Annotated in this window: 107 protein-coding genes, 1 tRNA gene and 1 riboswitch (1 of these 109 running past the window's edge); of the genes, 45 read left to right on the top strand and 63 right to left on the bottom strand. The window is 64.8% G+C overall.

All coding sequences use genetic code 11. The features are described 5' to 3' along the window. Nucleotides 1-164, top strand: a 164-nt coding sequence (locus J2808_RS10330) for an integrase core domain-containing protein (RefSeq protein WP_309816687.1), incomplete at its 5' end; no start/stop codon positions are given. A gap of 13 nt (nt 165-177) precedes the next feature. Here J2808_RS10330 and J2808_RS10335 read toward each other — a convergent pair. From J2808_RS10335 to J2808_RS10355, 5 genes are all read right to left on the bottom strand, one after another. After that, nucleotides 178-1,347, bottom strand: coding sequence for a TIGR01906 family membrane protein (locus tag J2808_RS10335; protein WP_309815594.1), 1,170 nt, complete (start codon nt 1,345-1,347; stop codon nt 178-180). A gap of 80 nt (nt 1,348-1,427) precedes the next feature. Then, complete coding sequence (locus J2808_RS10340) at nt 1,428-2,666, bottom strand: L,D-transpeptidase (protein ID WP_309815597.1); 1,239 nt, start codon at nt 2,664-2,666, stop codon at nt 1,428-1,430. Nucleotides 2,667-2,729: 63 nt separating this feature from the next. Continuing rightward, nucleotides 2,730-4,217: an adenosylhomocysteinase gene (gene ahcY, locus J2808_RS10345; RefSeq protein ID WP_309815600.1), complete on the bottom strand. Its 1,488-nt coding sequence runs from the start codon at nt 4,215-4,217 to the stop codon at nt 2,730-2,732. Between the two features lie 165 nt (nt 4,218-4,382). Continuing rightward, nucleotides 4,383-4,634 carry a Trm112 family protein gene (locus tag J2808_RS10350; RefSeq protein WP_309815603.1) on the bottom strand — a complete coding sequence of 84 codons (252 nt, stop codon included), beginning with the start codon at nt 4,632-4,634 and terminating at the stop codon, nt 4,383-4,385. A gap of 79 nt (nt 4,635-4,713) precedes the next feature. Further along, nucleotides 4,714-5,103: a DUF3499 domain-containing protein gene (locus J2808_RS10355; protein ID WP_309815606.1), complete on the bottom strand. Its 390-nt coding sequence runs from the start codon at nt 5,101-5,103 to the stop codon at nt 4,714-4,716. A gap of 121 nt (nt 5,104-5,224) precedes the next feature. Here J2808_RS10355 and J2808_RS10360 point away from each other — a divergent pair, with 121 nt between their 5' ends. Beyond that, a complete protein-coding gene (locus J2808_RS10360; protein ID WP_309815609.1) occupies nt 5,225-5,740 on the top strand; it encodes a metallopeptidase family protein in 516 nt (171 codons plus the stop codon). A gap of 17 nt (nt 5,741-5,757) precedes the next feature. Here the strand turns inward: J2808_RS10360 and J2808_RS10365 are convergent, their stop codons facing one another. From J2808_RS10365 to J2808_RS10375, 3 genes are read right to left on the bottom strand one after another with little or no spacing between them, the layout of a single operon-like run. Continuing rightward, on the bottom strand, nt 5,758-7,410 hold the full coding sequence (locus J2808_RS10365) for a DUF5719 family protein (RefSeq protein ID WP_309815613.1): 1,653 nt from the start codon (nt 7,408-7,410) through the stop codon (nt 5,758-5,760). Next, the gene (locus tag J2808_RS10370) at nt 7,403-10,735 is read right to left on the bottom strand and encodes a glycosyltransferase (protein WP_397428032.1); all 3,333 of its coding nucleotides are present in this window, start codon (nt 10,733-10,735) and stop codon (nt 7,403-7,405) included. The genes J2808_RS10365 and J2808_RS10370 overlap by 8 nt, the downstream gene beginning before the upstream one ends. Before the next feature lie 29 nt (nt 10,736-10,764). Further along, complete coding sequence (locus J2808_RS10375; RefSeq protein ID WP_309815617.1) at nt 10,765-11,307, bottom strand: WhiB family transcriptional regulator; 543 nt, start codon at nt 11,305-11,307, stop codon at nt 10,765-10,767. Between the two features lie 413 nt (nt 11,308-11,720). Here J2808_RS10375 and J2808_RS10380 point away from each other — a divergent pair, with 413 nt between their 5' ends. Beyond that, the gene (locus J2808_RS10380; protein ID WP_309815622.1) at nt 11,721-12,419 is read left to right on the top strand and encodes a TIGR03089 family protein; all 699 of its coding nucleotides are present in this window, start codon (nt 11,721-11,723) and stop codon (nt 12,417-12,419) included. Between the two features lie 25 nt (nt 12,420-12,444). Here the strand turns inward: J2808_RS10380 and J2808_RS10385 are convergent, their stop codons facing one another. Continuing rightward, nucleotides 12,445-13,020 carry a GtrA family protein gene (locus J2808_RS10385; protein ID WP_309815626.1) on the bottom strand — a complete coding sequence of 192 codons (576 nt, stop codon included), beginning with the start codon at nt 13,018-13,020 and terminating at the stop codon, nt 12,445-12,447. Between the two features lie 173 nt (nt 13,021-13,193). Here J2808_RS10385 and J2808_RS10390 point away from each other — a divergent pair, with 173 nt between their 5' ends. The 4 genes from J2808_RS10390 (at nt 13,194) to manA (ending at nt 17,963) form a co-directional block, all read left to right on the top strand. After that, on the top strand, nt 13,194-14,390 hold the full coding sequence (locus J2808_RS10390) for a 5-(carboxyamino)imidazole ribonucleotide synthase (protein ID WP_309815629.1): 1,197 nt from the start codon (nt 13,194-13,196) through the stop codon (nt 14,388-14,390). Then, entirely contained in the window at nt 14,387-14,974 is a 588-nt protein-coding gene (gene purE, locus J2808_RS10395; protein WP_309815632.1) for a 5-(carboxyamino)imidazole ribonucleotide mutase, read from the top strand. The genes J2808_RS10390 and purE overlap by 4 nt, the downstream gene beginning before the upstream one ends. Before the next feature lie 11 nt (nt 14,975-14,985). Continuing rightward, nucleotides 14,986-16,629, top strand: coding sequence for an LCP family protein (locus J2808_RS10400; RefSeq protein WP_309815635.1), 1,644 nt, complete (start codon nt 14,986-14,988; stop codon nt 16,627-16,629). A gap of 68 nt (nt 16,630-16,697) precedes the next feature. Beyond that, nucleotides 16,698-17,963, top strand: coding sequence for a mannose-6-phosphate isomerase, class I (gene manA, locus J2808_RS10405; RefSeq protein WP_309815636.1), 1,266 nt, complete (start codon nt 16,698-16,700; stop codon nt 17,961-17,963). Here the strand turns inward: manA and J2808_RS10410 are convergent. Continuing rightward, entirely contained in the window at nt 17,950-18,969 is a 1,020-nt protein-coding gene (locus J2808_RS10410) for a lipid II:glycine glycyltransferase FemX (protein ID WP_309815638.1), read from the bottom strand. The two genes, manA and J2808_RS10410, sit on opposite strands and share 14 nt — an antisense overlap. Nucleotides 18,970-19,102: 133 nt before the next feature. Next, nucleotides 19,103-20,125, bottom strand: a complete 1,023-nt coding sequence (glpX, locus tag J2808_RS10415) for a class II fructose-bisphosphatase (protein WP_309816693.1) — start codon at nt 20,123-20,125, stop codon at nt 19,103-19,105. A gap of 216 nt (nt 20,126-20,341) precedes the next feature. Between glpX and J2808_RS10420 the strand changes: the two genes are divergently transcribed. The 5 genes from J2808_RS10420 to J2808_RS10440 all read left to right on the top strand — a co-directional run bounded on the left by J2808_RS10420 (nt 20,342) and on the right by J2808_RS10440 (nt 25,616). Then, nucleotides 20,342-21,022 carry a DUF4245 domain-containing protein gene (locus J2808_RS10420; RefSeq protein WP_309816695.1) on the top strand — a complete coding sequence of 227 codons (681 nt, stop codon included), beginning with the start codon at nt 20,342-20,344 and terminating at the stop codon, nt 21,020-21,022. 9 nt (nt 21,023-21,031) lie between these two features. Further along, nucleotides 21,032-21,646 (top strand): carbonic anhydrase, encoded by a 615-nt coding sequence (locus J2808_RS10425; protein ID WP_309815641.1) that lies wholly within the window; start codon nt 21,032-21,034, stop codon nt 21,644-21,646. A gap of 77 nt (nt 21,647-21,723) precedes the next feature. Continuing rightward, a complete protein-coding gene (locus tag J2808_RS10430; protein ID WP_309815642.1) occupies nt 21,724-23,145 on the top strand; it encodes a class II fumarate hydratase in 1,422 nt (473 codons plus the stop codon). A gap of 180 nt (nt 23,146-23,325) precedes the next feature. After that, entirely contained in the window at nt 23,326-23,991 is a 666-nt protein-coding gene (locus tag J2808_RS10435; RefSeq protein ID WP_309815645.1) for a TetR family transcriptional regulator, read from the top strand. Next, nucleotides 23,988-25,616: an MDR family MFS transporter gene (locus J2808_RS10440; RefSeq protein WP_309815648.1), complete on the top strand. Its 1,629-nt coding sequence runs from the start codon at nt 23,988-23,990 to the stop codon at nt 25,614-25,616. Before J2808_RS10435 ends, J2808_RS10440 begins: the two co-directional genes overlap by 4 nt. Before the next feature lie 76 nt (nt 25,617-25,692). Here J2808_RS10440 and J2808_RS10445 read toward each other — a convergent pair whose 3' ends face one another. Both J2808_RS10445 and J2808_RS10450 read right to left on the bottom strand, forming a co-directional pair. Then, nucleotides 25,693-26,163: an NUDIX hydrolase gene (locus J2808_RS10445; protein WP_309815651.1), complete on the bottom strand. Its 471-nt coding sequence runs from the start codon at nt 26,161-26,163 to the stop codon at nt 25,693-25,695. A gap of 52 nt (nt 26,164-26,215) precedes the next feature. Next, on the bottom strand, nt 26,216-26,773 hold the full coding sequence (locus J2808_RS10450; RefSeq protein ID WP_309815656.1) for an A24 family peptidase: 558 nt from the start codon (nt 26,771-26,773) through the stop codon (nt 26,216-26,218). Between the two features lie 60 nt (nt 26,774-26,833). Here J2808_RS10450 and J2808_RS10455 point away from each other — a divergent pair, with 60 nt between their 5' ends. Beyond that, entirely contained in the window at nt 26,834-27,628 is a 795-nt protein-coding gene (locus J2808_RS10455; protein ID WP_309815657.1) for a hypothetical protein, read from the top strand. A gap of 49 nt (nt 27,629-27,677) precedes the next feature. Continuing rightward, complete coding sequence (locus J2808_RS10460) at nt 27,678-28,325, top strand: GNAT family N-acetyltransferase (protein ID WP_309815660.1); 648 nt, start codon at nt 27,678-27,680, stop codon at nt 28,323-28,325. 337 nt (nt 28,326-28,662) lie between these two features. On the opposite strand, the gene J2808_RS10465 is transcribed toward J2808_RS10460, so the two are convergent. Further along, nucleotides 28,663-30,087, bottom strand: coding sequence for a PhoH family protein (locus tag J2808_RS10465; protein ID WP_309815663.1), 1,425 nt, complete (start codon nt 30,085-30,087; stop codon nt 28,663-28,665). Between the two features lie 256 nt (nt 30,088-30,343). Continuing rightward, nucleotides 30,344-31,105 (bottom strand): isoprenyl transferase, encoded by a 762-nt coding sequence (locus J2808_RS10470; RefSeq protein ID WP_309816698.1) that lies wholly within the window; start codon nt 31,103-31,105, stop codon nt 30,344-30,346. 235 nt (nt 31,106-31,340) lie between these two features. Between J2808_RS10470 and trhA the strand changes: the two genes are divergently transcribed. Further along, nucleotides 31,341-31,982, top strand: a complete 642-nt coding sequence (gene trhA, locus J2808_RS10475) for a PAQR family membrane homeostasis protein TrhA (protein ID WP_309816701.1) — start codon at nt 31,341-31,343, stop codon at nt 31,980-31,982. A 20-nt stretch (nt 31,983-32,002) separates the two neighbouring features. On the opposite strand, the gene J2808_RS10480 is transcribed toward trhA, so the two are convergent. The 3 genes from J2808_RS10480 to mca form a co-directional block, all read right to left on the bottom strand. Further along, nucleotides 32,003-34,234, bottom strand: a complete 2,232-nt coding sequence (locus J2808_RS10480; RefSeq protein WP_309815666.1) for a thioredoxin domain-containing protein — start codon at nt 34,232-34,234, stop codon at nt 32,003-32,005. 156 nt (nt 34,235-34,390) lie between these two features. Then, complete coding sequence (locus J2808_RS10485) at nt 34,391-34,708, bottom strand: hypothetical protein (protein WP_309815669.1); 318 nt, start codon at nt 34,706-34,708, stop codon at nt 34,391-34,393. Nucleotides 34,709-34,821: 113 nt separating this feature from the next. Then, nucleotides 34,822-35,727, bottom strand: a complete 906-nt coding sequence (gene mca, locus J2808_RS10490; RefSeq protein ID WP_309815671.1) for a mycothiol conjugate amidase Mca — start codon at nt 35,725-35,727, stop codon at nt 34,822-34,824. A gap of 331 nt (nt 35,728-36,058) precedes the next feature. Here mca and J2808_RS10495 point away from each other — a divergent pair, with 331 nt between their 5' ends. Together J2808_RS10495 and greA are read left to right on the top strand one after the other, a co-directional pair. Beyond that, nucleotides 36,059-36,406, top strand: a complete 348-nt coding sequence (locus J2808_RS10495) for a DUF4307 domain-containing protein (protein ID WP_397428033.1) — start codon at nt 36,059-36,061, stop codon at nt 36,404-36,406. A gap of 151 nt (nt 36,407-36,557) precedes the next feature. Beyond that, complete coding sequence (gene greA, locus J2808_RS10500) at nt 36,558-37,052, top strand: transcription elongation factor GreA (RefSeq protein ID WP_309815675.1); 495 nt, start codon at nt 36,558-36,560, stop codon at nt 37,050-37,052. Nucleotides 37,053-37,092: 40 nt separating this feature from the next. Here the strand turns inward: greA and J2808_RS10505 are convergent, their stop codons facing one another. Genes J2808_RS10505 through J2808_RS10520 form a run of 4 tightly spaced genes read right to left on the bottom strand, consistent with a single transcriptional unit; the run spans nt 37,093 to nt 41,319 of the window. Next, on the bottom strand, nt 37,093-37,710 hold the full coding sequence (locus J2808_RS10505) for a rhomboid family intramembrane serine protease (protein WP_309815678.1): 618 nt from the start codon (nt 37,708-37,710) through the stop codon (nt 37,093-37,095). An 8-nt stretch (nt 37,711-37,718) separates the two neighbouring features. Continuing rightward, complete coding sequence (ilvA, locus tag J2808_RS10510) at nt 37,719-38,957, bottom strand: threonine ammonia-lyase (protein ID WP_309815679.1); 1,239 nt, start codon at nt 38,955-38,957, stop codon at nt 37,719-37,721. 48 nt (nt 38,958-39,005) lie between these two features. Further along, nucleotides 39,006-40,319 (bottom strand): AI-2E family transporter, encoded by a 1,314-nt coding sequence (locus J2808_RS10515; protein WP_309815682.1) that lies wholly within the window; start codon nt 40,317-40,319, stop codon nt 39,006-39,008. A 40-nt stretch (nt 40,320-40,359) separates the two neighbouring features. Next, a complete protein-coding gene (locus J2808_RS10520) occupies nt 40,360-41,319 on the bottom strand; it encodes an aldose 1-epimerase family protein (RefSeq protein ID WP_309815684.1) in 960 nt (319 codons plus the stop codon). Nucleotides 41,320-41,453: 134 nt separating this feature from the next. Between J2808_RS10520 and galT the strand changes: the two genes are divergently transcribed. Then, nucleotides 41,454-42,644 (top strand): galactose-1-phosphate uridylyltransferase, encoded by a 1,191-nt coding sequence (gene galT, locus J2808_RS10525; RefSeq protein ID WP_309815687.1) that lies wholly within the window; start codon nt 41,454-41,456, stop codon nt 42,642-42,644. Continuing rightward, nucleotides 42,641-43,828: a galactokinase gene (galK, locus tag J2808_RS10530; RefSeq protein WP_397428035.1), complete on the top strand. Its 1,188-nt coding sequence runs from the start codon at nt 42,641-42,643 to the stop codon at nt 43,826-43,828. The genes galT and galK overlap by 4 nt, the downstream gene beginning before the upstream one ends. A gap of 98 nt (nt 43,829-43,926) precedes the next feature. Here galK and J2808_RS10535 read toward each other — a convergent pair whose 3' ends face one another. Continuing rightward, nucleotides 43,927-44,817 carry a Bax inhibitor-1/YccA family protein gene (locus J2808_RS10535; protein ID WP_309815690.1) on the bottom strand — a complete coding sequence of 297 codons (891 nt, stop codon included), beginning with the start codon at nt 44,815-44,817 and terminating at the stop codon, nt 43,927-43,929. Nucleotides 44,818-45,299: 482 nt separating this feature from the next. Between J2808_RS10535 and J2808_RS10540 the strand changes: the two genes are divergently transcribed. Genes J2808_RS10540 through J2808_RS10555 form a run of 4 tightly spaced genes read left to right on the top strand, consistent with a single transcriptional unit; the run spans nt 45,300 to nt 49,347 of the window. Continuing rightward, complete coding sequence (locus tag J2808_RS10540; protein ID WP_309815691.1) at nt 45,300-46,592, top strand: branched-chain amino acid ABC transporter permease; 1,293 nt, start codon at nt 45,300-45,302, stop codon at nt 46,590-46,592. A gap of 12 nt (nt 46,593-46,604) precedes the next feature. After that, nucleotides 46,605-47,576, top strand: a complete 972-nt coding sequence (locus J2808_RS10545; RefSeq protein WP_309815693.1) for a branched-chain amino acid ABC transporter permease — start codon at nt 46,605-46,607, stop codon at nt 47,574-47,576. Next, nucleotides 47,573-48,577: an ABC transporter ATP-binding protein gene (locus J2808_RS10550; RefSeq protein WP_309815696.1), complete on the top strand. Its 1,005-nt coding sequence runs from the start codon at nt 47,573-47,575 to the stop codon at nt 48,575-48,577. The genes J2808_RS10545 and J2808_RS10550 overlap by 4 nt, the downstream gene beginning before the upstream one ends. Next, complete coding sequence (locus J2808_RS10555; protein WP_309815699.1) at nt 48,574-49,347, top strand: ABC transporter ATP-binding protein; 774 nt, start codon at nt 48,574-48,576, stop codon at nt 49,345-49,347. Before J2808_RS10550 ends, J2808_RS10555 begins: the two co-directional genes overlap by 4 nt. 99 nt (nt 49,348-49,446) lie before the next feature. Here J2808_RS10555 and J2808_RS10560 read toward each other — a convergent pair whose 3' ends face one another. The 24 genes from J2808_RS10560 to J2808_RS10675 all read right to left on the bottom strand — a co-directional run bounded on the left by J2808_RS10560 (nt 49,447) and on the right by J2808_RS10675 (nt 74,400). Beyond that, entirely contained in the window at nt 49,447-50,787 is a 1,341-nt protein-coding gene (locus tag J2808_RS10560) for an ABC transporter substrate-binding protein (RefSeq protein ID WP_309815703.1), read from the bottom strand. Between the two features lie 233 nt (nt 50,788-51,020). Continuing rightward, nucleotides 51,021-51,094 (bottom strand) — tRNA-Leu (locus tag J2808_RS10565). Nucleotides 51,095-51,117: 23 nt separating this feature from the next. Beyond that, nucleotides 51,118-52,059 (bottom strand): N-acetyltransferase, encoded by a 942-nt coding sequence (locus J2808_RS10570; RefSeq protein WP_309815705.1) that lies wholly within the window; start codon nt 52,057-52,059, stop codon nt 51,118-51,120. Nucleotides 52,060-52,174: 115 nt separating this feature from the next. Next, nucleotides 52,175-53,665 (bottom strand): NAD(P)/FAD-dependent oxidoreductase, encoded by a 1,491-nt coding sequence (locus J2808_RS10575; protein ID WP_309815707.1) that lies wholly within the window; start codon nt 53,663-53,665, stop codon nt 52,175-52,177. 34 nt (nt 53,666-53,699) lie between these two features. Beyond that, nucleotides 53,700-55,076 (bottom strand): S8 family serine peptidase, encoded by a 1,377-nt coding sequence (locus J2808_RS10580; RefSeq protein WP_309815709.1) that lies wholly within the window; start codon nt 55,074-55,076, stop codon nt 53,700-53,702. A 35-nt stretch (nt 55,077-55,111) separates the two neighbouring features. After that, nucleotides 55,112-56,059, bottom strand: a complete 948-nt coding sequence (locus tag J2808_RS10585) for a Ppx/GppA phosphatase family protein (RefSeq protein ID WP_309815711.1) — start codon at nt 56,057-56,059, stop codon at nt 55,112-55,114. Beyond that, nucleotides 56,056-56,739, bottom strand: coding sequence for a DUF501 domain-containing protein (locus J2808_RS10590; RefSeq protein ID WP_397428036.1), 684 nt, complete (start codon nt 56,737-56,739; stop codon nt 56,056-56,058). The genes J2808_RS10585 and J2808_RS10590 overlap by 4 nt, the downstream gene beginning before the upstream one ends. 15 nt (nt 56,740-56,754) lie before the next feature. Beyond that, nucleotides 56,755-57,444: an FtsB family cell division protein gene (locus J2808_RS10595; protein ID WP_309815714.1), complete on the bottom strand. Its 690-nt coding sequence runs from the start codon at nt 57,442-57,444 to the stop codon at nt 56,755-56,757. Between the two features lie 141 nt (nt 57,445-57,585). Further along, nucleotides 57,586-58,866: a phosphopyruvate hydratase gene (gene eno, locus J2808_RS10600; protein ID WP_309815717.1), complete on the bottom strand. Its 1,281-nt coding sequence runs from the start codon at nt 58,864-58,866 to the stop codon at nt 57,586-57,588. 132 nt (nt 58,867-58,998) lie between these two features. Beyond that, nucleotides 58,999-59,577 carry a MazG nucleotide pyrophosphohydrolase domain-containing protein gene (locus J2808_RS10605; RefSeq protein ID WP_309816709.1) on the bottom strand — a complete coding sequence of 193 codons (579 nt, stop codon included), beginning with the start codon at nt 59,575-59,577 and terminating at the stop codon, nt 58,999-59,001. A gap of 61 nt (nt 59,578-59,638) precedes the next feature. Then, nucleotides 59,639-60,790 carry an adenosine deaminase gene (locus J2808_RS10610; RefSeq protein ID WP_309815720.1) on the bottom strand — a complete coding sequence of 384 codons (1,152 nt, stop codon included), beginning with the start codon at nt 60,788-60,790 and terminating at the stop codon, nt 59,639-59,641. A 39-nt stretch (nt 60,791-60,829) separates the two neighbouring features. After that, a complete protein-coding gene (locus tag J2808_RS10615; protein ID WP_309815723.1) occupies nt 60,830-61,552 on the bottom strand; it encodes a DedA family protein in 723 nt (240 codons plus the stop codon). Between the two features lie 100 nt (nt 61,553-61,652). Further along, the gene (locus J2808_RS10620) at nt 61,653-62,288 is read right to left on the bottom strand and encodes a DedA family protein (protein ID WP_309815726.1); all 636 of its coding nucleotides are present in this window, start codon (nt 62,286-62,288) and stop codon (nt 61,653-61,655) included. A 5-nt stretch (nt 62,289-62,293) separates the two neighbouring features. Beyond that, nucleotides 62,294-63,607 (bottom strand): thymidine phosphorylase, encoded by a 1,314-nt coding sequence (locus J2808_RS10625; protein WP_309815728.1) that lies wholly within the window; start codon nt 63,605-63,607, stop codon nt 62,294-62,296. Then, nucleotides 63,604-64,023: a cytidine deaminase gene (locus J2808_RS10630; protein WP_309815731.1), complete on the bottom strand. Its 420-nt coding sequence runs from the start codon at nt 64,021-64,023 to the stop codon at nt 63,604-63,606. Before J2808_RS10630 ends, J2808_RS10625 begins: the two co-directional genes overlap by 4 nt. A 5-nt stretch (nt 64,024-64,028) precedes the next feature. Continuing rightward, nucleotides 64,029-65,351, bottom strand: coding sequence for an ABC transporter permease (locus tag J2808_RS10635; protein WP_309815734.1), 1,323 nt, complete (start codon nt 65,349-65,351; stop codon nt 64,029-64,031). Next, nucleotides 65,348-66,733, bottom strand: a complete 1,386-nt coding sequence (locus J2808_RS10640; RefSeq protein ID WP_309815737.1) for an ABC transporter permease — start codon at nt 66,731-66,733, stop codon at nt 65,348-65,350. The genes J2808_RS10635 and J2808_RS10640 overlap by 4 nt, the downstream gene beginning before the upstream one ends. Further along, entirely contained in the window at nt 66,726-68,381 is a 1,656-nt protein-coding gene (locus J2808_RS10645) for an ABC transporter ATP-binding protein (protein WP_309815739.1), read from the bottom strand. The genes J2808_RS10640 and J2808_RS10645 overlap by 8 nt, the downstream gene beginning before the upstream one ends. 176 nt (nt 68,382-68,557) lie before the next feature. Then, nucleotides 68,558-69,667 (bottom strand): BMP family lipoprotein, encoded by a 1,110-nt coding sequence (locus tag J2808_RS10650; RefSeq protein ID WP_463675845.1) that lies wholly within the window; start codon nt 69,665-69,667, stop codon nt 68,558-68,560. Nucleotides 69,668-69,895: 228 nt separating this feature from the next. Further along, nucleotides 69,896-70,918 (bottom strand): NADP-dependent oxidoreductase, encoded by a 1,023-nt coding sequence (locus tag J2808_RS10655; RefSeq protein WP_309815743.1) that lies wholly within the window; start codon nt 70,916-70,918, stop codon nt 69,896-69,898. Beyond that, nucleotides 70,915-71,346 (bottom strand): organic hydroperoxide resistance protein, encoded by a 432-nt coding sequence (locus J2808_RS10660; RefSeq protein WP_309815746.1) that lies wholly within the window; start codon nt 71,344-71,346, stop codon nt 70,915-70,917. The genes J2808_RS10655 and J2808_RS10660 overlap by 4 nt, the downstream gene beginning before the upstream one ends. Before the next feature lie 55 nt (nt 71,347-71,401). Further along, nucleotides 71,402-71,836, bottom strand: coding sequence for a MarR family winged helix-turn-helix transcriptional regulator (locus J2808_RS10665; RefSeq protein ID WP_309815751.1), 435 nt, complete (start codon nt 71,834-71,836; stop codon nt 71,402-71,404). Between the two features lie 143 nt (nt 71,837-71,979). Next, complete coding sequence (locus tag J2808_RS10670; RefSeq protein ID WP_309815755.1) at nt 71,980-73,179, bottom strand: amidohydrolase; 1,200 nt, start codon at nt 73,177-73,179, stop codon at nt 71,980-71,982. Nucleotides 73,180-73,266: 87 nt separating this feature from the next. Beyond that, nucleotides 73,267-74,400 (bottom strand): mannose-1-phosphate guanylyltransferase, encoded by a 1,134-nt coding sequence (locus J2808_RS10675; RefSeq protein WP_309815759.1) that lies wholly within the window; start codon nt 74,398-74,400, stop codon nt 73,267-73,269. 256 nt (nt 74,401-74,656) lie between these two features. On the opposite strand from J2808_RS10675, the gene sdhC reads away from it, so the two are divergent. From sdhC to J2808_RS10700, 5 genes are all read left to right on the top strand, one after another. Next, complete coding sequence (gene sdhC, locus J2808_RS10680; RefSeq protein WP_082576094.1) at nt 74,657-75,037, top strand: succinate dehydrogenase, cytochrome b556 subunit; 381 nt, start codon at nt 74,657-74,659, stop codon at nt 75,035-75,037. A 3-nt stretch (nt 75,038-75,040) separates the two neighbouring features. Next, complete coding sequence (locus J2808_RS10685; protein WP_309815771.1) at nt 75,041-75,502, top strand: succinate dehydrogenase hydrophobic membrane anchor subunit; 462 nt, start codon at nt 75,041-75,043, stop codon at nt 75,500-75,502. Nucleotides 75,503-75,606: 104 nt separating this feature from the next. Then, nucleotides 75,607-77,406, top strand: coding sequence for a succinate dehydrogenase flavoprotein subunit (gene sdhA / locus J2808_RS10690; RefSeq protein WP_309815772.1), 1,800 nt, complete (start codon nt 75,607-75,609; stop codon nt 77,404-77,406). 1 nt (nt 77,407) lies between these two features. Continuing rightward, nucleotides 77,408-78,190 (top strand): succinate dehydrogenase iron-sulfur subunit, encoded by a 783-nt coding sequence (locus J2808_RS10695; protein ID WP_309815775.1) that lies wholly within the window; start codon nt 77,408-77,410, stop codon nt 78,188-78,190. A 93-nt stretch (nt 78,191-78,283) separates the two neighbouring features. Next, nucleotides 78,284-79,054 carry an alpha/beta hydrolase family protein gene (locus J2808_RS10700; RefSeq protein WP_309815778.1) on the top strand — a complete coding sequence of 257 codons (771 nt, stop codon included), beginning with the start codon at nt 78,284-78,286 and terminating at the stop codon, nt 79,052-79,054. On the opposite strand, the gene J2808_RS10705 is transcribed toward J2808_RS10700, so the two are convergent. From J2808_RS10705 to glyA, 10 genes are all read right to left on the bottom strand, one after another. Further along, nucleotides 79,011-80,069: a YihY/virulence factor BrkB family protein gene (locus tag J2808_RS10705; RefSeq protein WP_309816712.1), complete on the bottom strand. Its 1,059-nt coding sequence runs from the start codon at nt 80,067-80,069 to the stop codon at nt 79,011-79,013. The two genes, J2808_RS10700 and J2808_RS10705, sit on opposite strands and share 44 nt — an antisense overlap. A 37-nt stretch (nt 80,070-80,106) precedes the next feature. Further along, nucleotides 80,107-80,718, bottom strand: coding sequence for a 2'-5' RNA ligase family protein (locus J2808_RS10710; protein ID WP_309815781.1), 612 nt, complete (start codon nt 80,716-80,718; stop codon nt 80,107-80,109). Nucleotides 80,719-80,722: 4 nt separating this feature from the next. Beyond that, the gene (trpS, locus tag J2808_RS10715) at nt 80,723-81,763 is read right to left on the bottom strand and encodes a tryptophan--tRNA ligase (protein ID WP_309815784.1); all 1,041 of its coding nucleotides are present in this window, start codon (nt 81,761-81,763) and stop codon (nt 80,723-80,725) included. Between the two features lie 18 nt (nt 81,764-81,781). Then, nucleotides 81,782-82,615: an exodeoxyribonuclease III gene (locus J2808_RS10720; RefSeq protein ID WP_309815787.1), complete on the bottom strand. Its 834-nt coding sequence runs from the start codon at nt 82,613-82,615 to the stop codon at nt 81,782-81,784. Nucleotides 82,616-82,625: 10 nt separating this feature from the next. Further along, nucleotides 82,626-83,189, bottom strand: a complete 564-nt coding sequence (locus J2808_RS10725; protein ID WP_309815790.1) for a hypothetical protein — start codon at nt 83,187-83,189, stop codon at nt 82,626-82,628. Between the two features lie 80 nt (nt 83,190-83,269). Continuing rightward, nucleotides 83,270-84,100 carry an ABC transporter permease gene (locus J2808_RS10730; protein ID WP_309815793.1) on the bottom strand — a complete coding sequence of 277 codons (831 nt, stop codon included), beginning with the start codon at nt 84,098-84,100 and terminating at the stop codon, nt 83,270-83,272. Then, a complete protein-coding gene (locus J2808_RS10735) occupies nt 84,097-84,957 on the bottom strand; it encodes an ABC transporter permease (RefSeq protein WP_309815796.1) in 861 nt (286 codons plus the stop codon). The genes J2808_RS10730 and J2808_RS10735 overlap by 4 nt, the downstream gene beginning before the upstream one ends. 27 nt (nt 84,958-84,984) lie before the next feature. Continuing rightward, a complete protein-coding gene (locus J2808_RS10740) occupies nt 84,985-85,944 on the bottom strand; it encodes an ABC transporter ATP-binding protein (RefSeq protein ID WP_309815798.1) in 960 nt (319 codons plus the stop codon). 150 nt (nt 85,945-86,094) lie between these two features. After that, nucleotides 86,095-87,006, bottom strand: a complete 912-nt coding sequence (locus J2808_RS10745) for a bifunctional methylenetetrahydrofolate dehydrogenase/methenyltetrahydrofolate cyclohydrolase (protein WP_309815800.1) — start codon at nt 87,004-87,006, stop codon at nt 86,095-86,097. An 8-nt stretch (nt 87,007-87,014) separates the two neighbouring features. After that, on the bottom strand, nt 87,015-88,313 hold the full coding sequence (glyA, locus tag J2808_RS10750) for a serine hydroxymethyltransferase (RefSeq protein WP_309815803.1): 1,299 nt from the start codon (nt 88,311-88,313) through the stop codon (nt 87,015-87,017). A 145-nt stretch (nt 88,314-88,458) separates the two neighbouring features. Continuing rightward, nucleotides 88,459-88,545: riboswitch (ZMP/ZTP riboswitch) on the bottom strand. 42 nt (nt 88,546-88,587) lie between these two features. Here glyA and purU point away from each other — a divergent pair. The 3 genes from purU to J2808_RS10765 are packed head-to-tail and all read left to right on the top strand — an operon-like array spanning nt 88,588 to nt 90,565. Further along, on the top strand, nt 88,588-89,448 hold the full coding sequence (purU, locus tag J2808_RS10755; protein WP_309815805.1) for a formyltetrahydrofolate deformylase: 861 nt from the start codon (nt 88,588-88,590) through the stop codon (nt 89,446-89,448). A gap of 23 nt (nt 89,449-89,471) precedes the next feature. Next, nucleotides 89,472-90,023 (top strand): class I SAM-dependent methyltransferase, encoded by a 552-nt coding sequence (locus J2808_RS10760; protein ID WP_309815808.1) that lies wholly within the window; start codon nt 89,472-89,474, stop codon nt 90,021-90,023. A gap of 23 nt (nt 90,024-90,046) precedes the next feature. Beyond that, a complete protein-coding gene (locus J2808_RS10765) occupies nt 90,047-90,565 on the top strand; it encodes a gamma carbonic anhydrase family protein (protein WP_309815811.1) in 519 nt (172 codons plus the stop codon). A gap of 11 nt (nt 90,566-90,576) precedes the next feature. Here J2808_RS10765 and J2808_RS10770 read toward each other — a convergent pair whose 3' ends face one another. Both J2808_RS10770 and J2808_RS10775 read right to left on the bottom strand, forming a co-directional pair. Beyond that, entirely contained in the window at nt 90,577-92,271 is a 1,695-nt protein-coding gene (locus J2808_RS10770) for a flavin monoamine oxidase family protein (RefSeq protein ID WP_309815814.1), read from the bottom strand. Beyond that, nucleotides 92,268-93,806, bottom strand: a complete 1,539-nt coding sequence (locus tag J2808_RS10775; protein ID WP_309815818.1) for an amino acid permease — start codon at nt 93,804-93,806, stop codon at nt 92,268-92,270. Before J2808_RS10775 ends, J2808_RS10770 begins: the two co-directional genes overlap by 4 nt. Before the next feature lie 159 nt (nt 93,807-93,965). Here J2808_RS10775 and J2808_RS10780 point away from each other — a divergent pair, with 159 nt between their 5' ends. Then, on the top strand, nt 93,966-95,600 hold the full coding sequence (locus J2808_RS10780) for a PucR family transcriptional regulator (RefSeq protein WP_309815821.1): 1,635 nt from the start codon (nt 93,966-93,968) through the stop codon (nt 95,598-95,600). On the opposite strand, the gene J2808_RS10785 is transcribed toward J2808_RS10780, so the two are convergent. Then, nucleotides 95,579-96,373 carry a carbon-nitrogen hydrolase family protein gene (locus tag J2808_RS10785; RefSeq protein WP_309815825.1) on the bottom strand — a complete coding sequence of 265 codons (795 nt, stop codon included), beginning with the start codon at nt 96,371-96,373 and terminating at the stop codon, nt 95,579-95,581. The genes J2808_RS10780 and J2808_RS10785 overlap by 22 nt on opposite strands. A gap of 208 nt (nt 96,374-96,581) precedes the next feature. Here J2808_RS10785 and J2808_RS10790 point away from each other — a divergent pair, with 208 nt between their 5' ends. The 11 genes from J2808_RS10790 (at nt 96,582) to J2808_RS10840 (ending at nt 109,869) form a co-directional block, all read left to right on the top strand. Next, nucleotides 96,582-97,772, top strand: coding sequence for an ROK family transcriptional regulator (locus J2808_RS10790; RefSeq protein ID WP_309815827.1), 1,191 nt, complete (start codon nt 96,582-96,584; stop codon nt 97,770-97,772). Nucleotides 97,773-97,904: 132 nt separating this feature from the next. Then, the gene (gene mmsA / locus J2808_RS10795) at nt 97,905-99,461 is read left to right on the top strand and encodes a multiple monosaccharide ABC transporter ATP-binding protein (protein WP_309815830.1); all 1,557 of its coding nucleotides are present in this window, start codon (nt 97,905-97,907) and stop codon (nt 99,459-99,461) included. Between the two features lie 45 nt (nt 99,462-99,506). Further along, nucleotides 99,507-100,790, top strand: coding sequence for a multiple monosaccharide ABC transporter permease (mmsB, locus tag J2808_RS10800; RefSeq protein ID WP_309815833.1), 1,284 nt, complete (start codon nt 99,507-99,509; stop codon nt 100,788-100,790). 48 nt (nt 100,791-100,838) lie between these two features. Further along, a complete protein-coding gene (locus tag J2808_RS10805; RefSeq protein ID WP_309815835.1) occupies nt 100,839-101,939 on the top strand; it encodes a substrate-binding domain-containing protein in 1,101 nt (366 codons plus the stop codon). Between the two features lie 204 nt (nt 101,940-102,143). Then, nucleotides 102,144-103,634, top strand: a complete 1,491-nt coding sequence (locus J2808_RS10810) for an ABC transporter permease (RefSeq protein WP_309815836.1) — start codon at nt 102,144-102,146, stop codon at nt 103,632-103,634. Nucleotides 103,635-103,636: 2 nt separating this feature from the next. Further along, entirely contained in the window at nt 103,637-104,338 is a 702-nt protein-coding gene (locus tag J2808_RS10815; protein ID WP_309815838.1) for an ABC transporter ATP-binding protein, read from the top strand. Nucleotides 104,339-104,454: 116 nt separating this feature from the next. After that, on the top strand, nt 104,455-105,525 hold the full coding sequence (locus J2808_RS10820; protein WP_309815840.1) for a Gfo/Idh/MocA family protein: 1,071 nt from the start codon (nt 104,455-104,457) through the stop codon (nt 105,523-105,525). 196 nt (nt 105,526-105,721) lie between these two features. Continuing rightward, nucleotides 105,722-106,672 (top strand): hypothetical protein, encoded by a 951-nt coding sequence (locus tag J2808_RS10825; protein ID WP_309815844.1) that lies wholly within the window; start codon nt 105,722-105,724, stop codon nt 106,670-106,672. 89 nt (nt 106,673-106,761) lie between these two features. Beyond that, nucleotides 106,762-107,964 (top strand): hypothetical protein, encoded by a 1,203-nt coding sequence (locus J2808_RS10830; RefSeq protein ID WP_309815847.1) that lies wholly within the window; start codon nt 106,762-106,764, stop codon nt 107,962-107,964. Nucleotides 107,965-108,232: 268 nt separating this feature from the next. After that, nucleotides 108,233-109,372 carry a serine/threonine-protein kinase gene (locus J2808_RS10835; RefSeq protein WP_309815850.1) on the top strand — a complete coding sequence of 380 codons (1,140 nt, stop codon included), beginning with the start codon at nt 108,233-108,235 and terminating at the stop codon, nt 109,370-109,372. Beyond that, entirely contained in the window at nt 109,369-109,869 is a 501-nt protein-coding gene (locus J2808_RS10840) for a hypothetical protein (protein ID WP_309815853.1), read from the top strand. Before J2808_RS10835 ends, J2808_RS10840 begins: the two co-directional genes overlap by 4 nt. A gap of 105 nt (nt 109,870-109,974) precedes the next feature. Here the strand turns inward: J2808_RS10840 and J2808_RS10845 are convergent, their stop codons facing one another. Continuing rightward, nucleotides 109,975-112,194 (bottom strand): NADP-dependent isocitrate dehydrogenase, encoded by a 2,220-nt coding sequence (locus J2808_RS10845; protein WP_309815858.1) that lies wholly within the window; start codon nt 112,192-112,194, stop codon nt 109,975-109,977. A gap of 229 nt (nt 112,195-112,423) precedes the next feature. After that, a complete protein-coding gene (locus J2808_RS10850; protein ID WP_309815860.1) occupies nt 112,424-112,651 on the bottom strand; it encodes a hypothetical protein in 228 nt (75 codons plus the stop codon). A gap of 209 nt (nt 112,652-112,860) precedes the next feature. Between J2808_RS10850 and J2808_RS10855 the strand changes: the two genes are divergently transcribed. Beyond that, the gene (locus J2808_RS10855; protein ID WP_309815863.1) at nt 112,861-113,826 is read left to right on the top strand and encodes a trypsin-like serine peptidase; all 966 of its coding nucleotides are present in this window, start codon (nt 112,861-112,863) and stop codon (nt 113,824-113,826) included. Further along, the gene (locus tag J2808_RS10860) at nt 113,810-114,031 is read left to right on the top strand and encodes a hypothetical protein (RefSeq protein ID WP_309815865.1); all 222 of its coding nucleotides are present in this window, start codon (nt 113,810-113,812) and stop codon (nt 114,029-114,031) included. Before J2808_RS10855 ends, J2808_RS10860 begins: the two co-directional genes overlap by 17 nt. Before the next feature lie 188 nt (nt 114,032-114,219). Here the strand turns inward: J2808_RS10860 and purH are convergent, their stop codons facing one another. After that, nucleotides 114,220-115,343: the 3' portion of a bifunctional phosphoribosylaminoimidazolecarboxamide formyltransferase/IMP cyclohydrolase gene (gene purH / locus J2808_RS10865; protein ID WP_309815869.1), read on the bottom strand. Its footprint extends 562 nt past the window's final position; 1,124 of the gene's 1,686 nt are visible here — the last part of the coding sequence; its start codon lies beyond the right edge, outside the window — the gene reads right to left on this strand; it ends in the stop codon at nt 114,220-114,222.

The raw sequence follows: 115,343 nt of genomic DNA on the forward strand, positions 1-115,343 counted from the left end.
AGCGTTTCAACCGGACCCTGGCAGCCGAATGGGCCTACGCCAAGCCATTTACCAGCAACATCGAACGAGCTGCGGCACTTGACCCGTGGCTGAACAACTACAACACTGAACGCATCCACGCCGCCATCAAAGGCACCCCGATCACGCGAGTGTCACTAACCTAATGGCCGGGTACAGCTAGGCCGTAACGTCAGTGGCCTTTTGGTCATCCTTGACGAGGCCGCGGCGGCGGCGCGTGGGCCAGGTGAGGATCAGTGTCACCACAGAGGCCAGGAACACCAGCCCGGCGATGACGATGCCGGCATCAATCCAGAACTGGCCGGGGAACAGGCGGATGAGGGTGTCTTCCAGGGCGAAGGTCCACGAACCGCTCGCGAAGAAGATCCGGTGGAACTCGGTGAAGAACTGCTGCCAGCCCAGCACCGCCAGGACCCCGAGGCCCAGGATAATTGCCAGCGAAACGATCGATCCTGCGAACAGGCCCCGGCGCACTCCCCCGGTGCTTCGACGGCGCAGGTAGGCAATGGCCACGATGCTGAGCACAATCAGGAGCGCCCCAGCCCCAAAGGCGGACAGGATAACCAGTTTCACATCCGCCATGTGGCTGACTTCGCCATCCTTGAACAGACTGTCGCCGCTGCGGTTGACCAGGTCACCGAGGTACCGCGGACCCGCCCAGTTACTGAGGTAGTCGACGGTGTAGGAGCCGTAGGTCATTCTGTCGTCAGTGCTAAAGCCGTACCCGTCGCCGGGAAAACCGGGCCTGTTGTACTCGACCCAGAGAAACAGCGGACTGGTGACCGCCCGGACGGCGAGTACCAGCAGGATCACGGGGTAAAAAAGGGCCAGGAGGACTTGCCAGATACGAGGGGCCACTGGCTTGGCGTTGGCCGCGCTTTCACGCTCCGCGTTGCGGCGTTCCACATCCTCCTTCGGCGGGCGGACCTGGAGCGCGGAAGTGGGCAGGGGTTCGCTGAAGGGGGCGGACTGATGACGGGCCGCGCCGGCGAGGGGCCGTTCCTGCTTGCCCGTCACCGTGGGCGCAACGGCGGCACGCTGGGCTCCAGGGCGCCCGGCTGCGGACGGCCCGGCAGCCGAACGTTCAGTGGCTGAAGGCTCGGCAGCTGAAGGGCCTGTCACGGACGGTTCGGCGGCGGAAGGCTCCGTCACGGAAGGCTCCACCGAGGAAGGCTCGACGGCAGCCTCTGCGGCCTTGCGGTCCGCGCGGCTTTCAGGTTGCCCTGTCATCCAGGCGAAGGCCGGCTCATCCGAGTCCGACGAAGTATCAAGGACCGGATCCGGCTGCGGCTCCGAGCGTTTGGCAGGGGTCGGCGAATTGTCGTTCACAGCAGCGTCACTTCCGTTGGGGTCCGCGCCGCCGGCTCTGGTCCGGGCAGCGCCATGTGTCTGGTCTCGAGCCTACCGGCCTAGTTGTCATACTCGGCCCAAGGGATGTTCCAGTCCCCGTAGCCGTCGTCGAGGGCGGCGTAGTCACCCTCGGTGTTGATGATCTGCACAACATCGCCGGTGGTCATATTGTCGAAGACCCAGGCGGCACCGTCGGGTGCGAAACCGATGCAGCCGTGGGAGACGTTCGTGTTACCGATAAAGGGGTAAGCGGACTCCAGTGCCTGGTGGATGTAGGCCCCGCTCAGCGTCAGGCGGATGGCGTACTCCACATCCACGTTGCCGTAGTAGGCGGGGTCGCCGGGCTTGAGTCCGATACTGGCGGCCCGGAAGTGGTCATGGCGGTTCTTTTCCATCAGCACGGCGTAGCCCCGGGCTGACGGGAAGCGTTTGTCCCCCATGCTGACCGGGAGGGTTTTGACTACTTTGTCATTCACGCTGAGGGTGAATGTGTGTGCGGCGGCGTCAGCGATGGCCACTTTTTTGTCGCCGAAGTGGATGTTCACTTTCTTGTTGAAGTTGGCGATCTGGCCCTTGCCGAGGTCAACTCCAAAGAGCTTCATGTCCATGGTGACCGTGGAGTTGGCGGCCCAGAAGGCTTTGGGGCGGTAGCGGACCATGGTGTCACTGAACCAGTGGAAGGCGCCGGCCTGGCCGGCGCTGGAGGTGATCTTGATGGCCTTCTCCACAGCCTTCCGGTTGACCACCGGCTCACTGAAAACGACCTGCAGGGGCTGGCCCACGCCCACCTTCATGCCGTCCAACGGGTAGATGGCCGCGTCGGCCTCGTGGGTGCTGGATACGGTATTGAATGACTGCGTGGCGGTGGTTTCGCGTCCTGCCTCGTCGGTGACCACATACGTGTAGCTGTATTCGGTGTTGAACTTCAGCGGGGCGGTGGCAGACCAGCTGCTGCCATCGGCCGCGAAAGCACCCTCTACGGCTTCACCGGAGGTGCTGGTGAGGGTGACGCTTTCGATCCTGCCATTGCCCACCTTGACTGAAGCCGGCGTTGCCGGGTTCACCTGTTTGGCGGCATCGGCAGGCGTGATGTCCACTTTGACCGGAGCCACCACGGGCAAGGCCAGGCCCGGTGCAGAACGGACGGCGGAGGCTGCTTCGGATTCAAGGGCCCCACGGGCGAAGCCCGGCGCGACGGCGGCGAAGACACCACCCGCAGCGGCGAGGACGCAGACGGCTGCCACGACGAGAATCTTCTTGGCGGTCGACATGCGGCGCGGCTTTACTTCAGGCTCCATAGTCCGATCTTATTGGTTGAAGGTCACAACCCCGGGCGCGGTCCGCGCCCGGGGAGTCACACCTCAGTAACGATAATGCTCGGGCTTGTACGGGCCGGCGACGTCGAGGTCCAGGTATTCGGCCTGTTCCTTGGACAGTTCCGTAAGCTCGACGTCGAGTGCGTCCAGGTGGAGCCTGGCGACTTTTTCGTCGAGGATCTTGGGCAGGACGTAAACCTGGTTGCCGTATTCCTGTTCGCCTTCGGGCTGGTCCCGCTTGGTCCACAGCTCGATCTGGGCGATCGTCTGGTTGGCGAACGAGTTGCTCATCACGAAGGAGGGGTGGCCGGTGGCGTTGCCAAGGTTGAGGAGGCGCCCCTCGGAGAGCACGATGATGGAGCGGCTGTCCTGGCCCGTGGCCGGGTCCGCGGCAAAGACCCATTCATGCACCTGGGGCTTGATCTCCACCTTGCGGATCCCGGGGATCCTGGCGAGGCCGGCCATGTCGATTTCGTTGTCGAAGTGGCCGATGTTGCCCACGATCGCCTTGTCACGCATACCGGCCATGTGCTCGGCCAGGATGACGTCCTTGTTGCCCGTGGTGGTGATGAAGATGTGGCCTTCGCCGAGCACGGATTCGAGCTTGGCCACCTGGTAGCCGTCCATGGCAGCCTGGAGGGCGCAGATGGGGTCGATCTCGGTGACGATGACCCGCGAACCCTGGCCGCGGAAAGCCTCTGCGGCTCCCTTGCCGACGTCTCCGTAGCCACAGACAACTGCCACTTTGCCGCCCATCAGAACGTCGGTGGCGCGATTGATGCCGTCCGGCAGTGAATGGCGGATGCCGTACTTGTTGTCGAACTTGCTCTTGGTGACGGAGTCGTTGACATTGATGGCGGGGAACAGCAGCTTGCCCTGTTCGGCCAACTGGTAGAGGCGGTGCACACCGGTGGTGGTTTCCTCGGTGACGCCGCGCAGGCGGGAGCCGATCCGGGTCCACCGCTGCGGATCTTCCTGCAGGGACGCGCGGAGCACGTCGAGGAAGATGAGGCCCTCTTCGGACTCGTCGTCGGCTGCTGCCGGGACGGTGCCGGCCGCTTCGAATTCAACACCCTTGTGGACCAGCATGGTGGCGTCACCGCCGTCGTCCAGGATCATGTTCGGACCGAGCTCAGGGTCAGCATCCGCGCCGGGCCACGTGAGGATCTGCTGGGCGGTCCACCAGTATTCTTCGAGGGTTTCGCCCTTCCAGGCGAACACCGGAACGCCCTGCGGGTCCTCAACGGTGCCGCTGCCCACCACAACGGCCGCGGCGGCTTCGTCCTGGGTGGAGAAGATGTTGCAGGAGGCCCAGCGGACCTCGGCTCCCAGCGCGGTGAGGGTCTCGATCAGGACGGCGGTCTGCACGGTCATGTGGAGGGAACCGGCGATCCGGGCGCCCTTCAGAGGCTGGCTGGAGCCAAACTCCTGCCGGAGGGACATCAGGCCGGGCATCTCATGTTCGGCCAGGCGGATCTGGTGGCGGCCGGCTTCAGCCAGCGAAATGTCGGCAACCTTATAGTCAAATGTCATGGGATTCCTTTGCTCTGTCCGATGGCGGCGACGGCATTGAAGCGTCTGCGTAAAAGTCGTTTGGATGGAAGTCGTCTGTGATGGGTGTGCCGGGACCCGGAACTCGCCGGGAGATACTGTCCGGGCTTTGGTGCCTGGCTGGGCTCCTGCGGCCGTTGCCGGGCCCTAGTCTGTGGCCGGGCTCTTGCCGTTGGCCACGGAAGCAGCGGAATCGTGCTGGTCTGAGCTTGCCGCGTTGGCTGCCTGCAGCAGTTCCGGCGGCAGCAGCAGCGGGATACCGTCCTGGATCGGATAGCGCAGCTTGACGCCGGATTCTCCCGCCGTCGTCGACACAAGCTCGTCACCGTCCTGGACCAGCGGCGAGCCGGTCACGGGACAGCGCAGGACGGACAACAGGTCAGGACTGATCTTTGCCATGGTTGATGCTCCCGAAAAGGCGCGTGATCGCGCCGTTGGCTGACTGATTAGCAGGTTCCAGCCTACCGCCAGATCAGTATCAGGAAGGTTCGCGGAGGACACGCAGGTGACCCCGGCGGGTGCCTTCTGCCGCGGCAGGCGCCTCCAGCGCTGAATGCGAAGCGCGCTGGTTCTGCGTTGTCTGGAGCTTGGGTGGCAGCGATGCCGCCTCCCGGACCGCGTTGGCTAATGCCAGGAGGTCGTCGGGGCCAGGCTGCTGCGGGCTGGTGGGCATCGCCAGGCGAAGTACTTCCCAACCTCGGGGAACCGTCAGCGAGCCGGCATGCTGCTCGCACAAATCGTAACAATGCGGCTCGGCGTAGGTGGCGAGCGGACCCAGAACGGCGGTGGAGTCAGCATAGACGTACGTCAAAGTAGCCACCGCTGATTGACGGCAGGCTGATCTTGAACATTCACGGATAGCTCCCACGACATCACAGACTACTCCGTCTGACCGTCCTTTCCTGGTATTTACCGCCCCTGTCGCCGCGTCCTGGCGCGTTTCCCCGGCTAGTGTCGCGTAAATCTGCGGCCGGGTTTACAGTCAATGTATGCAGTCATCGAACCATGATTCAGCTTTTTCGGTCCGTTTGGCTGACCCTGACGCCCGCAGCGGAGAAACGGGACCGGATTCGTCGGGCCGAAGCTTTGCGGCGCGCCGCAGGAACCGCCATGGCCGTGGCCTGCGAGGCGAACTTGTGCTGCCCACACATCCCGGGTACCGGACGCGGTCCGACCGTTTTGATGACATGGTGCTGGACTCCGCGCAGCGGCTGCACGACATCTGGGGCAAGACGCTGGACGGCGTACGCTTTGCCGTCGATGAAATACCCCCGGAGCTGGAGCAGCTGGTGGCCAACGCCGCTCCCCCGCCCATGGGTTCCTACACTCCGGCTACGGACGAGGAAGGCCCTGTCATCACCCTGTACCGCCGGGTTGTTGAGCAGGGCTGCGGCAGCCGGGAGGAACTCCAGGACCTGGTCCACGACGTTGTCGTGGAACACACCGCGGAAATGCTCGGAGTGGCACCCGAAACGCTCGATCCGGTCTACCGCCGCAGGTACTGAGCCCCCCGGACCACCGGTCAGTAGCCCAGGGTGACGGCTACCTTTTCCTGTCCGGACGCGGCCGGCATAAAGGCCAATGTTGAGATGTCTTCCCGGCCTGCCTGCTGGAGGAGGAGCGCGCCGTAGGCGGCGTCACCGGATGCCGAAACCACATAGGCCACCACGTCTGACGCCCCGACCTTTGCGGGAAGCTTGATGGAGGTTGTGGTGCCGCCAGCGACGTCGGCAGTTGCCGCCGCCCGGATCCTTCCGTCAGCTGTGACGGGAGCGTATGAAATCGTGGCCCGGTTTTCCAGCACACCGAAGACGAGGACCCGGTCGCCGCCCCGCGGCACCGGCACCACATGCTGGCTTCCCAGCCTGACGCCTGAGGCCGCCCACGCAACATCCGATGCCTGTCCGCTGTTGACGCCGCGGGTGACGCGTGCCGCGGCAACAAACGACACATCCGAACTAGTGGATACCGTGTACTGGCCGGCCGGAACGCCTGCCAGTGAAACCTCGGTCACGGCGCCGCCCTTGGCCGTGACAACACCGCCCTTGGGCAGGGCCTTCTGCCCATCCCGGCCGAAGAGTTTGACCTCCACTACGGCGTCCGAAGGACCAGGGACGGTGATGGCGAGAGCCGGGCCGGCGTCATCGAAGCCGCCCTTTCCCGTGACCGCGGCAATCCCGTCAGCGCTCTGGATGTCCAGGCCTGTCATGACCTGCCGGGCGGCAGGAGCAGCCCCCGGCACAATGAAGTCCACACCGCCAGGCGTCAGTCCCCTCAGCACGCTCTGCTGGATGGCGGCGGTCACGGGGCCTCCGGCGCTGCGGACGTGGACGCTCAGCTGCGCCTCCCCCGGAGCCAGGCCGGCGAGGACAATTGAGCGTGTGGATCCCGGCGCAACGAGGAGCCCCCGGCTGCCGGGGGCCTGAATCTGCCCCTTGCTGCCAAACAGCTCCAGGCTGACAGTGGCTGGAGTGCTGGAGGCATTGCTGAGGATCAGGACGGACGTGCGGCCCACAGTGGTGCTGGCACCGGCGAGCCAGAGGTCGTTGGCAGGCGGCTGGCAATTGGCTGCCGCAGAACCTTGAAGGTCACCATCCGTGGCCGCGTATTTCAGCACACCAGCTGCTGACGGCTTCTGGCCCGCCAGGGCCTCGGCACTCAGGACGGTAGCGCTATCCACTCTGCGCCCCTTGAGCACACCGGCCTTCAGATCCTGGGGACCGGCCTCCTTGCCGGGTTGGCCACCACCCTTGGCAATCTCGATGGCAGGCTTCCCGTTGAGGGCCGACAGCAGGCTGCCGGGCAGGACACCGCCCGGGGCGCTCAGGACGGCACCGCTGACAACACTCGTGGCCGTTGCTGATTCCGGACTGAACTGGGGGTCGGTGCCTGCTTCCGTTCCTTCCAGCAGGCGAGCCGGTCCGGGACATATCCCGACGCTTGCACCGGCCGGAACGGAGGCCAATGTCGCAGGGATGCTCCGGCTGCCAGCCGGTTGGGGCGTGAGGGACGCCGCAGCCACTATGCCGCCTGCCGCCGCGACGATCGCCACCGCCGAAACCAGTCCGGCCAGGACCTCCTTGGGCGCGGCCCTGCGGACCGAACCCTTCGCCGTAGTGTTCGCCGGAGCCGTTTCCTGCCCAGCCGTTTCGGCGTGTGGGGCGTCCTTATGCATTCTGGTGTTCCTTACGCAAAGATCCCTCGTCCCGTGACAGGCCCGTGTTGGGCCGGCGTGCGGGCATGGGAATGGCGAGCATCACCGTGAGTCCGAACACTGTGGCCTGCGCGATTCCGGACCACAACGCCCACGGGGCGTCGTAGCGGATGGTCAGCTGGCCCGCCGAGGCGGGCAAAGTGAAGGCCTGGGCCGAGCCTGAGGTGGTGGCGGTGAGTTTCCGGCCGTCGAACCAGGCGCTCCATCCCGGATCCGCCCGCTCGGCGAGCACCACCAGCCTGCCTTCCGGCCCTTCGGCAACGCTGGTATCGACGTCGTCGTATTTGGAGGGCACCAGTGCCACCGTGGCTCCGGCGGTGTCCACAATCCGCACGCGGTGGGCTACATCGGCCGCCTCCAGCGCAGGTTGGTTGAGCGGGGTAATACGCCAAAGCCAGCCAACATCCGTCTGTCCTACGGCGACCAGGCCGGGTACGGCATCCATCTTGCTGGCCGTGAGCTGGGCTGCGGTGTCTGCCGAGCGCAACACCACGAATCCAACACCCAGGCGTTCGAGCTCGGGCCTGGGGTCCACGCCCTGACCGGCCACGAGGGTGGCCACCACACTGCGGATTGAGGCCGTGACGTCGTCGTCATCACGGATAGTTTCCTGGCCGGGTGCGCCCATGATGTTCCGGGCTGCGGCGATGGTGGAAAGGCTGTCGAGCGTGGTCCCGGCACCGCGCATCAGAGCCGCGTCAAAGGTGCCATTCTCCTTGGTGGTGATCAGCAGTGTGCGCGTTTGCTCAGGCCCGGTGCCGCGGTCGATTGCCGTGGCGGGAAGGGTCCGGACGTTGCCGGCTTCCACGAGCCGGGGCGTGCCGAGTGCCGGCCCGGCCGGGCTCTCCGCGGGTTGTGCCGAAGCAGCCGGGCGGAGGACATTCTGAGCCGACCACACCGCCATACCGGCCAGAGGACCGGCCAGCAGTATCACCATGCCAACGGCTGTGGCGGAGCGAAGCACCATATTGCGCCTGACGCTGCGTGCGGTGGGACGGTCTGCGGCATCCAGCAGGCGCCCGGCACCGATAAGCGCTGCCGCCAGGAGTGAGAATCCGGCGGCCGAGACAGCCGGGCCGGTGAATGGCGTAACCATGGTGTCGGCAGTGGCGCCCGTGACGACGTGTCCGGCCAGCCAGCCACCCATCAGGAGGATCAGCGCACCCACCCACAGTGCACGCGCCGTCCGGCTGTGTTTACCAGGAAGGAACAGTGCCGCCACAGCAAGCACCAGGACCGGGACGGCCACCAGCAGCGCAAGCGCAAGTGCCCACGGAATGACCTGTCCGGTGAAAAATGGAAGGCCCGACAGGCCACCCCCGGGCGCGAACAGCAGCGGCTGCCCAAGGAGTTGCTGCCATAGCGGAGCGGCCTCGAATCCCAGCGGGACGCCGGGATCTGCAAGGAGTGCCCGTGGCCTGTCGATGACAGACAGTCCAAACGGAAGGAAGAGCGCAGCGCTGGGCAACAGTGCCCACCACACAGTGCGGCCTCGACGTCCCAGCGTCAGCCCACAGAGCACGATGAGCACCGCAGCGGGGATCAGCAGCGAGGGTGCAGCTGCGCAAACCACAGCCAGTGCCAGGCCCGCGGCGGCGGCCGCAGTCCAGGACGGCATGCCGTTGATGCCTGGCCGCGCGGGCGGCTTGTCTGTGAACCGACGATCGTCCGGAGAGGGGACCATAAACCGCCCATGGCCAACGGCGGAGCCCGTGGCGCGCAAGAGTGCCAGGACCACGAGCGGGATCATGATGTGGGCAACCAATGCACCGGCGCGGCCTTGGTTGAGGGCAACCTGCAAGGCCGGAGCCGCTGCCCAGAACAGCGCCCCGACAAAGCGGAAACGGCGCCTGGTTGTCACGCCGCCGGCTGCGAACCACGCCGTCAGGCCGGACAGTGGAGCACCAAGCAGGAGCAGCCAGGACATGGCCGCGTTGGCATCGCCGCCGCCGAACAAACCAAGGACCCACACCACGTAGCCGAAGGGGTCTCCCTTGCCGGGGAGCCCTGCCCCCAGGCTGATCCACCAACTGGAGGCGTGATGCCAGATTTCCCCAAGGCTGGCGGACACCGGGATAAGGCCGCCGCCGGAAACGGCCTCGGCACGGAACAACCCGCTCAGGGCAGTAAGGGACGCGGCCGCCGCGATGATGGTGGCAGCGAGTGCACCGGCACCCACCCAGCCCCGTTCGGTTGTGGTCAGCGCCGCAAAGTCATCGGAGGAGTCGCCTGTGGGCTGGTCCGCCAAAGGATCGTGCAGGAGGCCATCGCCCGTGGACTTGTCTGCACCGAGGGCTTCCATCAGGGAACGGCGGTGGTTCCAGACGTCACGCCGGGGAGTCTGCAGCTTCTTGATGACCGAACGCCTGATTCGGCGGGTGCTGGCCGCCGTCCGCCGGGACTTTGCGACAGCAGCGGGCCTGGCCAGGGCAGCGAACGTCGCCACAAGTTGCGAGAACCCGTGCCCCGGGTCCTTGACCGCAATGCTGAGCACGAGTTTGAAAATACTGCCCAGCAGGGCGCCCACAGCGTGGATGGGCACTTTCCAGAGCGGCGCGTGCTTGAGCCGGAGGTGGACCTGCGCCTTGCGGGCCGCGGAGGGATTGCCTTGGGCATGGGGCCGGTGGGCCACATGGAACATCCGCGCTGTGGGCACCACAACTACACGGTGCCCCGCCAGGCGGTTGCGCCAACAGAAGTCGACGTCATCGCCGGTACCCGGGAGGGCGGGGTCGAAGCCCTTCAAGTGCTCCCAGACGTCACGGCGGACCAGCATGCCCGCCGAGTTCACCGCGAAGGTGTCCGTTCGGCCGTTGTACTGGCCCTGGTCGAGTTCGTCAGCATCGATCATGGTGAGGCGCTCGGCCCACCGGCTGGTGGACAGGCCGACGTCGATCAAGCGGCGCCCGGAGTGCCAGTCCAGTTGCTTACAGCCAGCGACTGTCACCGATGGTGCGCGTTCCACGGCACCCAGGAGTTCCGCCAGTGCCTCCGGTGCGGGGGCTGCGTCGTCATGAAGGAGCCAGACCCACTCCGTGGCGGCGCGGCGGGACTGGCCTTCCCACGACGAGCGCGCGTTAAGCCCGGCGCGGACGGCGCCACCCAATCCGGCCTTGCCGTGCGGAAGGCTGATGACGTTCTCTGCGCCCAAGGCCCGCTCCAGCTGGAGTGCCGAGTCATCGCGCGATCCGGTATCCACCCCGATGACGGAGTCTGCAGGCCGGGTCTGGTCCGCGAGGGCGGCCAGGGTTCTGGGGAGATAGGCACTGCCGTTGTGGGACACCACAACGGCAGTGACATGTACTTCCTGAAGAATTAGATTGCTCGCTTCCTTAGCCGCCGGCGTTCACGCTCGGAAAGGCCACCCCATATGCCAAACCGTTCGTCGTTCGCCAGCGCGTATTCCAGGCACTGTGAGCGCACATTGCATGCACCGCACACCTTCTTGGCGTCACGCGTGGATCCGCCTTTTTCCGGGAAGAAGGCTTCCGGATCGGTCTGCGCACACAACGCATCAGTCTGCCAGCCGAGCTCACCTTCGTCGTCAAAGTCCTGCCTGAACGGCAACCCGATCCACACCGGCTGGGTAGTTTCCGGCCCGGAAGTCCGCAGCTCCATGGGGGGATCCAGGTCGTCATCGTCCTGGTCGTGCCCACCGTCAAGGAGTGCTTCGTGCGCCGCCAGGAACGCTGTGGCCTGGTCCTGGAGGGGGTCCTTCGTGGCTCGGTTGTAACGGTCCGCGGCGTCAGGATCGGCGGGATCCACATACCAGTCGCTCGGTACGCCCCGTGCGCGGTATTTAGCCGTTGCCTGGCCGGCGACGACGGCATCTTCATGGATACGCTCTGCTTGCCCCACGGCGACCCTCCTGAAAGTTTGCAGCCACTGCCTGATTCCTTTGACACTCGGTTGTGTGCCGGTATTTATGCAGTCGCTTTCTATATCTAATTACACGTGTGTAACTAGCAGGGAGTCAAGCCGCCGACGGGATAATAATCAACATTCCCAGCGAAACGCCGTCACGCCACGCCCGGGAATTTTCCCAAGGTTCGGCGCGCCGAACGAAGGGATGCGCAAATGCAGCGCCGGGAGCCCCCGCTTCCCATGAATACCGGCCAAAACTACAGGTGCCGCCCCAATAAGACAAATGAGATGACAAACCAATGTGAGTAACATCACAGCAGGTCGACGGTAGATAGCCGGATGCCCCTGATGTCAGTTGCTCCCCCTAAACCGAGATGCTCCCAAGGGGGCCGTGGCAAGATAGTGCCATGAGCATCCCGGCGATCGAACTGATGACCACCCTGCGTTCCGGCCACTCCACATCGCCCCGCCTCACCTGGTACGGTCCTGATTCCGAACGGGTGGAACTTTCCGGACGCGTCCTGGATAACTGGGTGGCAAAAACCGGCAACCTGCTGCAGGACGAACTCGACGCCGAGCCGGAGATGCGGCTGGGCCTTGACCTCCCCGCGCACTGGAAATCACTGATCTGGGCCCTGGCCGCTTGGCAGCTTGGCATGGAGACTGTCCTGGACGGGAGCGAGGCAGAGTTACTCGTCACGGACAAGCCCGGAAGCGTGACAGGAAAGTACGACGCCGTGATTGCCGTCGCGCTGCCGGCGCTTGCCATGCGGTGGCCGGGGGACCTCCCTGCCGGAGTCATCGACTATGCCGCGGAGGTGCGTTCCCATGGGGACATCCTCATGGCGCACGCAGATCCTTCGGCGTCCGGCTGCGCCATCGCGGGCAGTGACGGCCAGCGCCACCTCCATGAAGGCCTGCTCACCGGTTTCTCAGCCCCGCACGATGAAGGCGTGCGGCTCCTAATCACGGCAGCGGATGGCCTGGAAGCCGCCCTGGCTAACTCACTCGGCGCCTGGCAGAACGGCGGCTCCGTGGTGCTGGCCCACCCGGATGTGCAGCTGACAGACCATCTCCTCGCCGCAGAACGCATCCAAGGAAAGTAGCCGCACCGGCCAGCAGAGCCAATCGCTAGGGCTGCCGGGGGCTGCCGGGCACTTCCTGGTCCGGGCGGTCCGCACCCGGGGCCGACGCAGCGGCGGCCTTCTCGTGATGGTGCAGTTCGATGAGTTCGTGGTCGTGGGAGAACTCCGGCTCCTGGTCCAGTTCCTCGTTGAAGACCCAGAACCGGTAGGCGAAGAACCTGAAGATCGTACCCAGGACCAGCCCTACAACGCTGCCTGCAATAAAGAGGGACGGCTTGTCGTTCAGCTCGAGGATGTACTTAGCGAACCAGACACAGCCGGAGGCGATCAGGAGTCCCACCAGGTTCATGACAGCGAACAGGGCCGCTTCGCGGACCACGTTGGCCTGTTTGCGGTGGCGGAACGTCCAGAAGCGGTTCGCGACCCAGGAGAAAATACTGGCAACGATGGTGGCCACAGCCTTGGCCCATACTTCGCTGCCGTGCATAGGGCCGGTGAAGAGCCAGATAAAGACTGCCGAGTCAATGACGAAAGCCACACCGCCAACTGCTCCGAATTTGGCTACCTCGCGCCAAAACAGCGAGGCGAGCCCCCGGATACGATCTGCGAGTGAATTAATCATGACCCTCCATGGCCGTCCGTTCTCTGGGCCACACGGCCAAAGGCCTATTTTAGCCCCCAAATCTGGGAACCACCCTGCGCACCAGGCCACTCGGCGGCAGGATTACCTGGTTTCCTGGCCTCGTGGCGCCCCGAAAGCCGGGAACCGGCGAGCTTTTCTGTAGGCTGGCACATGTGACTTTTCCTGTAATCGGCGTGGTTGGCGGCGGCCAGCTCGCGCGCATGATGGCCCCAGCCGCCACTGCCCTTGGTTTTGAACTCCGTGTGCTGGTTGAAGCTGAGGACGTTTCAGCCGTTTCAGCTGTCTCCACTTCACCGGTGGGTGACTACAAAGACCTCCAAACCCTCCTCGATTTCGCGGACGGCCTGGACGTGATGACGTTCGACCACGAGCATGTCCCCACGGACCACCTCCGCGCGCTTCTGGCCGCCGGCGTTAACGTCCAGCCCGGCCCGGACGCACTGGTCAACGCGCAGGACAAACTCGTGATGCGCGCCGCCATTGACAGGCTCGGGCTCCCGAATCCCGTTTGGGCTGCGGTCTCCGACGTCGCCGCGCTTGTAACCTTCGGCGATGAGATCGGCTGGCCGGTGGTTCTCAAAATGCCCCGTGGCGGCTACGACGGCAAGGGCGTGCAGATCATCGACTCCGCCGAGGACGCGGCCGGGGCTGCTCCGTGGTTTGAGGCCATGAGCCCGCTGCTCGCCGAAGCCAAGGTTGATTTCAGCCGTGAGCTGTCCACGCTGGTGGCGCGGACCCCCGACGGCGAGGCCAGGGCTTGGCCTGTGGTGCACACCATCCAGGTGGACGGTGTCTGCGATGAAGTCATTGCGCCAGCGCTGGGCATTCCCCTTGAGGTGGCAGCGGCGGCCGAAGAGGCTGCCCTGCGGATCGCCCACGAACTGGGCGTGACGGGCGTAATGGCGGCGGAGCTTTTTGAAACGCCCGGGACCGGAGTCGGCTTCCTGATCAACGAACTCGCCATGCGGCCCCACAACACCGGCCACTGGACACAGGACGGGTCGGTTACCAGCCAGTTCGAACAGCACTTGCGGGCAGTCCTGAACCTCCCGCTGGGCGCCACCGACGTTCTGGGTCCCGTGGTGGTGATGAAGAACTTCCTGGGCGGCGATAACCAGGACCTGTTCTCCGCCTACCCGGCCGCCCTCGCGAGCGACCCAGCGGCCAAGGTCCACTGCTACGGCAAGTCCGTGCGTCCGGGGCGCAAGATTGGCCACATCAACCTGGTGGGCGACTCCACCGATGACGTGGACTCGGTCCGGCAACGCGCCACCCGGGTGGCAGCCATCATTCGCGACGGCCGGGTGCCGGCCGACGAACCAGCACGGATTTCCGAGGAGAACGCATGAGCACCGAAACCACCCCCGGCACCGGCGTCACCGGGACCGGCCCCATCGTGGGGCTGGTCATGGGTTCAGATTCGGATTGGCCGGTCATGGAGGCCGCAGCCGATGCGCTGGCCGAGTTCGGCATACCTTTTGAAGCGGATGTGGTCTCCGCGCACCGGATGCCCACGGAAATGATCCGGTACGGGCAAACCGCCCATGAACGCGGGCTGCGCGTGATCATCGCCGGCGCCGGCGGCGCGGCCCACCTTCCCGGCATGCTCGCGAGTGTGACTCCCCTGCCTGTTATTGGTGTTCCGGTCCCCTTGAAGACCCTCGATGGCATGGATTCCCTCCTGTCCATCGTGCAGATGCCCGCCGGTGTACCCGTGGCCACCGTGTCCATCGCAGGTGCCCGCAACGCTGGCCTCCTGGCTGTCCGGATCCTGGCTTCCGGCACAGACGAACTGGCGGCTTCGCTCCGTGCGGACCTTGTGGACTTCGCCCAGGAACTCAACGACGTCGCCACGCGCAAGGGAGCCAGCCTCAGGCAGAAAGTGAGCGAAGTCTTCGCTGACGGCAATGGCGTCCTCCGGGGCAGCCGCTAGGGTACCGGAACATGTCCAGGAGCGTTCAGCACCCCGACACGGGGCCGGTCATGACCGACCCCATGCGGCATCCGTCCGGCGCCTCATCACCGGTCCGGACCAAACGGGCCTTTGTCCTGCTCCTGATGACCCTTCTGGTGCCGGGCAGCGCACAGATTGTGGCTGGCAACCGCAAACTCGGGCGCAACGTGCTGCGTGTGACCCTCGTCGTCTGGGCGGTGCTGGTGGCCACCGTGCTGCTGCTTGTCATCAACCGGGCGCTCCTGATAAACGTCATCACTGATCCTTTCGCTTCGCTGGCCATCATCGTGGTCCTGGTGGCCCTGGCACTTGGCTGGGCGTTCCTCTTCATCAACACCCTGCGGCTCATCCGCCCGGTCCTGCTGGCACCCCGGGCGCGTCCCGCCGTCGTCATTTCCCTGGTCCTTGCACTAGTGCTGAGCAGCGGCACACTGGGTTACGCCGCCTACCTGCTGAACGTGGGGCGCAACGCCATTGGCAGCATCTTTTCCTCCGGACCGTCGATCGATCCCGTGGAGGGACGCTACAACTTCCTGATGATGGGCGGCGACGCCGGCGACGACCGCACCGGCAGGCGCCCCGATAGCCTGTCCGTACTCAGCGTGGACGCCAAGTCCGGCCGGACTGCCATCATCTCCGTGCCCCGCAACCTGCAGAATGCCCAGTTCAGCGAAGGCTCCCCGATGAGGGAGATCTACCCGGATGGCTACAACTGCGGCGACGCGTGCCTCATCAACGCCATCAACACCGAAGTAACGAATGAGCACGCCGACCTCTACCCGGGCGTAGCCGACCCCGGTGCGCAGGCGACGCTTGAAGCCGTCTCCGGGACGCTGGGCCTCACTGTTCAGGCCTATGTGCTGGTGGACATGGAGGGCTTCGCCAAACTCATTGACGCCATGGGCGGGATCAGGATCAAGGCCGGCGGCTGGGTTCCCATGAGCGGCTTCTTCGACGAGGTCACCCGCACCCATGGCATGCCCTTGGGCTGGATTCCCGCCGGTGAACAAACACTCGACGGCGACCACGCCCTCTGGTACGGACGGTCCCGTGAATACGTGGATGACTACGCGAGGATCCAGCGCCAGCAGTGCGTCCAGCAAGCCATGCTGAAGCAGCTGGACCCGGCGAAGCTGCTGTCCAAATTCGAGGACATCGCCAGCGCAGGCACCAAAGTGGTCGATTCCAACATCTCCTCATCCCAGCTGGGCAGTTTTGTGGATCTCGCCATAAAGGCCAAGGGACAGGAGGTCAAGCGGCTCACCATCGGGCCACCCGACTTCGACGCGTCCTTCTCCACAGTGCCTGACTTCGACATCATTCACGACAAGGTGGACCAGCTCCTGGCCTCAGCCACGGCCCCCGAGGCGGCAGCACCCGATGATGGCATGGTGCAGGCGTCCTATGTCGGCGGACCCCTGCAGGCATCCGGGCCGCCGCGGCCGGCTGCCGGCCTGGCAGCCGGTTGGGCTGCGCAGCAAACTCCCCCGCCGTCGTCGGATTTCGTTCCGGTGACTACAACGCCCGACGGCGAACCGATCACCGAAGCGCTGCTGAACCGGCTCAAGCGCGAGGGCAACGAGCAGGCCATCGGTGAACTCGTGGCCACCAATGGGCTCTGCGCGCCGCTGTAGGCGTGCTGTCCACCCTGCCCCACATAGACACCCACTGAAGACCTGAATACTAAGGAATGGACCCGGCTGTGTACGAACTTGAAAACGCCCTTCGCGACTATGCCTGGGGATCCAGGACAGCCATCGCCGGGCTTCTGGGACGCCCCGAATCCGGCGGCCCGGAAGCCGAACTGTGGATCGGCGCCCACCCCGGCGCCCCGTCAATCGCCCGCCAGTCTGACGGCTCGGAAACACCACTGGATAAGTTGATTGCCTCAGACCCCGAGCATTTCCTGGGCAGCGAATCGGTCGAGGAATTTGGGCCTCGGCTACCGTTCCTGGCAAAGATCCTTGCGGCCGCCCAGCCCTTGTCGCTTCAGGTTCATCCAAGCATCGAGCAGGCGAAGGCAGGCTTTGCACGGGAAAATGCTGAGGGCATCGCCCCGGATGCGGCCAACCGGAACTATCGTGATGACAACCACAAGCCGGAGATGATCTTTGCGCTGACGCCCTTCGAATCGCTGTGCGGATTCCGGGATCCGGCCGCCACGCGGAAGATCCTGGTGCACATTGGCTCTTGTTTCGACCTGATCGAAACCGAGGTGCCGCCCCTGCTGACCGAACTGCTGCACTTCCTGGAAAATCCGGACGAGGGTGCCGGATTGCGGGCTGCCTTTGAACGCCTGATTCAGGGCGGTGAAGATGTCTCGGACGCCACGGCGACGGTGGCGGCTGCCCTAATCTCCGGCGCTTCGCTGGCACCGTACCAGAATGAACTGTCCACGGTCATCGACCTCAATGAGCAGTACCCCGGTGATCCGGGCGTACTGGTCTCGCTGCTGCTCAACCGCATCTCGCTGGCCCCGGGTGAGGCTGTCTACCTGCCCGAGGGCAAGGTCCATGCCTACCTCTCCGGCTTGGGCGTTGAGGTCATGGCCTCTTCCGATAACGTGCTCCGGGGCGGACTGACGCCCAAGTTCATTGACGTGCCCGAACTCCTGCGCACCGTGGACTTCACGTCGGTGGCAGTCCCGATGCTCAACCCGGAAATATCCGCACTGGGCCAGGAACTCTACCGGCCGCCGTTCCGCGAATTCCAGCTTCAGCGGATCGAACTGGCCCCCGGCAGTGCGCCGGTTCCGCTCGCCCAGTCAGGCGCCGCCGTCGTGATTGTGGTGGACGGCGCCGTGTACCTCGACTCGCCCAAGGGCGATCTGCAACTGGCCCGCGGCGGCAGCGCATTCCTGGCCGCGTCGGAGGCCCCGGTCAACGTCCACGCTGTGGCTGGTGCTTCGGCAACAGCGGTTGCGTTCGCCGTCACCACCGCTTCAGGCACCGGCCTTAGCGCCGCGTAACCCGCTTCATGAGCCGCCGTGCTGCCTGCAGACCCTTGCGGGCAGCCGGCATGGCCCGGGCGTACACGGGGTACAACGGTGACAGTGGCTTCTCCCAGGTCCCCATGAGCAGGTTCTCGTGCTTGGCGAACTGCTTCTTGAAGTCGGAGATGCCGTCGTTGAGCAGGCCGTTGAAGTCGTAGCGTCCGCAGCCGTCCTCCCGCATGGCGAGCAGGGCGGCCCACTTCACTCCGTAGTTCACCCGCTGCTTCTGACCCTCGGCAGAGACACCACCATAGAGCTCGAACGCCGTTGCCCCGCTCCGGGACAGCCAGACGAAGGCAAGCAACTGCTCGCCGTCGAAGGCTCCGATGATGGGTGAGCCCTCTCCCAGGTTGGCGAAGATGTCACGGTAATACTTGTCCTCGTGGATCCCGAACCCGGCACGGTCCGCCGTCTCGTGGTAGATGCCCAGTACCTGCTCAAGCTCGGCCTCGGTCTGCACCTTCCGGAAGTCCACCTCGCTGCGCATCGCCTTGCGGATGTTCGCGCGTGTGGACTTGGACATGTCAGCCATGAGCTCATCGTCGCTCCTGGCCAGGTCAAGGATGAGTGTCCGCGGGATGAGCACGGTGTTGGCGGACGGCCTGAAGCCTGCGGCTGCCACCGCGGGAGCGAAGGGGGACTCAGCATCCCAGTCAGGCTCGATGCTCAAGGCCACTCCGTGGTGGCGGGAGGAAGCATAGCCGGCCAGCTGTGCCAGGACGGCGGTGGTGTCCCCGGCGGAGCACATCGGGCCGCGGGGCACGTAGACCAGCGCCCGGAACGGGAACGGCAGCTTCCGCACCAGCAACTGGGCGCAGCCGAGGATGTTCTCATCGTCGGTGACCAGGACGCGGTCCACGGACCAGCCGTGCATCCCTTTGGTCTCACCCCAGCCCCACAGTTGCTGCGGATGCCCTTGGAACCGGTCAACATATCCGTCCCAGACGGCGCGGTCAGTACAGGGCACAACGGCAAGACTCATGAATTCAACCCTATACCAACGCCTTGGCACGGCCGGCCGTGCCGCAGCCAGCGGCCGGCATGAGCCACGCTGCCGGCACGAAAAAGCGCCACACCGCAGCAGCGGTGTGGCGCTTGTCGCACTAAGCCCTGGACTAGTTCTTGCGGGCGTAGCCTTCCCACTTGCTGGCCTGGTGCTCACCGTCGACGAAGCGGATGGTGCCGGACTTGGAGCGCATCACGATGGACTGGGTCAGGACCTTGTCCTTGGAGTAGCGGACACCCCTGAGGAGGTCGCCGTCAGTGATGCCAGTGGCTGCGAAGTAGCAGTTGTCGCTGGAGACGAGATCGTTAGTGGACAGCACGCGGTCCAAATCGTGGCCGGCGTCGATGGCCTTCTGCTTCTCTTCGTCGCTTGTGGGCCACAGCCGGCCCTGGATGACGCCGCCGAGGGACTTGATGGCGCAAGCTGCCACGATGCCTTCCGGAGTGCCGCCGATGCCCATGAGGGCGTCTACACCGGTGCCGGAACGGGCTGCGGCAATGGCGCCGGCAACGTCGCCGTCCATGATGAATTTGGTGCGCGCACCGGCTTCGCGGATCTCCTCGACCAGCGGGCGGTGGCGGTCGCGGTCCAGGATCATGACGTTGAGCTGGTTGACCTTCACGCCCTTCGCCTTGGCGATCAGGTGCAGGTTCTGCTTCACCGGGAGGCGCAGGTCAACCATGTCGGCCGCTTCCGGGCCGGTGACGAGCTTCTCCATGTAGAACACGGCGGAGGGGTCGAACATGGAACCGCGTTCTGCCACTGCAAGGACCGCAAGGGCGTTGTTGATGCCAAGCGCGGTCAGCCGGGTGCCGTCGATCGGGTCGACGGCGACGTCGCACTCGGGGCCGGTGCCGTCGCCAACGTGCTCGCCGTTGAACAGCATGGGGGCTTCGTCTTTTTCGCCTTCGCCGATGACCACAACGCCGTTGAAGTGGACCGTGTGGAGGAAGGAGCGCATGGCGTCGACGGCGGCGCCGTCAGCCTTGTTCTTGTCGCCGAAACCAACCCAGTGGCCGCCGGCGATGGCCGCGGCTTCGGTGACGCGGACGAGCTCAAGGGCAAGGTTGCGGTCCGGCTCGTCGATACCCACAGCCAGTGAGGGGGAAATCGTGGAGTACTGCTGGGTCATAGGCGCTGGTGTCACGTGAACCTCTTCTTCGAGTGGCGATCATTGGACCCGCTCAGCCGGGTTCAGCCGACGCGGTGATTCCTCTGATACTGATCATAGTCGCGGCGCCAGTCCCCGGCGCTGGCATGACGTCCCGACGCAATATGCCAATGGCCCGGACCTCAACCCGAATGTGAGTTGGGCCCGTGCATGGGCGACTATAGAGGGGTGAGTGAAATGCAGGAAAAGACCAGCCCCGGGCAAGATCCCTCGGATTCCGGACCCACCGGACAGGACGCGCCGAACGGTGAACAGCCTCCTGTGAAGCCCGTTATTCCGGCTGCAGCCGCCAAACGCGCCAATGCGTCGGTGATCGGCATGATCGTTGCGCTGCTGGTCAGCATTGCCGCCTTCCTGCCCATCGTGCTGATGAACCCGCTTCCCAAGAGCGACGGATTCCGCCCCGACATCGACGTCCCTGCCGTGGCCCGGAACGCTTCGGATGTGGCGGGATTCACACCGGCCGCGCCGGACACGGCCAAAACTTTCAGGCCCAATTACGCTCGCTGGGAGTCCGGGAGCGGCAGCGGCGTGCCCACTTGGGAGGTGGGCTACATCACGCCGAAGGACTCCTTCATCGGACTTGTTCAGACCCGGCAGTCCAATCCCACCTGGCTTCTGCAGCAGACCAAGAGCGCCCCCGTCACCGGAACCCGCGACGCCGGCGGCCAGGCTTGGGAACTCCGTGACGCAGGCAAGGGCGAGAAGAGCATGATCCTGGACTACCGCGGAACCACCGTTGTCCTCACCGGCACTGCGCAACTGGACGAGTTCGCTGTCCTGGCCGACGCCGTCGTGAAATCCTTGGACAGCAATCCTGCCGTAACGGTTTCACCCTCAGCCAGTCCCGCGCCGTAAGGTAGGCCAGTGGCTACCTACCTGACTCCTGCCCTTGCCTGGCGCCGCATGCGCGAAGGCAACGAACGCTTTGTTGCCGGCGAATCGTCGCACCCGAACCAGGACGCGTCCCGCCGTTCTTCGCTGGTGGAGAACCAGCATCCGTTTGCGGTGATCTTCGGCTGCTCGGACTCCCGGCTCGCCGCGGAAATCATCTTCGACCTTGGGCTCGGTGACGCATTCGTGGTGCGCACCGCCGGCCAGGTGATTGACGACGCCGTCCTCGGCTCCCTTGAGTACAGCGTCAGCGTGCTCGGCGTACCGCTGATCGCCATCCTCGGGCACGACAGCTGCGGCGCCGTCAGCGCCACCAAGACCGCCGTCGAAACCGGGCAGATGCCGGCGGGCTTCATCCGGGACCTCGTTGAACGCATCACCCCCTCAGTCCTGACGTCCCTGCGCAATGACGAGCATGAGGTCAACGACATGGTGGTGGAGCACGTCAAGCAGACGTCCCAGCGCCTCGTGGACAGCTCACGTGTGATTTCCGCCGCAATCGAGGAAGGCCGGGCCGCTGTGATCGGCTTGTCCTACAGCCTCGCCGAGGGCCGGGCGAACGTGGTTTCCGGGATCGGCGAGATCTAATCGACGCCCTGGCTGACCCCCGTAGCAATGCGGTTCACGGTTTTAGCCCCGGGCGCACATCGTCCTAAGCTAGCCCCATGACTTCCACTGAAGAATTCCGCATTGAACACGACACGATGGGCGAAGTCCGCGTCCCCGTGAACGCCCTGTACCGTGCACAGACGCAGCGTGCAGTTGAAAACTTCCCCATCTCCGGCAAGACGCTGGAACGTGCGCACATCGAAGCCCTTGCCCGGGTCAAGAAGGCGGCTGCCCAGGCCAACGCAGAACTTGGGGTGCTCGACGGCGAGCTGGCCAAGGCAATTGCAGAGGCCGCCGATGAGGTAGCAGCCGGCAAGTATGACGGCGACTTCCCCATTGACGTCTTCCAGACCGGTTCCGGCACGTCCTCGAACATGAACACCAACGAGGTCATCGCCGAACTGGCCACGCGCGCCCTCAAGGCTGCCGGCAGCGACAAGGTTGTCCACCCGAACGACCACGTCAACGCCTCCCAGTCCTCCAATGACGTTTTCCCCACGTCAGTCCACGTTGCCGCCACCTCGGCCCTGATCAACGACCTCATCCCGGCCCTGGGCTACCTGGCCGAGTCGCTGGAGCGCAAGGCCGTTGAGTTCAAGGACGTCGTCAAGTCCGGCCGTACCCACCTGATGGACGCCACCCCGGTGACGCTCGGCCAGGAATTCGGCGGCTACGCAGCGCAGGTCCGCTACGGCATCGAGCGCATCAACGCCTCACTCCCCCGCGTTGCCGAAGTACCGCTCGGCGGCACGGCCGTGGGCACCGGCATCAACACCCCTGCCGGCTTCCCGGAGCGCGTCATCGAACTGCTCGCCACCGACACGGGCCTGCCGCTGACCGAAGCCCGCGACCACTTCGAGGCCCAGGCCAACCGCGACGGCCTGATCGAGGCTTCCAGCCAGCTGCGGAACATCGCGATCTCCTTCATGAAGATCAACAACGACCTCCGCTGGATGGGCTCCGGCCCCAACACCGGCCTCGGCGAAATCGCCATCCCGGACCTGCAGCCGGGCTCCTCGATCATGCCGGGCAAGGTCAACCCCGTCATCTGCGAGGCGTCCATCATGGTCTGCGCCCAGGTCATCGGCAACGACACCGCCATCGCCTGGTCCGGCACCAACGGCGCCTTCGAACTCAACGTCGGCATCCCCGTCATGGCCGCCAACCTGCTTGAGTCCGTGCGCCTGCTGGCCAACACCAGCCGCGTTATGGCCGACAAGATGATCGACGGCATCACCGCGAACGTGGAGCGCGCCCGCTTCCTCGCGGAGGCCTCACCGTCCATCGTCACGCCGCTGAACAAGTACATCGGCTACGAAAACGCCGCGAAGATCGCCAAGAAGGCCGTGGCCGAGGGCCTCACCATCCGTGAAACCGTCATCGCCATGGGCTTCCTGGAGCGCGGCGAGGTCACCGAGGAGCAGCTGGACACCGCCCTGGACGTTATGTCCATGACGCGCCCGCCGCACAAGGCATAGGTCCCCACCGCCTCCCTAACTTCGCTTCGCTCAGCCAGGGAACCCTAGGCGGCGGAGTCCCCTTCAAGACACGACGGCGGCCGCTCACCTTCAATGCGAAGGTGGGCGGCCGCCGTCGTTCTTTAAGCGGGCAGAGGCCTAAGTTTGCACTATTATGAAACTAGTGCAAAAATTTACTTTGTGAATGATAGTGCAGAAATTGAGGGCGGTCTCCGTGAGCGCAAGCGAGCCGCCACCCGCGCCACGATCACCGGCGTTGCCCGGAGACTGACGGCCGAGCGGGGCCTGAACGGCTACACCGTCGAGGAAGTCTGCGAGCTGGCCGACATTTCCCGCCGCACGTTCTTCAACTACTTCCCCACCAAGGAAGACGCCATCCTCGGCCACGTGGACGATGAAATCCCGCAGGACGTCATCGCAGGGTTCATCGCCGGCGGCGCGTCGTCCCCGTCCGGCGAGATCTCCCCCACCCTGTTCCAGGACCTGATCGGCCTCTCACTGAAACTGTCCGAAAATATGGCCGCCTCGGAAGAGGAAACCCGCCAGCTGATCGGGGTCATCAAAAAGGAACCGCAGCTGATGCTCCGCATCATCGGTGCCACTGAGGAACGGGAAGCGCAGTTCGCCCGCGACGTGGCGCGCCGTGAGGGCGTGTCCCCTGACCACCCTGTAGTGCAGATGGCTGTTGCCTTGCTGGGCACCATCGCCCGGAAGAGCAGCATGGCCTACTTCTCCGACGGCAACACACGCGCCTACTCCGAACTGCTGATGGAAAATATCTCCGCCGCCAGCCAACTCTTCTCCCAGAACTTTGAAAATCCAGCACCCCTGGAAGGACACCTATGAGCACCGCCGTCAGTCCCAAAGCCGCGGCCGGTCCACTGCTGCTGACCCAGAAACGGATCTGGATCATCTTCTCGGCGCTGATCGCCGGCATGCTGCTCTCCAGCCTGGACCAGACCATCGTCTCCACCGCCATGCCCACCATCGTGGGAAAGCTGGGCGGCGTGGAGCACCAGGCCTGGATCACCACCGCCTACCTTTTGGCCACCACCATCGTTATGCCTATCTACGGCAAGTTCGGCGATGTCCTGGGCAGGCGGAATCTCTTCCTCGTCGCCATCGCTCTCTTCACCCTCGCATCCGTGGGCTGCGCCCTGGCCACCGATTTCTGGGGCTTCGTCGTTTTCCGCGCCATCCAGGGCCTGGGCGGCGGCGGCCTGATGATCCTGTCGCAGGCCATCATCGCGGACATCGTTCCCGCCAAGGATCGCGGCAAGTACATGGGTCCGCTCGGAGCCATCTTCGGCCTCTCCGCCGTGGCGGGCCCGCTGCTTGGCGGCTTCTTTGTGGACCACATGACCTGGGAATGGGCGTTCTATATCAACATCCCCATCGGCATCGCTGCGTTTGCCATTGCCTGGTTCACGCTGACGCTGCCGAACAAGAAGGCTGAGAAGCGGATCGACATCCTGGGCGTTGTGCTCCTGTCCGCAGCCACAACCTGCCTGATCTTCTTCACCGACTTCGGCGGCAAGAAGGACGAGGGCTGGGATTCACCGCTCACCTGGGCGTTCGGCGCCGGGCTCATCGTCACCGCCGCGGCCTTCGTTATGGTGGAACGGCGGGCCGAGGATCCCATCATTCCCCTGAGCCTTTTCAAGAACCGGATCTTCGTCAATGCCACGGCCATCGGCTTCACGTTGGGCCTGGGCATGTTCTCCGCCATCGCCTTTGTCCCCACGTTCCTGCAAATGTCTTCCGGCACGTCCGCGGCGGAGTCCGGGCTGCTGATGCTGCCCATGATGGTGGGCCTGATGGGTACGTCCATCTACTCGGGAATCCGGATCTCCAAGACCGGCAAGTACAAGATGTTCCCTATCCTCGGTGCGGCCTTCACCATGGCCGCCATGCTGTGGATGACCACGCTCACGGCCTCCACCCCAATCTGGGTCATCTGCGTCCAGCTGTTCATCTTCGGTGCAGGGCTGGGCCTGATCATGCAGGTAGTGGTCCTCGTGGTGCAGAACTCGGTCCCGGCCGATCAGATCGGCACCGCCACCAGCACCAACAACTACTTCCGCGAAGTCGGCGCGGCCATGGGTGTGGCAGTCTTTGGTGCCATTTTCACCAACAGGCTCTCGGCGTCCCTGACCAACGCTTTCACGGGTGCCGGGGCGTCGTCTGAGCAGGCCGCACAGTCCACCAGCACCCTGGATCCGCAGGCCCTGGGCCAGCTGCCGGAACAGCTGCGGGACGCCGTGGTCAATGCCTACGCCGAATCCTTGGCGCCGGTGTTCTGGTACCTCATCCCGTTCATCGCAGCCGCCCTGTTGCTTGCCATCACCCTCAAGCAGATACCCCTGTCGGACACCGCCGGCATGGTGGCCCGCGGCGAAGCCGTGGGCGGCGAAGAGGCGGACCGGCTCGAAGCCCTGCGGCAGGGCGAGCTGGTCTCCCAGGACCGCTGACCGCCGCCGCCGGACCAACCGGAAGCCTGCACGGGCGCTGCAATCTTGGGGGTTGCGGCGCCCGTGCTGTTTCCGTTCACGGTTCGAAGTGGGCAGCCTCCGCGGGGGCCACTGCACGGCGGATGCTGGTCAGGTGTCCCGGCATCAGCTCCGGGAGGTCGTCAATGCTGAACCAGCCGACGTCCAGCGACTCGTCATCGTTGACGCGCGCAGTTCCTGACACATATCGGCACCGGAACACCACGTCGAGGAATTCGCAGACGTCCCCGTTCGGGTACGTGAACGGCCCCACCGTTCCCACCGAGACCACACGTTCCGGCTCGGCAACAACCGCTGTTTCTTCAAAGATTTCCCGCACCAGTCCGCGCGCGGGCGGCTCCCCGGGATCCAGCATGCCGCTGATCAGCGCCCAGTGTCCGTTGTCGGCTCGCTTGGCCAGCAGGACACGGCCGGAGTCGTCCAGGACCACGCCCCGGACGCCGGGTACCCACAGCGGATCGTGGCCGATCTTCTGGCGGAGCTTGAGAATGTAGTCGGGTGCAGGCATTCTGCCAGCCTAGCGGCCGCCGAAGGTGCAGCGCCCAGGCATCGCCCTGCTGTCAGGCCGGCAGCAGCATGGCGGCGGCCGCGCCCGCGAGCATAAACGGACCGAACGGGATGGCGGACTTCAGCGTGCCACGGCGCGCCGCCAGCAGTGCGAGGGACCAGAGCCCGCCCAGCAGGAACGCCGCGAACGTCCCCGCAAAAACGTGCGCCCAGCCAAGATATCCCAGGTACATCCCCAGGACGCCAGCGAGTTTGACGTCGCCGAAGCCCATGCCTGGCGGGTAGACCAGCCGCAGGACGAAGTAGAACACCCAGAGGACGGCTCCCCCGGCCAGGATCCTCAGCGCAGGAACTCCCCAAAGTTGAGCACCGCCGTCGGGCGTTCCCTCCAAGGCGCCTGAACCGGCAGCAACGTTTACGATGGCCGCGGCCAGCAGGAGCACCCCGGCCACCGCGTAGGACGGGAAAACAATCCGGTTGGGCAGCAGATGGTGGCGGACGTCAATAACCGTCAGCCGGACTGCCATCACCAGGAAATAGGCACACGCGGCCAGCACCAGCCAGAACGCCAGCGGGGTGGCGTCCCACAGTCCATCGAGTCGTCGGATCACCCCTCGGATGCTACTGGATTCCGGCGCCGCCCCGCAGGGCCCCACGCGTAAACTGTGCATATGTCGACATGGGACACCAGGCGCCGGCCGGATCCGGAAGGCAGTGCTGCGGCTACGGACCTGACCGCAATGCTCCGGAACCTTTGCCGGTCCTCCCCGTGGAAATGGCAGTCACTGCGCTTTGAATACTGGGATGAGCCGTTTGATGAGGATCCCGATCCTGCGGCACCGCTGGTCCGGGCCTGGCTTCGGCGGCCCGGCGCCCTCCGCCTGGAAACCGCCGACCGTCTAGTCCTCCACAGCACAACAGGCATCAACGATTCCAGGGACGGGCTGTACATCAGCTCGACGCGGAAGTCCTGGCTGCTGCCGCCTCACCTCGTGGCGCCCGTTTACGACGACGGAGGCCTGGTCAGGCGCCGGCCCGAGGCAGCATACGGCGAACCAGGCTTCGGGAACGGCCGTTTCTCGGCCGCCCTCGATCCCGTGGAGCTCGCCGGAAACGCACCGGCGCCCCTCGAGTTCCCGGGGACCAATCCGGTTCAGGTGGAGGATGTCCGCCGGGTGGACCACCATGGCCGGCCAGCACTGGGAGCAACCGTGACGCCCACAGCCTCCTACCGTGCCGCGGATCCCGCCGCGCCGCTGTGCCTGCCGGGCCCCAACCGCGTGCGGATCGACCTGGAGACCGGAGTCTGTGTCGCCAGCCAATCACTGGAGGCCGCCACACTGGACTACGGCCACTGGATCCGGATCATCGGGGTTGACGAATACATGCTGGACGATCTGTTCCTCGCCGAGTCCATGAACCTCACGGACGTCCGCCGCCATATCAGCTGGGACATCCGCGCCTGAGCCGCGCTCCTGGCGGTCCGGGTGCAGCGCCGTCGGCTAGGCTTCCCTGATGACCGCGCTGACTTCCATCTGGCCCCTCTTCGGACTCACCTTGACCACACCGCGGCTGGTATTGCGCCCCATCACCGACGACGACATTCCTGCCGCTGTTGCAGCAGCAGAGAGCGGCGTCCACGATCCGGGCCGGAACCCCTTCAGCAACCCGTGGACGGAACTTCCTGCCGACACGCTGGGCACCAACATGGCGCAGTGGTACTGGCGCTGCCGCGGCCAGGCCACCCCCGAGGACTGGACCCTGCTCCTGGGCATCTGGCACGAGGACCAGTTCATCGGCTGCCAGGATATCGGCGCGAAGGACTTCGCCACCCTCAAGACCGTCAGCACCGGCTCCTGGCTCAGGCAGTCCGTCCACGGCCGGGGCCTGGGCAAGGAGATGCGCGCCGCCGTCGCGCTTTACGCCTTCGACTGGCTCGGCGCCGAAGTCGCCGAGTCCGAAGCCGCAGCCTGGAATGACGCGTCCCTGGGCGTATCCCGCTCCCTGGGCTATGAACTCAACGGCACCAACAGGCAGTCCTGGGGTGCCAAGGCCGTGGATGTCCAAAAGGTGCGCCTAACCCCCGCAACCTTCACACGCCCCGACTGGACCCTCAACGTAGAAGGCCACGAAGCCGCAGCCAAGTTTCTCGGCGTCGGCTAGCGTGCCTTGCCGTGGTTGGGTTCGTCCGCCCCGTGCCCTTCGCCGTCGCTTAGACACCTCCCGACGCGCCGCTACGGTCGCGGGGCGACCTGCGCAACGCTTTGGTCGGCGATGCGCTCCTACGCGAAGGACTCGGTCCGGACGTGTGCGTGGTGCGGTTATCAAGACGAACGGCGCGCTCCAGTCGGGTTGCGGGCCTTCTCGTAGGAGCGCATCGCGGCGCATCGGGACACGAAGGTCGCTCAGCGACCGGAGGGTCCCCTATGCGTTGTGTCTAAGCGACGGAGAAGGGCCGTGGCCCGACGAACGGAACCACGGCCCTTCGCGAACCGTAGGGCTAGATCTCAGCCCCTTCGAGCAGTTCCGTGACCAGGGCTGCGATGGGCGAGCGCTCGGAGCGCGTCAGGGTGATGTGGCCGAAGAGCGGGTGTCCTTTCAGGGTTTCGACGACGGCGGCAATACCGTCGTGCCGGCCGACGCGCAGGTTGTCGCGCTGGGCGACATCGTGGGTGAGGACGATCTTTGAGTTCTGGCCAATGCGGCTCATCACGGTGAGGAGGACGTTCTTCTCCAGTGACTGTGCCTCATCAACGATCACGAAGGCGTCGTGGAGCGAGCGCCCGCGGATGTGGGTGAGCGGCATGACTTCGAGCATGCCGCGGTCCATGACCTCTTCCACGACCTCCTGGCTGACCAGGGCGCCCAGGGTATCGAAGACCGCCTGCGCCCAGGGGTTCATCTTTTCCGACTCGGAGCCGGGCAGGTAGCCGAGTTCCTGGCCGCCCACGGCGTAGAGCGGCCGGAATACGATCACCTTGCGGTGTTCGCGGCGTTCCAGCACTGCTTCCAGCCCGGCGCACAGGGCAAGCGCGGACTTTCCGGTGCCCGCCCGTCCGCCGATGGAGACAATGCCGACGGCGGGATCCATCAGCAGGTCGATGGCGAGCCGCTGTTCGGCTGAGCGTCCGTGCAGGCCGAACACGTCACGGTCGCCCTTGACCAGCCGGACCTGTTTGTCGGCCCCCACCCTGCCCAGGGCAGAACCCCGGTTGGAGAGGAGAACCAGGCCCGTGTTGACCGGCATTTCCGCGGCCGCCGGGATGAAGACCGGTTCATGGCCGTAAAGGGTGTTGACTTCGTCCTCGCTGGCTTCCACCTCGGCGATGCCAGTCCAGCCAGAATCCTGCACCAACTCATTGCGGTATTCGTCGGCAGTGAGGCCCATGGCTGAGGCCTTGACCCGCATGGGCAGGTCCTTCGACACCACAGTGACGTTCCGGCCCTCGTTGGCCAGGTTCTTGGCTACTGCCAGGATTCGGCTGTCGTTGTCGCCGCTGCGGAACCCGAGTGGGAGCACCTCGGCGGAAATGTGGTTCAGCTCCACCATCAGGGTGCCGCCGTCGTTGCCGATGGGAATGGGTTGGCTGAGGCCGCCGTGCTTCACCCGGAGGTCATCGAGCAGCCGGAGGGCCTTGCGGGCAAAGTAGCCCAACTCGGGGTCGTGCCGTTTCCCCTCAAGTTCAGTGATGACAACGATGGGAACAATAACCTCGTGTTCGGCGAAGCGCAGGAGCGCCCGCGGATCCGAGAGCAGGACGGAGGTGTCAATGACAAAGCTGCTGATGGTGGCTTCCCTTTCGGAGACAGCAAAACCGGCCGCAGAATGGTGATCTGCACCGGTTTTTGAGGTAGCTCGCTTGGTGCGAGAGGTAGCTTTCTGTCCCTCGGAAACGACCTCGGGCAGTTTTTCAGAAGTAGCCACATCGACTCCAGCCCCGGGCACATGCCCGGAATTGTTATTGGTGAGGCGGTTCGGCCTGAAGGCCGGACTCGGCCTCCCGTACAACCGGTGCGAAAGTTCGCTCCATGTACTGGCCTCCCCGAACAGCCGGCGGTTTGCCTGCTGATGGTTACAACGTAATTCCACCGCCAGTAATTTCCGGAATCATCCGTCGGCGATTCTTGTTGCCGGTTTGTGAATTCCAGATGAACTGGGCAGCATGCCCCGCTGCCCAGGCTCAGGTACCGAAGCGCCGCTGCCTGCCGGCGTAGTCACGCAGGGCGCGCAGAAAGTCGACCTTGCGGAACGCCGGCCACAGGGCCTCACAGAAATAGAACTCGCTGTACGCGCTCTGCCACATCAGGAACCCCGACAGCCGCTGCTCGCCGGAGGTCCGGATCACCAGGTCCGGGTCCGGCTGGCCGCGGGTGTACAGGAATCGGGAAATGTCGTCCACCGAGAGGTTGTCCGCGAGCGCGGAGATGTCCGAGCCCTTGGCGACGGCGTCGTGCAGCAGCTCCCGCACGGCGTCGACGATCTCGCGGCGCCCGCCATACCCCACCGCAACGTTGACGTGGATCTTTTCCTGCACGGGCGTCCGTGCCGTCAGTTTGTTGAGCCGGTCTGCCAGGTAGTCGGGGAGGAGCTCGGGGGCGCCCATGGCGTTCACCGAAATGTTGGCGTCCTCGTCGAGCCGGTCCAGGGTGTTGGCGATGATCCCCATCAAAAGATCGAGCTCCTCGCTGGAGCGGCTCATGTTGTCCGTGGACAGCATGTACAGCGTGACAACCTTGACGCCGAGTTCCTGGCACCAGCCGAGGAACTCGTGGATCTTGTCCGCGCCGGCCTGGTGGCCCTGGCTGGTGGGAGCGTTGAACTGCTTGGCCCAGCGGCGGTTGCCGTCCACCATCACGCCGATATGTTTGGGGATGCGGCCGCCAGCCAACTCCCGGAACAGCCGCCTCTCGTAGAAGCCATAAAGGAACCCGCCCAATTCCACGAGGAGACTCACCTGACTTCCGCTGCTGTTCGACGGCATTGCACATCCTAGGCTACCGTCCGCGGGCGGGACGGATGCGCCGAGGCGGGCCATCGAGGCCGTCACATCTTGTTACCTGCGAGTAACTTTGTGCTCCCGAGGATATTCTGGAGGCATGAAAAGCCAGACTCCCGGCGGCGGCCGCGCACCCGGATCGGACAGCGGCCAGGGTCATGTTGACGATGCCGTAGTCCGGCTGGCCGAACTCCTGATGATCAAGCCCAGATGGCGGGGCTGGATCCACACCGTGGCAGCACCGCTCGCCCTGGCAGCAGGCGTCGTCCTCGTTGTCCTGGCACCCACCACCGACCGCAAAATCACCTCGGCCGTCTACGCCGCCACCGGGGTACTCCTTTTCGGCATCAGCGCCATCTATCACCGCGGAAACTGGTCCCCCGGCGTGAAGATCGTCCTCAAACGCCTGGACCACACCAACATCATGCTGGTTATCGCCGGCAGCTACACACCCCTGGCCTGGTCCCTGCTGGAGCGGCCCAAGGCCGTCCTGCTGCTCTGGGTCATCTGGTCCGGGGCGATTCTGGGCGTCCTCTTCCGGCTCCTGTGGACGGACGCCCCCCGGTGGCTGTACGTGCCCATCTACATCGCACTGGGCTGCGGATCGCTTTTCTACCTGCCGGAATTCTTTGCCGCCAGTGCGCCTGCGGCCGTCCTCATTTGCGCGGGCGGCGTCCTATACATCACCGGCGCTGTGTTCTACGCGCTCAAGAAGCCTAACTTCAGCTACCAACATTTCGGCTTCCACGAACTCTTCCATGCCCTGACCGTCCTCGCGTTCGGCACGCATTTCGCGGCGATCCTCATCGCCGTCCTCAGCTGACAGGCACCAGCTGACGGGCACTAGCTGACAGGCCCCTCCCCCGCCATCAGCAGGAGCCTGGCCCTCAGGTCCGCCAGCGTGTCCACGGGACGTTCACACACCATGCTCCGGCACAAATAGGCCACCGGAGATCCTCCCGGACCGGCTGGCCTCCCTGCCAGCAGCGGGACGGGCTCCCCGCCAAAACGGGTGTCCGACGGCGGAACTTCCGTGCCGTCGTCGTCCTCCACTGCTATCACCAGGCCGGGACTGGCAGAGTTGAGCAGTTCGCGGTGCAGCGCTGTCCTTTCAGGACTGCGCGGCCCCACGACGGCGGCCTCCACCGGCCCCGCGAGGGCCGCCTGGGCGGTGGCCAGGAGCCAGCCGGCCACCCGCGGCGCCCGCTCCGCCAACGGCGGCAGGAGTGCGAGGACCTGGGCGGCGAGCGCCCGGTGCTCCGCAGAGCCGGAGAGCGCTGCGTAGCTGAGCAGGGCGCCCGCAAAGGCCGCCGCACCGCTGGGGGTGGCATTGTCGAACGGGTCCAGACCCGCCTGGCCGCCCTGCGCCGCCCGGACCTGGCCGTCTCCCCCTGCGGTGTCCACCAGGCGTCCGGCCACCACAAAATGGTTACCGGCCGCCTGCACCAGCTGCTCGGCGAAGCGGTACCAGCGCGACCGGCCGGTGGCGGCGTAGAGCGCAAACAGGCCGTCAGCGCAGAAGGCGTAATCCTCCAGCAGACCCTCGATCCCCCTGGCGGTTCCAGCATGCGAAACCCTGACCAGCGCTGAAGTACCCGGCTGCCAGTGGACACGTTCAAGATAGGCGGCGATTGACCCAGCCGCGGCGATGAAGTCCTCCCGGCCCAGCACCGCTCCGGCTTCTGCCAGGGCCCCGACGGCGAGCCCGTTCCAACCCGCCACAACTTTTTCGTCACGGGCTGGCTGGGGACGCTGGTTCCGTGCGGCCAGCAGGGCGGGCCGGGCTTTCCTCCACAAGCCAGCCCCGGCATCGTCCAGGCGCTGCCCGGGGTGCAGCGGCGAACCATGTGCGGACACGGTACCTTGTTGGCCCACGTTCATCAGCCAGGCAACAGCTGCCCCGTCGGCAGCGCCCAGCACTTCCTGCAGGCCATCAACGGTCCACAGGTAGCTGGCGCCTTCATGGTGTTCGCCGTCCACTACCGAATCGGCGTCGAGGGATGACGCCAGCGCCTCCGGTTGAGGCACGGCGTTGCTGGTGTTGTTGCTCTGGCTGTCACTCGTGCCGAGGCCGAGGGATGCCAGCAGCCATGCCCCGGTACGTTCGGCCACGTCCGCAGCTTCCCCCACCGAGAACACCTCGTTGCCGCCCAGGCGTATCCAGTGCACGTACGTGCGAAGCAGTTGGGCGTTGTCGTACAGCATTTTTTCAAAATGCGGGACCGACCAGTCCCGGGTCACTGAGTACCGGGCAAATCCGCCATCCAGCTGGTCAAACAGTGCCGAGCGCGCCATGGCTGCCAGCGTCCGGCCCGCCATGTCACGGGCGGCGTCAGCGGTGTCCGAGGGGACCGCGGCGTGCCTGATGAGGAACTCGAGCACTGCCGACGGCGGGAATTTCGGGGCGGCGCCAAAGCCGCCGTCGGCCACGTCCTCAGAGCGGGCCAGCGACGCCACGGCGGCTGGCAGCAGTTCGGGGTCAAGGAGGGGCGGCGGACCGGCAACAGTCACCGCCGCCGCGAGCTGGGCCTCGCCCAGGTTTTGGGCCAGTGCGGTGGCATTCTGTTCCACAGCCTCACGCCGCTCCTGCCACGCCTCCTGGACTGCCTCGAGTACCTGCCGGAAGGAGGGCCGCCCCGGCATGGGACGGGGCGGGAAGTAGGTGCCGGCATGAAAGGCCCGGCCTTCAGGGGTGAGGAAGACCGACATCGGCCACCCGCCCTCGCCGCTGATCGCCTGGGTGGCCGCCATGTACACGGCGTCCACGTCAGGACGCTCTTCCCGGTCCACCTTGATGGCCACAAAATGCGTATTCAGGTAGTCAGCGGTTTCCTGGTTCTCAAACGACTCATGCGCCATCACGTGGCACCAGTGGCAGGCTGCGTAGCCGATCGACAGGAACACGGGGACATCCCGGGCAGCGGCAGCGGCGAAGGCCGCATCACCGAACGGCTGCCAGTGCACGGGGTTGCCCGCGTGCTGGCGGAGGTACGCGGAAGGTTCAGCACCCAGGATGTTGGCGGCACCGACGGCCGCGCTCTCCTCGGCGGACGGGCTCTGGCGCTCACTGTTCATCCGTGCACCTCTGGTGACTCACTGCAGGAAAATATTGCCGGCAAGGCCAGTTTACGGAAAGAGTCCGGGTTTGATGTGTGAGGAGATGGCGCGTGGACCTGGGCAACCGCCCGATCACTTCAGGGGACTTGCAGGTACGCGGGAGGTCGGGCCCCTCTAGTCCTTCGCGCCGGGCTGGTTGCTGTCGGAGCCGCCCTGGATGTCGTTCTCCACCGGATGCCGGACATCTTCGGCCTCAATGTCCGCAGCCGCGGCGGCTGCCTGACGTTCCTCTTCCACCTGGGCCCGGTAACGGACCCGCCGGATGCGTCGGACCATGTCCACGATGAGCAATGTGGTGGCCAGGACGAAAAAGGCCGTCATGATAAAGCCCCACAGGCCTGGTGTTATCTGGTCCTCGGAGATGCCCTCACGCAGACCGGGCGTGGGCAGGGGCGAGGGTGTGGCGGACAGGGCGAGGAGCAAGTGATGCACGGTTTAACCTTCTGTGGAAACTGGTGGGCAGCCGGTGACGGTTTCCGCACCGGGTCCGCTGGACCCGGATCATCCCACTGCTTTTCTACACGGCATAGAACAATCTGCCGCATCTATCTTAGCCCGGCGAAAAGGTCCTTCTCCGGGAAAGTGGCGGGAACCCGCGACTCGATCAGCGAGTAGTCTTCCCACGGCCACACGCGGCGTTGCATCTCGGCGGACACAGCGAAGAAGAATCCCAGGGGATCCACCTGGGTGCAGTGTGCGCGGAGGGCGTCGTCGCGGGCCTCGAAATAGTCACCGCAGTCGATCTGTGTGGTGGTGGGATGAACGCCCGGCGGCGGCGTATGGCCCTCGGCATCCGTTTCGAGCCAGGCAGCAAGCCGCTGGGCATACGGGGACTGCAAGCCAGCTTCCTCAAGCGCGAAATGCAGTGCGCGGAACCGCGCCGGGCTGAAGGCGCGGTCGTAGTAGAGCTTGCTGGGTTCCCAGGCTGGGCCTGTGTCCGGGTAGCGGTCCGGATCACCTGCGGCCGCAAAGGCTTCAACGGCCACCCGGTGGGCCATGATGTGGTCCGGGTGCGGGTATCCCCCGTTTTCGTCATAACTGATGATCACGTGCGGCTTGAAATCCCGGACCAGCCGCACCAGGGGCGCTGCGGCGCGCTCCAGCGGCTGGACAGCAAAGGAACCGGCCGGCAGGGGCGGCAGTGGGTCACCCTCGGGCAACCCCGAATCCACGAACCCCAGCCAGCGCTGCTTGATGCCCAGGATCCTGGCCGCCTGGTTCATTTCCAGCCGCCGTGCCCCGGCCATGTCCCGCTTGGGGTGGGCTTCACCTTCCACGGCGGGATTCTGGATGTCGCCGCGGGATCCGTCGGTGCAGGTAGCCACCATGACGTCGACGCCGGCCGCGGCGTACATGGCCATGGTCGCCGCGCCTTTGCTGGACTCATCGTCCGGGTGCGCATGAACGGCGAGCAGCCGGAGCGGAGCCGGGGTGTGAGTGGACGCTGTCATCAGGGGACGGCTCCTTATTCTTCTGGGGCTGCCGTGGCGGCAACAAGGCTGAACGGGCTGCGGGGCTTACGTCTTCTGGACATTACTGGCTGCTGATATTGAACGACTGCCAGCTGCCTGGAACGGATCCTGGCACCGAACCAGGCTGCACAGCGGTGCCCGGACCGGCTGCTTGATCCGCTCGGACAGGCACGGTCCGGATCCGAACTAAACTGGATTGGTGACTACCCAGGATCAGCCCGCCGTGTCCCCGCCTGCCGACACTAGCCTAGCCAATCGTTATGGCAGTCAAAAGCGGCCCCTCCCGCGAGGGGCGAAGCGCGGCATCGCAGTGGCAGCCCTTGCTGCCGGTGTAGGTTTCATGGCTTGGGTTTCCACGTCTTCCGCTGTCTCGGATGTGACGTTTAAGGACTTCGGCTTCAGCACTACCGACGCCACTCAGGCCGAGATTGATTTCCAGGTCACCAGGGAACCTGGTTCGGCCGTTAAATGTGCCGTGAAAGCCCTGGATTCCAAGTTCGCGGTGGTGGGTTGGAAAGTGGTGGACATCCCGCCCGGCGAGCCGGACACCACTGCCGACGGCGGCCGGACGGTTTCGCAGCGCGTGGCAGTGCGGACGGAGTCGCTGTCCGTTTCCGGAGTGGTGGACAGTTGCTGGGTCCCGGGTAGCAGTAAGTAACACCATGTGATCTGCGCCGCTTCCCCGTTGGGTTATCTCCACAGTATTGACTACAATGAATCAATACCTTTACCCCGCTGAGCTGGTTACTGAGTTCCACAAGTGGCCACGTGGCGGGGTCTTTTGCATGTATGACCATTAGGAGAAGTCCGTGTCTACCACCAACAGCGCGCCTGCAGCCTGGCTCACCCAGGAAGCTTTTGACCGCCTGAAGGCAGAGCTGGACCACCTTTCCGGCGCTGGCCGCGCGGAGATTGTCCAGAAGATTGAATCTGCCCGGCAGGAGGGCGACCTCAAGGAAAACGGCGGCTACCATGCAGCCAAAGAAGAGCAGGGAAAAATTGAAGCCCGGATCCGCCAGCTGACGGCGCTTCTGCGCGATGCCCACGTAGGGGAAGCCCCCGCCGATGATGGCATCGTCGAAGCCGGCATGCTTGTTGTTGCCAAGATCGCTGGCGACGAAGAGACGTTCCTGCTGGGGTCCCGCGAAATCGCAGGCGACTCGGATCTGGACGTTTTCAGCGAGAAGTCACCCCTCGGCGCCGCAATCGTCGGCCACAAGGAGGGCGAGACGCTCAGCTACACCGCTCCGAACGGCAAGGACATCACGGTGGAGATTCTCTCCGCCAAGCCGTACGTCGGCTGACACTCGGATCCCATTGCCTCGGCCTCAACGTCGGCCCCCGTCAGGGGGCCGGCGTTTTGGTGTATTTGGGGCGCAGCAACAGGGCAGCAGCTACGCCGCCGGCCGCCCCGCCCAGGTGCGCCTGCCAGGAGACAAACCCGCCCATGATGGGCAGCACACCAAGCAGGATGCTCCCGTAGATCATAAAGAGCACCACGGCAAGGAGGATCTGCCGCCAGCTGTGGTTGAAGAAACCACGGACCAGGAGGAAGGCGAACAATCCGAAAACCAGGCCGGAGGCGCCCACGGTGATCCCGCCGTCGCCGATCAGCCACACGGTCAGCCCGGAGCCCAGCCAGCTGAACGCGATGGCCGTCAGGAACACCCGCAGGCCGGAAAGGAACACCAGGAAGCCGAAAATAACCAATGGCAGGGCATTGGAGAGCAGATGGTTCAGGTTGGCGTGAAGCAGCGGGAATGTGAAGATGTCCAGGAGCCCGTCCGCGGACCTCGGCCGAAGCCCGAACGTCCTGTTCAGGGCGTGCAGGGTCAGCATGTTGACCACCTCGATCACAAAGAGCAGGGCGACAAATCCGCCCGACACCAGCAGCCCGCCTTTGGCGCGCGAAGCTGTGGTTTCCCGGCTCCTTGGCTTACCGTCCCCCATCGCATCCAGCATGCCTGCTCCTAATGCACCACAATCGGCTGAAAACCCTCGGCGCGGAGCGCGCCCAGGACCTGTTCGCAATGTTCATGGCCCTTGGTTTCGAGGTTCACAGTAATGGAAACGTCACCCATGCTAATGGACCCGCCAACACGCGTATGGTCGAGCCCCGTCACGTTGGCGTCGTTCTCGGCGATGATCCGGGCAATGGTGGCCAGTGAACCTGGCCGGTCATCGAGCATCATCCGTACTGTCATGTAGCGGCCGGCGGCCGACAGTCCGCGCTGGATGACCTTGAGCATCAGCATCGGATCGATGTTGCCACCGGAAAGGATCACCGCCGTTGTACCGGGATTTTCGATCTTTCCGTCCATCAGCGCGGCAACCCCTACGGCCCCCGCCGGTTCAACGACCAGCTTGGCCCGTTCCAGCAGGAAAATCAGCGCACGCGCCAGGGAATCCTCGCTGACAGTGACCACGTCATCCACGAGTTCACGGATGATACTGAACGGCAGCTGGCCGGGACGGCCCACGGCGATGCCATCCGCCATGGTGGACACTTTTTTCAGCGGAACCAGTGCGTCAGCGGCTAGCGACGGCGGGTAGGCCGCCGCGTTTTCGGCCTGGACACCGATAATGCGGATCTCCCGCCCAAGTTCCCTGGCCCGGGCCTTGACGGCCACGGCGACACCCGCCAGCAGCCCGCCACCTCCCACGCCCATCAGGATAGTGTCCACGTTGGGGATCTGTTCGAGGATCTCCAGTCCTACCGTTCCCTGGCCGGACACCACATCCACGTTGTCGAAGGGGTGCACAAACACCGTCCCGGACTCGTTGGCATAGCGTTGCGCCTCAGCGAGGGCCTCATCCACGTTGTGTCCGTGCAGGATCACCTCAGCGCCGTGACTGCGGGTGGCGGCAAGTTTGGGGAGCGCTACGCCCAAGGGCATGTAAATGCGGGCTTTGATGCCCAGGCTTTTCGCAGCTACTGCCACGCCCTGGGCATGGTTTCCGGCTGACGCGGCAACCACGCCGCGTTTTTTCTCCTCAGGTGAGAGCCTTGCCATCCGCACGTAGGCGCCGCGGACTTTGAATGAGCCGGCCCGCTGCAGGTTTTCGCACTTGAAAAATACATCGCCGCCCACCATGCCGCCAAGGGCCCGCGACGATTCCACCGGTGTCCGCGTAATAATCCCCTCGAGCAACTTCTGCGCCTCCAGGACATCGTCCAGCGTGACGGGAAGGGTTTCGAGGGTGTTCACGGACAGTTCTCCTTGGGGTGGATTCGGCTCCGGTGCCGAGGCCTGTGGTCAGGCCTTGTGGTCCGGATTGGATGCATCTGTGCTGGCTGCGGCGTCCTTGCCACGGGCGGACCTGGCACCCGGCAACCGGACTTCCTTGATGGTGTCATCAGGCTCCGGGCCAAGCGTCACTGGCCCTCCGGGGGTTACCAGCACTTGTTCATGTTCCCACGTTCTGGCGGCGATGTAGCGAATCGCGGAGTTTGCTACGGCGAGAATGGGCACCGAGAACAGCGCCCCGGGGATGCCGGCAAGGTACGACCCCGCCGCCACGCTGAGGATGACCGCCACCGGATGCAGGGCCACCGCCTTGCCCATTACCAGGGGTTGCAGGATGTGGCTCTCCAGCTGCTGGACCAGCAGGACGATGGCCAGCATGATGAGCGCATTAATCGGGCCGTTGGCCACCAGGGCCAGCAGGACAGCGATGGCACCGGTTACCAGGGCACCAACAACCGGGATGAAGGAACCGATAAACACCAGCACGCTCAGGGGAAGGGCCAAGGGAACACCGATAATCGCCGCACCGACGCCGATGCCCACCGCGTCAACAAACGCGACAAACATTTGGATCCTGGCGTAGCTGACCATCGAAGCCCAACCCCGCCGGCCGGCACCGAACGTTGCGGCGCGTGCTTTCTTCGGGAGGAGGCGGACCAGGAAGGCCCAGATCCTGTCGCCTTCGAGCAGGAAGAAGATCAGGATGAAGAGGGCGAGCACCATTCCCGCGGCGAAGTGGCCCGCGGTGCTGCCGAAGGACAACGCACCGCTGAGAATGCTGCTGCTGTTGTCCTGTAGGGCAGCGGAGGCTTCCTTGAGATACTGATCGATCTGGTCCGCGGTCAGGTGCAGCGGCCCGTCAGCAAGCCAGTCCTGGACCTGCTTCACGCCCGCCAGCGCCTGGGACCAGAGTTCCCCAAAGCCTGAGGCCAACTGGCGGCCTACAAGGGCGAGGGCGCCACCGATCAGGGCAATGAAGCCCAGCACAGTGACGGCTACCGCGGCGCCGTTGGGCACGCGCCTGCTCCGCAGCCAGCGCACCACCGGACTTAGCAGCCCGGCCAGGAGCGCGGCCACCATAACGGGGATGATCAGGAAGCTGATCCGGCTGAGCAGCCAGACCAGGGCGCCGGCAACCAGCAGGATCAGGCCGATCCGCCAGGCCCACGACGCCGCGATGCGGACACCATAGGGGATGTCCTGGTCAAGCTCCCGGTCTGCCCGCACCCTGGGCGGACGGGGTTTTTCAGCAGGCCGGACCGCGTCCGATGCCTGCAGGCCTGGCGTTGAAGCGGATGGGGTGGCGTCCTCGGCTGGCGTCATAGCCTAATACTTGTACAGCCACGGCCCTTATGCGAAACGACTACCCGGCGTTGCCCAGAACAGCATCGATCCCCCAGGCCATGGTGAATGACTCGCCGGGCGGGAGCCACCGCAGTCCGTCACCTGAGTTGAAGGCGTTGGCCGGACCGGTCATGGGCTCAATGGCCACCGCTTTGGGCCTGCCCGGCAGCTGCGTGGTCACAAAGACGTGGACGTAACCGCAGGACTCGTCCTGCCACAGAGTGACGCTGCGGCCGTCGGATGCGCTGAGCGTGTGGCGGGCCGAGCCGCCGTCGAACGCGAGGTCTGTCAGGGCGACGTCGACATCCAGGTCCCCCACACGCTTGCCGGCGCGGAAGTCGCTGTCCCCGCTGACGGGCTCCGAGCTGCGCGGGATCAGCCGCGCGTCCGCCACGAGTCGGGTGTCGGCGGCGACAGTGAGCGTCAGGTCGTCCATGTCCACTTCACCCAGCCGGAGGTAAGGGTGGGCGCCGAGGACGAACGGCGCCGGTGTGTTGGAATCGTTGATCAGCGTCTGGCGGACTTCCAGGCCCAGGTCCTCTGCCAGAAGGTACTGCACGCGGTGCCGCACCAGGAAGGGATAGCCGTGCTGGGGGAACACCGTCGCTTCAAGGGTCACCGAATACTGTGACTCGTCAACGAGGCTGTAGGCGGAGTTACGGAGCAACCCGTGGCTGGCGTTGTTCCGCGAGGCCTCCGTGATGTCGAGCTGCTGCTTCTTCCCGTCGAGGTACCAAACCCCGTCCTCCACCCTGTTTGCCCAGGGGGCGAGGGTGATTCCGGCGGCGCCGGGGGAAATCTCGGCATCGCCGTAGGTCTCGGTCAGCTGCACGCCGGCGCGGCTGTAGAGTCGCAGGCCCGCCGCGAGCTCAGTCACTACCGCCAGCGCATCACCCCTTCGGATTTCATACTGCCGGCCGGTGGCATAGGTCTGGAATCCGGACGGGACACTGGCGTCCGGGGTTGTGCTCGAAGTCATGAGCACCACCGTACAGGGGGCCGGGCGGTCCTGCCATCACGACCCCATTTGTTAGTTTTTGTTTGAATCTATTCTTTTTTGAGCGAAATGTGACATGATCGATGGAACACCACTCACGTCAAAGGACCCCAGCCATGACAGGTATCACCAGCACGCAGCTCGCCGATGGCCGGGAGCTCATTTATTTCGACGACGCCGGGCCGCTGGCCGGTTCGTCCCGCACCGTGGCAGTGACCACCGATCACCGGGATCTTCCTGAGCGTGCGGCGCCGGGAGAAATCCGTTTCGATGCACTCACGGACGAGTGGGTGGCGGTTGCCGCGCACCGGCAGACGCGCACGCACCTGCCGCCCGCAGACCAGTGCCCCATCTGCCCCACCACCGCAGCCAATCCCTCCGAGATCCCCGCTCCCGATTACGACGTTGTGGTATTCGAAAACCGTTTCCCGTCACTGGGCCCCGCCGTTGGCCAGATCCCCCCGGCTCCGGCCTGGGGAACCACCGGACCCGCTTACGGACGCTGCGAGGTTGTGTCCTTCACCCCCGAGCACACGGGATCATTCAGCGGACTGAGTGAGACGCGGGCCCGCACCGTCATGGAAGCCTGGGCGCACCGCACGGAAGCCCTCAGCAAATTGCCGGGGATCCGCCAGGTGTTCCCGTTCGAGAACCGGGGAGCCGACATCGGCGTCACCCTGCACCACCCGCATGGCCAGATCTACGCGTACCCCTACGTCACCCCAAGGGCCGGGACCCTCGGTGTTGCGGCACGGAAATTCTATGATGGGTCCGACGGCCGGCAGACCCTGACAGGTTCACTGCTGCGGGCGGAACGCGAAGACGGGAGCCGGATGGTGATGGAGGGAGAGAACTTCAGCGCCTACGTGCCGTTCGCCGCCCGGTGGCCGTTGGAGATCCACCTTGTGCCGCACCGTCAGGTACCCGATCTCGCGGCGCTCAGCGGCGAGGAAAAGGATGAACTGGCGCACGTTTACCTGGATTTGCTGAAGCGGCTTGATGCTCTTTACCCCACGCCGACGCCCTACATTTCAGCGTGGCACCAGGCACCGCTGGACGATCTGCTGCGCCCCGCCAGTTACCTGCACCTCCAGCTAACCTCCCCCCGCCGGGCAGCTGACAAGCTCAAGTACCTGGCTGGCTCCGAGGCCGCGATGGGTGCCTTCATCAACGACACAACGCCCGAAAGTGTGGCTGAAAGGCTCCGGGCCGTGACAGTTCCGGCGTCCGCCCCCTCCCCCGCCGCCGTTTTCGCCGCTACTGTCCCCACCACCCTGGGCACCCAGCCCGAAGGAGCACACGCGTGAGCGCCGCACCCGACCCGTCAACCATCCAGGGCCCGCCCAGCGTGGCGGAACTCACCGCACGGTTCGAGCGGGAGTTCGGCACGCTTCCCGACGGCGTCTGGCAGGCACCGGGACGCGTTAACCTGATCGGCGAACACACTGACTACAACGAGGGCTTTGTGCTCCCGTTCGCCATCGATAAGACCGCACGCGTCGCCGTCGCAGTCCGGCAGGACTCCACGGTCAGGCTCATGTCCACCTACGGTGACCAGGGAATTTTCGCCACCGATCTAACCTCCTTGGAGCCGGCCTCCGCGAAAGGCTGGACGAAGTATCCGCTCGGCGTCATCTGGGCGCTGCAGGAGCGCGGCATCACAATTCCCGGACTGGATTTGCTGCTCGATTCCAATGTGCCGCTGGGCGCCGGGCTCTCGTCCTCGCACGCCATCGAATGCGCGGTAATCTCCGCCCTCAACGAACTGACCGGTGCCGGGCTGGAGCCCGAGGAGATGGTCCTCGCCACCCAGAGGGCTGAAAACGGCTTCGTGGGCGCCCCTACGGGCATCATGGACCAGTCCGCTTCCCTCCGCGGCTCGAAAGGGCATGCAGTGTTCCTGGATTGCCGGGACCAGAGCGTTGAGCTGGTTCCCTTCGACGCCGAGTCCGCCGGGCTGGTCATGCTGGTGATCGACACGAAGGTCTCCCACTCCCATGCCGACGGCGGTTACGCGTCCCGCCGCGCCTCCTGTGAGTTGGGCGCCGAACTTCTTGGCGCCAAGGCACTCAGGGACGTCCAGGTGGGAGGCCTGGACAGGGCCAAGGGCCTGCTGGACGAGGTCACCTTCCGCCGCGTCCGCCACGTGGTGACAGAGAATGACAGGGTCCTGCAGACGGTGGAGCTGCTCACCAGCGATGGTCCCGGCGCCATCGGAGAACTGCTGGATGCCAGCCACCTTTCCATGCGGGACGATTTCGAGATCTCCTGCCCGGAACTGGACCTCGCCGTGGCCATCTCGCGCGCCAGCGGCGCAATAGGCGCCCGGATGACGGGCGGCGGTTTCGGCGGGGCGGCCATCGCCCTGACACCGGCAACGGCGGAGCAGCAGGTGCGCACCGCCGTCGAGCGCGCCTTTTCCGAAGCGGGCTACAGGGCTCCGGAGATTTTCACGGTGGCCCCGGCCGCGGGAGCCATGCGCGTCTCATAGCGTCAGCATCAGAAAGGGCTCCCGGCTGTGCGTGATGCACAGCCGGGAGCCCTTCCGTGTATGGAGCAGTGCGACGGCGGCGCCGTCGTCTCTAAGTGCTAGTCGTCGCCGCGCAAGATAGCGAGCAGCCGGATGATCTCCACGTAGAGCCACACCAGGGTGACCGTCAGGCCAAAGGCCGCCGTCCAGGAGAAGCGCTGCGGGGCACCGGCATTCACGCCTTCTTCGATGCTGGTGAAGTCCATGATCAGGGAGAAAGCCGCCAGACCGATGGCCAGGAGACCGATGAAGACGCCCAGCGGGATGCCGAAGATCTCTACGCTGGTGCGCAGGCCGAACGGTTCCTGCACAGCACCGGTCATCATCATGACCATGTTAATCAGCGCGAAGACTGCGTAGCCGATGATCGCGATCATGAAGAAGCGCATGGCCTTGGGCGTAGCCCGTACCTTGCCGCTCTTGAACAGCACCAATGTCACCGCAAAGACCGACAGCGTACCGATGACGGCCTGCAGGCCTACGCCCGGGAACTGGGCGTCCAGGATGCGGGTCAGTCCCCCGAGGAAGAGACCCTCCAGGCCCGCATAGGCGAGGATCAGTGCCGGCGACGGCTGCTTCTTAAAGGTGTTCACCAGTGCCAGGACAAAACCGCCTATTGCACCGACGATCATCAGGACGCTTGCGAGGCCCATGCTGACAAACAGAGTGACTGCAGCACCCGCCACCACAACGGCGATGCAGGCAGTGGTTTTGACAATGACGTCGTCATAGGTCATCCGGCCAGTGTCTGCGGGACCCGCGGCGGGCTGGTCGTAGATGTACTGAAGCTGCTCGCTGGTCTGCTGGGAATAGCCGGCCTGACCGTCCAGGTCCATTGCGGGCGCGCGTCCGTAGGGAGCCTGTCCATAGGGCCCCTGCGGGACAGGCGGCGCCTGCGTTGCTCCACGGAAATTCTTTCCGTTGAAGATCGGGTTTCCGCCAAGTGCCATTGCTGGTGTCCTCCAAGTAAGGGTTGAGTCGTGAATTACAAACCACGCTACCAATATCTACGCCCATGCGCTCCAATAAGTTCCCCCATGCAGGGCGCCGAAATGGAACCGTGATGCATCCGGGCAGGCCGCCGCCGGCACGGCAGAACGGGGCGTCGGCCATATGACCCATGAGGAATACTGCTGAACACCAGAAGTTTCTTGGCGAACACTTTAGCGAAGGGCAATGGCCGCGGACCAGTTGTTATGCGATCGCGACCGTACCAGCTTCCCGTCACCGTAAATTTGGCCCTGACGAGCTGTAACATAGGCCACACACGGTGACGGATATCACAATCAGGTCCCAAACCTGCAGAAAGCGGTGCCATCCGTCCCGTGACGTTTGCAGCGGTTGCAAGGGCGCACCCTGGCCACCCCCCAAGTGGAGGTTTTTCAATTTGAGAAGTACACCCAAAGGCCTGCCGAACCGACGGCAGCTGGGATTGCTGACAGCGATTGGAGCCATCCTTGGCTCAGTCCTGGCAATCCTGCTTATCGTCGCTCCGGCTTCACAGGCCACTTCCCCGTCTCCGGCACCATCCCCGTCGGCGACCACATCCCCTTTCAGCATCAGCGGGTTCCTGCGTAACGCGGGGGCTCCACTCGCTGAGGTCAAGATCAGTGTTTCCGGTGAAGGCTTCGAGGGTTCCACCACTTCGAGCGCCAACGGGTCCTGGACCATCGGCGTGCCGAAGTCGGGCACGTATGAGGTGGAACTGGATGAATCCACGCTTCCGGAAGGGGTGGCACTGGCCGAGGGCCAGGAGAATCCGCGGCAGCTGGCGTTCGGCCAGACCTCCAACCAGACCACCATCTTCACCTTCGGCGCGGGCATTGTGCAGCAGGAAGGCAATTTCGCCCAGGACCTCACTAATCGTCTGGTCGCCGGCCTGAGTTTCGGGCTGCTTCTCGCCCTGGCCGCAGTGGGCCTCTCGCTGATCTTCGGAACCACGGGCCTGACCAACTTTGCCCACGGCGAAATGGTCACCCTCGGGGCCGTCCTGGTTTTCGCCTTCAACGCCATGGGGCTGCCGTTCTGGCTGACGCTCATTCTCGCCCTGCTCGGCGGAGGGCTGGTGGGCTACGTCCAGGACGCAGGGCTGTGGAAGCCGCTGCGGGGCCGCGGGACCGGGCTGGTCCCCATGATGATCGTCAGCATCGGCCTGGCCCTCGCCGCCCGGTATGTGATCCTGTTCTACTTCGGCGGAGCTACCGAACAGCTTCCCGGTGCGCAAAGTGCCGAGATCCAGCTGGGCCCGATCTCCGTTTCCCCGAACAACCTGTGGTCGCTGGTCATCAGTGCCGTCGTCATCCTGGTGGTGGGGCTGGTGCTGATGAAGACACGCCTCGGCAAGGCCACCCGGGCCGTTGCCGACAACCCGGCGCTGGCTGCTGCCTCCGGCATCGACGTGGACGCGGTCATCCGCATCGTCTGGATCGTGGGCGGTGTGCTCGCCTCCCTGGGCGGCATTCTCTGGGCGTACTACCGGCCCGGTGTGTCCTTCAACATGGGCTCACAGATTCTGCTCCTGATCTTCGCCGGCGTCACGCTGGGCGGCCTCGGGACCGTCTTTGGCGCCCTCATCGGCTCAGTCGTCGTCGGTATTTTCACCGAATTGACCACAGTCTTCGGTGCGCCGGCAGACCTCAAATACGTCATCCCGCTGGGCGTGATGATCCTCGTCCTCCTGATCCGGCCGCAAGGCATCCTGGGTCGCCGCGAGCGCGTGGGATAGGAAGGACCAATCATGGATTTTGCAGCTATTCTGTCCAACGCCTTTGGCGAACTCATCAGCCCCACGACGGCCGCGTATGCTCTGGCCGCCTTGGGCCTCGCAGTCCACTTCGGCTACTCCGGCCTCCTGAACTTCGGCCAGGCGGGATTCATGGCCGTCGGAGCCTATGGCTTTGCCATCTCGACGCTCACCTTCAAGGCACCGTTTTTCCTGGCCCTCCTGATCGCCGTTGTGGCCGCAGCCATCTTCGCGCTCATCCTGGGCATCCCGACCCTCCGCCTGCGGGCCGACTATTTGGCGATCGTAACCATCGCGGCGGCGGAAATTGTCCGCTATCTGGTCACCACCAACGGCTGGACGGCAGTGACCGGCTCGGCCAACGGTCTGGCGGCCTTTGAGGGCGGGTTCTTCGAGATGAATCCGTTCCCTCCGGGTTCGTATCCCCTGGGCATGAACAACCGCGATTTCTTCATCCGCATCGTGGCGTGGGTCCTGGTGATCGTTGCCGGAATTCTGATCTGGCTCCTGATGCGCAGCCCTTGGGGCCGTGTCCTGAAGGGTATCCGGGAAGACGAAAACGCCGTCCGGTCGCTGGGCAAGAATGTCTACGCCTACAAGATGCAGGCGCTGATCATCGGCGGCGTCCTCGGCGCCCTGGCCGGGATGATCTTTACATTGCCCCGCGGCGCCATCCAACCAGCCAACTACGGCACCGAACTGACATTCTTCCTGTGGACCTGCCTCCTGCTCGGCGGCATGGCCACGGTGCTGGGACCAGTCATCGGCGCCATGATCTTCTGGGTGGTGCTGTCACTGACCCAGGGCATCCTCAGCGGCCTGATCGAGTCCGGGATCATCACCTTTCTCTCCACCACCCAGGCGGGCCAGCTCCGGTTCATCCTGGTGGGCGTGGCCCTGATGCTGCTGATGATCTTCCGGCCGCAGGGCGTCTTCGGCAACAAGAAGGAGCTTGCATTCGCATGAGCGAGCAGAACGCAGTACCAAAGCATGAGGGCGTCGACTTTATGACCGACACCCGTCCCATCGCGGCGGACGAAACAGGCCCTGGCTGCAAAAAGCGCGATCCGATCGTGGTGGCCGAGAACATCAGCCGCAGCTTCGGCGGCATCAACGCCGTGGACGTGGAGTACCTCGAGATTCCGCGGCACAAAATCACCGCCCTCATCGGCCCGAACGGGGCCGGAAAAACCACACTGTTTAACCTGCTCACGGGTTTTGATAACCCCAACTCAGGCAAATGGCAGTTCGAAGGCCACAACATCGCCGGCGTGTCGTCCTACAAGCTTGCCCGGCTGGGCATGGTGCGGACGTTCCAGCTGACCAAGGTCATGGGCAAGCTCACCGTGATGGAGAACATGCGGCTCGGTGCCGCAGACCAGCCAGGCGAGAGACTGTCCAAGGCTTTGTTCAAGGGCATATGGGGCGGCCGGGAGAAGGAAATCACGGCGCAGGCCGACGTCCTGCTGGAGAAATTCAAGCTCGATGCCAAGAAGAACGACTACGCCGCGTCCCTGTCCGGAGGCCAGCGGAAGCTGCTGGAAATGGCGCGTTCCCTGATGGTCCGGCCAAAGCTCGTCATGCTGGATGAGCCCATGGCCGGCGTGAATCCTGCCCTCACCCAGTCCCTGCTGGACCACATCAAGAACCTCAAATCCGAAGGCATGACGGTCTTGTTCGTTGAACACGACATGAACATGGTCCGGCACATCGCCGACTGGGTGGTGGTGATGGCGGAAGGCAAGATTGTCGCCGAGGGCCCGCCAGCCGACGTTATGAAGAATCCTGCCGTGATCGACGCCTATCTGGGCGCCCATCACGACGTCGATCTCGGCGACGCCGAAGGAATCAAGGAACTCGAAGCCGAGCTCGAAGCGGATGAAGAGTCGATTGTCGGCACCGAAAACGCCGGCATTATTGCCCCGGAAATTGTGGTCTCCGGACTGGAAGAGAAGGACGGAAAATGAGCGCAACCAGCGCAGCCCCCGCCGCGAATCCGGCACAGTCCGACGACGCCGTGGTCACCGTGAAGAACCTGGTGGCCGGCTACCTCCCCGGCGTCAACATCCTCAACGGCTGCAGCATCGAGGCCCGTAAGGGCGAACTGATCGGTATCATCGGCCCCAACGGAGCCGGTAAGTCCACGCTCCTCAAGGCTATGTTCGGGCTGGTCAAGGTGCACTCAGGCACGGTGGTTGTCCGTGGCAAGGACATCACCGGGCTCAAGGCCAACAAACTGGTCACCCAGGGCGTTGGCTTTGTGCCGCAGAACAATAACGTGTTCGCGGCCCTGAGCATCGAGGAAAACCTGCAGATGGGCATGTACCAGCGGCCGAAAGCCTTCGCCGAGAGGTTCGACTTCGTGACCAGCCTCTTCCCTGAACTGGGCAAACGCCGGGCCCAGCGGGCGGGATCGCTGTCCGGCGGCGAACGGCAGATGGTGGCCATGGGACGGGCCCTCATGATGGACCCGGCGGTGCTCCTCCTGGACGAGCCGTCCGCGGGGTTGTCCCCCGTTAAGCAGGACGAAACGTTCCTCCGAGTCCATGAGATCAACCGGGCAGGCGTATCCGTCATCATGGTGGAACAGAACGCCCGCCGCTGCCTGCAGATCTGCGACCGTGGGTACGTCCTGGATCAGGGCAAGGACGCCTACACAGGCACAGGCCGCGAACTCATGAAGGACCCGAAAGTCATCCAGCTGTACCTAGGTACGCTCGCCGACGAAGTCAGCTAGCCAGAGCTCGAACCTGGCCACGGCCAGCAGCCAAGGCACACACAAAGAACCCCGCCCGGTGAAATCCGGGCGGGGTTCTTGTTCTCGGCTGGAGTGGTTCTAGAGCTTGCCGAACTCTTCCTTCACGAGGGCGATGGTGTTGTCTTCCTTGTACTCGTAGACGCCGATCGTTGCTTCCGAGGGATCGCCGCTGTCCGCAAATGACACCGGGCCGGACTGGCCATCGTAATCAATGTCCTTGCCCTCCCGCAGCAGCGTCACGCAGCTGGCGAAGCTGAAGCACTTCTCGCCGTCCTTGGAGACGGCCTGAAGCTGCTTGGCAATGTCCACACCCTTGGTGCTCTTGGCAGCTTCTGCAGCAAGTGCGATGAGGTTGGCAGCGTCCCAGCTCTCACCGGCGTAGATGAAGTCCTTCAGAGCCGGGTCAACTTTCAGCAGCTCCTTTTTGAAGTCTTCACCGGCCGTGGTGCCCGGAATGGTGCCGTGGGCCTTGGTGAGCGTGCCGGGATCGAAATCCTTGCTGTAGTCGACAGTGTTGCCGTCAACCAGGAAGATCTGCTCTGCCTTGATGCCCTTGCCGGTCAGGAGCGGGATGATGCTCTTGCCCTGGACAAAGGAGATAACGGCGATGGCATCCGGCTTGGCGGCGATGACCTTGTCCACCTGGGTGCTGAACTGGGAGTCGCCTTCATTGAACAGCTCTTCGGCCACAACCTTGCCGCCGGCCTTCTCAAAGGATTCCTTGAGCTTGTTGCCGAGCCCGGTGCCGTAGGAGTCGTTCAGCACCAGCATGCCCATCGTCTGGGCGCCACAGGAGGCTGCATAGTTGCCCAGCACTGATCCCTGCAGGACATCGGATGGTGCCGTCCGCCAGTAGAGGCCCTTGTCATCCCATTCGGTGAAGTCCACCGAGGTGTTGGCCGGGGAGAACTGAACCACGCCGGCACCGGTGATCTGGTTGATGACAGTCTTGGAAACACCTGAGGAGGCAGCACCGATGATGGCGCTGACGCCCGAACCCAGGAGGTTGTTAACGGACTGCGTGGCAACGTCCGTAGTGGTGTCACCGGAGTCGCGGTTGATGACCTGGATGGGCTTGCCCAGCACGCCGCCCGCGTCGTTGATCTGCTTGGCAGCCAGGCTGACGCCGGCAATCTCGGGCGGGCCGAGGTAGGACAGTGCGCCAGTCGTCGGCAACAGCGTGCCGAGCTTGAGTGGCGTGTCAGTGGTGGTTGACGATGGCCGCACGGTGCCCGACGCTGGGATCACCGGCGCCTTCAGTCCTTCCGAAGGAGCCGGGCAGGAGAGGCCTGCCGGCTTGGTCGTTGTGGTCGCCGTCGGGGTGGAGGTACCACCACAGGCAGTGGCCAGCAGGGCGACGCCTACGCTGAGAGCGGTTAGCTTGGCAACGCGGGGTGCCGCCGGGGGGAGTGAAATCATTGACAATCTCCTGGATCGAAAGGTGCGAACGGCCTTTGACGCGGATGATCAGGTGTTCCTGATTTAACTTCAAGCTAGTGCATATCTGCTGCGGATATAAGTGACTGAGGTCACATCCTCATAACAGTCGTTGCATATGCGGAATCAACGGACGCGGCGGTCCAGTCTGATTTTGGAGGGGTCCTGCAGGGCCCCGGGCGGGGCACCGGAAGGCGCGCCCGAGGGAAGATGTGTACCCCAGGTGGGACTCGAACCCACAACACGCGGATTTTAAGTCCGCTGCCTCTGCCAATTGGGCTACTGGGGCGCCCGGTCAATGGTATCCCGTCATCAGCCTGACAGCGGTGCGGCATACCGGAAAGTGCCGTGGATCCCGCCAGGCCAGAGTGCCAGCGGAAGCAGCTGGAAGTGATCGCCCCAGGCTTCCTCAGGCGGCAGCACGCCGAAAGAGGCAGCCGGGACAAAGCCGAACCGCGGGTAATATTCCGGGCTGCCCAACAGCGCAATGCCGCCCTCCCCCGCCGCATTGGCCCTGGCGATCGTGTCGTTCATCAGGGCAGTGCCGATCCCGTGCCGCTGCAGCCGGGGCGTGACACCGATCGGTCCCAGTCCCAGCAGCCCGTAGTCTCCCACCCAGCCCCGGGTGCTGATCACATGGCCCACTATTTCGTCAGCCAGCTCTGCCACCACGCTGAATTCGGGCAGGTATTCCTCGCAATCGAAGAGCTGGCGGAGCACCTCAACCTCGATGGGCTCCCCTTCCACGGGCAGGCCGGTGACAGGCGAGATGGCGAACGCTTCTGCGGTCAGCGCGAGGATTTGGTCCCGGTCCGCGGCCGTTTCGTTCCGAAGGACCAGCTCGGGCCGCGGCTGGTCCCGGCTGGCGGCTGACAGCTCGTTGAGGACTTCGAGGGCACGCGGCGCGTCGGCAACAGGCACCAGCAAGTGGTCGTGGTGGAAGCCCGCCAGCACGTTGCAGCTGATCCTGGCATCAGTGAGGACCTTTCCGACGGCGGCCGTCAGGCCCACAGCCTCCAGCGCAGAATGCACTTCAAGAGTGATCCAGGCCGCCACAAAGTCATAAGCCAGGCCCAGGCTGTCCGCCGTTTCCCGTGGCAGCACCACCGTGAGCCCCTCGGCCTCACGGACGGCAGCCTGGATGCCTGGTTCAAGCGGCCTGCCATGCGGCCACAGGACGTAGACATACTCACCGTCCCTGAGCACCGGATGCAGGGCTGCGAGCAGGGCCGGGAGGTTCACTTCGCCAGTCATGGTGCCAGTCTAGAAGGCGCAACCCGAGGAGACGCAAACGGCGGCCATCTCCCTTAGGGGACAGCCGCCGTCGTGCGTTACTGCAGGCGCGTGTCAGACCGGTGCCAGGGCGGACCTATTTGGCGTCTGCGGTGACTGACTGCTTGGGGTCCACGCTGGTGGCAGCCGCGGAACCCGGCTGCGCTGCGGCCGCTGAGACCTCAGGTGCCGCCGGGGCAGCAGCTGCTGCCGGCTTGGGAGCCGGGGTGGCGGCCGCGACGAAGGCACCGCGCGGGTTGTCCAGGTCGATGAGCTGGGTGGTGTCGCGGCCCATAAAGAACGCCAGGACCCAACCCATGATGACGCGGATCTTCCGCTCCACTGTGGGCATCGCCATGCCGTGGTAGCCACGGTGTGCCAGCCAGGCCAGCGGGCCCTTGAGGCCGATGCGGCCGATGAGGTTGATGTTGGCAACGCCCTTCCACTCACCGAAGCCGGCCACAGCACCAAGGTTCTTGTGCTTGTACTCCTTCAGCGGCTTTTCCCACCGGGAGGCCCACAGGTTCTTGGCGAGGTGCTTGGCCTGGCGCAGGGCGTGCTGGGCGTTGGGAACGCAGGTCCCATCCGGCAGGCCGCTGCCCGTGAGGTCCGGCACTGCGGCGATGTCGCCGGCGGCCCAGGCGTTGTCGACGATGCCTTCATCACCGGCGATGCGGAGGTCCGGAAGGACGCGGACTCGGCCGCGGGGTTCCAGCGGGAAGTCGGACGAACGGATCATCGGGTTGGCCTGCACACCGGCAGTCCAGACGAGCGTGTCGGCTTCGAATTCCTGGGCAAGGGTCTTGTCCGGGAGGTTGATGAGCTTGAGGGTACCTTCAGCACTGTCCAGCGAGGTGTTCAGCAGGACCTCAATGCCGCGGCTGCGGAGGTGCTCCACAACCCATTCAGCCTGGGGCCCGGTGACCTCGGGCATGATGCGGCCCATGGCTTCAACCAGGACGAAGCGGACTTCCTCCTGGCTGATGCGCGGGTTGTTCCGGACCGCTGCGCGGGCCAGGTCTTCCATTTCAGTGATGCACTCGATGCCGGCAAAGCCGCCACCGACCACAACGAAGGTCAGGGCCTTGGCGCGGGCTGCGGGATCCGTGATGGTGGAAGCAGCTTCGATCCGCTCCAGCACCTTGTTGCGGAGGGCTACGGCCTCTTCGATGGTCTTCAGGCCGATGCCCTTGTCCGCGAGCCCCTTGATGGGGAACGTGCGGGTGATGGCGCCTGCGGCCACCACGATGTCAAAGTAGGGAACCTCGATGTGCTCTCCACCATCCGCGGGTGCCACAACAGCAGTGCGGTTGGCGTGGTCGATCGAGGTGACGCTGCCCTGGATGAGTTCAGTCTGCTTCAGGTGCTGGCGGTGGGAGACCACTGCGTGGCGGGCTTCGATATTGCCGCCGGCAACTTCGGGCAGGAAGGGCTGGTAGGTCATGTAGGGCAGTGGATCCACGAGGGTGACGATGCCACCGGCATTCGCGATCTTCTTCTGCAGTTTGAGTGCTACGTACAGGCCGACGTACCCGCCGCCGACGACGAGTACCCTGGGACGGTCCTGGAGCTCTGGGGTGGTTGCCATGATTTAAGAGTACAGCACTTTGTGAAAATCTTCACTAACTGCGTTTACCGCCGGAATCCACGGAGTCGAAGACGCCGGTATCCGGGTCTTCGCGCCCCATGCGGGGGTCGCGGGCAGCCCTCCGCAGCTGGAACGCGGCCGCGGCGATGATCGCCAGGAACAGGACGGCCGAACCTATGACCACGGCGCCGCCAATGGCGCTGTCCCGCTGTGACGGAGCCTTCGCAGCAGGCACCGTGGGATCCGGCAGAGTGGGAACGGCGCTGGCTACGTCCGAGGTGGGCAGGGGCGCAGGAGTAGCCAGGTTGCCGCGGCGGTGAACGCGGATCCAGTCAGAAATGGAGCCCAAGGGGTTGACGGCCGCTTCGGTGACGGAAGCCTTCAGGGCAGCCTCGGCATTAAGCACGCCAAAGCCGTACAGCGGGTCTTTTCCGGAGGGACCGGCGTCCTTGGCCGTGCTGACGATCCGGTTGATGACCTGTTTGGCGCTCATCTCCGGCCACTTGGACCGGATGAGGGCCGCGACGCCGGCCACGATGGGAGCCGCGCCTGAGGTACCGGCCCACTCGGCATAGCCTCCGCCGGGCAGTCCGCCGAGGAGCTTCTCGGCCGGCGCCGCCACGCCGATGCTGATCCCCTGGGAGGACGAGTCGACGCTCGCAACCCCCTTGCGGTCCAGCCCTGCCACGGTCAGGACGCCGGGAATGGTGGCCGGCGCCCCAACCTGGAGGTTGCCGCCGATCCTGTTGCCGGCCGCGGCAACGATCACCACGTCTTTTTGCTCGGCATAGAGGAAGGCTGCGTCCCAGCTTTGGGGCCACTGCGGAGTGGTGCTGCCCAGCGAGATATTGATGACCCGGGCGCCGTTGTCCACGGCCCAGCGGACGGCCTCGGGGATCTGGTCCTGATCGCTCTTGCCTGCGGGGTTTTCCGAACCCAGCCATGTGGAGACCGACAGGATTTCCGCCTCCGGAGCTACGCCCACCATGCCGTCCGGTCCGGCTGTGGACGGCGAGGGGCTGGGCGAGGCTGAAGACTTTGCGGGTTGGTGGCCGCGTCCTGCCAGCATCGTGGCTACCAGTGTCCCGTGTTCGGGTTTGATGCCGAGCGTTTTCTGGCCGTTGGGTTTGCCGGCGCCGGATGCGTCGTAGCCTCCGGTGACCACACCTTTAAGGTCGGGGTGTCCGGCATCCACGCCGCTGTCGATCACCGCAACCTTCACGCCGGCACCCTTGGAGACCTCCCAGGCCTTGGTGATCCCGGACCCGGCCAGCCAGTGCTCCTTGTCCCGCACGGCGTCGGCCTGTGCGGCGGGTGCCACTGCCAGTCCGGCGGCCAGGCTGACGCCCGCCAGGGTCATCGCCAGGAGCGCTGAGGCGGTCCGGCGGAACCGGGCTGTTGCTCTGGTCATCTGGTTTCCCCTGCTTGGTGCGCTGATGCCTGGCGTCAGTTGAGGCTCAGGGCAATTCCATCAAGAATATCGTGTTCGCTGGCAGTGGCTGTGACGATCCGGCCCCCACTGAGTTCCTGCAGCCGCTCCAGGATCCGGCGCCACACCAACCCACCGGCGCCCATGACGTCCACCCGGCCCGGGTGCATGTAGGGCAGTTCTGCACGTCCGGCCCTGGTCATCGCCAAGAGGTCGGCGGCGGCTGCGGTGATGGTCGCAACCGGCAGTTCCGCCCCATGGATAGCCCCCGGGGAGTATTCCGGCAGGCGAAGCGCATGGGCCGTGATGGTGGTGATCGAGCCGGCAACGCCGACGACGGCGGTGGCGCGTTCCAGCGGCACGTCAAGTCCCGCACGCGTAATGGCGGCGTCGACGTCGGCTTCCGCGGCGGCGATCTGTTCCGCCGTGGGCGGGTCGTCCCGAAGGTGCCGTTCGGTCAGGCGGACGCAGCCGATGTCCACGGACTTGGCGGCGGTAACGCCGTTGGGGGTGCCGAGAACGAATTCAGTGCTTCCGCCGCCGAGGTCAACCACCAGCACCTGGTCGCCGTCGCTGATGGGCAGCACGCTGCTGGCCCCTGCGAAGGACAGCGCTGCCTCCTCGTCGCCCGAGATGACTTCCGGCTCGACGCCCAGCAGCTCGCGGATTCCGTCGACAAAAACGTGGCGGTTGCGGGCATCCCGGCTGGCCGACGTGGCCACAAAGCGCACCGACACGGCGCCGTGTTCACGGATGAGCGCTGCATAATCCGCGGTGGCGGCGAAGGTGCGCTCCAGCGCCTCGGGGGCAAGCTCACCGGTGGCATCCACGCCCTGGCCCAAGCGGACCACGCGCATTTCCCGAACGACGTCCGTAAGTTTGGCAGTGCCGTTGCTGCGGTCCACGTCCGCGATCAGCAAGCGGATGGAGTTGGTGCCGCAGTCGATGGCGGCGACGCGGGTCATTGACCTGCCTCCGGTGCGCCGGCGGTTTTGCGGACCGGGGCGGGACGGCCCACGATCTCCGGCAGGCCCTGCGGTCCGTGCCGGCTCAGGTCCCGCGACGGTGCTTCCCCGTCGGTGTCCCAGGCGCCGGCGCAGTAGCAGCGGTCCGCGGTCCACCATTCGCTGATGCCGGCGATTGCCTCATCGCCAAGCGGGTTCACGCCTGGCCCGGCGGCCAGGGAATGCCCCACCAGGACGTGCAGGCATTTGACGCGGGTGGGCATGCCGCCGGCGGAGATACCGTCAATTTCGGGGACGGCGCCGATGCCCGCCCGCTCGCCTATCCCTGCCCGGGCAGCGAGGTAGTCCTCGTGGGCGGCCCGGTACGCTGCCGCCAGCGGTTCATCCGTGGTGAGGCGCTCATTCATCTCGTTCATCAGCCCGGCAGCCTCCAGCCGCGAGACGGCGGAGGTGATGACCGGGTGGGTCAGATAGAACGTGGTGGGGAACGGTGTGCCGTTGCCCAGGCGGGGTGCCGTGGCAGCCACCAAGGGGTTCCCGCAGACGCAACGCGCCGGGATTTCGACGACGTCCCGCACCGGCCGTCCGAGTTGTCTGCTGAGTACTTCAAGATCATGTGCTGATGGCTGGCGGGATTTCTCCGGCTCAGTTGCCGTGTGTGCTTCCACTGGCGCGGCCATCCTTCCTCTGGTGGTTCAGTCTGTGGCCGCGCGCCTGACGGACTCCCACAGGGAATCCACCCAGGGCAGATCGGCGGGGTCTTGCGCTGTTGCGGCGTTCTGGCTACTGCTTGTTCCGGCGGGCAAGTCGCTGCCGAAGACCCAGTAGCCGGTTTCGCCCGGCATAACCATGTTAATGCGGTCGCGGGCCTGCTGCTTCACATAGTTGGGATCCTGCCAGCGCGAGATCTGCTGACGCAGCCTGTCCCCCTCCGCCTGCCGGGCGGCGATATCGTCGCTCAGGGCGGCGAGCTCGGCACGTTTGTCGAAAAAAATCTTGACGGTTGGCGCGAGCATGATGGTGATGGCAATCATGACTACGGCAAGAGCCAGCATCCGCCCGGAAAAGGCTTTGGCAGGTACTGGCTGGGTGTCATCCGGCGCGTCGTCGCTCCGGAAGGGTCCGCCCGACGCCTGGCTGCCCCGCATTTTTGCGGCAGGCAAGTGTTTCGCCGGGGTGCCCTTCGTGGCCCCGGTGCCCTTCTCAGGGGCACCCTCGGCCGGAGCGCCGTTCGACGGGGTGGTTTTGTTTTGTGCGCTGCCGTCTTTTGCACCGCTGAAATCGGGGCGAATGACGTCCGCGGTGTCGGCTGCTTCCTGGGCGCGGTCCGTTGTGGCCTGGCGCGTGGCAGCAGCCTTGGGAACTTTGGGACGGCGGGTAGCCATGACACTCCTGAAACGTGCGGCCTGCCTCGGGCCACAACTCTGCGCTGAAACAAATGCTTGCCGGTCCTGCAGCGGACCGAAACAAAAACCGGTGGCTATGGTCTTTCAACCATAGCCACCGGTCAGTGGTTTACGCGGCTACTAGCCCTTGAAACGCGGGAACGCGCTGCGGCCGGCGTAGCGTGCGGCGTCGTCGAGTTCCTCTTCGATGCGCAGCAGCTGGTTGTACTTGGCAACGCGCTCGGAGCGGGCCGGGGCACCAGTCTTGATCTGTCCCGCGTTGGTGGCAACGGAGATGTCGGCGATGGTGGTGTCCTCGGTTTCGCCTGAGCGGTGCGAGGTGATGGTGGTGAAACCGGCACGCTGGGCCAGGCTGACGGCATCCAGCGTTTCGGTCAGGGAACCGATCTGGTTGACCTTCACCAGCAGCGAGTTGGCAGTCTTGGTGTCGATGCCGCGCTGCAGGATGGCGGGGTTGGTGACGAAGAGGTCATCGCCCACCAACTGGACCTTGTCGCCGATGGTGTCGGTGAGGGTCTTCCAGCCGTCCCAGTCGTTTTCGTCCAGGGGATCCTCGATGGACACCAGCGGGTAGTCCGCAACGAGCTCGGCGTAGTAGGCGCTCATCTCGGTGGCGGACAGTGCCTTGCCTTCGAACTGGTAGGCGCCATCCTTGAAGAACTCGGAGGAGGCAACGTCCAGGGCCAGGGCGATGTCCTTGCCCGGGGTGTAGCCGGCGTTCTTGATGGCTTCCTGGATCAGGTCCAGGGCGGCGCGGTTGGACGGCAGGTTCGGCGCGAAGCCACCCTCGTCGCCCAGGCCGGTGGAGAGACCCTTGGCCTGCAGCACGGACTTGAGGTTGTGGTAGACCTCGACGCCCCAGCGCAGGCCCTCGGAGAAGGTCTCCGCGCCGATCGGGACGATCATGAATTCCTGGATGTCGACGTCGGAGTCCGCGTGGGAGCCGCCGTTGAGGATGTTCATCAGCGGAACGGGCAGGACGTGCGCGTTGGGGCCGCCGAGGTACTTGTACAGCGGCAGGTCCGCGGAGGCGGCGGCAGCGTTGGCCACGGCCAGGGAGACACCCAGGATGGCGTTGGCGCCGAGCTTGGCCTTGTTGGCGGTGCCGTCCAGGTCGATCATGGCCTGGTCGATGCTGCGCTGGTCTGTGGCGTCAAAGCCGATCAGGGCCGGTGCGATCTGGTCGATGACAGCGTCGACTGCCTTCTGGACACCCTTGCCGAGGTAACGGCCTTTGTCCCCGTCACGCAGCTCAACAGCTTCGTGCTCGCCGGTGGATGCACCAGAGGGAACTGCTGCGCGGCCGATCTGGCCGTCGGAAAGCAGTACTTCAACTTCTACGGTCGGGTTACCGCGGGAATCGAGGATCTCGCGGGCGTGGATGGCATCGATAAGCGCCATGGATGTGCTCCTTGTGGGCGATTTTTGGTGGATCTAACACTGAAAACTGGCGGAAACTCTGGGACGTCATCGTCAGGAACTAGCGTAGTCGAGAGTGGCGGACGTTACGGAACCCTATCCGTCACCCGGACGTCATGATGGTGCGTCGAACCGCCGCCGGATGGCGTCCCGCAGGGCCCGTTCGGCGTCGAACCCCTGGGTCCGGGCAGAGCCGACGACGGCGAGCAGCAGCTCACCGAGGTCTTCCTCGGAAGTGACCGCCGAGGTTTCTGCCAGCTCACCCACCTGAACCGCTGATCCGGCGCGAGCGGCCCGGTCGAGGAATTTTTGCGCCTTGGCCAGGGCGGGCAGGGCATCCGGGATCCCTTCAAAGGGGCCCCGGCGTTCCGGCCGTTCCGAACTCTTGACCGCGTCCCATTTCCGGACGATCTCGGCCACCGTTGCCGGGAAACTGTCCTGGAGCGTGCCGTCAGGCCGGAACACGTGTGGATTGCGGCGGACCATCTTGGCACTCAGCCCGCGCGCGACGTCGTCGAACGTAAACGAGCCGCGCTCCTCAGCGAGCCGGGCGTGCAGCACCACCTGGAGCAGCACATCGCCCAGCTCGCCCCGGAGTTCGGTGTCATCCGCGCCGGTCTCGATGGTCTCGGCAACCTCGTAGGCTTCCTCCAGGAGGTACTCCACCAGCGAGGCATGGGTCAGCGCGCCCATCCAGGGGCAGTGCTCCCTCAGCCTGGCTATAACCTCCAGGAGCCGCTCAACGGGAGCTTCGTCAGCCAAGGTTGGCGTAGGTGTCGTTGATGTACTCCACCAGCGCTTCCTTCTCCTCCAGGGGCAGGAACGAGGCTTCGGCGGCGTTGAGCGTGAGCTCGAGCAGGTCATCGAGGTCGTAGTCGAACGTTTCGACGAGGAGCTCGAATTCGTCAGTCAGGGTGACGCCGCTCATCAGCCGGTTGTCCGTGTTAATGGTGACGTTGAAGCCGAGCTGGTACAGCATGTCCAGCGGGTGGCTTTCGATGCCCTCGCCGAACCCTGCAATGGCCCCGGTCTGGAGGTTGGAGGAGGGGCAGATTTCCAGGGCGATGCCGCGGTCGCGGATCCAGCTGGAGAGGTCACCCAGGGTGACCAGGCCGATGCTGTCCTCCCCGCCGTCGGCGGTGTCGTCTTCGTCGTCGTCGAACTCCACCAGGATGTCTTCGGCGATGCGGACGCCGTGGCCCAGGCGCAGGGCGCGGCCGTCAACCAGGGCGGACTGGATGCTTTCGAGTCCGGCGGCTTCGCCGGCGTGGACGGTTGCAGGGAAGTTGTGCTGGGCCAGGTAGGTGAAGGCGTCCTTGAACCGGGCAGGCAGGAAGCCATCTTCCGCGCCGGCGATGTCAAAACCGACGGCGCCCCTGTTGCGGTGGCGGACGGCCAGTTCGGCGATCTCCTGGCCGCGGTCGGCATGGCGCATGGCGGTGATCAGCTGGCCCACCTGGATTTCCCGGCCGCTTTCGGCCACGGCATCGACGCCGGCTTCAAGGCCTTCCTGCACTGCCTCGACGGCCTCGTCAAGGGAGAGGCCTTTCTGGAGGTGCTGCTCCGGTGCCCAGCGCACTTCGCCGTACACCACGCCGTCGTCCGCAAGGTCCTCCACGAATTCCTTAGCCACGCGGACCAGGCCTTCCTTGGTCTGCATGACGGCAACGGTGTGGTCGAAGGTCTCCAGGTAGCGGACCAGCGAGCCGGAGTCGGCGGATTCACGGAACCATTGGCCGAGGGCCACAGGATCGGTGGAAGGGAGCGTGTGGCCAACGGCCTCGGCCAGTTCGATGATGGTGGACGGGCGGAGACCACCGTCCAGGTGGTCGTGCAGCGAAACCTTGGGCAGGCTCTTCAGGTCGAAATCGATGGCAGGGGCGGCGTCAACAATAGGCTCAGTCACCTACCAACCTTAGGGTCGGCAGGCAGCTTATGCCAGCCGCTACTTGCCGTGTTCCTCAGCCGGCGCGGGGGTGAGCAGCGGGGAAGCTGCGGTACGGACGGGCAGGGAACCTTCCGGGCCGCCGTCGAGCCATTCATCCACGGTTTCTGCGTCCTTGCGGGCCAGATGTCTGTGCCACATCCGCAGGAGGTGGTCGATCAGGATGCCCAGCACAATGGCGAATACCACGGCGATGCCCGCGCTCAGCAGGGGGTTGTGGTGGAGCCACGGGAAGGAGCTGGCCAGCAGGCCGATGCCAATGGAGTACCCCACCCAGGTCAGGCAGGCAAAGGCGTCCAGCAGGAAGAAGCGGCGGTGGCCAAAACCTGTGCTGCCGGCCACGTAGTTGACCGCCACCCGTCCCCACGGGATGTAGCGGGCCGTGAAGATCAGGACGGCACCCCGCTTGTCCAGCTCATACCGGGCCCAGCCGAAGGCTTTTTGAATTTTGGGCCGGCGCATCCATTTCCACCGCTCGAGGCCGATCTTCCTCCCCAACATAAAAGCCATGTTGTCACCGGCGATAGCGCCGACCAGTGCCGTTGCGCCCAGGATCCAGAGGTTGGGTTCGCCGCTGTGCCGGGAGAACGCCGCAAGCGCCACGATGAGGGTTTCGCTGGGCACCACCATGGCGAAGCCGTCGATGAAGAAAAACACAAGCAGGACGGGGTAGATCCACCATTGGCCCGCTGCATGGAGCACGGCCTCATTAATAAACTCCACGCGGGTGTTGCTCCTAGACGAAAATGCTGCTGCCGAAAGTGACGTTAATCGCCCTTCAGTGTCGCATGCGCGGGACACGGCCCGCTACGCCCGTGGACCCTCAGCTCTGGGCGTCAGGATCCTTCAGACGCTCCACCACCGGAACCTTACCCCTGATGCGGTTAATGACCAGGTCCACAACGATTCCCAGGCCTACTGCACAGACGATGGCAATGACCGCGCCGAGGAAATGGTTGTTCTCAAACCACTGGCCAAAAAACAGTCCGATCCCCACGGAATACGAGGCCCAGAGGGTGGCGGAGAGGACCGTCAGGCCAACGAAGCGGAGGTGCGGATAGTGGGTCACACCGGCAGTGAGATTCACTGCAACCCGGCCGATGGGAATGAAGCGCGCCACAAGGATCAGCGACGCCGGCCGCTTCCGCAGTTCATGCCCGGCCCAACGGAACGCGCTCTGCATCCGCGGGCCCCGCATCCAGTGCCAGCGGGTGGTCCCCACCCGCCGTCCGATGAGGTACGCAATGTTGTCACCCGAGAACGCCCCGAGACCCGCCACGGCCATCAGCAGCCATGGATTGGGGACGTCCGCGGTGGCGGCCACTGCGGCCAGGCCCACCACCACGGATTCGCTGGGGATCGGCGGGAAAAAGCCGTCGATCAGGCAGCAGGCCAGTACAAGGAGGAGCACCCACGGCTGTCCGGCGGCAGCGAGGATGAAATCATTGATGGCCTGCATTCTCCCTATGCTATTCGGTCGATGATCAGCTGCTGTGCCGGGCGTGCCCCTTCCGGAGCAATGGTCACCGCGTGTTCCAAGGATTCCTTGGCACGTGCGAACTTCTCCGGCGTGTCAGTGAGCAGCGTCATCAGCGGTTCACCGGCGCGGACCACGGCGCCCGGCTTCGCGTGCATGCGGACGCCCGCACCCGCCTGCACGGCGTCTTCCTTCCGGGCCCGGCCTGCCCCGAGGCGCCACGCGGCGACGCCGACGGCCAGTGCATCAAGTTCCACGAGGACGCCGTCGGCCGGCGCGAAGATAACTTCGGATTCCCTGGCCACGGGCAGCTTTGCCCGCGGATCGCCGCCCTGCGCCTCGATCATCCGGTTCCACACATCCATGGCCCGGCCGTCCCTCAACGCGGCGCGGGGATCGGCGTCGTGAACGCCGGCGCACGCCAGCATCTCCTCGGCGAGGCGGACCGTCAGCTCGACCACGTCTTCCGGGCCGCCGCCGGCCAAGACCTCCACGGATTCCTCGACTTCGATCGCGTTTCCAGCCGTCAGGCCAAGAGGCGTGCTCATGTTGGTCAGCAGTGCCACGGTATTGACTCCCGCGTCTTTGCCCAGCGCCACCATGGTTTCCGCCAGTTCCCGCGCCCGGGCCTCGTCCTTCATGAACGCTCCGCTTCCCACCTTGACGTCCAGGACCAGTGAGCCCGTGCCTTCGGCAATTTTTTTGCTCATGATGGAGGAGGCGATAAGCGGGATGGCCTCCACGGTGCCGGTAACGTCCCTGAGGGCGTAGAGCTTTTTATCTGCCGGCGCCAGCCCCGCGCCGGCAGCGCAGATCACCGCCCCCACATCCTGGAGCTGAGCCATCATGTCCGCATTGCTCAGGTCCGCGCGCCAGCCGGGGATCGCTTCCAGCTTGTCCAGGGTGCCGCCGGTGTGGCCCAGCCCGCGGCCGGACAGCTGCGGCACGGCCACGCCGAACGCTGCCACGAGCGGGGCCAGGGGAAGGGTGATCTTGTCCCCCACTCCCCCGGTGGAATGCTTGTCGCTGGTGGCCTTCGTGCCGCCGTCGGGCCGCCGGAGGCCGCTGAAATCCATCCGTTCGCCCGAGGCGATCATGGCGGCCGTCCAGCGGGAAATCTCCGCCCGGTCCATGCCGTTGAGCAGGATGGCCATGTTCAGCGCAGCCATCTGCTCATCCGCGATGGCACCGCGGGTGTACGCATCGATGGTCCAGTCGATCTGCGCGGGGCTGAGGACTCCCCGGTCCCGCTTGGTACGGATGATGTCGACGGCGTCGAACGCCTCCGGTGCGTGTGTCACCGCTGGTCCTCCAGGTTCTGGGGACCAAATGCGTCAGGCAGCACCTGGTCCATTGTCTTAATTCCTTGGGTGGTCATCAGCTCCATGTCCGGAGCCCTGAATTCGTACAGCAATTGACGGCAGCGTCCGCAGGGCATCAGCACCTTGCCGGCAGCATCCACGCAGTAGAAAGCACGCAGCAGCCCGCCACCGGTCATGTGCAGGTTCCCCACCAGTGCACATTCGGCACAAAGGGTCAGCCCGTAGCTGGCGTTCTCCACATTGCAGCCACTCACCAGCCGTCCGTCCGCCGTGAAGGCCGCGGCCCCCACCGGGAACTTCGAATACGGGACATAGGCCTTCTTCATGGCCTCGACGGCGGCAGCCTCAAGGGCCGGCCAGTCAACGGAAGTGGAGCCTGGCGAAACTTCTTCCATGGCCGTCAACCCTTGACGTACGGAATGCCGCTGGCGGCGGGTGGCCGGGACCGGCCCACGAGCCCGGCGACGGCGAGCACTGTCACCAGGTACGGCAGCATGGCCATGAACTGGCTGGGCACCGGAGTTCCGATGATGGTCACGATGCTCTGCAGGTTATCCGCGAAACCGAACAGCAGGGCAGCGAAGAACGCCCCGATGGGGTTCCACCGGCCGAAGATCAGGGCGGCCAGGGCGATGAAGCCCCGTCCACCGGAGATCTCTTTCGTAAAGCTGTCGATGGCCACGAGCGTGAAGAACGATCCGCCGATGCCGGCGATTACACCGCCCAGTGTCACGTTCCAGAAGCGGGTGGCGTTGACCTTGATGCCCATGGTGTCGGCAGCCTGCGGGTGTTCACCCACGGCACGCACCCGCAGGCCCCACTTGGTCTTGAACAGCCCAACCCACACCACAATGACGGCAATATACATCAGGTAGCCCACCACGGACTGCTTGAACAGGATGGGCCCCAGGATCGGGATACCGGACAGGACGGGGATCTCCACGATGTCCAGGCCGGGCGGTGAGTTGAACCTGGCCTTGTTCTCCTGCATCACGGTGCTGAACAGGAAGCCGGTGACGCCGGAAACCAGGACGTTGAGGACCACGCCGACGATGATCTGGTTGACCAGGTACCTAATGCTGAACGCGGCCAGCACCATGGAAACCGCTGCGCCGGCCACTGCGGCCGCGAGCAGGCCGACGAAAGGGTTCTGGGTAATGCTGGCTACGATCGCCGCCGTGAAGGCGCCGCCCAGGAGCTGGCCCTCGATGGCGATATTGACCACCCCGACGCGCTCACACAGCACTCCGGACAGTGAGCCGAATACCAGCGGAACGGCCAGCGTGACCGAACCCGCGATGAGCCCGGCCAGCGAAATGCTGGGCGTCCTGGCTCCGCCCACCACCCAGATCAGGAAGGCGGCAACAAACAGCACGGTGAAGGTGATGGTCAGCCAGGCCGGGGCCGGACGATCCTTGGTCTTCAAATACACGGCATAGGCCGCCAGCCCAAGCATCAGGACCGAGAGCACAATGCCGCCCGCCATGGCAGGAACTTCCACTGCAGGGAGCTGGAAGAAATCTCCGCCGGTGGAAATTCCAAACCTTGCAGTCTGGTCGGAGGCCATCAGCCCGAAGAATATGAACGCGACGATTCCCAGTGCGGAGAGCATCACGGGGGTCTTCCAGACCACAGGTTTACCAGACGTTGACTGGACCTCGGCCTCGTGCGCTGTTCCGGGTGTTCCCCGTCCCGGCAGGGGCGAAGTTGCTGTTGCGCTCATGCTGCACCTCCGGTGGTTGCTGCCTGCGGGGACTTGCCGGCCTTGGCCGGCTTCTTACGGCGGGGGTTCAGCCCGAAGATTGCCCTCACCAGCGGCGGAGCCGCGATAAAGAGGACAATCAGCGACTGGACCACCAGCACAATGTCGATCGGGGTTCCGGTCTGGATCTGCATCTGCACGGCACCGGCGCGGAAGGCGCCGAACAGCAGGCCGGCAGCGAACGTGCCCCACGGCGTCGAACGTCCCAGGAGGGCAACCGTAATGGCGTCAAAACCGTACGTTGCCGCAACACCGTCGGTTAGGACTTTTTCGGTGCCTGCCACCTGGGCGACGCCGGACATGCCCGCCAGCGCACCCGCGATTGCCATGACCAGGATGGTGGACCGGGAGACGTTGATTCCGGCGGTCAGGGCAGCCTTCGGATTGGCTCCCACGGCCCGGAATTCAAAGCCGACGGTGGAGCGGTTCAGCAGCCACCACACCAGGACAGTGGCCGCGATGGCAAGGACAAAGCCCAAGTGGAGGCGGTACTGCGAGCCGAAAATCTGGGGATACACGGCGGTTGGATCAAGGATGGGCGAGATCGGGTTGGCCTCCCCCGGACGCTGGAACGCCGGAGTGTTCAGCAGGTATCCCAGGAAGTACAGCGCGATGTAGTTGAACATGATGGTCAGGATGACTTCGTGGGCACCTGTCCTGGCCTTCAGGAGACCTACCAAGCCGCCCCAGAGGGCGCCGCCTACAATGCCTGCCACGAGGACCAGCAGCAGGTGCAGGCCAAGGGGAAGGTGCAGGGCGAAACCCACCCAGGCTGCCAGGATGCCGGCCATGATGATCTGGCCCTGGGCGCCAATGTTGAACAGGCCGGCCCGGAACGCCAGCGCCACACCAAGGCCTGCTGTGATGAGCGGTGTGGCGATGGTGAGGGTTTCCGTCAGCGGCGCGAACTGGACGGCGAGGCTGGAACCGCGGGGGTTGAAGACGGAACCCTGGAACAAGGCAATGTAGGACCGTGTGGCCGCCGCCCAGACCGCGGAGAGGAAGTCTGTGGGCCGCGCGAACAGATAGCCCGAGGTGGTTGCCACGCGCTCATCGGTGGCCGCGATCAGTAAGCCGCCGAGGATGAGCGCCAGCAGCACCGCCAGGACCGAGACCATGCCGCTGCCGGTGAAGATCCTCCGGACCAGGGTGTCCGGGCCGCCGGGCAGCTTGCCGCTTTGGGCGGTGGCCGGCACCGCTGAAGGGCTGATGGCGCCGCCGGCCGTATCCACGGCCACTACGGCAGCAGTTTCTTCCGCCGCCACGCTCCGTTCGTGCGGTTTCGCTGGCCGGCCGGCGTGTTCCGGCTGGTCGGCATGCTTGGGGTCACGCTCTTCAGGCATGGTCGCCTCCTTCGGGGCGGGAGGCTGCGCGGTGTTTTCCGGCAGAGGCATCGTTCGTGTCGGCCGGAGGCACAGCAGCGGGGGTGGGGGCGGCTGGCGAATCGGAATTCACTGTGACGGGACCTGAGTGGTCCGCGCCGGCAGCGTCCTCCGGCGAAATACCCGCCATCATCAGGCCCAGGACATCGCGCCCGGTTCCGGCAGGCACGATGCCCACCAGTTTCCCCTTGTACAGCACGGCGATCCGGTCAGCGAGTTCCATCACTTCGTCCAGCTCGGTGGAGATGATCATGACAGGTGTGCCCTGGTCCCGCTCAGCCACGATCCGTTTATGAAGGAACTCGATGGATCCGACGTCCACACCACGGGTGGGTTGCGAGGCGATGAAGAGGCGCAACGGCCGGGACAGCTCCCGTGCCATGACCACTTTCTGCTGGTTGCCGCCCGAGAGGGTGCCGGCCGCCAGCAGGCCCGAAGGGGTCCGGACATCGAACTCGTCGATCCGTGATTTGGCGTTCTCCAGTACCTTGGCCGGGCTCATGCTGATGCCCTTGGCGAAAGGCGGCTGATCGTACCGGTCAAGCACCAGGTTTTCGGCGATCGAGAACGTGCCAATGAGGCCGTCAACAGACCGGTCTTCAGGGACGAAGCCCACACCTGCGTTAAGAACCTCCTTCACGCTGCGGCCAACGAGTTCCACATCGTCCAGGAGGATGGAGCCGTGAACTCGGTCCTGCAGCCCGAGGATGGCCTCGGTGAGTTCAGTCTGGCCGTTACCCTGGACTCCTGCGACGGCCAGGATCTCCCCGCGGGCAATGTCGAAGCTAAGGCCGTCAACGGTGTGCTGCCCGTTCGGGGCGATGACGGTCAGGTCCTTGACCTGGAATGTCTTCTCCAGGGGCTTCGCGGGGGCCTTGTCGAGCGTCAGGCTGACGGCCCGGCCCACCATCATGGAGGCCAGCTCGGTGGTGGAGTCACTTGGTTTGGCGGACCCCACAACCTTGCCGCGCCGGATCACGGTGATGGTGTCCGAGACGGCCTTTACTTCGCGCAGCTTGTGCGAGATGAAAACAATGGAGGTGCCGTTGGACTTCAGCTGGCGCATGATGTCCAGCAGTTCGTCGGTTTCCTGGGGTGTCAGCACGGCGGTGGGCTCATCCAGGATGAGGACCTTGGCGTCGCGGACCAGGGCCTTGATGATTTCCACCCGCTGCTGCACACCTACCGGGAGGTCCTCCACAAGGGCGTCCGGATCGACGTCGAACCCGTAGCGGTCGGAGATTTCCTTGATTTTGCGGCGGGTGTCATCCAGGTTGAGGAAGCCACCGGCCTTGGTGGACTCGGCGCCCAGTGCCACGTTCTCGGCAACGGTGAAGACAGGCACCAGCATGAAGTGCTGGTGCACCATGCCGATGCCTGCCGCCATGGCGTCGCCGGGACCGCGGAAGGAAACGGGCTTGTCGTCAACGAGGATTTCTCCCTCGGTAGGCTCATACAGCCCATACAGCACATTCATCAGCGTGGATTTGCCGGCCCCGTTCTCACCCAGCAGACAGTGGATCTGTCCGGGTTCAACAACCACGTCAATGTGATCGTTGGCAAGCAGGGTGCCGAAGCGTTTGGTGATCCCTCTGAGTTCAAGTTTCAAAACTCTGACCAATCTCGAAGCGTCCGTATCCGTACCGGACGGGATATGAGGCTGCAGCACCAGCCTAGTGCCTGCAGTCCCGGGTGGGCGGGAGCGGGAAGGCATGCATTCCAACGAAAAGCGCCACCGCCCGGCCAGTCGATAACCAGCCGGGGGTGGCGCTTAGCCGGGGAAAGCTACGCCTTGGGGCTTGCGGCCGACTCGACCTTCAGCTTGCCGTCCACGATGTCCTTCTTGAGCTGCTCGAGCTCGGACTTCAGTTCGGACGGGACCTGCGCATCGAAATTGTGGAAGGGCGCCAGCTGAACGCCCTCATTGGCCAGCGTGCCGACGTAAGGCGTGTTGGTGAACTTGCCTTCCTTGTCCTCCTTCACCACGGTCTCCACGGCCTCGCCCATCAGCTTCATGACCGAGGACAGCATGATGTCCTTATATTCGGGGGCGGTCAGGAAGCCGTCAGAGTCAACCCAGATCATCTTGACGTCCTTGCCGGCTCCCTTCGCCTCCATCAGGGCTGCGCCGGCGCCCTTGCCTACCGGACCGGCCACGGGCATCACGATGTCCGCGCCCTGGTCCAGGAAGTTCTGGGTGAGTTGCTTGCCCTTGTCCTGCTTTTCAAAGTCGCCCGTGAAGCTGCCGTCCTTGGCCGCTTTGTCCCAGCCGAGGACCTTGACCTTGGTGCCCTTTTTCTCGTTGTAGTACTTCACGCCGTCCGCGTAGCCGTCCATGAAGATGGTGACGCTGGGGATCTTGACGCCGCCGAAGGTGGCAACGGTCCCTGTCTTGGTAGTGCCTGCCGCCAAGTATCCGGCCAGGAAGGCTGCCTGGGCGGTGTCGTAGATGATGGGTTTTACGTTGCTGATGGGCGGGTCGTAGCCGGCGTCGATAATGGCGAAATGGCTCTCCGGGTTGGCCTCGGCCTGTGCCTTGGTGGCGTCCTTCAGGAGGAAGCCGATGGTGAGCGTGAGGTCGCAGTTGGCGGCGACCATGGCCCGCAGGTTCGGCTCGAAGTCGTTGTTGGTCTTGGATTCGACCTGGTTGACCTTGATCCCCAGGTCCGCCTCGGCCTTCTTGAGGCCCTCGTAGGAGGACTGGTTGAACGACTGATCATCGAACCCGCCGGAGTCGGACACGATGCAGCCGGTGTAGTCAGTGGCGGCGTCGGTGGCGGTGCCTCCGGTTTCAGGTGGAGCGCCGCAACCCGTCAGCAGGAGTGCCGTGGCACCTACTGACGCCATACCAACCATCGAACCGCGCTTGAGGTGAGCGCGCAGTGTGTTCTTCAAATTTCCTCCAGGAGAGAGTGGCGCTACGACTCGAATTCAATGAGTGTCCGTTTCTGCACTGAAATTCTGTTTTCACTGAGGGTTTCGCAGCACTGCGCCGAAGCGCACTGATAGCACCCACATTAGTGGCCCACAGCACATCCGCTACCACATCGGCGCCGGATCCTGAAGATTGTTGAGAATTTGTTACCAACGAGTAGCTGCCTCTCCCGTCAGGCGCGGGTCCGGCTAGAGGCGGACCAACATCTTGCCGGTGTTGGCGCCGTCGAGCAGATCCATGAAGGCCCGGGGTGCATTCTCGAGGCCGTCCACCACTGTCTCGTCATACCGCACCGAGCCGTCCGCAAGCCACACCGACATCGCTTCAAAGAATTCAGGGCGGTGCTGGCGTTGCCCGCCCACCAGGAACCCGCGGAGCGTCAGTTGCTTGCCGATGGCAAGCATGAGGTTCCGGGGACCGGGCGTCGGTTCGGTGGCGTTGTACTGCGCGATGGCCCCGCACATGGCCACGCGGCCGCCCACGTTGAGCTCAGCCAAAGCCGCCTCCAGATGGTCGCCGCCCACGTTGTCGAAGTAGACATCAATCCCGTTGCCATCCGCGGCCGCTTTGAGCTGGTCACGGACAGGCGCATCGCGGTAGTTGAACGCGGCATCAAAGCCTAGCTCCAGCAGCCGCGCCACCTTCTCAGGCGTTCCGGCGCTGCCGATGACGCGTGAAGCGCCCATGGCCTTGGCAATCTGGCCAACCAGGGAGCCCACGGCGCCGGCTGCACCCGACACGAACACAACATCCCCGGGCTTGAAGTCGGCAACCTTGAGCAATCCGGCGTAGGCCGTCAGGCCTGTCATGCCCAACGCGCCCAGGAACGCCGACGCCGGGGCGAGGTCCGTGCGGGCAACCGCCGTTGCGTCTGCGTCCAGCACCGCATGTTCCCGCCAGCCCAGCTGATGGACGACGACGTCACCCACCTTCCGCCCTTCGGCCCTGGACGCGATGACCTCACCGACCGCGCCGCCGTCGAGCGCTGCATCCAGCGCAAACGGCGCCGAGTACGATTTGGTGTCATTCATGCGTCCGCGCATATAGGGGTCCACGGAGATGTAAAGGTTGCGGACCAGGATCTGCCCGTCCTGCAGCTCCGGCAGCGGCGACTCCGACAGGCGGAAGTTCTCCGGGACCGGACGCCCTGCCGGACGCGAGGCCAACCTGATTTCCCGGGTTGATGTGGGCAGTGCTGTGGTTGTGCTCATGCGGCGAACTCCAGGATCTTGATGTTTACAGTCATATTTCCGCGGGTGGCGTTGGAGTACGGGCAGATTTGATGCGCCTTAGCCACCAGGGACTCTGCCGTGGCGAGATCCAGGGCCGGAACGGCGATCTCCAGTTCGGCCGCGAGGCCGTAGCCCACACCGTCGTCCATGGCGCCAAAGTGGATCTTTGCCGCCACCGCCGAGTCGGTAAGGTCCGCGCGCTCCTTGCGCCCCACGAGCCGGAGCGCTGAGTGGAAGCAGGCCGCGTAGCCGGCGGCGAAAAGCTGCTCCGGGTTGGTGCCCTGGCCGTCGCCGCCGAGTTCAACCGGACTTGCCAGGCTGACGTCCAGCTTTCCGTCCTTGGTGCGTGCGTTGCCGTCGCGGCCTTCGCCGGAAGCCAGTGCCTCGGCAGTGTAAAGAGTCTTCATGTGGTCCGTCCTGTTGGAGGTGGTTAACGGAAAATCGTGGGTACCTGGGCGATGCTCAGTGCGCGCGGTGAAGGGCCTGCGTGAGCCGTTCCAGGGTGGTGCGAAGCTGCTCCAGCTCCTCGGCTGACAGCCCGGCCGCGTCGGCAAGGTGCCGGGGAATCCCGCTGGCCTTGCTGCTGAGGGAGCGCCCGGCCGGCGTCAGGTGCACTGCAACACGGCGCTCGTCTTCCCCGGACCGGCGGCGCTCCACGAACCCCATGGATTCGAGGCGCTTGAGCAGCGGCGACAGCGTGCCGGAGTCCAGGCCCAGTTCCTCGCCGAGCTCCCTGACTCCCTTCGGCTCCGACTCCCAAAGGACCAGCATCACCAGATACTGCGGGTAGGTGAGGCCCAGATCCTCGAGCACGGGGCGGTAGACCGCTGTGGCCGCGCGGGAGGCCGAGTACAGGGCAAAGCACACTTGGCGGTCGAGGCGGGGGGCTTCAGTCATAATTAAGACAGTAGTGCACAATTAGATTGCACACAACTTACCGCTGAACGGGTGTGCTTGTTCACCGCTTTGCATGCTTAAGAACGAACGGACACTCGAGGCCCTTTGACTGGGCCAGAAGTGTCCGCTCGTGCCGTGCGTGGCTAGAGGTCGCGGATCGTCCGGAGGGCCGCGGCCGTGAGGACCTGGATACCGAGGCCCAGGGCTCGCTCGTCCAGGATGTAGTCACCGCGGTGGAGATCGTATTCTTCGCCGCCGGGGGTCTTGGTGCCCAGGCGCATCATGGCACCCGGCCGCTCCGCCAGGAACCAGGCGAAGTCCTCACCGCCCATGGACTGCGGCGTGAGCGTGACAGCACTCTCGCCGATTTCGGCGCGGGCCGCAGCCTCGATGAGGGCCGTCTCGTGCTCGGAGTTGACCACCGGCGGTACTCCCCTGGTGTGCTCCAGGTGCACGTCCACGCCATAGGGCGCGGCCACCTGCTGCACTACCTCATCCAGGAGCTCGCCGGCGTCGTGCCAGGCATCGCGGTCCAGGCAGCGCATGGTGCCGGCCATGTAACCGGTGCCGGGGATGGCGTTGGGAGCGGAACCGGCGTTGATCTGGCCCCACACCACGGACACCCCGCTGCGGACATCCACCCGGCGCGACAGCACGGCCGGAACGTTCACGGCGATCTGCGCCAGGGCGAACACCAGGTCCTCGGTGAGGTGCGGGCGGGACGTGTGGCCGCCGCGGCCGGTGAGCTCGATTTTAATGGTGTCCGAAGCGGACGTAATGGCGCCGATGCGCGTTCCGATGCGTCCGACGTCGATCCTGGGGTCACAGTGCAGCGCAAAGATGCGCGGCACGCCATCCAGGACGCCCTGCTCGATGCAGGACAGCGCGCCGCCGGGCATGGTCTCCTCGGCGGGCTGGAAGATGATGCGGACGGTGCCGCCGAGGGGGGACTCCTGGTGCATGCTCTGCAGGATCAGGGCGACGCCGAGCATCGTGGCGGTGTGGACATCGTGGCCGCAGGCGTGGGTCACGCCATGGTTCTTCGAGGCAAACGGCAGCCCGGTTTCCTCGATGATCGGCAAGGCATCGATGTCGCCCCGCAGTGCCGTGGCGATCGGTCCTTCGCCGATGTCCACGGTCAGGCCGGTGCCTTCAAGCCGCCGCGGCGCCAGGCCGGCAGCTTCGAGGCGTTCCACGAGCTTGTCCGTCGTCCGGAATTCCTTGAAGGAAAGTTCGGGGTGTGCATGAAGATCCCTGCGGAAATCGATTAGTTCCGGTAAGAGCGGCTCCAGCCACGGCCGCACTAATGCAGTGGGCTCGGCTTCAGTAGTGTAATTACGCACTCATTTACTCTAGCGAGCGTCCACGGAATAGCGTCATCGCGGCGTGAGAGTTACACCCCGCGGCGCGACAAGGCACGCCCCACCGGGTTAGAGAACGTCGGTGTCACCACTGGCCTTGAGCGCGTCAACGGCGCCCTTGACCCGCTGGGCGTGTTCCTTGGTGGTCACCAAAAGGGCATCTCCCGTGTCCACAATGACCACGTCCTTGATACCGATCAGCGCAATGACGCGCTTTGTGTCGGAAACCACCACGCCGCTGGCGTTTTCGGTGAACACGCGCGCACCCTCACCGATGACCGTGACGTCGTCAACTTCCCGCGCACTGTTGAGCCTGCCTACAGAAGCGAAATCCCCGACGTCGTCCCATCCGAATGTGCCCGGCACAACGGCAACGTCTCCGGCGGCCGCAGCAGGTTCGGCCACTGCATAGTCAATGGCGATTTTGGGCAGCGTGGGCCAGACGCGGGCCGTGACGGCATCACGTTCAGGAGTGTCCCAGGCCCGGGCGATCTCCAGCAGCCCCGTGTACAGCTCGGGCTGGTTGGCTTCAAGGTGCTTAAGCATCAGTGCCACCGGGGCGACGAACATACCGGCATTCCAGACGTACTCGCCGCTGTCCACGTACTGCTGGGCAACTTCTTCGTCCGGCTTCTCCACGAACTCCACCACGGCCTGCGCACTGGGGGCACCCTCAATATGGAGTTCCTGGCCGGCCCGGATGTAGCCGAAGCCGGTTGACGGGTGGGTCGGCTTGATGCCGATGGTCACAATCTTGCCGGCGGCCGCCGTGTGGATGGCTTCGCGGACTGCGTCGTGGAACAGGTGGTCAGGGCTGATCACCTGGTCCGCGGCGAAGGAACCCATGATGGTGTCCGGATCGCGCTCGTGCAGGATGGCGGCCGCCAGGCCGATCGCGGCGCCGGAATCCTTCGGCTCGCTCTCCAGGACCAGGTCCGAGTCCTGGACCTCAGGCAGCTGGCGGCACACCGCGGCACGGTGGGCACTGCCGGTGACCACCAGGACGCGACGGCCGGCGAGGGGCTCAAGACGGTCATAGGTGGCGCGCAGCAACGTGCTGCCGGACCCGGTGAGGTCATGGAGGAACTTGGGAGCTGCTGCACGTGACAGGGGCCAGAGGCGGGTCCCCACTCCGCCTGCCGGAATCACCGCTATAAAGCGGTCAAGGGGTGATGCCGGGCTTGTCACTTTGTCTGTACTCATCAAGGCCTACTTTAGCCGACGGGCCGTGGACTCCCACTTTGGGAGCCTCCCTGAACCCCTCCGCGGGCGGCACCATGTGGCGTTCGTCTCAATTAAAGGCAAAATGCGGTCATTGCGGGGTCACCAAGGAGTTCCTAAATTGAATAAGCTGTGAGCGAAGCCTAGATTTAGGCTCGAGCTACGAGTGCTCTCGCAGCAGGCGTTCCCCCCGCGTGGATCTCATGCCAGCGCCGCTGTGTTGCAGGGAGGTTTATCAGTGCCGACAAAACCAGCTGGCACCTTGTACCGCGGCCGTGAAGGCATGTGGTCCTGGGTAGGACACCGAATTACCGGTGTAGTGATCTTTTTCTTCTTGTTGGTCCATGTACTGGACACCTCATTGGTGCGTGTGTCCCCTGAGGCCTACACCGCAGTCATTGGTGCATACAAGAACCCCCTCATGGCCCTGGGTGAAACGGGCCTGGTTGCCGCGATTGTTTTCCACGCCTTTAACGGCCTGCGGATCATCGCCGTCGACTTCTGGAAGAAGGGCGCCAAGTACCAGCGCCAAATGCTGTGGACTGTCCTGGCCCTGTGGGTAGTTGTGATGGTCGGCTTCTCCATCCGCCACCTTTCCCTTGCCCTTGGAGGTCACTAAGCCATGACTGCAACGATTGACAGCCCACGCAGTGGGAAGATTTCACCCCAGTACCGTCGCACCGGCAGCAGCAGGGGCAACTTCGAGATGCTGGCCTGGCTGTTCATGCGCCTGTCCGGCGTTGTGCTGGTAGTCCTCATCTTCGGCCACCTCTTTGTGAACCTCCTGGTGGGTGAGGGCATCCACGCCATCGATTTCGGTTTCGTCGCCGGCAAGTGGGCCGACCCGTTCTGGCAGATCTGGGACCTGGCCATGCTGTGGCTGGCAATGCTGCACGGCACCAACGGCGTGCGCACCATCATCAATGACTACGCCGAGAAGGATTCCACCCGTCTCTGGCTCAAGATCGTGCTGTATGCGGCCACCACCGTGATCATCGTCCTGGGCACCCTGGTGATATTCACCTTCAACCCGTGCCCCGTCGTTGACGGTGTTCCGCTGCCCGGCGGCTTCTGCCCCGCCTAAAGCCACCCGCCGTTGCCCACGGTGAGCCGCGGGCTGTGTTTTGCGGTGCAGGTAACGCCTGTCCGTTGTTTTATTGCGAATTTTGAGAGAAAGAGCGCCAAAGTATGCAGGTCCATAAGTACGACGTCGTCATCGTCGGTGCCGGTGGCGCTGGCATGCGCGCCGCGATCGAGTCCGGTCAGCGCGCGCGCACAGCAGTACTGACCAAGCTCTACCCCACCCGCTCGCACACTGGTGCGGCGCAGGGTGGCATGTGTGCGGCCCTTGCCAATGTCGAGGAAGACAACTGGGAATGGCACACCTTCGACACCGTCAAGGGCGGCGACTACCTGGTTGACCAGGACGCAGCGGAGGTCATGGCCAAGGAAGCCATCGACGCCGTGCTGGACCTTGAGAAAATGGGCCTGCCGTTCAACCGCACGCCTGAAGGCCGTATTGACCAGCGCCGCTTTGGTGGCCACACCCGCGACCACGGCAAGGCTCCGGTCCGCCGCGCCTGCTACGCCGCTGACCGCACCGGCCACATGATCCTGCAGACGCTGTACCAAAACTGCGTTAAGCACAACGTGGAGTTCTACAACGAGTACTACGTCCTGGACCTCCTGACGGTCGAAGAAGACGCCGTCCGCGAAGACGGTACGTCATACAAGCAGAAGCGTGTTGCCGGCGTTGTGTCCTACGACCTCGCGTCCGGTGAGCTGCACGTCTTCCAGGCCAAGTCCGTGGTCTTCGCCTCCGGCGGTGCGGGCAAGGTCTTCAAGACCACCTCCAACGCGCACACCCTGACCGGCGACGGCATGGGGATCGCTTTCCGCCGCGGCATCCCGCTGGAGGACATGGAGTTCTTCCAGTTCCACCCGACAGGCCTTGCCGGTCTGGGCATCCTGCTCTCCGAGGCAGCCCGCGGAGAGGGCGCCATCTTGCGTAACTCCGAGGGTGAGCGCTTTATGGAGCGCTACGCCCCCACCATCAAGGACCTCGCACCCCGTGACATCGTGGCCCGCTCCATGGCCAACGAAGTCCGCGAAGGCCGCGGCTGCGGCCCTAACAAGGACTACGTCCTCCTGGACCTGACCCACCTGGAGCCGGCGCACATCGACGCCAAGCTTCCGGACATCACCGAGTTCGCCCGCACCTACCTTGGTGTGGAGCCCTACACGGAGCCGGTACCGGTGTTCCCCACGGCGCACTACGCCATGGGCGGCATCCCCACGAACATCACCACCGAGGTTCTGCAGGACAACGACACTGTGGTTCCCGGCCTCTACGCCGCAGGTGAAGTTGCCTGCGTTTCCGTCCACGGCTCCAACCGCCTGGGCACCAACTCGCTGCTGGACATCAACGTGTTCGGCAAGCGCGCCGGCATCGCCGCGGCGGAATACGCCAAAACGGCGGACTTCGTGGAACTCCCCGAGGACCCCGAGGCGTACACCATCGAGCTGCTGAACATTGCCCGCAACGGCACCGGCAACGAGAAGGTGGCCGTGATCCGCAAGGATCTGCAGGACACCATGGATGCCAACATGCAGGTATTCCGCACGGCGGACACGCTCAACCAGGTCCTCCGGGACATCGAGTCCTTCGAAGCGCGCTACAAGAACATCAATGTCCAGGACAAGGGCAAGCGGTTCAACCTGGACCTACTCGAAGCTGTGGAGCTGGGCTTCCTGCTGGAACTGGCCAAGGTCATGACCGTGGCGGCCCTGCACCGGGAGGAGTCCCGCGGCGGACACTTCCGCGAGGACTTCCCGGACCGGAACGACGAAAAATTCATGAAGCACTCCATGGCGTACAAGGATGACCACGCCCCGGCTGACGGCTCTGCAGAGGCAATCGCCGGCATCCGTCTGGCCACCAAACCGGTTGTCTTTACCCGCTACGAGCCGATGGTGAGGAAGTACTAAGATGTCCGCCGAACTTGCTGAGCCAGCCTCAAAGATCGAATTGCCCGCTCACGTCGGAGGCGGCGGAGAGATCCCCACATTCGACGTCACCCTCCGCGTGCGCCGTTACAACCCGGAGGTGTCCGAGGACGCCACCTGGGATGACTTCAAGGTAACCATGTACGGCACCGACCGCGTGCTGGATGCCCTGCACAAGGTCAAGTGGGAAATCGACGGCAGCGTCTCCTTCCGCCGTTCCTGCGCCCACGGCGTCTGCGGTTCCGATGCCATGCGCATCAACGGCCGCAACCGCCTCGCCTGCAAGACCCTCCTGAAGGACTTGGACACCACCAAGCCCATCACCGTTGAGCCCATCAAGGGCCTGCCGGTGGAGAAGGACCTGATTGTGGACATGGAGCCGTTCTTCCAGTCCTTCCGCGAGGTCATGCCGTTCCTTATCAACAAGGGCCACGAGCCCACCAAGGAACGCCTGCAGTCCGCCGAGGACCGTGAGCGGTTCGATGACACCACCAAGTGCATCCTGTGCGCCGCGTGCACGTCCTCCTGCCCCGTGTTCTGGACCGACGGCCAGTACTTCGGCCCGGCCGCGATCGTCAACGCACACCGCTTCATCTTCGATTCCCGTGATGATGCCGGTGACATGCGCCTGGAGATCCTGAACGACAAGGAAGGTGTGTGGCGCTGCCGCACCACCTTCAACTGCTCCGAAGCGTGCCCCCGTGGCATCCAGGTGACCCAGGCCATCGCCGAGGTCAAGCAGGCAATCCTCTCCCGTAAGATCTAGTTCAGAGATTACGTACGACGGCGTCAGTCACCCCAGGTGATTTTGGCGCCGTCGTTGTTTAACACCTGACAGCACCCACGAAAGCAGCACACGATGTCCCGTTCCGAAAAAGTCAGCTTTGAAGGCTCCACCGGCGAACTCCTGTCCGGGATCATCGACGTGCCGGAGGGCCCGGTGCGCGGCTGGGGTGTGTTCTCTCACGGCTTCACGCTGGGCAAGGACAGTCCCTCCGCCTCGCGGATCTGCAAGGCCCTGGCTGACACCGGAATCGGCATGCTGCGCTTCGACAACCTGGGCCTGGGAGAATCAGCGGGCCACTGGTCCGAGGGATCGTTCAGCCACAAGGTGGCTGACACGGTGAAGGCAGCCGAGTTCATGCGCTCACAGGGGAAGGAAATTTCCTTGCTGGTGGGCCATTCCTTCGGCGGCGCCGCCGTGCTGTCCGCGGCCCGGCAGATCCCGGAGCTCGACGCCGTCGCCACCGTGGGTGCCCCGTTCTCCCCGAAGCACGTGGCGCACGTATTCGACGCCGCGTTGGACAAAATCCTCAGTGAAGGCAGCGCCGAATTTGACCTGGGCGGAAAGCGCGTGGAAATCCGAAGGCACTTTGTGGAGGACCTGGAGAACGCGGACCTCACGGACTGCATCCGCCAGCTGCACAAGCCGCTGATGGTGATGCACTCCCCCACCGACAACACCGTGGGAATCGAAAACGCAAGCACCATCTTCCAGACGGCCCGCCACCCGCGGAATTTCGTGTCCCTTGAAGGCAGCGACCACCTGCTGACCGGCAAGGGCCAGGCAGCCCGCGCCGCCCGCATTATTTCAGCCTGGGCCGACCAGTACCTCGACGCCGGGCAGTAGCGGCACCAGGGCTGGCGCCGCCGTCGCGCTCTACGGGGGTCTTGCCGGGCTGGATCTGGCGGGAGCCCCACGTCGCCTTCTCATGGCCGGCAGGAGCGCTCCTGAGGTCCTCTTCGCGGATGGCTGACCAGGCCGCAGAGACCAGGTAGACCTGGCTGACCAGGTTGAACCAGATCAGCAGCCCGATGATGATGGCGAAGGGCGCCAGAATGGGGTTCCTGCCCGCGCCGGCGAGCAGTTCGGTGCTGAACACCTGCAGGACGGTGGTACCGGCTGCGGCCAGGATGGTTCCTTCCAGCAAGGCCCGCCGCGACAACTTGAGGCCACCGGCCAGCCGGAACATCACCACGGCGGTAACCCAGCTCAGGACCAGCGGCACACCGATCTTGATGAGCGTGGTCAGCGGACCAGCGACAGCAGGGTCCAGCCGCAGGAAATCACTGACCCAGCCTGCAGCCGTGCCGAACACCAGGGACGCGCCGGCACTGATGACCAGCGCGACGCCCAGGAGCAGCAGCGTGCCGGCGTCCCGCAGCTTCATCAGGATGACGTTGATCTTCAGCGGCGGCAGTTCCACCACCCCGCGGAGACCATCACGGAGGCCGGCGATCCAGCCCAGGGACGTGACCACGGTGACCACGGCCGCAATCACGGCTGTCCAGCCAAGGCCGTCCGGGTTCAGCAGGTCCTTGGGATCAACCAGGCCCGTCCCGCCGTTGACCTTCAGCAGGCCGGGCGCGCTTTGTGCCACACTGCTGATGATGTTGTCCAGCAGGGCGGGCTGGCCCCGCAGCACCAGGCCGGCAATGGAGAATCCCGTGGCCAGCAGGCCCGTAATGGAGAAGAACATGTTGAAGCCGATGCCGGCGCTCATGAGCGGGCCGTGCTGGAGTGTGTAGTGCTGCCACGCGCGCATCGGCCGGAAGGCATTAAGCCGGGCGAGCAGCCACTGGACCATTGCCAGCAGGCTGGCCACCGGGCCGCCGTCGGACCTTCTGGCCTTGCCCCAATCCATCCGCTTTTGGATGACGGCGAGCTTCAGGCGGGCCTGCTCAGTGGGGAGCGGTGGCTCCGTTTGCGTCGGCGTCCGCTGCTGTCTTGGTGCCACTGGTCCCGCCGTCGTCGTCAGTTTCGGTCCCAAAGTCCAACTCTTCCCGTAGCTGCCAAATGCCGTCAGCATCGTGCTCGTAGAGTCCCATGCTAACCACAGGGAAGGTTGCTTTGTAACTTTCGAGCACGGTTTCGGCCTCGTCGAGGCTCTCCGGCGCAACATCGTGGGCGATGGTGACGTGGGGGTGGTAGGAGAACGGCAGTTCCCGTTCAAGCGGACCAGTCTGGAGTTTCTCGTGCAGGTCAACGCAGGCGTCGAAGCCCTCTTCGACATTGATGTAGACCACCGGTGAGACCGGCCGGAACGAGCCTGTGCCGGAGATGGTCACCATAAACGGGGTCTGGTTGCGCGCCACCTCGCGGACGTGCGCGCGGGTGGCTTCCCAGTCATCTGTCGGGGTGGTGGTGACCAGCGTGATGTGGGCAGGCACCACCCCCGCCATCGGATCCCCGAACGAGGCCCGCCACCGCTGCAGTTCCTTGGCGATGGCAGGGGGGAACCCCAGAATGACGCCTACGCTCATTCCTTCGCTGGCAGTGCTGGCGGCAGGCATTGCTCTAGCGGACTCCGGCCAGGCTCAGCGACGGCAGGAAACCCATCCGCTCGTAGACCTGGCTGAGGGTCACCGAGGCGATTTCGCGGGCGCGCTCAGCGCCCTGGGCCAGGAGCCGGTCCAGCTCGGCGGGGTCAGCCATCAGCTCGTTGGTTCGGTTCCGCAGCGGCGTGATGAAATCCACCATGACCTCCGCGAGGTCCACCTTCAGGTGGCCGTACATCTTGCCCTGGTACTCGGCCTCAAGCTCCGCCACCGACTTGCCGGTCAGCGAGGAATAGATAGTCAGGAGGTTGGAGACACCCGGCTTTTCTTCCAGATCAAAACGGATCTCGGTGCCGGCGTCGGTGACGGCCGACTTGATGCGCTTGGCCGCGATCTTCGGGTCTTCCAGGAGCTGGATGGAGCCGTTGGGAGATTCTCCCGTTTTCGACATCTTGGCGCTCGGGTTCTGCAGATCGTAAATCTTGGCGCTGGCCTTGAGGATGGTGGCCTCGGGCACCGTGAAGGTCTCGCCGAACCGGGTGTTGAAACGCTGCGCGAGGTTCCGGGTCAGCTCCAGGTGCTGGCGCTGGTCCTCCCCCACCGGCACCAGGTCGGTCTGGTACAGGAGGATATCGGCGGCCATCAGGGTGGGGTAGGCAAAGAGGCCCAGCGTGGCGGCGTCGGCGCCGGCCTTCTGGGTCTTGTCCTTGAACTGGGTCATGCGGGAGGCTTCGCCGAACCCCGTGATGCAGTTCAGGGCCCACGCCAGCTGCGCATGCTCGGGCACGTGGGACTGGACAAAGAAAATGCTCTTGTCCGGGTCGATGCCCGCAGCGATGTACTGGGCAGCCACCACGCGGGTGCGGTTGGTGAGCTCAGCCGGATCGAAGTCCACGGTAATGGCGTGGAGATCCGGGATGAAGAACACCGCGTCGTAGGCGGACTGCATGTCCACCCAGTTGCGGACTGCGCCGATGTAGTTGCCCAGATGCAGGGAGTCGGCAGTTGGCTTGGCGCCGGAAAGGATCCGCTTGCGGCCGTGTGTGGGTGAGCTGGTCATTCGTTGGAACCTTAGGATCTAGAGCCGGTAGTCCACTACCAGCGGGGCATGGTCAGAGAAGCGTGTGTCCCACGAGGGCGCCCGGTCCACCACCGCAGAGAACGCGGCTGCGGCGAGGCCCGGGGTGGCCATGTGGTAATCAATACGCCAACCGGTGTCGTTATCGAACGCCTGGCCACGCTGTGACCACCAGGTGTACGGACCGTCGATGTCCCCCGCCAGGCCGCGGTGGACATCCTTCCAACCAATTTCCTCACCGAAGAAACGGTCAAAGTAGGCACGTTCGTCGGGCAGGAAACCGGCCTTCTTGACGTTGCCCTTCCAGTTCCTGATGTCACGTTCGGTGTGGCCAACGTTGAGGTCGCCCACCACCAGGGCGTGATCGCTGTGCTTGGTGAGCTCCGGCAGGCGGGTGCTCATGACGTCAAGGAACCGGTACTTGTCCACCTGCTTGGGGGTTCCTACTTCACCGGAGTGCACGTAGGCACTCGCCACTGTCAGCTGTACCGGATTTCCGCCGGCGTCGGTCAGCCTGAAATCGGCTTCGACCCAGCGGCCGGCGGTGGCGAAGTAGTCGTCGCCGATGCCGTTGCGGGTCTCCAGCGGTTCTTCGCGGGACGCAATGGCGACGCCGGCGCGGCCCTTGGCCTCGGCTTCGGCGTGCAGGATGTGCCAGCCGTCGCCCAGCAACTGGCGGACGATTGCGTCAGGCGCACGGACCTCCTGGAGGCAGAGAATGTCCACCTCGCGTGGCTCCAGCCAGGCCGCCATCCCGTTCTTGAAGGCAGCCCGGAGGCCGTTGACGTTGACTGATGCGATGCGAAGGTGATCCTTCTTCAATGCCGAACTCACCCGCACTACTCTAGTCGATGATGGTTCCGCTGACCGGGTCCCCGGTGCCGCCGGAGGAGCGGATCATGTCCCGGGCATTGGTCGCGGTGATCTCGATGGTCTCCAGAGCCCGGCGGATCGTGTCCTGGTCCGCTGCATCACCCTTGGCCCGTTCCTGCTCCACCACCCGGATCTGCACCTGCACGATCTTGAAGGAGTGGTCCAGCTTGAGGTCGCGGACTTCGTCCGCTTCGGTCCGCTCTGAGACAAGCCGGGTGCCGCCGTGGTTGGCCGAGGCCGACGACGGCGCGCGGCCGGCAGCGCTGTTGAAGGCGTTCTGGGCTTCCGTCAGCTTGGCGCCGGCTTTCTTGGCAGCCTTCTGGATGCTGAACACCACGAAGGACGCCAGCGCGAGCCAGAAGGCTGCGATGACCGCCACGACCCAGCCCACGACGTCGTTCTGGTTGGCGGCGAAGATCACGGCAACCAGGAAGGCGATGATAAAAACCATCATCCCCGGGCCGCTGATCCGCAGCATGGAGAAGCCGCCCTTGGACCGGCCGGACGGAGACTGTGGGTTACCCAGAGATTGCATGGGTCCATTGTCTCAAACGCTGCACAACCCTTTTGCACCTTCCACCCCCGGCGAACAGCTCCCCCAACGTCCGTGCACGCTCACTTCAGGAAAAGCTTCCGCAGCCGCACGGTGGTGAGCAGCATGCCCAGTGCGGTCATCACCACGTAGTACCCAATGTGGACCGCGGTGGCGGGGGTAAACGCTCCCACGCTGATCTGGCGCAGCAGCTCCACGCCGTGCCAGAGCGGCATGGCCTGGATGAGCCACTGGATGTACTGCGGGTAAACGCTTAGCGGATAGAACGTGGCGCTGAACAGGAACATGGGCAGCATGATGAAGTTGATCCAGTCCATCTGCTGGAAGGTCTTCAGGAAGCTGGTGATCCCCATCCCCAGGCTGGCGAAGCCGAAGGCGATAAGGACGGATGCCGGAATCATCAGGATGGCCCACGGCGTGGTGATCAGGCCCATCAGACCCATCACCGCCGTGAACCCCGTGGCGTACAGCAGGCCGCGCAGGAGCGCCAGGAAGATCTCGCCAAGCGCCACGTCCAGCGGGCCCAGGGAGGTGTACAGCATGCCCTGGTAAAGCTTGGCGAAGTTCATCTTGAAGAACACGTTCCAGGTGGAGTCGTACACTGCACCGTTCATGGCCGAGACCGCGAGCAGGGCCGGCGCGATATAGGCGGCGTAGCTGATTTCCGTTCCGTCGGGCCCCTGCACGGCTCCCACAATGGCTCCGAGGCCCACGCCCATGGAGATCAGGAACAGCACGGGCTCAAAGAAGCCGGACAGCATGACCAGCCAGTTAGTGCTCCTGGTGGCCATCAGCCCCCGCGAGATCACGGCTTTGGCGTTGCGGGAATACAGGGGGCCGAACGTCCTGTTTCGCGCCTCTTCTGTGACGCTGTGGCCGGTGAGGATGCTCATTGCCCCATCCTCCGGATGAACTGGCGTTTTGTGAGGACCCAGCCGAACCCTGCGAGGGCCACGAGCACCACAATGTGCACCATAGTGAGGACCGGCGGTTCCTGGAACCCGTAGCTGAAGACCCGGCCCAGTTCGGTGCCGTGCCAGATGGGTGAGATCCAGCCGATCCAGCGGACGGCCAGTGGGAGGGTGTCCAGCGGGAAGAACGTTCCGGAGAACAGGAAGAGCGGCATCACGATGAAGCGCATCACCAGCGCGAACTGGCCCTTGTCGTCCCTGATCGACGCAGCGTAGGCCATCAGCGGCAGGCCGAAGGACAGTCCGGCGAGGGTTGCCACCGCGATGCCCGCCCAGCCCCAGCCGGACGGCGAGGCCCCGAAGAGTGCCACGGCCGCGAAGTAGATGGCGGACTGCAGCAGCAAGCGCAGCGTCACAGCCATGATCTGCCCGGCGGCGATCTGTTGCGGGGTCAGCGGTGAGGCATGCGGGCCGTAGTAGATCCGGCGCCATTTGAAACCGTCCATGACGGGGAACGTGAACTCGTTGGCGGCCGTCATGACCGCGGCCGAAACCAGCAGCGCCGGCGCAATAAAGGCCAGGTAGCTGACCCCGCCGAAGGCTCCGGAGTCCACCAGCGTGGCCAGTCCCACACCCATGGCGAACAGGTAGGCTACGGGCTGCCCCACGCTGTACATCAGGATCGACCAGCCGTAGCCCTTCATGACCCGGAGGACCTGTTCGGCATAGTAGAACGCACCCCACCGGCGCGCCCTGGCCGCGGAAACCTGCGGCGGGTGGGCGCGGGCCGTCGTCCCCTGCGGACCGGCTGTCCCCGTCAACCCGGCCTCCTCAGTCAACCCAGCCTCCTCAGTCAACCCGGCCTCTTAGTCAACGAGGCTCCGGCCGGTCAGCCGGAGGAACACGTCCTCCAATGAGGACCGGCGCACCAGTGATGTCAGTGGCCGCAGGCCACGGGAAGAGACCTCTTCAAGGGCTGCTTCGCCGTCGTGCGCGTAAATCAGCACCCGGTCCGGGAGCGCCTCGAGGCGTTCGCCGATTCCTTGGAGCTCGGGTCCGATCGTCGCGTTGCGTTCGGAGCCGAAGCGCAGCTCGAGCACTTCCCTGGTGGAGTGCTTGCGGATGAGCTGGGCCGGCGATCCTTCGGCCATGATCCTGCCCTTGTCCACCACGATCAGCCGATCGCACAGCTGCTCGGCCTCATCCATGTAGTGCGTGGTCAGGATCAGCGTGACACCCTGCTCCTTGAGGCGGAAGAGGCGGTCCCACAGGATGTGCCGGGCCTGCGGGTCCAGCCCGGTTGTGGGCTCGTCCAGCAGCAGGATGCGGGGCTCGTTGATGAGCGAACGCGCAATGGTGAGGCGCCGTTTCATGCCGCCGGAGAGGGCATCGACCTTGGATTTGGCCTTATCCGTGAGCTGTGCAAACTCCAGCAGTTCGTCGGCTTTCGGCTTCAGGTAGCTCATGGGCAGCCCAAAGTAGCGGCCATAGACAAGGAGGTTGTCCCGGACCCGCAGCTCCTCGTCCAGGTTGTCCTGCTGGGGCACCACACCCAGGTGCGCGCGGACCTCCGGCCCGTGGCTGTCCGGATCCAGGCCCATGATGCTGAGTTTCCCTGACGTGCGCTGGGTGACGGCGCCGATCATCTTCATGGTGGTGGATTTGCCTGCCCCGTTCGGGCCGAGCAGGCCAAAGGACTCCCCTGCCGGAACGCTGAACGAGATCCCGTCTACGGCGGCCACGTCGCCATAGGTCTTGCGGAGGTCCTCCGCAGCGATGACCGTTGCCTGCCGGGCGGGAAGTCCGTGGGAAGGGGTGGAAGACACGATGGCTTTGTTGTGCACCCTCCGCAGACTAGTGGAGCGCTTCTGAATGTGAAAGAGGACTCGCAGTTGGTCGCTTAAAGCCCGACGGCGGCCCGCACCTTGCGCGAAAAAGGTGCGGGCCGCCGTCGGGCGTTAATTATTGCGGCGGAACTAGGCGATTCCGGCGCCGCTTTTCTGTGCCAATTGGCGTTCCGCGGCCTCGACCACGTTGGTCATGAGCAACGCCACGGTCATGGGACCGACGCCGCCGGGGTTCGGCGAAATCCAGCCGGCAACCTCCGCAGCGGCAGGATCGATATCGCCGTGGACCTTGCTCTTGCCCGTCTCGGCATCGGTCTCGCGGGTGACACCAACGTCCAGCAGGGCTGCACCCGGCTTGACGTCCGCGGCCTTGACGATGTGCTTGGCACCCGCCGCGCCCACAATGACGTCCGCCTGCCGCAGCAGTTCCGAGAGGTTCTCGGTGCCGGTGTGCGTCAGCGTTACGGTGGCGTTCACGGACCGGCGGGTGAGCAGCAAACCGATGGTGCGGCCGATGGTGACACCGCGGCCCACCACCACCACGTGCTTGCCCGCGAGGCTGTAGCCGTTGCGCTCCAGGAGTTCGATGACGCCGCGGGGCGTGCACGGCAGCGGCGAGGTGATTTCGCCGCTGACGTTGAGCACCAGCCGGCCAAGGTTGGTCGGGTGCAGGCCGTCGGCATCCTTGGCGGGGTCAATCCGCTCCAAGATGGCATCGGTGTCCAAATGCTTGGGCAGCGGCAGCTGCACAATATAACCGTGGCAGGCCGGGTCAGCATTGAGTTCGTCAATGAGGGCCTCTACCTGAGCCTGGGTGGCATCCACCGGCAGCTCACGCTGGATGGAGTTCATGCCGACCTCCGCTGACTGTTTGTGTTTCATGGACACATACAGCTGCGAGGCCGGGTCCGCCCCGACGAGCACCGTGGCGATGCCGGGGATGACTCCGCGGGCGTTCAGGGCCGCGACACGCTCAACCAGCTCGGACTTGATGGCGGCAGCGGCTGCCTTGCCGTCAAGGATCTTTGCGGTCTGCGTCATAGACGGGTTCACCACTGCTCGTGTTGCGGGTAGAGCGGGAAGTCGGCGGCAAGCTTGTCCACGCGGGACTGCAGGGCCTCAACATCGGTCGCGGAGCCGGCCTTGAGCGCGGTGGCGATGATCTCGGCAACCTCGGTGAACTCGGCAGCGCCGAAGCCGCGGGTGGCCAGGGCGGGGGTGCCGATACGCAGGCCGGAGGTGACCATCGGCGGGCGCGGATCGAACGGGACGGCGTTGCGGTTCACGGTGATGCCCACGGAGTGCAGGAGGTCTTCGGCCTGCTGGCCGTCCAGCTGCGAATTGCGCAGGTCCACCAGGACCAGGTGCACGTCGGTGCCGCCGGTGAGGACGGACACGCCGGCCTCGGCGAGATCGGCCTGGTTCAGGCGGTCGGCGATGATCTTGGCACCTTCCAGGACGCGCTCCTGGCGCTCCTTGAACTCCTGCGTGCCGGCAATCTTGAAGGCCACGGCCTTGGCGGCGATGACGTGCATGAGCGGGCCGCCCTGCTGGCCCGGGAAGACGTTGGAGTTGATCTTCTTGGCCCACTCCTGCTTCGCCAGGATCACACCGGAACGCGGACCGGCGAGGGTCTTGTGCACGGTGGAAGTCACAACGTCGGAGTACGGCACCGGGCTCGGGTGCAGGCCTGCTGCAACGAGTCCGGCGAAGTGGGCCATGTCGGTCCAGAGGAGTGCGCCCACCTCATCGGCGATGGAGCGGAAGGCAGCGAAGTCCAGCTGGCGCGGGTAAGCGGACCAGCCTGCGATGATGACCTGGGGCTTCTCGGCGATGGCCTGCTCGCGCAGTTTGTCCATATCCACGCGGAAGTTGTCCTGCTCCACCTGGTAGGCAGCCACGTTGTACAGCTTGCCGGAGAAGTTGAGCTTCATGCCGTGGGTCAGGTGGCCGCCGTGGGCCAGGGACAGGCCCAGGATCTTGTCGCCTGGGGTGATCATGGCAGACAGGGCGGCGGCGTTGGCCTGCGCACCGGAGTGAGGCTGGACGTTAGCGTACTCCGCACCGAACAGTGCCTTGACGCGGTCGATGGCCAACTGCTCAGCGACGTCCACGTATTCGCACCCGCCGTAGTAGCGGCGGCCCGGGTAGCCCTCGGCGTACTTGTTGGTCAGGACAGAGCCCTGGGCTTCCATCACGGCCCGCGGGGCAAAGTTTTCGGAGGCGATCATTTCCAGGGTGCCGCGCTGGCGGCCAAGTTCCTGGTCGAGGACTGCAGCGATTTCGGGGTCAAGCTCGGCCAGCGACTGGTTGCTGACTGCGGCTGTTGTGGTGGCGGTAGTAGTCACGAAAAACTCCTGGCTAGGGATACGGGCACTGCTAAGGTCAGGCTACCGGCTGGCGCACACAACCGCCCTGGATGACAGGGCGTGAAAGTGCGCGGGAAAGAGACTGTTTCCCCTCAGGGTTGCAGCACTTGTCCGGCAAGACATGACCCTCGGCCCAGGCGTACGATCCGTGGTCTTCGTGATTGCCGCTCCCTGGTGGTTAAGCCACCCAACGCCAGTTGCGACCTCCCAAGACTACCAAAAACGGCGGTGCCACGCGGGTAGGCTGGTAAGCGTGAGTGATGAGCAGCTGAACCAAGCGTATGTAGTAACCCTGTCCTGCCCGGACCGCCCCGGAATCGTCCACGCCGTGGCCGGCGCCCTGCTGGTGGCCGGCTGTAACATTTTGGACTCACAGCAGTACGGCAGCCCGGCTACCGGCAACTTCTTTATGCGCGTGGAAGCCACGACGACGGCCTCCCGCGCCGAACTCCAGGCCGCCCTGGAGCCGGTGGCGGCAGCCTTCGGGATGCAGTGGAGCCTGCACGAAGTCGGCCAGAAGGTTCGTACCCTGCTGATGGCGAGCACATCAGCGCACTGCCTCAACGACATTCTCTTCCAGCAGCGCTCCGGCACCCTGCCCATCGAGATTCCCGCCATCGTCTCCAACCACCGGGACCTCGCCGGCCTGGCCGAGTTCTATGGAATTCCGTTCCACCACATCCCGGTCACGCCGGACACAAAGGTCCAGGCCGAGGACAAGCTGCGCGCCCTCATGGCGGAGCACGATATTGAACTCACTGTGCTGGCCCGGTACATGCAGATCATTTCCGATGACCTCTGCGCGGAGCTCACCGGCAAGGCCATCAACATCCACCACTCGTTCCTGCCGTCCTTCAAGGGTGCCAAGCCGTACCACCAGGCCCACGCCCGCGGCGTGAAGCTGATTGGCGCCACGGCCCACTACGTCACGGCGGCACTGGACGAAGGGCCCATCATTGAGCAGGAAGTGATCCGGGTGGACCACGCCCGGACCCCGGAACAGTTTGTGCAGATGGGCCGGGACGTCGAGGGCCGCACGTTGGCGCAGGCGGTCCAGTGGCACGCCGAGCACCGGGTGCTGCTGGATGGCAACCGGACAGTCGTTTTCAACTGACGATTTCCTGATGGAGGGTGGCCATGGGCGCAGCGGCCGGTACCGGGACAGGTGAACCCGGTAGCGGGCAGCGCGAGCGGTTTATCAGCCTCCTCAAGGCAGAGGGCCGCCACAGCATCCTGGAGATCGGTGCCGGCCTGGGGGTGGACGGCCTGCGGTTTGTCCGCGCCGGCATCCATTACACGGGTGTGGACCCCTCCGAGGAGAACGTCCACCTGGCCCGCAGCAAGGGCCTGGACGTCTCCGTGGCGAGCGCCCGGCAACTGCCGTTCGCGGACGGGACGTTCCCCGCGGTCTGGGCTATGAACAGGGTGCAGCACATCCCCGCCGGCGATATTGACGGAGTACTGCGCGAACTGGTGCGGGTGACGGCACCCGGGGCGCCCATCGCCGTCGGACTTTGGTCCGATGAGAATGAAGAGCGGATACGGCAGGTCTTTGGCCGCCACGGTGCTGTAGAGGATTTTGTCTCCTGGCAGGAAGCGGCCGGCGCCGAGTCCGGTCCGGGCGCCGGGATATGGGCCCAGCATTACGAGTTCGTCATCCTCCGGACTCCCTCCTGGCCGGGGGCGTGAACGGATGTCCTAGGCTTGGCCCTATGGCTCCTCTTCACACTTTCGCCGGCCATGCTCCGGCCGTCCACGAATCCGCGTTCATCGCCCCCACGGCGTCCATCATTGGCAACGCAGCCCTCGCCCAGGATTCCAGCGCCTTCTACGGAGTGTCCGTCCGGGCTGACACAGCAGCCATCATGGTGGGACCCGGCAGTAATCTGCAGGACAACGTGGTGCTGCATGCCGATCCCGGCTTCCCCTGCACGGTCGGGGCGGGTGTCAGCGTGGGGCACGCCGCCGTCGTCCATGGCTGCACGGTGGAGGACGACTGCCTGATCGGCATGGGCGCCACCATACTGAATGGCGCCGTGATCGGCACCGGTTCGCTGGTGGCGGCCGGCGCCGTGGTCCTGGAGGGGACCGTTGTGCCGCCCCGCTCGCTGGTGGCGGGCGTCCCGGCGAAAGTCCGGCGGGAACTCACCGACGAGGAGTTCGACGGCGTCAAGCAGAACGCCGCGCGCTACGTGCAGCTGGCCCGTGCCCACCGCGAGCTGCACGGCTAGTCCCCACCCGCTCAGTCGAGGCTGATGGGCCCGATGGCGTCCAGGAGTTCGCCCGGACCGGGGTTGTCCCGCGCCGACGTCCCGCCCAAGTGGTTCACCACGCCCCACACCGCGTTCAGGCCGGTGGTCACGGCGCCTTCGGCCCAGCCCGCGGTGAAGGACACGTCGTCACCGGCGAGGAAGATCCCGCGCTGGGATTCGGGCAGCTGATCCTGCTTGAAGTGCGTGAAGAGGCGCTGCTGGTAGCGGTAGTGCCCCGGCAGGTTCGCCTTGAAGGCACCCATGAAGTTGGGGTCCGCTTCCCAGGAAACGGTGATGGGCTGGCCCACGATGTGGCTGGCGATGTCCACGCCCGGGTAAATCTGCTCAAGCGAGTGCAGCATCAGCTCAACGCGTTCGTCGGCGTCCAGCGACAGCCATTTGAGCGCGTCATCGTTCCAGGTGTAGGACAGCAGGATCACGGCTGGCTTGTCCGGGCCGTCGTCCAGGAGGTACGTGGCCCTGTTCAGCCGGTCCGTCAGGGTCATGGACAGCACCTCACGTCCGGTGTCCGGATCGATGTCCTTCCAGAACGGCCGGTCCACCATCACAAACGTCTTGGACGACTGCATGTAGTGTGAGCGCTCGATCGCGGTCCACAACTCGGCCGGGAAAAGTGCCTCCTCGGTGTGGATTCGCGTGGACAGCAGCCATGACTGGCACGTGGTCACCACGGCAGGGTAGCCGGCCTCGCGGCCCCAGCGCTCCCGGATCCGAAGGTCTCCGTCTGCATCGCGGCTGATCTTGCCCACAGCCCCGCGCGGCGAGCCGGAGTGGAGTGATGCGAGTGACGTCCCGTCCGGCCAGTGGGCCATGCCCGACGGCGCGTGCTGCCACAGTGCCTCGGGCAACCGTTGCGCTCCCCCGCTGATGAGCAGGTGCTGGTCATCGGCGTCGGTGTAGACCACGCGGAGGATTTCCAGGATGGAGTTGGGGAAGTCGGTGTCCCAGCCGCCGGTGCCGAACCCTACTTGGCCAAAGGCCTCACGGTGGGCAAAGCCGGCTTCCTTGAAGGACTCGCTCCCGGCAATGAACCCATAGAAGGTCTGCTCGTCCATGAGCGGCAGCAGCGCGTTCCAGAGGTCCTTGATCCGGCCGGTGTCCCGTGCCCGGATGGCCTCCTGCATTTCGGCGAACTTCGCGCCGTCGTTCACGGCGGCCTTCCAGGCCTCGGCCACCTCGCGGAAGAACGGCGGCAGGTCCTGGGCGGTCTCCGCGTAGTGCTTCTGGCCGGCCAGTTCGATCACGGTGCTCGAGGTGACGGGCGCCAGCGGGTTGGGGAAATCCTGGGTGTCCAGTCCCAGCAGGTCCACGTAGTGGTAGAAGGCCCTGCCGGACACGGGGAACCGCATCCCGCCCAGGTCTGCCACCACGCCGGGAGCGGACGGGAAACTGGCCGTCCGCAGGCGGCCGCCGATCTGGTCCGCTTCGTAGACGACAGGGCGCAGGCCCAGCTTCATGAGTTCGTACGCCGTGACGAGGCCCGATAGGCCCGCCCCTACAACGGCCACCTCGGTGCCGTAGAGCTCCGGCGGAACCGCACCGAGTCCTGCGGGATGGGCGAGGTAGTGATCGTAGCTGAACGGAAAATCGGGGTTCAGCATGGTGATGGGGCCAGCCTGGGTGCTGGACGGGTCAGAGGCCGGGAGTTCGGTGGCGATGGTCATGAAAGCTCTGCCTTCGTTTGCTCGGTAGTGGACAGCGGTGAAGATTCCGGCCTGCTCAGCTCACGGTATTCCTCGGTGCTCAGCGCCGCCACCCTGGAGTTCCGGCGTCCGTAACCGAAGTAGGCTGCCAGGCCCACCAGCATCCAGATTCCGAAGGTGACCCAGGTGTCGGCACCGAGGTTGGCCATGAGGTAGGCGCACATCAGGGCGCCGAGGACCGGGGTCAGGGGGAAGAGCGGTACGCGGAACGTGCGCTTCAGCTCGGGCCTGGTGCGGCGCAGGTAGATTACTGCCACGTTGACCAGGGCGAAGGCGAACAGGGTTCCGATGCTGGTGGCGTCGGCGAGGGCACCGAGCGGGACCAGCCCTGCGGTGAGGGCGACGGCGGTGCCCACCAGGAGCGTGCCGGCGGCGGGGGTGCCGGTCCGCCGGGAGACGCGGCCGAAGATTTTCGGGATGAGGCCGTCGCGGGACATGGAGAGCAGGATGCGGGTCTGGCCGTAGAGGACGGTCAGCACAATGCTGGCGATGGCCAGGACTGCGCCGACGGCGAAGAGGAGGGCGATCCACGGCTGGCCGGTGGTTTCCTCCAGGATCTTCACCAGGGCGGCTTCGGTGCCGTCGAACCAGCCCCACGGGCGGGCGCCGATGGCTGCGACGGCCACCAGGACGTAGATGGTGGTGACGATGACCATCGAAAGCATGATGGCGCGGGGCAGGTCGCGCTTGGGGTTGCGGGCTTCCTCGCCGGCGGTGGAGGCGGCGTCGAAGCCGATGTAGGAGAAAAAGACCCGGGAAGCGGCCGCGGAGACTCCGGCGGCACCCATGGGCAGGAGCGGTTCAAAGTTGCCCGCGTTGAAGGCGGTGAAGGCCACGGCGCAGAAGAAGAGGAGAATGCCCACCTTGACCACAACGATGGACGTGTTGATCCAGGCGCTTTCCTTGGCGCCGCGGACCAAGAGGACGGTTGCCAGCACCACGATGACCATGGCCGGAATGTTGACCAGGCCGCCGTCGCCCGGGGGCTGGGAGACGGCTTCGGGCAGGCCCTGCCCGAACACTGCCAGGGCCTCGTTCACGTACTGGCCCGCCCCGACGGTAACGGCCGCGACCGAAACGGCGTACTCGAGGACCAGGCACCAGCCGCAGATCCAGGCCATGCCTTCGCCCATGGTTGCGTAGGTATAGGAATAACTCGAACCGGCGACGGGGACCATGCCGGCCATTTCCGCATAGGACACTGCGGAAAGGAGTGCGGCGAACCCGGCGATGGCGAACGAGATCCAGATCGCGGGCCCGGCCAGCGGAACGGATTCGCCGAGGATCACCAGGATGCCTGTTCCCAGGGTTGCGCCGACGCTGATCATGGTCAGCTGCATTACCCCGAAGCTGCGGACCAGTTTCGGTCCGCCGTGGCCGCTTTCCGCTTCGCTGACCATCTGTCCGATCGGTTTCCGGCGCAGCAGTTGCGCGCCCAGCCCGGGACGGCCGGCTGCGCGGCCCGTGGCCGGACCGGAGAGTGTTGGCACAGTCATCGTTGACGTCCGTTCGTGAGTAGTTGGTCGGGTTCCCCCACCCAGCGTAGGCGTGTGAGCCGCATCTCAGAGGTGTGCAAAGTGACCTATAGTTTTCACTCATGAGACGTAATGCACCAAATATAAACAGCGCTGGAGTTTCCGGGCCGGGGTTCCGCCGTGCAGCCTGAAGCTGCGGAACACCTCGACGCCGTAACCCTGGGCCAGTTTCTGGCAGCACTCCCCCGGGACCTCACCGTCCTGCATGACGCCGGAAACGCCGGCGCGCCCCTGCGCTGGGTGGAGCCCAGCGAACTGGAAGATCCCACGCCGTACCTGCTGGACGGGGAGTTCGTGCTGACGGCGGGACTGCCGTTCCTGGACGACGGCGGCACAAAGGAGCGCGCGGAAGGGTACGTCCGGCGGCTGGTTGGCGCCGGCGTCGCGGCCTTGGGATTTGGCTTGGAGCCCTACTTCGACGCCGTCCCGGACCATGTGCTCTCGGCGTGCCGGGCGCATCAGCTCACCCTGGTGCAGATCCCCAGCAGCGTCCCCTTCGCCGCCATCGGCCTGGAGTTCTCCCAACTCCTGGAATCCGGCAACGCCCGGGTCTTCCGTCAACTGGCGGATACCAACCGGCAACTGATGCGGGCCGTGCTGTCGGCCAGGCCCGAGCATGAACTCCTCTCGGCCCTGGCGCAGCGGGTCCCGGTGTGGGCCCAGCTTTTCGGGGCGGACGGCCGCGTGCGTGCCCGTGCCGCAGCAACCGGAACCGGCGGGGCCAGCCCCGCGGCCGCCGTCGAGCCGTCCGCCCTGCAGCCCATGCTCAAGCGGCTGCTGGCTGGCAACGGCCCGCGGGTGGAGACGGACTCGTTGCCCACGAAGGGTTCAGCCCTGGTTTTCGGCCATCCGCTCCGGAGCACCAAGGACGCCACGCTCGGGGCACTGATCCTGGGCACGGACAGGGCGCTGACCCCGGCGCAGAACAGTGTGGTGTCCTCGGTGGTGGGGCTGCTGGAACTGCTGGTGCGGCAGCGCACCAGCGGCTCGCTCGCCCCCAGCCAACTGGCAACGGCCCTGCTGTTGCATCCGGAGAGCCTGGCCGCCGGCTCAACCCGGGAGCTGAACGTCCTCAAGGATCTCCTGGCGCAAAGCGTTTCAGGTACCCGCTCTGGTGCCCTCCGGGTGGTTCTGGGCGTACGGGCGGACGCGTCGGCGCCCGCGTCGGCCGATGGCCCTGTCAGGGAATTGCTGCAGTGGCGCAGGCTGTTTGATACGAAGATGGTGGAACTGACGGACTACGGGTTTGCGGCCGTCACCCGATTCAAGGTGGACGACGCACTGCTGCGTGAGGTGGAGGAACTGGGCTGGCGCCTGGTGGTGGGCGATCCCACGGAAATGGCCGGGCTTCCTGCCGCGTACCAGCGCGCTGCGTCGCTGCGATACCGCGTTCAGGCGAGCGGCGAAAGCGTGCGCGTGGATGACGTCACGTGGTCGGTCACGGGACTGTTGGGGCGGGGCGCCGGGAGCATGCTCGCGGCCAGGCTGCTGGAGCCGGTCCTGGCGCAGGAATCTGACCGCCGCGGCGCCCAGCTCAGTGTCCTGAAGTCCTGGCTGGGCGAAAACGGCAACTGGGATGCCACGGCCAAGGTCCTGGGGATGCACCGGAACAGCGTGCGGCGCCAGATCAATGCACTGACCGAGCTGCTGGCCATGGACCTTGGTTCCGCCCAGGTGCGGGCGGAGCTGTGGATTGCCCTGCAGTACGTGGACGGTTTGGAGGACGGGGTGCTTCAGATGCCCCAGGACCGGTAGAGCTCCGGGCGGCGTTCACGGAGATAGGGCACCACGTCACGGGCTTTTCGGGCGGCGTCCGGATCCACCTCGGCGTACAGGAGTTCGGTTCCCGGTCCCGCCGTGGCCAGCAGCGTACCGTCAGGTCCGGCAATGACGCTACGGCCGAGGAATTCGCAGCCGTCCTCGGTTCCGGAATGGTTGGCATAGGCGATGGTCACCTGGCTTTCCAGGGCCCGGGCGCGGAGCAGCACCTTGGGAACGGTTTCGAAGCCGTGGGCCAGAGCGGTGGGCACCAGGAGCAGCTCTGCCCCGCCCAGCGCGGCGGCCCTGACCGTTTCCGGAAATTCCACGTCGTAGCAAATCACCATCGACGTCCGGAACCCGTTGAAATCGACGACGGCGGGACGCGCCTCGGCGGGGCTGAACGCCGCGCGTTCGTCATCGCCAAAGAGGTGCACCTTTGCGTAGGTGAGAAGCTCAGCGCCCGAACCGTCCACCAGCGTGGAGGTGATATGCCAACTGCCGCCGTCCGTGACCGCCGGAACACTGTAGACCAGCCCGATCCCGTGGCGGCGCGCGATTCCGCGCAGTGTCTCCCTGATGGCAGGAAGCTGGGACGGGTCCAGTTCAGCGCGGAGCCGCAGCGGGGCGTAGCCAACGGGAAACAGTTCAGGTGTGACCAGGACTGCTGCGCCTGCCGCGGCGGCAGCCCGGGCAGCCGCATCCAGAGCCGCGCAGTTTGCATCGACATCGAGTACGCGGGCGTTTGCCTGCATAAGGGCCAGCAGCACCGTTACCACCTCACATGATCGGGACGGCAACAGGAAATATGCGTCCGCTTTTTCCAGCCTAGCCACCGGCCGGCTTCGGCGTCCCGGGCCAATTGCACCGGCTGCAGCCCCGCGGAGGACGGATTATCCCGTTACATGCACCTCCTCCTGTACGCTGCTTGCGTTAACTTCTTGACTACAACAGTAAACGTAAGGCAATCTACTTTTTATGTCCGCCACATCGCGCCCGACGAAGAGCAGGCCGAAAAATCCGGGGTCGCAGTCTGCCCTCCGGCAACTGAACCAGCAGCGGATCATCGAGACCCTGATGAGCGGCCCGTCCACGCAGGCTGAACTTGCCCGGCAGACAGGGCTGTCCACCGCCACGGTCTCCAACATCGTCAAAATCATGCAGGATGCCGGCCTTGCCTCGACGGAACCGATCACCAGTTCCGGCCGGCGGGCGCTCAATGTCCGGCTCAACAGCAACGGCGCAGTGGCCGTGGGAATCGACTTCGGACGGAGGCATCTTCGTGTCGTCCTGGCCTCCCTGAGCTACCACGTGATCGCGGAAGAATCGGTTCTGCTGCCGCTGGGCCATCAGTCGGAGGAAGGCATCGCGGCCGCTGTCCTGCTCCTTGACAAGCTGTTGCAGGAAAGCGGTGTGGACCGCGCCGCCGTGGTGGGTGCCGGCGTCGGCATCCCGGGGCCCATCGACCGCCGAACGGGGACGGTGGCACAGGGGGCGATCCTCCCGGAATGGGTGGGGATCAACATCCTCCAGCACCTGGAGGAAACCCTGGAAATGCCCGTGTTCGTTGACAACGACGCCAATTTGGGAGCCTGGTCCGAAGTTACCTGGGGACCTCATTCCGGGGTCAGCAACCTGATGTTCCTCAAGATCGGATCGGGCATTGGCGCGGGTCTGATCCTCAACGGCGCACCCTACTACGGCACCGTGGGTATTACCGGCGAAATCGGCCATGCCACCATCCATGAGCATGGCCTGGTGTGCCGCTGCGGCAACCGCGGCTGCCTGGAAACCATCGCGTCCACCACCACCATGATTGAGCTGCTTGGCCGAGGGGAAGACCCACCCCTAAGCCCTGCTGACATTGTGCGGAAAGCCCTGGCGCGTGATTCCGCCACGCTGCGGGTGGTGGACGACGCCGGCCAGGCCGTCGGGCGCGCACTGGGCAACGTGGCCAACCTGATCAACCCCGAAGTGATCGTGGTGGGTGGACCCCTCGCGGGGCTGGGCGACCTGCTGCTCGATCCCATCCGGCGGGGCCTGATCCGGCACGCCGTCCCGGTGGTCGGCGAAACCACCACCCTGACAATGTCTTCGCTGGGAGACCGCGCGGAAGCCCTCGGAGCAGCGGCATTAGTGTTCCAGCACGCAGGGATCCGCAGCGCGTAGTCCATTTCGTTATCCGGCAATTGCGTTAAAGACTTGACGACAACCGGTGTAATCCAGTTTACTTTTTCATCAGACGAACCCTGCGCTTTGCAGGGCGGACAAAGAAGTCACGTATTGGAGGCGTAAGGACAAATGACGTCCCAACCCACGCACACTGACCCCGTCATTCTGGAGATGCGCTCCATCACCAAGGAATTTCCCGGCGTCAAAGCACTGTCCGAAGTAAGCCTCCGGGTCAAGGCAGGCGAGATCCACGCCATCTGCGGCGAAAACGGCGCCGGCAAGTCCACCCTGATGAAGGTGCTCTCGGGTGTCTACCCGTACGGCACCTACGACGGCGACATTGTGTACCAGAACGAGGTCCAGCAGTTCCGGGACATCCGGGCCAGCGAACATGCCGGCATCGTGATCATCCACCAGGAGCTGGCGCTGATCCCCGAGCTGTCCATCACGGAGAACATCTTCCTGGGAAACGAACCCACCAAACGCGGGGTCATCGACTGGGCCGAGGCCCGGCTGCGCTCCACTGAACTGCTGGCCAGGGTGGGCCTTCGAGAAGACCCGGACACCCCCATCAAGGAAATCGGCGTCGGCAAGCAGCAGCTCGTGGAGATTGCCAAGGCACTGAACAAATCCGTGAAGATCCTCATCCTGGACGAGCCCACGGCGGCATTGAACGAATCGGACTCCCAGCACCTGCTGGACCTGATTCTCGGGCTCAAGGGCAAGGGCATCACCTCAATCATCATTTCGCACAAGCTCAACGAGATCGAGCAGATCGCCGATTCCATCACCATCATCCGTGACGGCAAATCGATTGAAACCCTGGACGTCAAGGCCGACGGCGTTGACGAGGACCGCATCATCAAGGGCATGGTGGGCCGCGCCCTCGAATCCCGTTTCCCGGACCACACCCCCAAGATTGGTGAGGTGTTCTTCGAGGTGAAGGACTGGACCGTGGCGCACCCGCAGATCCAGGACCGGATGGTCTGCAAGAACTCCAACTTCTTTGTGCGCCGCGGTGAGATTGTGGGTTTCGCAGGGCTCATGGGCGCCGGCCGGACCGAGTTGGCCCGTTCCATCTTCGGCCGCTCCTACGGCCATTTCGTATCCGGACAGGTCTACATGCATGGCAAGGAAGTGACGCTCAAGAGCGTTCACCAGGCCATCGACGCCGGTCTCGGCTACGTCACCGAAGACCGCAAGTCCCTCGGCCTGAATTTGCTTGATGACATCAAGACCACCACGGTCTCGGCCAACCTGGAGAAGATCAGCAAGCGCAGCGTTGTGGACACCAACAAGGAATTTGAGGTTGCCGAGCAGTACCGGAAGTCCCTGCGGACAAAGGCTCCTTCGGTGCAGGAGGGCGTAGCCAAACTGTCCGGCGGAAACCAGCAAAAGGTCGTCCTGGCCAAGTGGATGTTCACGGATCCCGAACTGCTGATCCTGGACGAACCTACCCGCGGGATCGATGTTGGAGCCAAGTACGAGATCTACGGCATCATTCAGCAACTCGCGAACCAGGGTAAGGGCGTGATTGTGATTTCCTCCGAGCTGCCGGAACTGCTGGGACTCTCGGACCGCATCTACACCATTTTCGAAGGCGCAATCACCGGCGTCCTGAACAAAGAAGAAGCCAGCCAGGAAAGCCTGATGAAGCTCATGACCTCCGCCCGAAAAGCCGCCTAACCCTCTGGGCCTTCCAGAACCTTCCAGATACGAGGACCGAAAACAATGAACGCGCTCAAGAAGCTTTTTGGCGGCGACACCCGCCAGTTCGGGATGATCTTTGCCCTTGTGGCTCTCATAGCTCTCTTCCAGTGGCTCACAGGCGGCATCACCCTCACCCCGGGCAACGTGATCAATCTCTTCAACGGAAACTCCTACATCCTCATCCTGGCCATCGGCATGGTGCTCGTCATCATCGCCGGCCACATCGACCTGTCGGTGGGCTCGGTGGCGGCCTTCGTGGGCATGGTGGTGGCCATCGCCATGCGCGACTGGAACATCCCCTGGTTCCTTGCCATCCTGCTGGGCCTGGGCCTGGGCGCCCTGATCGGGGCATGGCATGGCTGGTGGACGGCCTACGTGGGCATCCCGGCGTTCATTGTGACCCTGGCGGGCATGCTGATCTTCCGCGGGGCGCAGCAGTTTGTTGGCCAGTCCAACTCGATTCCGGTCCCGCGCGAGTTCCAATACATCGGCGCCGGCTATCTTCCCGAAGTGGGCCCGGACACCGGGTTCAACAACCTCACGCTGCTCCTGGGGCTCGCTGCGGTGGCGTTCGTGGTCTTTGGCGAGATCCGACGCCGCCGTACCGCCAAGGCGCTCGGCGCGGAGGTGTCGGAGACCTGGGTCAGTGTCCTGCGGCTCGTCCTGATCTGCGGCGCCATCCTCTACGCAACTTACCTGTTCGCCACCGGCCGCCCCGGCACGTCCTTCCCTATTCCGGGCCTTATTCTCGCCGTTATGGTTTTGATCTACGGCTTCATCTCCTCCAAGACAGTTGTTGGGCGTCACGTCTACGCAGTCGGCGGCAACCGCCACGCAGCGGAACTCTCCGGCGTGAAGTCAAAGAAGATCAACTTTCTCGTCATGATGAATATGTCCATCATCGCCGGACTGGCCGGAATGATCTTCGTGGCCCGCTCCACCTCTGCGGGACCGTCGGACGGCACCGGCTGGGAACTGGACGCGATCGCGGCTGTCTTTATCGGCGGCGCCGCCGTGACAGGCGGCGTGGGTACCGTCATTGGATCCATCGTCGGCGGTTTGGTTATGGCCGTGCTGAACAACGGCCTGCAGCTGCTCAGCGTCGGCGCCGACTGGCAGTCCATGATCAAGGGCCTGGTGCTCTTGGTGGCTGTGGCTATCGACGTCTACAACAAGACACAGGGACGGGCTTCGATCATCGGACTGATGATGAAGAACTTCAGCCGTCCTTCCAGCGGAGGTGGCACACCGCTGCAGCCGGATGAGGTTACCTCCACTAAAGAAACCATTGCCAGGGAAGCCTGAGCTCGCCGGATTCCCAAACCAACACCCAAGAAGAAAGTGGACAAACAAATGCGAATGTTTGGCAAAGCAGGAAAGGCAGCAGCGATAGCTGCGATCGCGGCACTGGCGCTGACGGGCTGCGGACGTTCCGAACCAACCACCCCGGGCGGTGCAACCGGTGGAACCACTGGTTTCGCCCAGGACTCCGCGATCGGCGTCGCACTTCCCAAGAAGACCAGCGAAAACTGGGTGCTGGCGGAGAAGCTGTTCAACGATGGACTCGGCAGCGCCGGTTTCAAGGCCACTGTCCAGTTCGCCAACAACGGCGTAGCCGAACAGCAGAACCAGATCAGCGCCATGATCGCCAAAGGCGCAAAGGTAATTATTGTGGGCGCCCTTGACGGCTCCCAGCTGGGAACCCAGCTTCAGCAGGCAAAGGACGCAGGCGCCACCATCATCGCCTACGACCGCCTCCTGCTGAACACCGAGAACGTGGACTACTACGTGGCGTACGACAACTTCAAGGTCGGCCAGCTGCAGGGGCAAGCGCTGTTGGAGGGCATGAAGGCCAAGAAGGCCAGCGGTCCTTACAACATTGAGCTCCTCGCCGGCTCGCCGGATGATGCCAACGCAAAGGTATTTTTCAACGGCGCCATGTCGGTTCTCCAGCCCAAGATTGACGACGGCACCCTGAAGGTGCTCTCCGGCCAGACGACATTCGAGAAGGCAGTGACCCAGGACTGGAAGGCTGAGAACGCCCAGCGCCGGATGGACACCATCCTGACCGGATCGTATGGAACCGCGTCGCTGGACGGTGTCCTCTCACCGAACGACACCCTCGCCCGGGCCGCAATCACGGCCGTCAAGGCGGCGGGCAAGCCGATTCCAGTCATCACCGGCCAGGACTCCGAAGTTCAGTCCGTGAAGTCGATCATGGCGGGCGAACAGTACTCCACCATCAACAAGGACACCCGCAAGCTCGTTGAGCATGCGATTGTGATGGTCAAGGACCTCCAGGCCGGCAAGACGCCTGAGATCAATGACGACAAGTCCTACAACAACGGGGTGAAGACCGTTCCGGCCTACCTGCTGGAGCCTGTTATCGTCACCGCGGCCAACGTGAAGACGGCCTACGTGGACGATCCGGTCCTCGGCCCGATCACCAAGTAATTCTGTCTACTCAGTAACTCTGCATCACCGGGCCCCGGCCCGCCGGCAACGGCGGACCGGGGCCTTTGCTGTCCCCCGCGGCAGCCTTCTCGCACTTCCCGTATTCACAGTCCAGACATAGGAATGCCACCGCAGGTGCACAGCAGCGCTCAGCATTGTGGGAGCAGAGGCCCGCACCAGGCAGGCCATGTCCCGAGGAGTACAGTGAGCGTCCTTGCCCGGAGTGTTGGCAATGCCTTTAGAAACAAAGTCCGAACAGCTGCGGTGGTGGCAGTCCTCGCCGTCGCGATCGGACTCGCGCTGGCGATGCTGGTGGCCAACCAGGCCGTCGGAGCGAAAGTCCAGGAGCTGAACGCCTCGGTCGGAACTGTGCTGACCGTCAACCCGGCCGGTGGCCAGGGTTTTGAAGGCGGCGGTGAACCGCTGACCGCCGAGCAGGCCGCAACCGCGGCCGCCGTACCCAACGTAAGCTCCGTCGTCGGGACCAGCTCCCTCCGGCTGCGCAACGCCACCGAAGCGGCGGCGCAGGCGGCCGCCCAGAGCGCAACCGGCACGCAGGCCGGCCCCGGCGGAGTGCAGGGCGGCCCCGGCGGCACGTCCGCCGCGACCCTGACCACCAGCCTCACCGCTGCCGTTGATGCCGGTACGCTGGGCGGCCGGAACCAGGCCGCCAACGGCACCACGGGTTCCACCGGCACCACCGCCACGCAGCCCGCCCGCTCGCTTCCCATCACCGCCACGGGCACCGGCGGCGAAGTGGACAGCACCGGCAAGGCCCTGACCATCACCGAGGGCACCGGGCTGGGCGACTACACAGCTGAATCCGCCAACGCCCTCCTGGGCACCACCCTGGCCGAGAAGAACAGCCTCACCGTCGGATCCACCTTCACGATCAATGACCAGACATTCACCGTGGCCGGCCTTTTCGATGCCGGAACCACGTTCGGTAACAATGCCCTCTACGTCACCCTGCCCACTGCGCAGACCCTGGCGGAGCTCCCCGGGGAGCTGTCCTCGATGATCGTCACGGTCAACAGCCTGGACAACATCGAGTCAGCCAAGACAGCCCTCCAGTCCGCGCTCGGAACGGACACCGCCGACGTCACCCAGGGCCAGAACCTCGAGACCGCCGTCAGCTCGCTCGGCAGCGTCAAGAACATCTCCTTTATCGCCTTCGTCGCGGCCCTCGGCACCGCCGGCCTGATCATCCTGCTGATCATGGTCATGCTGGTTCGCGAGCGCCGTCGCGAAATCGGCGTCCTGAAAGCGATCGGAGCCCGCAACCGCACCATCGGCCTGCAGTTCGTGCTGGAGGCGCTGGTCCTCGTGGCCCTGGGCAGTGCGGTGGGTGCTGCCATTGCGTCCTTTGCCAGCGGAGGTATCGCTTCCGCTCTGATCAGTACCAACACCAGTACGACGACGGCGACAACCGCCGCCGGGCGCGCGGCCGGCATGGCCGGGGGTGCTGGAATGCCGGGCGGCGGCGCGGGCATGCCTGCGGGCGGCGGAGGCTTCCCCGGCGGGAATCCCTTAGGCGGGGCGTCGCAGCTGCTGACCTCCGTCACGGCCAGCGCCTCCCCCGGCGTCATCGCCGCCGGCATCGCCGCGGTATTCGGCGTGGCCATCATCGGCGCACTGGTCCCGGCGCTGCTCACTGCGCGCATCCGTCCCATCGAAGTCCTGCGAGGAGAATAACCATGATTGAAGTCAAGAACCTGGTCCGCACCTTCAACTCCGGTGACCGCACCATCAAACCCGTCAACGACATCAGTTTTATCCTCGAGCAGGGCACCCTGGCGTCCATCGTCGGCAAGAGCGGCAGCGGCAAGAGCACGCTGTTGTCCCTCCTCGGTGCGCTGGACAAACCCACCAGCGGAGACGTCGTCGTCGACGGCGTGAGCCTGGCCGGCATGCCCGACGGGAAGCTGACCGAATATCGGCGGCGGGACATCGGTTTTGTGTTCCAGCAGTTCAACCTGATCCCGAACCTTTCCGCGGTGGACAACGTCATGCTGCCCATGGAGTTCGCCGGCGTCCGCAAGGCTGTGCGGCTTGCACGGGCGAAGGAGCTGCTGGAGCAGGTGCAGCTTGACCCGGACAAGCAGGTCCGGCGCATCAACCGGCTCTCCGGCGGTGAGCAGCAGCGCGTGGCGATAGCCCGTGCGCTGGCCAACGAACCCAAGCTGATCCTCGCGGACGAACCCACCGGCAACCTGGACGAGCAGACCGGTGACCACATCATCGAGCTCCTCAGTTCCCTCAGCCGTGACCACAACACCACCATCCTGGTGGTCACGCACGACAGGGCCCTCGCCAACAAGACGGACCGCCGTTTTCGGCTCCAGCAGGGCAGGCTGACTGAAGAACCGGTCCGGGCCCACGCGGTGGCGTCCGCCTGAGTCCGCGCTGAGCGGCCGCGGGAGCGTCCGGGGCGGCATGTCCTGTCCCGGACGCTCCTGCACTTTTCGGTGGTTCTCCATCCACGCTCCTGCACCTGGGTGAGAGGATGGGCACCATGAGCGCGCCAATTGCCACGCCGTGGTTGTCCAGCCAGCCCGATCAGGACCCGCGGTCCGCTACCGGAAAGCCGTTGCGCTGGGGCGTCATCGCCACCGGCGGGATCGCCCGTTCGGTGTCGCAGGACTTGGCACTGCTTGCCGACGCCGAACTTCGCGCCGTCAGTTCCCGCGGACGGGACACTGCGGAAAGCTTTGCCGGTGCCTACGGTTTCGAACGGGCTTACTGGGACGACGGCGGCGTGTCCGGCTACCAGCGGTTGCTCGCCGACGACGCGGTGGACGTGGTCTACGTCGCCACGCCGCACGCACAGCACCACCAGATGGTGCTGGCTGCGCTCACCGCCGGCAAGCACGTCCTGTGCGAAAAGGCGTTCACCATCAACGCCAGGGAAGCCAGCGCGCTCGCAGCCGTGGCCCGGGAACGGAAACTCTTCCTGATGGAGGCCGTCTGGAGCCGGTTCTTGCCGGGCATGCAGCGGGCCTTCGAGATCGCAGCTTCCGGCGAGCTGGGTGATGTGCACTGGGTGACGGCCGATCTGGGCTTTCCCGCGCCATACTCCCCGACCTCCAGGCTGTGGGCAAGACAGGACGGCGGCGGTGCCCTCCTGGACATCTCGGTCTACCCGTTGCTGTGGGCCGTGGGAACGCTGGGGTTTCCCCAGACAGTCAGCGCCACAGGCTTCATCAATGACGACGGCGTGGACGCCCAGAATGCATTGACGCTCGGCTACAACCATGGTGCCCAGGCCCAGCTGACGTCCTCGCTCCTGGCGTTCGGCCCCCGGACCGCCACAGTGGCGGGAAGCCTGGGCTACCTGCAGAGCGTGGGTTCCATCAACAATCCGCGGGAACTGGTGATCGGCGTGGGCCGGGCCGGTCTGCGCACGGAGGAGTTTGAGGTCGTCGGCCTCGGCTACACGTACGAGCTCCGCGAGGTGACCCGCTGCATCCAGCAGGGCCTCACCGAGAGCCCGGTCATGCCGTTGGAAGACTCCATCAAGACCATGCGTCTCTTTGACGGAGTTCGCAGTCAACTCGGTGTCAGCTACGCCAATGACGCCCACTAAGCCGGACTAATAAGCGACGCCAACCCAAATGGGGTTCTGTAAATAGGTTTGACACCGGATCCGGGGGTTATTAATTCAGCAGTGAAAAATTAGTAAGTTTGCTGAATTTGTTTTCCAATTCCCTAGACGGCTCCACAGAACGGTCTTAGGCTGTAGACATCGTCGGTCTCAACGGTACGTACTGGGGGTGGTACGCATGGCAAAGTTTCGTTCGCCTTGGCGTCTGCTCCGGCCGCTCCTCCTCGCAGGTGCAGTCACCGCCACGTGGCTGACTCTTTCTTCTTCCGCCGCCACGGCCGACTCATCCACGGAATCCGGTTCCTTGCTGGGCGGGGTCACGTCATCGGTTTCGACACTTTCAGCTCCGTTGACAGGTGCCGTCAGTCCCCTTTTGGAGCCGAAATCGCCGGCTGCACCGGCGGCCAAGCCGGCGGGACTCCTGCTGCCCGCAGTTAGCAACCTGGCCAGCACCGCTGATCAGTTCGTAGCTGCCGTCCCCGTTGTAAAAAGCGTCGTTCCTTCTGGCGCAGTCTCAGCGGTGGCTGTTCCCGTCGCGGCCGCAACCGATGGAACCGTGGCCGGACTGGTAGACGTGGCTGTTCCTCCGCTCGTCACAGCCGTGCCCATCATTGAGCCTGTAGTGCAGCCCGTTACCGACCTGGTCACCGGTGAAACTCCGTTGCCTGCTGCACTGCCGGGTGTTTTGGATCCTTCAGTGGACCTCCCCGCGGCCCTGGGCTCAGACCCGGCATTGGCATCAGACCCAACAGCCGTGGGGGCCAGCACTGAAGTCGCGGCCCCTGCCGCCCTGGAAAAAACTGGGACTGTAGCCCACGCTGCTGCTGATGCTCCGTGGACATCACTGGCCAGCACAGGTTTGTCCGCCGCCGGAATTCCCAGCGCATCCCTCCATCCAGCCACGCTTGAAACGCCGTTAGCGGAGGGCCCGTCGCCGTCGCCGCTTCCGGCGCAAGCTCCGGGTTCGGGTGCAGGGAGCGGCGCATCATCGTCCGGCCCATCAGGCGCTGTTGCCTGGCTGAATGACTTTGATCTTGACCTCCCGCTTTCGGGTACCTTCTCCATCAGCGGAGCCTTCAAGCACGCCCCCTCGCCGGTGTCATTCGACCCCGGTTCCTCTCCTGACTAGTTGAGCCCTGTCTGCCTTTTTCATGGCAGAACACAGGCCATCGGGTTGCTGCACTGCGCCCCACTTCAACTTGTCAGGAGACAACCATCATGCATTCCAACCTTCGCAGAGGGCTGCTTGGCACCCTCTTTGCCGGCGGGCTTTTAGCCTTCGGCGCCACCGCAGCCAGCGCTGCGGACACAACCAGCGGTCAGGACCTCACGGCCACCGCATTAGTCTCGGCGGCGACATCCGCAGACACGACGTCGTTGGGCCTGCTGGGTGGCCCAACGCAGTCGGAAACTGCGGATGTCGTCGCTGTAGTCGACATCAATCTTGGTCTCGGCGACGGCCTCCTGGGCGGCCCGGACAGCACGGACGGCAGCGGAACCGCCGCTGACGTAGTCGCTGTCGCAGACGTCAACCTCGGCGGAACCAACGGCCTTCTGGGCGGCACTGACGGCAGCGCAACCACCGCTGACGTCGTCGCCGTCGCAGACGTCAGCCTCGCCGGCACCAACGAGGGCAGCGCAACCACCGCTGACATCGCAGCCGCAGCCGACATCAACCTCGGCGGCACCAACGGCCTCCTCAGCACCAACGAGGGCAGCGCAACCGCCGCTGACATCGCAGCCGCAGCCGACATCAACCTCGGCGGCACCAACGGCCTCCTCGGCGGCACCAACGGCACCAACACCGCGGCCGACGTTACCGCCGACATCGACCTTGGCCTCGGCCTGGGCAACGGCCTCCTCGGCGGCACTGAGGGCACCGGAACGGCCGCTGACATCGCTGCCGTAGTCGACGTCAACCTCGGCGGCACGGACGGCCTCCTCGGCGGCACCGACGGCGGCCTGGATGCCGCAGTTGACATCGATCTGGGCCTGGACACCTCCGGGATCCTGGATGACACGACCGTGGACGTCGGCGGCTCCTTGATCATCGGCGGGTCCACGGATGGCACGGAGACCCCGGGCACGACGGATCCGGGCACCACAGACCCGGGAACCACGGATCCGGGAACTGGCACGACGGGTGGCACTGACACTCCGGGTACAGACACCCCGGGTACCGGAACGGGCACAACTGGCACAACTGGCACCACCGGGTCTGCCACGACCGGCATCACCGTTGTTCCGGCAGGCACCACCACCGGCATCGGTACCGCATCAGGCAGCGCCGTGGGCAGCACAACAGCTCAGGGGGGCAACGCCACGCTGGCCAAGACCGGCCTCGACGCCTCACTGGTCCCGCTCGCCCTGCTGCTCCTGGTTGCCGGCTTGCTGATGCTCACGCGGCGCCGGGTCTCCTAAGGGGTTTCCCGCCGGGGCAACCTGGCACACACGAGCCGACTAATCCACTACCCACCGTTCGCGTTTTACGTGAAGCGGTCCGGAAGGAGGTGGGCCACCGAGGAGCCCAAATAACCAGCACTTATCCTTGTGACCGAGGGTCCGGTTGGGAAGATCCCTACAACTTCCCAACCGGACCGTCGGTGTGCCCGCGGACGGCGCGAAGGAAGCCCCAGCGGCGATATCATTACTGAAGGATAGTGCCGCAGTGCACCGAGAGGAGCCGAACATGGTGACGGATTCACCTAGCTCCATCAGGAATGAAGTCATCGGCGGGCGGTACCGGTTGGGGGAAGTGATCGGCCGGGGCGGCATGTCTTCTGTCTACTGCGCCAAGGACGAAAACCTTGGCCGGGACGTGGCCTTGAAGCTCTTCGCCCCGCAAGCACCTGACGCGGAGGAACTCAAGCGCCAGGAAGCCGAAATCCAACTTCTGGCGACACTCAACCATCCCAGCCTGGTCACGTTGTTCGACGCCGGTATCGATGCGCGCATCCCGGACGAACCCCGGCCGTTCCTGACCATGGAACTTGTGGAAGGGCAGGACCTGCGCAACCGCATCAGGCACAGCCCCGTGCCACTGGACGAGCTCGCCGTGATTGGGGCGGGCATCGCTGACGCCCTGGCCTACGTCCACGGTTTGGGCATCATCCACCGCGACATCAAGCCCGGCAATATCCTCTTGGTGCAGATCCGCCCGGGTGAGCCCCTGCGGCCCAAGCTGACGGACTTCGGCATTGCCAGAATCGTCGACTCCACACGGCTGACCGCCACCGGGACGATGGTGGGCACGGCAGCGTACCTGAGCCCGGAGCAAGCCATGGGCTCTCCCCTGACTCCCGCCACGGACATCTACTCCTTTGGACTCGTCCTGCTGGAGTGCATAAAGCAGATCATGGAGTATCCGGGCAACGCTGTCGAATCTGCCGTGGCAAGGCTGCACCGCCCTCCTGAAATTCCGGAGGATGTCCCGTCAGAGTGGGCTGACCTGATCCGTTCCATGACGGCACTCGAACCACTGGAACGCCCCTCCGCTGCCGACGTGGAGTCCGTGCTCCGTCAGGCCTTGGTCTCGCCGGTTTCCACCCCGGGTGAACTCGCACCGGAGACCACCCGCGTGCTCCCGGCCATGCCTTTCAGGCCACCCTCCGTTGCCACCACCGCTGAGTCTGAACTGCCCCCCGTCCGTCGCTGGCGACGGCGTTTCTGGCTTGCCATCGTCCTGGCGGTGCTGGCCACCGCCGCGGCCGCTGTGGCACTCACCTTCAGCCTGTCCACGCAGCAAGCGCCCGACGTCGTCCCCTACCCCACCGTCACCGGCAGCTTGGGTGACCATCTCCAGGAACTTCAGAAGAGCGTGGAGCCTTGACCCTCGATCCAAACGGCCGCTGGGGCCGCGGCACATTCCGCTGCGCGGCTGTGGCAGCGGCTGCCCTCCTGCTCACCGGCTCCTTGGCCGCGTGCGGTCCTGCGGACTCGGGCCTGGGACAGGACACGGCGCGGCAATTCCAGCAACGTGTCCTGGAGATCAGCCAGGCGGCAGCCGGCAATGACCCCGCCGGCGCATTGTCCGCGCTGGAGACCCTCGAGGCCGAAGTAGCCACAGCAGCGGGCAACGGGACCGTGTCCGAGAACCGGCGTCGGTCGATAACGACGGCGGCGGCTGCCGTCCGGGCCGACCTCACGGCGGCCAAAGAGTCGGCGGACGCCGCAGCAGCGAAGGCTGCCGAGGATGCGGCCGCCGCGAAAAAGCAGGCGGCGGCGGACGCGGCTGCCGCCGAGGCCCAAAACGCGGCCCCCGCGCCGGCGCCAGCCGAGGATAAGGGAAACGACACCAAAGGCAAGGGCAAGGGGAAGGACGACTAAGGGAACAGTCGGCAATTAACCCGGCTGTGCTTCTTGCGACTTCCAGCACAACGAAAGAGCGGCGCCCCCGGTTTCCCGGCGCGCCGCTCTTTCGTTATGTGCGAATTAGTTCAGGGTCGCGATGACCTTGTTCAGGGTGGCGGAGGGACGCATAACGGCCGAAGCCTTCGCCTCGTCCGGACGGTAGTATCCGCCGATGTCCACCGGTGAGCCCTGGACTGCGGCCAGTTCGCCGACGATGGTCTCCTCGTTGGACGTCAGCTCGCCTGAAACTGCGGAGAAGGATGCTGCAAGCTCAGCGTCCTCGGTCTGCTTGGCCAGCTCCTCGGCCCAGTAGCGGGCCAGGAAGTAGTGGCTGCCGCGGTTGTCCAGCTCGCCAGCACGGCGGCTCGGGGACTTGTTTTCCAGCAGGAAGGTCCCGGTGGCCTTGTCCAGGGTGTCTGCCAGGACCTGGGCGCGGGCGTTGTCCGTGGTGGTGGCCAGGTGCTCGAAGCTCACGGCCAGGGCAAGGAACTCACCCAGGCTGTCCCAGCGCAGGTGGTTTTCGTTGAGCAGCTGCTGGACGTGCTTGGGGGCAGATCCACCGGCGCCGGTCTCGAAGAGTCCACCACCGTTCATCAGCGGCACCACGGAGAGCATCTTGGCGCTGGTTCCGAGTTCCAGGATGGGGAAGAGGTCCGTCAGGTAGTCACGGAGCACGTTGCCGGACACCGAGATGGTGTCCTCACCCTTGCGGATGCGCTCCAGAGTAAAGGCCGTTGCCTTCACCGGGGACATGATCTGGATGTCCAGGCCCTCGGTGTCGTGGTCCTTGAGGTATTCGTTGACCTTGGCGATGAGGTTGGCATCGTGCGCGCGGGTCTCGTCCAGCCAGAACACGGCGGGCGTCTTGGACGCGCGGGCACGGGTGACGGCAAGCTTGACCCAGTCGCGGATGGGGGCGTCCTTGGTCTGGCATGCGCGCCAGATGTCACCGGGGGTCACTTCGTGTTCGATGAGCACCTTGCCGGAACCGTCAACGAGCTGCACCGTGCCGGCTTCCTGGATCTCGAAGGTCTTGTCATGGCTGCCGTACTCCTCGGCGGCCTGGGCCATGAGGCCAACGTTCGGGACGGTGCCCATGGTGGTGGGGTCGAAGGCGCCGTTAGCGCGGCAGTCGTCCAGGACAACCTGGTAAATGCCGGCGTATGAGCTGTCCGGGAGGACGGCCAGGGTGTCGGCTTCCTTGCCGTCCGGGCCCCACATGTGGCCGGAGGAGCGGATCATGGCGGGCATGGAGGCGTCCACGATGATGTCGGAGGGCACGTTGAGGCTGGTGATGCCCTTGTCCGAGTCCACCATGGCCAGGGCGGGGCCGTCTTCGAGGCCCTTCTGGATGAGGGATTTGACGCCCTCGCGGACGTCTTCCGGGAGGTCCTCGAGGCCGTTGAGGATGGCGGCGAGGCCGTTATTGGGGCTCAGGCCGGCGGCGCTGAGCTGCTTGCCGTAGGTCTCGAACAGTTCGGAGAAGTACGCCTTCACCACATGGCCGAAGATGATCGGATCGGACACCTTCATCATGGTGGCCTTAAGGTGCGCGGAGAAGAGGACACCGTCTTCCTTGGCGCGGGCAACCTGGGCTGCCAGGAACTCGTCCAGGGCGGCGGCGCGCATCACGGTGCCGTCGATGACCTCGCCGGCCAGCACGGGGAACGCCTTCTTCAGGACCTTGACCGAGCCGTCTTCACGGACCAACTGGATGGCGATGGTGCCGTCGGCCTCAATGACCACGGACTTCTCGTTCGAGCGGAAGTCGTCAGCCGTCATGGTGGCAACGTTGGTCTTGGAGTCCGCGGACCAGGCACCCATGGAGTGCGGGTTCTGGCGGGCGTAGTTCTTCACGGACAGCGGCGCACGGCGGTCCGAGTTGCCTTCACGCAGGACCGGGTTCACTGCCGAGCCCTTGATCTTGTCGTAGCGCGAGCGCACGGCCGTCTCCTCATCGGAGGAGGGGTTGTCCGGGTAATCGGGCAGGTTGTAGCCCTGGCCCTGCAGTTCGGCGATGGCGGCCTTCAGCTGCGGGATCGAAGCGCTGATGTTCGGCAGCTTGATGATGTTGGCGTCCGGCGTCTTCGCCAGTTCACCCAGTTCAGCAAGGGCGTCACCGATCTGCTGCTCCGGGGTGAGGTAGTCACCGAACACGGAGATGATGCGCCCTGCGAGCGAGATGTCACGGGTCTCCACCTCCACACCTGCGGTCGAAGCAAACGCCTCGATGATCGGCAAGAACGAATAAGTAGCCAGCATCGGCGCTTCGTCGGTGTGGGTATAGATAATCTTGGACATGCGCGGGCGTCTCCCTGGAGGTCGGCTGATTTTGGAAATTTGGTCTATTTCACCACGCCTAACTTACCCGAGGACATGGCTTTGAGCCCTACCCGGGACGGCCGGGCAGCCCCGTATTACTGCAGGATTGGGCACCGCCGAACAGCGCACGACGACGGAGGGCACCTCAGCGGGGCCCGTCGCCGTCGTACATTGGCACCGGCAGCAGCCGGCGAAGGTGAGGCGTCAGTCAGCGCCTTTTGTGGGGAATATCACTGGGCCAAAGCTGCACATACTTGGGATCCTGCCGGCGCAGCTCTTCGGTGGCAGTGAACGTATGGACCGGGTCAACGTCGCGGAGTTGGAGAGCCGCGGTGAATGCCTCCATGTCGGGGACAGCGGTCTCTGCTCCCCCGGTGGATGCAAAGTGCCTGCCGTTCACGGCGGATTTCTTGGCGGACTTCCAGAAAGCAATCACGATAGGGCCCCAACTTCACTCGGAGTCCGGAGCCCAGATCGGACGTAATCATTGATAAGAGCAAAATACCCCTTGACCTGAGCTTTTACCAGAGTGACTCGCATATGAGGCGGTACTACTATTTACAAAATTAGGGTGCATCGATAGGTTCTACTGGTTACCCGGCGGGCCTGTGGTGCCTCCGCTCAACCCGTTCAGACAGGACAATCATGATGCGAACCAGGTCCTTGGCCGCCAGCCTCCTCGCTTTCCCGGCTGCAGCCCTGTTGGCGCTGGCAGGTGCCGGCAGCGCAAATGCCGCCCCACCGGCGTCGAACGAACAATCAAGGCCTTCCGTTGCCCGCGCGGCAGTGGACGGCACCGGCGCAGCGGAATACTGGACGGCGGACCGCATGCGTGCCGCAGTTCCCGGCGATGTCCTGGCCGGAAATGCCCTGGAACGCCGCACCACCCCTAGCATCGCCGTGGAAAAGGGAAAGAACACCAAGGTCAAGGCGAGCCAGGCCAGCAGCAGTAACCCCAAGTTCGCCCTGCTAGCAGCCCCGGTAGCCCACATCGGCAAGGTGTTCTTCACCGTGGGCGAGGCCAACTACGTCTGTTCGGGCAATGCCGTCACCTCTGAGAATCAAAGCACCGTTGCCACAGCCGGCCATTGCCTCAACGACGGTCCCGGCGCGTTCGTTGACAACTTCATCTTTGTTCCCGGCTATGAGAATGGGGAGGCGCCCTACGGCCGGTGGACGGCCAGGGACCTGTACACAACGAGCCAGTGGGAAGAGAACGGGGACATAGGCTTCGACACCGGCTTTGCGGTGGTGGACGAAAACGAGGATGGGGAGACACTCACCGAGGTCGTGGGGGGCTCGGGTGTTGAATTTGGTGCCGCCCGCGGCGGGCAGTACACCTCCTACGGCTACCCGGCGGCCAAGCCCTTCAACGGAGAACAGTTGTGGAGCTGCACGGGCAACGCCACCGACGACAAGAGAAACCCTGATTTCAAAACCCAGGGAATCCCGTGCACCATGACCGGCGGCTCCTCCGGCGGCCCGTGGCTCCTCAACAACGGCTACCAGAATTCCGTCAACAGTTACGGCTACAGCGGCACCGGCGTGATGTACGGACCGTACTGGGGCACGGTCATCAAGGAGACCTACACCATTGCCCAAGCAGCCTAGGAAGCCCGACGAGGAACCCCGGTCTGGCAGGGTGCCAGGCCACGATTCCGTCAGCCACAGCGAATCCCACCAGACACACGAGGAGATCCTCGCGTACTGGACGCCCGAGCGGATGGCGGATGCGAAGCCCCGGGAGCTACGGCTTCCGGAACCCGCGCCCCGCCCCACGCAGGACGACGCGCGCCCTGCACCGGATAATTCCTAAGTCCCGTTAACGCCCGGCGGCGCCTCGCCCCTCTGCGGGGACAGGCGCCGTCGGGCGTTTCGCTGTGGAGCCGGTTGGGCCCACGCCGGCAGGGTTCCCTGACCGAGCTTGCGAGGTTAGGGAGCCGGTTGGGCCCACGCCGGCAGGGTTCCCTGACCGAGCTTGCGAGGTTAGGGAGCCGGTGGGGACTAGTGGAAGAAGTGGCGCGCACCTGTGAAGTACATGGTGATGCCGGCGGCGTTGGCCGCGGCGATGACCTCCTCGTCGCGGACGGAACCACCGGGCTGGACCACGGCGCGGACGCCGGCGTCGATCAGGATCTGCAGGCCGTCGGCGAACGGGAAGAAAGCGTCGGACGCAGCCACGGCGCCGCGGGCGCGGGCAGGTGCGCCTGAGCCTGAGGCGTTCGAGGCACCGCCGGCGCCTTCGACGTCGGACTGCACCGAAACACCCAGCGTGTTGGCGCGCTCGACGGCGAGCTTGCAGGAGTCCAGGCGGTTGACCTGGCCCATGCCGATGCCCACGGCAGCGCCGTTGTTGGCGAGCAGGATGGCGTTGGACTTGGCGGCGCGGCAAGCGGTCCAGGCGAACGCGAGGTCGGCCAGGGTCTTCTCGTCCGCGGCGTCACCGGCGGCGAGGGTCCAGTTGGCGGGGTTGTCGCCGTCGGCGTCCACCTTGTCGCTCATCTGGACCAGCACACCGCCGGAAACCTGGCGCATTTCGGCCGGGTAACGGCCGTAGCCTTCCGGCAGGGCCAGGAGGCGGATGTTCTTCTTCTTGGCCAGGATTTCCACGGCTTCAGGATCGAAGCCCGGAGCGATGACCACCTCGGTGAAGATGCCCGCGACGGTGGCGGCCATGGCGGCGGTGACCGTGCGGTTGGCTGCGATGACGCCGCCGAACGCGGAGACGGGATCGCAGGCGTGGGCCTTGGCGTGGGCGTCGGCGATCGGGTCTTCAGCATCGGCTGAACCGACGGCCACACCGCACGGGTTGGCGTGCTTGATGATGGCAACCGCGGGCTCCGCGAAGTCGAACGCGGCGCGCAGTGCGGCGTCGGCGTCCACGAAGTTGTTGTAGCTCATGGCCTTTCCGTGCAGCTGGTCCGCCTGGGCGATGCCGGCGGGGGCAGCCTTGTCCACGTAGAGCGCGGCCTGCTGGTGCGGGTTTTCGCCGTAGCGGAGGACCTCGGAACGCTCCAGCGACAGGCCGGCGTAGGCAGGCCAGTCGATGACGCCGTCGCCGTCTTCATCCAGGAACTGGCTGGCAGTCCAGGTGGCCACGGCGGTGTCGTAGGACGCAGTGTGCGCGA

The organism is Pseudarthrobacter sulfonivorans (assembly GCF_031454915.1).
Lineage (GTDB): Bacteria > Actinomycetota > Actinomycetes > Actinomycetales > Micrococcaceae > Arthrobacter > Arthrobacter sulfonivorans_C.

Excerpts from the sequence above, each read along its gene's own strand:
- J2808_RS10340 (WP_309815597.1), bottom strand. The coding sequence starts at position 2,666 with ATGGAGCCTGAAGTAAAGCCGCGCCGCATGTCGACCGCCAAGAAGATT.
- ahcY (WP_309815600.1), bottom strand. The coding sequence starts at position 4,217 with ATGACATTTGACTATAAGGTTGCCGACATTTCGCTGGCTGAAGCCGGC.
- J2808_RS10350 (WP_309815603.1), bottom strand. The coding sequence starts at position 4,634 with ATGGCAAAGATCAGTCCTGACCTGTTGTCCGTCCTGCGCTGTCCCGTG.
- J2808_RS10360 (WP_309815609.1), top strand. The coding sequence starts at position 5,225 with ATGCAGTCATCGAACCATGATTCAGCTTTTTCGGTCCGTTTGGCTGAC.
- J2808_RS10365 (WP_309815613.1), bottom strand. The coding sequence starts at position 7,410 with ATGCATAAGGACGCCCCACACGCCGAAACGGCTGGGCAGGAAACGGCT.
- J2808_RS10380 (WP_309815622.1), top strand. The coding sequence starts at position 11,721 with ATGAGCATCCCGGCGATCGAACTGATGACCACCCTGCGTTCCGGCCAC.
- J2808_RS10385 (WP_309815626.1), bottom strand. The coding sequence starts at position 13,020 with ATGATTAATTCACTCGCAGATCGTATCCGGGGGCTCGCCTCGCTGTTT.
- purE (WP_309815632.1), top strand. The coding sequence starts at position 14,387 with ATGAGCACCGAAACCACCCCCGGCACCGGCGTCACCGGGACCGGCCCC.
- J2808_RS10400 (WP_309815635.1), top strand. The coding sequence starts at position 14,986 with ATGTCCAGGAGCGTTCAGCACCCCGACACGGGGCCGGTCATGACCGAC.
- J2808_RS10410 (WP_309815638.1), bottom strand. The coding sequence starts at position 18,969 with ATGAGTCTTGCCGTTGTGCCCTGTACTGACCGCGCCGTCTGGGACGGA.
- glpX (WP_309816693.1), bottom strand. The coding sequence starts at position 20,125 with ATGACCCAGCAGTACTCCACGATTTCCCCCTCACTGGCTGTGGGTATC.
- J2808_RS10420 (WP_309816695.1), top strand. The coding sequence starts at position 20,342 with ATGCAGGAAAAGACCAGCCCCGGGCAAGATCCCTCGGATTCCGGACCC.
- J2808_RS10430 (WP_309815642.1), top strand. The coding sequence starts at position 21,724 with ATGACTTCCACTGAAGAATTCCGCATTGAACACGACACGATGGGCGAA.
- J2808_RS10440 (WP_309815648.1), top strand. The coding sequence starts at position 23,988 with ATGAGCACCGCCGTCAGTCCCAAAGCCGCGGCCGGTCCACTGCTGCTG.
- J2808_RS10445 (WP_309815651.1), bottom strand. The coding sequence starts at position 26,163 with ATGCCTGCACCCGACTACATTCTCAAGCTCCGCCAGAAGATCGGCCAC.
- J2808_RS10455 (WP_309815657.1), top strand. The coding sequence starts at position 26,834 with ATGTCGACATGGGACACCAGGCGCCGGCCGGATCCGGAAGGCAGTGCT.
- J2808_RS10460 (WP_309815660.1), top strand. The coding sequence starts at position 27,678 with ATGACCGCGCTGACTTCCATCTGGCCCCTCTTCGGACTCACCTTGACC.
- J2808_RS10480 (WP_309815666.1), bottom strand. The coding sequence starts at position 34,234 with ATGAACAGTGAGCGCCAGAGCCCGTCCGCCGAGGAGAGCGCGGCCGTC.
- mca (WP_309815671.1), bottom strand. The coding sequence starts at position 35,727 with ATGACAGCGTCCACTCACACCCCGGCTCCGCTCCGGCTGCTCGCCGTT.
- J2808_RS10505 (WP_309815678.1), bottom strand. The coding sequence starts at position 37,710 with ATGCTGGATGCGATGGGGGACGGTAAGCCAAGGAGCCGGGAAACCACA.
- J2808_RS10515 (WP_309815682.1), bottom strand. The coding sequence starts at position 40,319 with ATGACGCCAGCCGAGGACGCCACCCCATCCGCTTCAACGCCAGGCCTG.
- J2808_RS10520 (WP_309815684.1), bottom strand. The coding sequence starts at position 41,319 with ATGACTTCGAGCACAACCCCGGACGCCAGTGTCCCGTCCGGATTCCAG.
- galT (WP_309815687.1), top strand. The coding sequence starts at position 41,454 with ATGACAGGTATCACCAGCACGCAGCTCGCCGATGGCCGGGAGCTCATT.
- J2808_RS10535 (WP_309815690.1), bottom strand. The coding sequence starts at position 44,817 with ATGGCACTTGGCGGAAACCCGATCTTCAACGGAAAGAATTTCCGTGGA.
- J2808_RS10545 (WP_309815693.1), top strand. The coding sequence starts at position 46,605 with ATGGATTTTGCAGCTATTCTGTCCAACGCCTTTGGCGAACTCATCAGC.
- J2808_RS10550 (WP_309815696.1), top strand. The coding sequence starts at position 47,573 with ATGAGCGAGCAGAACGCAGTACCAAAGCATGAGGGCGTCGACTTTATG.
- J2808_RS10555 (WP_309815699.1), top strand. The coding sequence starts at position 48,574 with ATGAGCGCAACCAGCGCAGCCCCCGCCGCGAATCCGGCACAGTCCGAC.
- J2808_RS10560 (WP_309815703.1), bottom strand. The coding sequence starts at position 50,787 with ATGATTTCACTCCCCCCGGCGGCACCCCGCGTTGCCAAGCTAACCGCT.
- J2808_RS10570 (WP_309815705.1), bottom strand. The coding sequence starts at position 52,059 with ATGACTGGCGAAGTGAACCTCCCGGCCCTGCTCGCAGCCCTGCATCCG.
- J2808_RS10575 (WP_309815707.1), bottom strand. The coding sequence starts at position 53,665 with ATGGCAACCACCCCAGAGCTCCAGGACCGTCCCAGGGTACTCGTCGTC.
- J2808_RS10580 (WP_309815709.1), bottom strand. The coding sequence starts at position 55,076 with ATGACCAGAGCAACAGCCCGGTTCCGCCGGACCGCCTCAGCGCTCCTG.
- J2808_RS10585 (WP_309815711.1), bottom strand. The coding sequence starts at position 56,059 with ATGACCCGCGTCGCCGCCATCGACTGCGGCACCAACTCCATCCGCTTG.
- J2808_RS10590 (WP_397428036.1), bottom strand. The coding sequence starts at position 56,739 with ATGGCCGCGCCAGTGGAAGCACACACGGCAACTGAGCCGGAGAAATCC.
- J2808_RS10595 (WP_309815714.1), bottom strand. The coding sequence starts at position 57,444 with ATGGCTACCCGCCGTCCCAAAGTTCCCAAGGCTGCTGCCACGCGCCAG.
- eno (WP_309815717.1), bottom strand. The coding sequence starts at position 58,866 with ATGGCGCTTATCGATGCCATCCACGCCCGCGAGATCCTCGATTCCCGC.
- J2808_RS10605 (WP_309816709.1), bottom strand. The coding sequence starts at position 59,577 with ATGGGCGCGCTGACCCATGCCTCGCTGGTGGAGTACCTCCTGGAGGAA.
- J2808_RS10620 (WP_309815726.1), bottom strand. The coding sequence starts at position 62,288 with ATGCAGGCCATCAATGATTTCATCCTCGCTGCCGCCGGACAGCCGTGG.
- J2808_RS10630 (WP_309815731.1), bottom strand. The coding sequence starts at position 64,023 with ATGGAAGAAGTTTCGCCAGGCTCCACTTCCGTTGACTGGCCGGCCCTT.
- J2808_RS10635 (WP_309815734.1), bottom strand. The coding sequence starts at position 65,351 with ATGAGCGCAACAGCAACTTCGCCCCTGCCGGGACGGGGAACACCCGGA.
- J2808_RS10640 (WP_309815737.1), bottom strand. The coding sequence starts at position 66,733 with ATGCCTGAAGAGCGTGACCCCAAGCATGCCGACCAGCCGGAACACGCC.
- J2808_RS10655 (WP_309815743.1), bottom strand. The coding sequence starts at position 70,918 with ATGAGCACAACCACAGCACTGCCCACATCAACCCGGGAAATCAGGTTG.
- J2808_RS10660 (WP_309815746.1), bottom strand. The coding sequence starts at position 71,346 with ATGAAGACTCTTTACACTGCCGAGGCACTGGCTTCCGGCGAAGGCCGC.
- J2808_RS10665 (WP_309815751.1), bottom strand. The coding sequence starts at position 71,836 with ATGACTGAAGCCCCCCGCCTCGACCGCCAAGTGTGCTTTGCCCTGTAC.
- J2808_RS10675 (WP_309815759.1), bottom strand. The coding sequence starts at position 74,400 with ATGAGTACAGACAAAGTGACAAGCCCGGCATCACCCCTTGACCGCTTT.
- J2808_RS10685 (WP_309815771.1), top strand. The coding sequence starts at position 75,041 with ATGACTGCAACGATTGACAGCCCACGCAGTGGGAAGATTTCACCCCAG.
- sdhA (WP_309815772.1), top strand. The coding sequence starts at position 75,607 with ATGCAGGTCCATAAGTACGACGTCGTCATCGTCGGTGCCGGTGGCGCT.
- J2808_RS10695 (WP_309815775.1), top strand. The coding sequence starts at position 77,408 with ATGTCCGCCGAACTTGCTGAGCCAGCCTCAAAGATCGAATTGCCCGCT.
- J2808_RS10700 (WP_309815778.1), top strand. The coding sequence starts at position 78,284 with ATGTCCCGTTCCGAAAAAGTCAGCTTTGAAGGCTCCACCGGCGAACTC.
- J2808_RS10705 (WP_309816712.1), bottom strand. The coding sequence starts at position 80,069 with ATGGATTGGGGCAAGGCCAGAAGGTCCGACGGCGGCCCGGTGGCCAGC.
- J2808_RS10710 (WP_309815781.1), bottom strand. The coding sequence starts at position 80,718 with ATGCCTGCCGCCAGCACTGCCAGCGAAGGAATGAGCGTAGGCGTCATT.
- trpS (WP_309815784.1), bottom strand. The coding sequence starts at position 81,763 with ATGACCAGCTCACCCACACACGGCCGCAAGCGGATCCTTTCCGGCGCC.
- J2808_RS10725 (WP_309815790.1), bottom strand. The coding sequence starts at position 83,189 with ATGCAATCTCTGGGTAACCCACAGTCTCCGTCCGGCCGGTCCAAGGGC.
- J2808_RS10730 (WP_309815793.1), bottom strand. The coding sequence starts at position 84,100 with ATGAGCATCCTCACCGGCCACAGCGTCACAGAAGAGGCGCGAAACAGG.
- J2808_RS10745 (WP_309815800.1), bottom strand. The coding sequence starts at position 87,006 with ATGACGCAGACCGCAAAGATCCTTGACGGCAAGGCAGCCGCTGCCGCC.
- J2808_RS10760 (WP_309815808.1), top strand. The coding sequence starts at position 89,472 with ATGGGCGCAGCGGCCGGTACCGGGACAGGTGAACCCGGTAGCGGGCAG.
- J2808_RS10765 (WP_309815811.1), top strand. The coding sequence starts at position 90,047 with ATGGCTCCTCTTCACACTTTCGCCGGCCATGCTCCGGCCGTCCACGAA.
- J2808_RS10770 (WP_309815814.1), bottom strand. The coding sequence starts at position 92,271 with ATGACCATCGCCACCGAACTCCCGGCCTCTGACCCGTCCAGCACCCAG.
- J2808_RS10775 (WP_309815818.1), bottom strand. The coding sequence starts at position 93,806 with ATGACTGTGCCAACACTCTCCGGTCCGGCCACGGGCCGCGCAGCCGGC.
- J2808_RS10790 (WP_309815827.1), top strand. The coding sequence starts at position 96,582 with ATGTCCGCCACATCGCGCCCGACGAAGAGCAGGCCGAAAAATCCGGGG.
- mmsA (WP_309815830.1), top strand. The coding sequence starts at position 97,905 with ATGACGTCCCAACCCACGCACACTGACCCCGTCATTCTGGAGATGCGC.
- mmsB (WP_309815833.1), top strand. The coding sequence starts at position 99,507 with ATGAACGCGCTCAAGAAGCTTTTTGGCGGCGACACCCGCCAGTTCGGG.
- J2808_RS10805 (WP_309815835.1), top strand. The coding sequence starts at position 100,839 with ATGCGAATGTTTGGCAAAGCAGGAAAGGCAGCAGCGATAGCTGCGATC.
- J2808_RS10815 (WP_309815838.1), top strand. The coding sequence starts at position 103,637 with ATGATTGAAGTCAAGAACCTGGTCCGCACCTTCAACTCCGGTGACCGC.
- J2808_RS10820 (WP_309815840.1), top strand. The coding sequence starts at position 104,455 with ATGAGCGCGCCAATTGCCACGCCGTGGTTGTCCAGCCAGCCCGATCAG.
- J2808_RS10825 (WP_309815844.1), top strand. The coding sequence starts at position 105,722 with ATGGCAAAGTTTCGTTCGCCTTGGCGTCTGCTCCGGCCGCTCCTCCTC.
- J2808_RS10830 (WP_309815847.1), top strand. The coding sequence starts at position 106,762 with ATGCATTCCAACCTTCGCAGAGGGCTGCTTGGCACCCTCTTTGCCGGC.
- J2808_RS10835 (WP_309815850.1), top strand. The coding sequence starts at position 108,233 with ATGGTGACGGATTCACCTAGCTCCATCAGGAATGAAGTCATCGGCGGG.
- J2808_RS10845 (WP_309815858.1), bottom strand. The coding sequence starts at position 112,194 with ATGTCCAAGATTATCTATACCCACACCGACGAAGCGCCGATGCTGGCT.
- J2808_RS10855 (WP_309815863.1), top strand. The coding sequence starts at position 112,861 with ATGATGCGAACCAGGTCCTTGGCCGCCAGCCTCCTCGCTTTCCCGGCT.